Genomic DNA, 113,888 nt, shown 5'->3' with positions numbered 1-113,888 from the left:
CCATCGGCACGAACTCCGACGGTACCGCGATCGAGGAGAACCACACCGTGCAAGTGTGGGGCGGCGAACACTTCAATGACGCCCTGCACGGCAGCTACTGCACCTCCGTCCCCATCCGCGACCCCATTCGTCGGTCAACGCGCGGGGTGCTCGGCCTGATGCTCCCCCTCTCCATCGCGAAAGACGTCGCACCCCGATCGGTCCTGCTGCTCGTCGAGGGGGCGGCCGCAGACATCACCCGACGACTCGCGGAACGGCTCGCCGCGCGCGAGCAGGCGCTGATGTCGGAATACATGCGCGAGGTCCGCAAACGCGGCGCGGACGCGGTCGTAGCGATGGACGACCGAACCACCATCGCCAGTCGCAGTGCACTCAGCATGCTGGACCAGAGCGATTTCGCCGTTCTCGCCGCACTCACCCGCGAGGCGCAACCCGGCAACGACGCGCGGCATTCGCTGAGCGTCAGCGACGGTCGGCACGTGCAATTGCACCTGCGACCGATGGAGGCGACGGAGTTCGGCTCCGGCGGCGCCGCTGTCATGCGAGTACACGTCCCCGACACGGTCCCGCGCAACACCGGCCGCAGCCGGAAGCGGGAACCGCTGCGCCAATTCGCCTCCATCATCGGAAATAGCCCCGCAGTGCGCCGGGTGCTGGACACGGCGAGCACGGCCGTCCTACGCAAGATGCCGACCTACATCGTGGGTGAACAGGGCACGGGGAAATTGATGCTTGCACGCACGATCGCGGAGACGATGGCCGACGAAGTGACCGTTGTCGACTTCCCGACCGAAGCTTCACCCGTCCAGCTCCTGGATGAGCTCGATGCCGTCCTAGCGAGAGGCGGCTCGGCCGTCCTGCACCGCGTCGACCGCGCTCCGGCGGAACTGCTGGAAGAAATGGCGGCCCTGCTGCACTTGCTCGATCAGCCGCAGATCATCGTGACGACGGGCGTCGTCACGGAGAATGTCGCCGCTGTTGTGTCGGCCATGCGCGGGATCGAAATCACGATGCCCCCTCTGCGCTCACGCCGGGAGGACATCCCCGCGCTCGCCCGCGTCTTCCTCGACCAGGCCGGCTTCACGAGCAGCCGCCTCTCGGCGAAGATGCGCGATACGCTCGTCACCGCCGACTGGCCCGGTAACGCGCGGCAGCTCCGCACACTCGTCGAGACGGTAGCCGGCGGTGCGGAAGGCAGCGAGCTCAGGCTCTCGGACCTCTCCGACGTGCAGCAGCGGGCGTTGCAGGTGAGTCGCCTCACCCGTCTTGAAGAGGCGGAGCTGCACCAAATCAGAGAGGCCTTGATCGAGTCAGGCGGAAATCGCCTGCGCGCGGCGGCTCTGCTGGGAATCGGACGATCGACTTTGTATCGCAAGCTCGAGACGTACGCGGCCCGCGGCTTCGACGTTGAGGTCGACTGAGCGAACGCGGTCGCACACGGCTCGGGCCGTCCCCATCCGGAGCAGACGGCCCACTCTCCCCGGCCTAGCGTGCAACCAGATCGACGATGACAGCAGGAGGCACGGACTGACCTCACGCGCTCACGGCGGGCGAAGCCCCCGGTCTGCGACGAGATCGGGGGCTTCGCCGTTCATCGACGCATCGAAATCAGGAAACGATGTCAGGCGGCGTTTCTCCGCGCAGGAACGTCCGCGCCCGCTGCACGGCACCGGACTGCAGCGCGGCGAGGGAGCTGCTCGACTTCCACGCGGAATGCGGGGTCAGCACGGCGTTCGGTGAGAAGCGGAGCGGATGATCGGCCGGCAGTGGCTCAGCCTCGAACACGTCGAGGCCCGCGCCCGCGAGTCTCGACTCGGACAACGCCGCCGCGAGGGCAATCTCATCCACTAATCCGCCGCGCGACACGTTCACGATGACGGCGTTGCGCTTCATCAGAAGGATCGACTCGGCGGAGATCATATGCCGAGTCTCGCCCGTCAGCGGAACGTGCAGGGAGACAACATCGCAGCTGGCGAGGATCTCGTCCACCGAGGCGGAGGGGACGTCCGCGAACGTGACGACCGGGTCGAAGGCCGTCACTTGCGCTCCCGCATCGCGCCACCAAGTCGCGACCCGACGGCCAATGCGGCCCATGCCGATCACGCCGATCCGCAACTCACTCAGCACGGGACCATCGAACGGCACATCCGCCGCCCAGCGTCCGGATGCAATCGCCGCCTGCCCCTGCGGGATCCGCCTGCTCAGCAAGAGGCCGAGCGCGAAGGCGTGCGAGGCGACCTCCTCGGTCGAGGCATCAGGGACGATGGCTACCGGCACGCCGTGCGCACGGGCCGCAAGGACATCAATGTTGTCGTAACCGATGCCGTAGCGGACGACCCCCCGGCAACCGTCCATCAGCGCGAATTCGGCTTCGTGCACTTTCGCGTAAGGGGTGACCATGACAATCGCGGCCTCCGGCATGCCGGAGGTGAACTGCTGCTGGTCGACGGCGACCACGAGGTCGAGATCGAGTTCGTCGGCAAGATCCTTCTCGCGTCGGAGATCCGGGAACTGATGGGGTGCGATGAGCAAGGATTTACGTGAGTTGGGCACGTGCAGCCGACTTTCTCGTTGGGAGGGCGGGACAGGTAGGCGCTGCCCGGGTGTGATCCGAGCCGCACCCGAAGAGGTCGAATCAGTCGAGCGCACGACCGATGCGGCGGTAGACATCAGGTCGGCGCCGCCGCAGAACGACGGCCAAGATGATCCCCGCAACGATGAGGGCATATGGAATGAGGACCAGGACTGTCAACAGCAGGGGACTCCCGACGACGAGCAGGTCCATGTTGAGCGTCCCAGTGATGAGCGCAAAGCCGATACCGACGAACGCGACCGCCGGTGCGATGAAGGTTCGCCAGACCGATGCGCCGGCGGGATTGCGACGGAAGTAGAAGATGATCGCGACCGCGGTCAGGGCGAGCAGGAGCAGCATCCCGTAGAACGCGACGCCGCCCGCCGCAGCGTAGAGCGCGACCTCATCACCCCCGGAAAAGATGAGGATTAATAGCACCGCGAGAAGAACGGCTCCGACTGCGACCGCCGCACGGTGAGGCGAACCGTGCTTCTCATGCACGGCCGAGAGCGCCCTCGGAAAGACCCCATCGACCGACAGCGAGTGCGTGTAGCGGGAGAGAATGTTCTGCAACGACAGCATCGAAGCGAAGTAGCTCGTGATCAGCAATATCGAAATCAGCTGGTTCGCGAAGACCCCGAAGTAGGCGAGCAGAGCATTGGGCATCATTTCGGTCGCGTTCTCCGAGGCGGACGCCACCGCGTTCGACGTGCCGACGGACAGAACAAGCGCATAGGCCGAGATCGCGTAGAAAATGGCGAGGAAAGCGACCGCCAGCATCGTCGCGCGAGGGATCGTCTTCGACGGGTTCTTCACCTCGTCGCGGTAGATCGCCGTGGCCTCGAAGCCATTGAACACGCCGATACTAAAGAGCAGGAGCACCCCGATCGTCGGGGTGATGAGGTTCACCGGGCTCCACGGCTCGACCGATGGCCCCTCCGGGCCACCGTTCGCGATCAGCACGACGTCGAAGATCGCGACCGCGGCGACCTCGATCGCGAGGATGACCGACAGGACCTTCGCCGAGAGCTCGACGTTGAAGTAGCTAAGGATCCACGCGGCGATCAGCATCGCAAGACTCCAGACCCACCAGGGCGCAAAAGTTCCTCCGGTGAACGCGCTGAACATGTTGTTGACAGCGATACCGCCGACGACGATAGCCGAAGTAATGTTGAATCCGTAGGTGCCGACCGCGAGGAACGAGCCCCCGAGGCCGAGCGGGCGACCGAGACCTTCGCAGATGTACGTGTAGAAGGCTCCGGGTCGGGGAATCGCCTTGGACATGCTCGTGAAACCTAGAGCGAAGAGAGCGACGAGGATTCCGACGGCGATGAAGGCAATGGGAACGCCGATGCCGAACGAGATGTTCACCGAGATGAAGCCGAAGACCACACCCAGCGGCGCGGTGAAAGCCAGTACGGTGAAGAGGAGACCGAATGTGCCCATCTTCCCGCGAAGGGCGTACTGCGAGGCGTGACCGGTGTCAGGCCGATCCGCCGACGTTCCGGCTAGTTCCTGTTGCATGATGGATCTCCCTGGGGCCGGGAAGTGCCGTCGTCATCGTCGACACTGCAAGTGAGTGATGCACGGGTAGTTCCACGCTGGTGGGGAGCAGCCTCGTGGGCCCAGCGACGCGGATATTAAGGACCAATCGTCACCGACGGCGACTCCGCGAACTGTCCCAAGTTGACGCACAATCTGTTGCGTCCTTGGAAGCGCCATCCGGAGCCTGTCAAGTTGTGTGTGTAAGTGCGTGGTCCTCGGGGGTTCAGAGGTAGCGGTGGATTCGTTCGGGGAATGCGATGGAGAGTTGCTCGAGGGCTTTTCTCCAGTTGGTGACGACTTGTCCTTCGACGAGGCGTCCCTCGGCTCGACGTTCGGCGGCGGGGCGTCCTCGGTCGCGGGCTCGATCGCGGGCTCGTTTGTCTTCGATGTCGCAGATCGCGAGCCAGAGCAGCTTGATCACGGACGCGTCGTTCGGGAAGTGGCCGCGGTTCTTCGTGACTTTGCGGAGCTGGAAGTTCAGCGACTCGATCGCGTTCGTCGTATAGATCACCCGGCGGACTTCGGGCGGGAACGCGAGGAACGGTGTGAACCGCTCCCACGCGCTCTCGAACACTGCCGCCGCGTGCGGGTTCGCGCGCCCCAGTTCCGACGTTGTGAACGCCTTCAACGCCGTCCTGACGGCGTCCGCGGTCGGCGCTTGATAGACCGGCTTCAAACGCGGCGGCGACGGCCTTGCGCTGCCCGTAGGCGACGAACCGCATGGCATTGCGGATCAGGTGCACGACGCAGGTCTGGACCATCGAGTCGGGCCGGGTCGCCTCGATCGCCTCGGGGAACCCGGTCAGTCCGTCGCAGCAGACGATGAGCACGTCGCGGACGCCGCGGTTCGCGAGTTCCGCGCAGACCGATGCCCAGAACTTCGCGCCCTCGGACTGCTGGACCCAGATCCCGAGGACGTGCTTGATGCCGTCCATGTCGACGCCGACCGCGAGGTGCGCGGCCTTGTTGCGCACGTGCCCGCCGTCGCGGACCTTCACGACGAGAGCGTCGAGGTAGATCACCGGATAGAACGCTTCCAGCGGCCGGTGCTGCCAGGCGAGGACCTCGTCGGAGATCTCGTCGACGATCTTCGAGATCGTCTCGCGCGAGAGCTCCGTGCCGACCGTCGCGGCGAGGTGATGCTCGATATCGCGGACCGTCATCCCGCCGACATAGAGCGACACGATCATCTCGTCCAGCTGCGACAACCGTCGGCTGCCCGTCGGGACCAGCCGGGGCGTGAACGTGCCGTTGCGGTCCCGCGGGACCCGCAACTCGACGTCGCCGACATTCGTGGCCACCGTCTTCGGAAACGACCCGTTCCGAGAGTTCTCGTGGAACGGAGCGTCCGGGTCGCCATTCTCGTATCCGACGTGCTCGGTCAGCTCCGCCTGCAGCCCGCGCTCGAGCCCGGACTTGATCAGCTGCTGGATCAGCCCTCCGGCACCCTCCAACTCGATCTCGCCCGCGTCGATCTTCGCGAACAGGTCATCCATCACGCTCGACTCGATCAGACACGAAGCGCCCGCCTCCTGAGCCTTCCGCCGCACTTCACGCGACGCCCTATCGATTGCCAACAGTGTGAATCCTTCCATCAGGAGGCCCGCTCCTTACGCACACCATCTGACATGCTCGGCCGCGCGCCGCCGACGGGGCAAGACCGACGCGTTCGACGCGGAAGCCGCCGCCCGACGCGCGCTCGAGGAACAGGACCCGCGGATCCCGAAGGACACGACCTCGACCGTCGAAGCCTTGCGACTCCTCAGCGCGACCCGGAATCTGCTGGTCAAGCAGCAGAAAGAGATCGCAGGTCAAGTCGACCAGTTCCTGATCACCGCGCCCGACAGCATCCGCGACCTCCCTCGAAACTGGATCCGCCGCACCCGGATGCGCCGCCTCGCCGCCCTCCCCGACGACACCACAGGCGACGTCGTCGCCGACACCCTCACCCGGCTGCTGCGCGAGCACGCCATCCGGTGGATCGCTCTGGACACCGATGCCGCAGCGCTCGAGAAGCAACTCCGCGTCCTCGTCGAACTCCGCGCCCCACGCCTGCTCGAGGTCTACTGCGTCGCCGCGATCACCGCCGCGCAACTCCTCGTCGCGGTCGGCGAGAACGGCCACCGCATCCGCTCCGAAGCCGCCCTCGCGAAACTCTTCGGCGCCGCCCCGCAACCCGTGTCCTCCGGGAAGACCAACCGGCACCGCCTCTCCCGAGGCGGCAACCGGCAAGCGAACTCCGCGCTCTATCAAATCGCGGTCGTCCGCCTCTCCCACGAACAACGCGCCCGCGACTACCGCGACGCCCACCTCGCCAACGGCAAGACCACCAAAGACACCCTCCGCCTCCTCAAACGAGCCCTCTGCCGAGAACTCTTCCCCCACCTCTGCCGACCTTGACAAATAGGAGCTTCGAGACCCACCGCTCCCGGAGGACGCGGATCTCGATACGCCCGCGAAGCGGGCTACTCGATCAGCAAGGTGCCTGCTGGTCGAGTAGCCGCGCAGCGGCGTATCGAGACCCGCCCCGCCCGGAGCGGACCCGTCAGCGGGACGCGCGCGGCGGCGCCGAGCTCTCGCGGACGATCAGCTCGGGGCGCTCCGACGAGAACGTCGTGCCTCCGCCGTCCTCCATCGCCCGCAGCAGCAGTCCGAAGCCGCGGCGGCCGAGCCCCGCGAAGTCCTGGCGCACCGTCGTCAGCGCGGGTGTCCACATCCGGGCGAGGGGGTGGTCGTCGAAGCCGACGACGCTGATGTCCTCGGGGACGCGCAGGCCCGCCTCGCTGAGGCCCTTGATCACGCCCATGGCGATCTCGTCGTTGCCGCAGAACACAGCGGTGACCTCGGGGTCCTCGGCCAGGCGATGGGCCAGCGCCCGCCCCGACTCGGGCTCCCACGTGGCCTCGAGCGGAGTCGGCGCCGCAGTGACGCCCGCCGCCTTCAGTGCGCGGCGCCATCCGGTCGTGCGGCCGTCCTCGCGGCGCGACGGCGGCACGCGCACGTGGTGCACCGTCCGGTGGCCGAGCTCGAGCAGGTGCTCCGTCAGCGCCTGCGCGGCGTGCAGCTCGTCGAGGACGGCCTGCGGGATCCCCCGCCCGCGCACGCCCGAGAGCGCGACGACCGGCACTCCGGGCGGCAGCGCCGCGACCATGGCGACCCCGGGCGGATCGAACTTGAGCACCGCCACGCCGTCGGGGCTCTGACTCAGCACGAGCGAGAGCGCCTTCTCGATGTCGTCCGGATCGGCCGACTCGATCACCGTGATGGTGACGGTCCAGCCGCCGGCGCGCGCCTCCTCCTCGATGCCGCGGATCGCCTCGGCGTAGCCGTACTGCGACGTGTTGCCCGCGACGACCGCGATGGTGCGCGAGCGGCGGGTGACGAGGGCGCGCGCGGCGGAGCTGGGGCGGTAGTTCAGCTCGGCGATGGCGGCGAGCACGCGCTCGCGCTTGTCGGGAGCCACCTTCGCGGCACCCGTGAGCACCCGCGAGACCGTGGGCACCGAGACTCCCGCGAGCGCCGCGACATCGGCGATGACCGGGGCTTTCGCCGCCCTGTCCCGCTTCATGTCGTCCCGCTTCCGTCCTCGGCCGTCGCGCTGGTGCATCGCGAGCCAGGAGGGGGCGGAGGCGATCGGCACCGCATCGGTCTCGGAGGTGCTCACTTCACCGCGCCGCTCGTGATGCCCGAGATGATCTTGCGCTGAGCGAAGACGAACACCAGGAGGAGGGGCAGGCTCATCAGGATGATATAGGAGAAGATCAGGTGCCAGTTCTGGAGGTAGAGCCCCGCGCTGGCCACCTGGTAGAGGTTCAGCGGCAGGGTGTCGAGCCGCCCGCCGACCACGAACAGCGCGTAGAAGACGTCGTTCCAGATGTACAGGCAGATGAGGATCGTGGCCGTCGCGAGCACCGGCATCAGCAGCGGCAGGATGATCGTGAAGAACACCCGGATCGGCCGCGCCCCGTCGACGCGGGCCGCCTCCTCGAGCTCCGCCGGGATGGTGCGGACGAAGCCGGTGACGAAGAAGATCACCGTCGAGAGGTACATCCCCATGTACACGCCGACCATGCCGACGGCGGTGCCGGCGAGTCCGAGCTGGCGCAGCAGGAGCACCACCGTGACCACCGCGGGCGGCAGGACGATGCCGCTGATCGCGAGGGCGTAGACGAGGGCCATCCCGCGTCCCGTGCGGCGGCCCAGGATCCACGCGGCCATCGAGCCGAGTACGAGCACGCCGAGCACCGACGGCACCATGACGAGCACGCTGCCGAGGAACGCCTGCACCATGCGCCCGTCGGTGAAGACGGTGGCGAAGTTCTCGACCAGCTGCCACTGCGACGGGGCCGCGAGGTTGGGATTCAGCGCCTCGGCCTGGGTCTTGCCCGCGGTGCTGACGATGAGCCAGAACGGCACGCCGAGCAGCAGGACGACGGCCGCCAGCGCGGCGGTCGGCTGAGCGAGGCGGGCGAGCGTCCGCGCCGCGGAGGGCCGGTTCGACTCGACGGGGGCGGATCGGCGGACGGGAGCGGGCTTCTCGACCAGGGTGCTCACAGCACGTCCTCTCGACGGCGCAGGATGCGGATGACGGGGAAGGCGAGGAGGGCGACCGCCACGAAGAGGATCAGGCTCATGGTGGTCGCCTGGGCGAACAGGCCCTGGCCGAAGGTGCGGAAGATGAAGATGTTGAGCAGCTCCGTCGTGCCGCCCGGGCCTCCTCGGTGGTGGCCTGCACGATGTCGAAGCCGTTCATCGATCCGAGCAGCGCGGTCGCCACGTTGAAGGTGAGCGCCGGGGCGATCAGCGGGAAGCGGATGTCGCGGAACGTCTGCCACCAGGAGGATCCGTCGAGCCGCGCGGCCTCGAGCACGTCGCCGCTGATCGTCTTGAGGCCCGCCAGGTAGATCAGCATCGACAGGCCCATCCACTTCCACGAGTGGATCAGGGCGACGACCACGATCGTCCACGTCGTGTCGCCGAGCCACGCGGTCGACACGGTCTGGCCGGTGACGAACGACAGGATGCCGTTGAGCGCGCCGTCGGGCTTCAGCAGCGCCTGGAACACGTAGCCGACGGCGAGCGCCGACATGATCACCGGGATGAAGAACATCACCCGGGCGAAACGGTTGACCCGCGTGTCCTTCTCGAACAGCAGCGCCAGGATCAGCCCGAACAGGTTCTGGAACACCGCGACCAGCACCGCGTAGACCAGCGTCACCCGCAGCGCCTGGATCAGCGTGCCGCTCTGGAACAGGTCGACGAAGTTCGAGAACCCGACGAATCCGATGGCCGCCTTGAAGCTCGACCAGTCGGTGAACGCGTAGACGAAGTTGAACAGCGTCGGCACGAAGAAGAACACGACCAGCACGACGAGCGCCGGCACGAGGAAGACGAGCGGATGATCGGAGCGGCGACCGCTGGCGGCGACCGGCTTCGCGGCGCGGGCGAGGATCCGGGGTGGTGCGGCGGCTCGGGTGGTGGACACGCGGGGCACTGCCTTTCGAGAGAGGAGGAGGAGCGGGGGCCCGCCGCAGGACGGCCGGCCCCCGCGTCGAGTGGCTAGAAGCCGGTGGCTCCCTGAGCCTTCGCGAGCTGCGCGAACTGGTCCTGCGTCGCCTGCGCGACCTCCTCCGGGGTCTTCGTGCCCTGGATCATGTCGGCGAGGAAGATGTACAGGTCCGGGTTGGCGATGGCCTGGGCCTGCATCGAGCCGACCGAGGTGCCGACCGACTCGCTGACCGAGATGAGCGCGGTGGGAACGGTATCGGGCGTGGCGACCGAGGGCTCGAGCGAGATGGTGTTCTGCGCCTCGACGAAGTCGGCGTAGCCGTCGCCCAGCCAGTACGAGAGGAGCTGGCGCGAGGCCGCCTCCTTCTCCGCGTCGCCAGTGGCGAAGGCGACGAGCGCGTTCGACTGGTCGGGGATGAAGGTGCCGACGTTGCCGGAGGGCGAGATCGGGAAGAAGCCGACGGTGTCGTTCAGGGTCTCGGTGTCGGACAGCGACTGCAGCTGGCCGAAGAAGGAGTTGACCTGGACGACCATGGCCGCGTCGCCGGCGAGGAGGGCGGCGCCCTGGTCCTCGAAGGTGGCGGTCTTGATGTCCTCGTTGAACAGGCCCTCGTCGATCAGGCCCTTGTAGGAGTCGATCGCGCCCTGGATGGTCGGGTCGGTGAACTTCTCCTCGCCCGCGTTCACGCGGTCCCAGAGGCCGTCGGCCGCGGCGTCGGCGAGCTGGACCTGCACCCACCACTGGGTGGCCCAGCGGTCGGCGCCCATCTCGAAGAACGGCGTCTCGCCCGCGGTCTTCAGCTGGCGCGCGGTCTCGGAGAAACGAGGCCCAGTCGGTGGGGAGCTCGGTGATGCCGTTCTCCTCGAAGACCTTCTTGTTGTAGTAGACGCCCTCGACCGCGGGGGTCGAGATGAGGGCCGCGTAGCGGGTGTCGTCGAGGGTGCCGGTGATGTCGGCGAGCGCGGGGTCGACGTCCTCGAGCCAGGGGGCTCCGTCGAGGCTCTGCAGGTTGGTGGTCGCGTTGAGCGCGGTGAGCTGCGAGGCGGTCGGCTGCCAGAACGCCAGGTCGGGCTTGTCGCCGGTGGCGACCTTGGTCTGCACGCCCTGCTCGTAGGGGTCCGGGATCGTCTCGATCTCGACGGACGCGCCGGTGAGCTCCTCGAAGCCCTCGACGACCGACTCGGGGACGGTGTTCGAGTTCTGCGCGGCCCAGATGGTGAGCTCGGTGCCCTCGAGGTCGGCGTCCTGCGCGGGCCAGGACGCGGGCGCGGCCGAGCCGCCGCCCGTGCCGGCGCTCGGGTCGCTGCAGCCGGCGAGGAGGAGAGCGGAGGCGGCCGTGAGGACGGCCGCGCTGAGGAGTGACTTCTTCATCGAAATACTCGAGCTTTCTGTGTGGAGAGAGGGTACGCCGGGACGGGTGGACCCGGCAGGGGTGGGGGTCAGGTGGTGCGGAGGGACAGTCGGAGGGTGCGGGCGGAGGGGCCGGAACCGGTGGGGCGGACGGTGAGGCGGCCGGCGGCCGGATCCCACTCGGTGCCCCACGCCGCGAGGGTCACGGGGAAGACGACCGACACGTCGACGTCCCGCCCGATCAGCTCGGGGAGGTGCAGCACGACGTCCTCGGTCCCGGCGCGGCGCCAGAGGGAGACGAGGTGCTCGCCGTCCGTGCGCAGCGCCAGGGCGATCGCGTCGTCCGTCCAGCCGGGCAGGCCGAGCGGCCAGCGCGGGGTGGCCGAGGAGATCGCCGTGCGGAGCGACTTGGCTGCGGCGACGGCCTCGTGCACGAGGGCGAGCTGCGGCTCGGACATGCGGTTGAGGTAGCCCGAGAGGTAGTAGCGGCCGAGCAGCCCGGTGACCAGGCAGAACGCGATCTCCTCGTCGTCCATGTCGGCCTGCGGGTAGGCCCAGCTGGCCGCCTGCTCCGGCAGGAGCATCATCGGCGCCGCGGCCGCGATCGGCGGGTAGAGGCGGAAGTCCTGCTGGTCGGAGGTCGACTGCATCTGCAGTCGCGACATCACGGCCCAGTCCTGCCGCATCGCTCCCGAGGAGCAGCTCTCGATCACGAGGGCCGGGTGCCGGTCGAGCAGCGCGTCGAGCCAGGCGAGGTAGGCGCGGTTGTGGCCCAGCAGTCCGTCGCCGACGGAGTCGGAGGCCGCATCGGTGCCGGGGCCCGCGTCGATGTTGTAGTCGAACTTGAAGAAGCCGACGCCGAAGTCGGCGACCAGACGGTCCACCGTCTCGTCGAGGTGGGCGACGGCGGCGGGGTGGCGCAGGTCGAGGTGGAAGCGCTCGTGCTCCTCGATCCGGACGCCGGACCGCTGCAGGAACGCGTCGTCGGGGAGGCGGCCGGCCCTCGGGCTGTCGACGCCGATCACCTCCGGCTCGAGCCAGAGACCGGGGACGAGTCCGCGGGAGCGGATCCGCTCGACGACCTCGCCGAGACCGCCCGGGAAGCGCTTCGCCGACGGCTGCCACTCGCCGACGCTGCTCCACCAGCCGCCGGGCACGCCGCTCTCGTCGTACCAGCCGGCGTCGATGCAGAAGATCTCGGCTCCCGCGTCGGCGGCGGCGTCGATCAGCGGCAGCAGCTTCGCGGTGGTCGGGTCGCCGTCGAGGGTGTTCATGTAGTCGTTGAAGACGACGGGCAGGGCGGTGTCGTCGGGGTGGGAGCGGCGGTTCGCGCGGCGGTGGTGCGTCAGCGCGGAGACCGCGGCGTCGGCCGTGGCTCCGAGCGCCACGGTCACCGGGACCGACGTGAAGACGTCCCCCGCTTCGAGGGCGCGGATCCAGCCGTGGTCGAGGTCGGTCGGGCCCGTGAGGGCGAGCGTTCCGCCGTCGATGTCCTCGCCCACCTCCCAGCGCCACGCTCCGTTGTGCTCGATCTGCCAGAGCAGTGCGGCGTCGGGGGCGATCAGCCCGCCGACGGGGAGGTGCGACCCGGTGGACCAGCTGCCGGTCGAGACGGCGCCGACCGCGCCGCGCGGGTCGTGGCCGGTGATGTCCTCGCGGAGGGTCACGAATCCGGAATCGCGGACCGGCGCCGTGCGCCAGCGCCCCTCCCCCAGCCAGTCGTTCTCACCGCGCAGCAGCGACCAGCGGGTGAAGGCGTCCTTGCCGTCGGCGCCCGATGCCGCGCCGAGGTCGGCGCTCCAGGACGCGACCGAGCGCAGCACCTGGCGCGATAGCGCTCCGACCGCGACCTCGGAGGTGACCGCCGCGACTCCGGCGACCTGCCGCAGGACCGCGCGGGCGACGACGCCGAACGACGGCGCTTCGGCCTCGATCTCGAGGACGGCGACTCCGTCGACGAGGCTCTCGCGGTGCGACACGTAGCGCATCGCCGCACCGATGCGGGTGTGGGTCAGGCGGGAGGTCGCGGGGTCGTGACCCGCGGCGGCGGTGGTGATCTCGAAGAAGGGAGCGACGTGCGTCGCCTCCAGGCGGACGTCGGCCGCCTCGAGGGCGACGAGGGCGACCGGGGCTCCGGGCGAGCAGTCGAAGGTCAGGCGGAGACCCTCGCGGGTCCCCCAGGTCAGCTGCTCGGGCACAGGAGCTCCTCGTCGTCGTGGAGTGGGAAGGGCGTCGCCCCGGATTCGGGACTGGGGAGATACTGATACCGATTTCACGAAAGCGCAAGCGTGTGATGAAAGCGTTATCTACCCCGCGGTCACGGGGGCGGGCGAGTCCTGGTAGCGATTTCACGAAGTGCTGGTCATCCCCGCATGAAATCGCTATCGTCCCTCCCTGAGGGTCCGAGCGCCGCGCCCGCCCCGGCACCGGCCGGATCCTCTCCCCCGCCGGCACGTCCGTGCCGGCCCCGCCTCACGGGAAGAGCATTCGATGAAGAAAGCCTCCAGAACGATCGCCTGCGCCGCAGCCGCCGGCGTCGCACTCAGCAGCCTCGGCCTCGCGGCCGTCGCGCCCGCCTCCGCCGCCGACGGGACCGAGACCCTCGCGGTCGACTTCTCGCAGTCGACCGGAGCCTTCCGCGGAGGTGCCACCGGCACGCTCTACGGCTTCGGCGACGCCGGAGCGCCCACCCAGGCGCTGATCGACGGCGCGCACATCACCAACACCTCGCAGAAGGCGCCGTACGGCACCCAGCACCCGAGCGGTGACTCGCTCAAGGTGGAGGACGGCTTCTTCGCGAAGCACGGCGAGGACATGTACATCTACACGCAGGACTACTACCCCGACTGGGCGTACAACGGCGGCCGACGGCCGGGCGACACCCGCACCTACGACCAGGCGACCGGCACGTACACGAGCACGCCCAACGGGGTGTGGGACTACCTCGAGATCGTCGAGTTCGTGACAGAGGCGGTGGCGACGCAGTCCGACCGCCCCGAGGACTACGTGCACATCCCGTTCAACGAGCCCGACGGCGGCAACTGGTACAACGACTGGGGCGCGCTGAAGGACACCTTCCTGGCCGACTGGGACGCCGCCTACGAGAAGATCCAGGAGGTCTACGCGCGGCACGGACTCGGCACCGCGCGCGTCGGCGGTCCCGGCGACGCGGCCTACCAGCCCGTCCGCACCGCCGACTTCCTCGACCACGCGAAGGCGTCGGGCACGCTGCCGCAGATCATGATCTGGCACGAGCTGGGCATCGACAACCTCGCGACCTTCCGCTCGCACCTCGAGCACTACCGCGGTCTCGAGGACGCCAGGGGCATCGCCGACATCCCGATCAACATCACCGAGTACGGGATGCTGCGCGACATGGGCACGCCCGGTCAGCTCATCCAGTGGCTCGCGATGTTCGAGGACGAGAAGGTCGACGCGCAGACGGCCTACTGGAACTACGCCGGCAACCTCTCGGACAACAGCGCCCGGGCCAACGCCGCGAACGCCGGCTGGTGGATGTTCAAGTGGTACGGCGACCTCGAGGGCGCCGACACCGTCGCCGTCACTCCGCCCCAGCTGGACGTCGCCGACACACTCCAGGGCATCGGAGCGGTCGACACCGTGAACAAGCGCGCCACCGTGCTGTACGGCGGCGCCGACCTGGGGAACGTCGCACTCGACCTCGACGGCCTCGATCCCGCGATCTTCGGCACCAGCGTCGACGTCGAGGTCCGCGAGGCGACCCTCTCGGGCGCCCAGGGTCTGCACGGCACCCCCCGCGTGGTCGCGGCGCTCGACGGAGCGGCTCTCGCCTCGGGCTCGCTCGATCTGTCGATCCCGGGCTACGACCGCTACGCCGCCTACCAGGTGGTCATCACTCCGACCCAGGACCGCGTCGTCACCACGACCCCGGTCTGGCAGACGAGCATCGAGGCCGAGAGCACCGCTCTGACCGGCGCTCAGGTGTACACGCAGAACCCGACCGACGGCGGAGGCTGGAAGTTCCTCGCCTCCGGAGGCCGCGACGTCGGCGGCTTCAACAACGTGTCGTCGAAGGCCGACTGGACCGTCACGGTGCCCCGGGACGGCACCTACCGGTTCCAGGTCATCGGAGCCACGCCCGGCGTTCCCGGGCAGCACGCGCTCTTCGTCGACGGGGCGAAGAACCAGCTCGTGCAGTACACGGCCGACCTGGCGCTGACGAGCACGCAGAAGTGGCAGTACCGCGGCAGCACGGAGGTGACCGTGCAGCTCACCGCCGGGCAGCACGTGCTCTCGCTGCGCGCGAGCGAGAACGGCACCACCGTCCTCCCGAACGCCGACATCACGCTCGACAAGCTCCTGCTGACCGACATCACCGACGGCGAGACGACGGTCTACCCGGCCTCGACCCTCCGCTACGCCGGCGGGGCCTCCATGGTCTACGACCGCCCAGGGGCCCGCGGCTCCGCGAGCATCTCGGGCGAACAGCGCGCCGACGTCTACGCGAACGCGTGGCAGACCGGCTACTACGACGTGGCGCTCGACTACCGCACGACCGCCGCCTCGAGGATCGACGTCTCGGTCAACGGCCGACCGGTGACCAGCGTCACCGCCGACGCGGCGGGCCACTGGGTCTCGACCGCACGCCTGCACCTCTCGCAGGGCATCAACGAGATCGAGCTGCGCTCGCCCTCGGGCGTGCTGCTGAGCACGGTGACCACGACGCGCGCGGCCTCGGCCGACTCCGCCGCCGTGACGATCGAGGCCGAGAACGCGACGCTGACGGGGACGGCCGCGGCCTCCTCCCTCGACGCGAGCACCGGGTCGAACGTCTCGGGACGGTACGTCGGCTGGGTCGGCAACGGCGCGGGCAACACGATCGAGATCCCGCGCACCGCGGGCATCGCCGCGGCGGGACTGTACGACGTCGCCGTGACCTACTCGAACGCCGAGCTGAGCGGACGCCACGACTACAACCCGCAGGTCGTCGACCGCCGCATCGACGTGAGCGAGAAGGGCGTCGCCGGCACCTCCGGCAGCGCGTACTTCCGCTACACGATCTCGTGGAACAGCTTCTGGGAGCGGACGATCCCGGTCGCGCTGACCACCGGCACGGCTCCGATCGTCCTGAGCAACGCGACCGCGTTCGCCCCGAACATCGACCGGGTGACGATCGCCCCCGTCTCGCTCGGCACTCCGACCACGGTGTCGGCGGCCCCGGCGCTGACGGTGCAGGCGGCAGCCTCGACACGCTGCGTCTCGGGGAAGGTCGTGCTGACGGTCACGAGCACGAACACGAGCACGGTGCCCGTCGCCCTGCAGGTCACCACGGCCTGGGGAGCGAAGTCGGTCGCGACGGTGGCGCCGGGAGCGAGCTCCGCTCAGGCGTTCACGACGCGGGCGCGCTCGGTGCCGGCGGCCTCGGCCACGGTCGTCGCCTCGGCCACCGTCGACGGCGCTGCCGCATCGGCGACGACGACCGCGTCGTATCCGGCTCGGAGCTGCTGAGCGGCCGCGCTGCGGCTGACGGCTACTCGATCAGCGGGTACTCCTCGCTGGTCGAGTAGCCGCTCGGCGGCGTCTCGAGACCCACCGCCTCCGGCGAGCCCCACAACTCAGGCTCATCGACCAGAATCCGCGGTTGTCCGCTCGAATCTCCGCGCTCAGCCTGAGATGTGCAGGCCGAGCGGTACGCAACCGAGGTCGGGAGCGGCCCGGACGACTCGAGCGGGCCCCGCGAGCCCTCCCGACCTCGGTTCCGTACAGGGACGACGGCTCGGGCCGCGCGGCGGCGTCTCGAGACCCTTGCAGTCCCTCGCTCAGTCGCGGTCGCGGACCCGCTCGCCGCGCTCGCTCCGGCGCTTCGTCACGAGGTGCAGGACGGCTCCGACGCCCAGCAAGGCGGCGCCGTAGGCCCAGACGATCGGGTCCTGCTGGGTCAGCAGGAGGACGCAGGACGCGACTCCGAGGACCGGGATCGCCGTCCAGACGCGGAAGTGCTCGTGCTCGACGCGGTCGCGGCGCAGCACCAGGACCGCGACGTTGGTGCTGATGAAGACCAGCAGCAGCAGGAGCACGACGGTCTCGGCGAGCGTCGCCAGATCGCCGACGAGGGTCAGGAGGCAGGCGGCCACGGTGGTCACGACGATGGCGACCCACGGGGTGCGCCGCTTCGGCAGGACCTTGCTCAGCACGGCGGGGAGCAGCCGCTCCTCGGCCATGCCGTACGTGACGCGGCTGGCCATGATCATGGTCAGCAGGGCGCCGTTGGCGACCGCGATCAGCGCGATGAGGCTGAAGAGCCAGGCCGGGACGCCCACTCCCGAGGCGGTGACGACGTCGAGCAGCGGGGCGGAGGATCCGCTCAGCTCGTCGGCGGGCAGCGCGATCGAGGAGGCGAGGCCGACGAGGACGTAGACCGCGCCCGCGGCGAGGAGCGATCCGAAGAGCGCGCGCGGGTAGACGCGGCTGGGATCCCGGACCTCCTCGGCGACGTTGGCCGAGGTCTCGAAGCCGACGAAGGAGTAGTAGGCGATGATCGCCCCGCCGAGCACGGCGAGGGCCGGTCCCTGCTCGCCGCCGATCTCGACGGTGCGCGAGAGGTCTCCGCCGCCGCCCGCCACGAGGAGCGCGACGCACGCGATCACGATCAGCAGGCCGCTCACCTCGATCACGGTCATGACCGTGTTGCTGAGGAGCGACTCCGCCACGCCGCGGGCGTTGAGGCACGCGACGAGGATCAGGAACACGATCGCGGCGGGCACCGTGGGCACGTCGAGGAAGGTGCCGAGGTAGTCGCCGGCGAAGGCGAGCGACAGACCCGCCGCGCTCGTCACTCCGGCCGCGAGCATCGCGAACCCGACGAGGAACGAGACGATCGGACGGCGGAACGCGCGCTGGGCGAAGACCGCGGCGCCGCCCGCCTTCGGGTACTTCGTGACCAGCTCGGCGTACGAGCCGGCCGTCAGCAGCGAGAGGCCGAGCGCGAGGAGCAGCGGCATCCAGACGGCGCCGCCGACCTCGTTCGCGAGCGTGCCCATCAGGGCGTAGATGCCCGCGCCGAGCACGTCGCCGAGGATGAAGAAGAAGAGGAGGGGGCCGGTGATGCGGCGCTTCAGCTTCTGTCCGTCGGCGCCCGCGTCGGGCCTGCCTGCGTGTGCCGTGGGGCCACTCGTGGTCGCCATGTCGTCCTCTCGTCGCGTGCGCACCCGGGGTCGGACGGCACGACGGGCAACGTTAGGCCGGGGGCGGCGGGGCCGGACAGAGACTTGACCGTGCGGGAGACGGAGCGATAAGGGACGGTTGTCGGGAGCGCGTCAGTCGCGGACCACGTGGCCGCCGCCGCGCTGGCGGGCCATCTGGGCGCCCTCGCGCTCGGCCTCGTCGCGGTCGGCGTGGTGCGTCAGCGGCACGCGGGCGTCGGCGATGCGGTTGTGCCAGCCGTCGTCGTCGGAGTAGGTCTCGATGGGGGCGATGCGGGTGGTGCTGGGATGCAAGGGTGCTCCTGTCGTGTCGGGTCCTCCAGGCAATCGCGGGGAGCGGCGGGCCGGGAGGGGCTTGACCGGTGAGGCGGGTGCGGCGACCCTGTCCGCGCGGCGAGTCCGCAGAAGTCGTCGTACTCGGCCTCGAGTACGACGACTTGTGAGGAGTGGGCGCGCACGCGCGGGCTGCGGGGAGGACAGGCCCGGCGACTCCGCGGAAGTTGTCGTACTCGAGCTCGAGTACGACAACTTCTGGAGAGTCGAGCGAGCGGAGATGCGGGGGCGGCCCCGACCCGGCTACGAGATCTTCGCGCGGAGCGCCGCGGCGGCCTCGCCGACGTCCGGCGCACCGTAGATGGCGCCGCCCGCGACGGCGACCACGGCGCCCGCGGACTGGACCGACTCGATCGTCGCGGTGCTCACTCCGCCCGCGACCGAGAACGGCACGCCCGAGGACTCGCCGTCGCGCAGCAGCGTGTCGAAGGTGAAGCCCTCCTCCGCCTGCTCGTCGAGGCCGGCGTGCATCTCGACGAACTCGGCGCCGAGGGCGACGACCTCGCGGGCGCGGGCGGCCTTGTCGGGCACTCCGATGAGGTCGACGACCACGCCCTTGCCGTGCTTCTTCCCGGCGGCGATCGCACCCGCGATCGTGCTGTCGCCGGCGACTCCGAGGACCGTCACCAGGTCGGCGCCCGCCTTGAACGCCATGTCGGCCTCGAGCTCGCCGGCGTCCATGGTCTTGAGGTCGGCGAAGACGATCTTGTCGGGGTGGGCGTCCTTGATCGCGGTGATGGCCGAGAGGCCCTCGCTCTTGATGAGGGGGGTGCCGAGCTCGAGGATGTCGACGTGCGGAGCCGCGGCGGCGGCGAGCTCGAGGGCGGCCTCGGTGCTGAGGGTGTCCATGGCGAACTGGAGCTTCATGAGGTTCTGCTTTCTGTAGGGAGTGCGGGGAGTGCGCGGGTCATTCGAGGTTCGCGTGGCGCGGCCAGAGCTCGTCGGCGCTCTCGCCGCGGCGCTTCCAGAGCGCGTGGAACAGGGCGTCGCCGGTGAGCACGACGACCTGCTCGAAGAGCCCGCCCGAGTACTGGGCGGAGGCGGTGCCGGAGCGGTCGAGCTTCTCGGCCGCCGGCACGATCACGACCGCGGAGGCGAGCCCGGCCAGCGGCGATCCCGCGGCCGTCGTGATCGCGGCCACGCGCGCTCCGGCGTCCACGGCCGACTGAGCCGCGCGGACGATGCCGCCCGTGGTGCCGGAGCCGCTCGCCGTGAGCAGCACGTCGCCCTCGCGGATCGCGGGGGTGGTGACGTCGCCGACCACGTGCACGACGAGACCGAGGTGCATGAGGCGCATGGCGGTCATCCGCAGGGCGAGACCGGATCGGCCCGCGCCGTGCACGAAGACGCGGTCGGCGTCGGCGAGCAGCGCGGCGACGGGCTCGAGACGGTCGTCCTCGGTGAGGGACGTCGCCGCCGCGGTCACCTCGGCGACGATCACGGCCAGAGCCTTCGCGGGGTCAGCGGTGGGGTCCTCGATGTCGGGCATGACTCCAGCCTGCGCGCACCGGTCGGCGGAGTCGGCCCCCTGATGGAGCAGGCCCGCCTACCCGTTCGAGTAGGCGGCCTCCTCGACGGATAGGACGGGTAGGTTCGTCGGATGGACTCCTCCCCCGCCTCCCGCGCGCTGCTGCTCGAGCACGCCCGCACCGTCGCCGAGCAGGCCGACCGGCACGCGGTCGCTCTGGAGTCGGTCCTCGCCGCCCTGCGCGCCGAGCGCCTCGACGACCGCGCCGCCCGCGCCGTCGCGATCGACATCGCCGCCAACGCCCTGGTCGAGCTGCGCACCGCCACCGACGAGCAGCGCAGCGCCATGCTCGAGCCGGTCGTGGGCGCCTTCGCGCGCCTCCGGAGCGACCTGCGCCCGCTCGTGCGGTTCGGCGACCTCGACGTGCAGTTCGTGGAGCCGCCCGCGAACGGCCGCGCCCTGCCCGGTGAGGTCGCCCACGCGGCCCGCGCGATCGTCCGCAGCGCCGTGCTCGCCTTCGTCGAGTCGGAGCAGACGCGGCGCGTGCGGATCCAGTGGGACTGCGACGGCCTGAACCTGCTGATCGAGATCCGCGACGACGGCCGCGGCGAGCTCACCGCCCGCGACGAGGCCCTCCGCCCCATCGCCGAGCGCGTGCGCGGTCTCGACGGCGACCTCGGCATCGCCTCGACCGCCGGCTGGGGCTCGACCCTGTCGATCCGCCTGCCACTGGACCCGCCCGCTCAGCCCGACGGCCTCGACCTCGCCGACCTCAGCGCCCGCGAGCGCGAGGTGCTGCACCTGATCACCCTCGGCGCCTCGAACCACCGCATCGCCGACGACCTCGGCATCAGCGAGAACACGGCGAAGTTCCACGTGTCGAACCTGCTGCGGAAGGCCGGGGCCCGGAACCGCGCGGAGCTGGCGGCGCTGGCGCGGTGACCCCGGTGCTCGTGGCGCCCGTCACTCTCGGGCGACGAGTCCGCACGGCCCGGGAACACTGCGATCGAGCGGCCCGAACGAGGGTCATCCAGGGTCTCCGATGACGGCCTCACGTCGATCGCCACCCGCCTTCGAGGGCCCCGATCGCGGAGCTTCCTTTCACCCGCCCTGCTGGCCTCGGAGCGGCGGATAGCGTCACCGCAGGTAGCCACGGAGCGCACGTCCGACCCCGCCCCCGAGGGAGGGACGCGCGCAGCCGGAGTCCTCCCCCCGCTGAGGGGGCCCGGTCCGTGACGCACGTCGAAGCCTCCGCCACGACGCGCTCCGGCGACCCCTCCCCCGCCCCAGCACGAGTCGATCGGACACCGCACATGGCCAGAGCCACTCCCGCCACGACGTCGCCCCACCGGAGGCCGACGGCACCGGCATCGCCCTCGACGAGAGGGAGGAAGGCCGTCCTGCGCGCTCTGGCGATCGCGCTGACCGCGGGGATCGCCGTGACGGGGGCGGCACTCCAGACCGCGGCACCCGCCTCGGCCGCCGAGTCCTCGTCCTTCGGGCCGGACGGCACGCACTACCCGTCGGACACCCCCGACATCCGCTCCTCCTACTCCGGCTTCACGGTCGTCGACGTGGCGGCCTCGGGTCTCGCGATCCGCCGGGCGCTCGACGCCCTCACGACGGCGCAGATCGCGGCCGGCGCGGTCATCCGCGTCGCTCCGGGGCACATCGCCGACCTGTCGGCGCTGAACGGCTACCGGAACGCCGGGACCACGAAGGTGCTCATCACCGCCCGCGACGGCTTCCGATCGGTGACCGGCGGCGCCTGGGCTCTGCGTGCCGTCACCGGCATCACGCTCCTGCGCTTCGACATCGCCTCGCTGGACGTCAAGGGCGCGACGCACTCCTCCTTCGCCTGGCTGCGGGTGAACGACAACTGGACGGGCCTCGCCGCCTCGGCCGGCATCCCCGTGCGGGACGTCGAGCTGATCGAGGTCGTCGCCCCCGAGTCGAAGCTCAAGAACGGCGACTCTGCGCAGATCAAGGCGTACGCGCCGGACATCATGAGCGACGTGCTGGTCGAAGGCGGCTACATCGCTCCCTCCTACTACGTCGACGCGGTCTACGGCGGCACCGGTCCCGCTCGACCCCACACCGACACGCTCCAGATCGAAGGCGGCGGAGTGACCGGTCAGGTCACCGTGCGCGACACCGTCGTGTTCGCCTCGAACAACAGCGCCACCATCATCGGCGGCGTGAAGAACGTCGACTTCCAGGAGGCGCTCCTGCTCGGCGGCGCCGCCACCGTCCAGCGCTACCCGTTCCTCGCGGGCGGCGCCGGATACGCGGGGGCCATCAACGGTCCGGGCAGCCTCAGCGCCGTCCAGGGCTCGGGCGGCGGCAACGTCGACGCCTCGGACTCGACCTTCATCGGCTCCCTCCAGCCGCTGTGGGACACCGTGGTGAACACCCGCACGAACATGACCGGCAAGACCGCGACGACCGGCGGCTTCACGGTCGACCCGACGCTCGGATCGATGACCGCCGCCCAGCTCGACGCGCTGAGCACGAAGCCGACCACGGCGTACCTCGCCGGGATCTGGGACGACGTCGCAGCGCCGGCGCCCACGGCGACGCCCACCCCGACCGCCACTGGGACCCCGACGGCCGTGCCGACCGCGACGCCGGCGCCGACCGCCACCGCGACGGCGACGCCGACGCCGACCGCGACGCCCGTGCCGACCGCCACCGCCACTCCGACGGCGACGCCGGTGCCGACCGCGACGGCGAGCGCCACCCCCGCCCCGACGGCCACCGCGGCCCCGCTGGACCGCACCGCCCCCACGGTCGCGATCACCTCTCCGACCTCCGGCAGCTCGGTCTCCGGCACGGTGACGCTCGTCGCACGCGCCTCCGACGACGTCGCCGTCACCGGAGTCGGCTTCTTCGCCGGCACCACGCGTCTCGGCACCGCGACCCTCGCCTCGGACGGCACATGGCGGCTCCCGCTGAACACGTCGACGCTCGCCCGGACCACCTACACGGTCACCGCGAAGGCGGGCGACGCCGCCGGCAACACCGGCACCAGTGCGCCGATCCAGCTGACTGTCGTCGCGGCCACGACTCCGACGGCCACCCCGACGCCCAGCGCCACCCCGACAGCCGCCCCGACGCCCAGCGCCAGCCCCACGGCGACTCCGACGGCTACCGCCACCCCGACCGCTACCCCCACGGCCACCGCGACCCCGACCACTACCCCCACGGCCACCGCGACCCCGACGGCGACCGCTACTCCGATGCCGACCGCGACCGCGACGCCGACGGCCACGCCGACGCCCACAGCGACGGCGACCCAGCCCCCGACCGCGACTCCGTCTCCGACCGCCACCCCGACGCCGACCGCCACTCCGGCTCCGACAGCGACGCCGACCGCGACTCCGATCGTCACGCCTGCGCCGACCGTCGCGCCGACGCCGACCATCACCGCGGCCCCGACGCCCACCCCGACACCGACGCCCACCGCCACCGCGAAGCCCGGCAACGGCAAGCCGAAGCCCGGCAAGCCGACGCCGACCGTGACCCCCACGGTGTCCCCGTCCCCTGCGCCGACCGCGACGGCCACCGCCACCCCGGCGCCCGTCGGCTCCTCGGCACCGACCGTCGCGATCGTCGCCCCGACCACCGGCTCGTCGGTCACCGGAGTCGTGACCCTGGTCGCCGTCGCCTCCGACGACAAGGGCGTCGCGGGAGTCAGCTACTGGGTCGGCACCACGAAGCTCGGTGACGCCGTCCTCGGCGAGGACGGCCGCTACTCCCTCGCCGTGAACACGGCGGGCTTCGCCGTGGGCACCTACCCCGTGACCGCCAAGGCCGTCGACACCGACGGCAACACGACCACGAGCGCACCGATCGCACTGAAGCGGGTCTGACCCGCGAGCGGACGGACGGCCCCGGTGCACCAGCGCCGGGGCCGTCCGTCGTCCTGCCGTCGGACGCGGCAGGATCCGAGGGGCCGCGCGCCCCTGCCGACCCGGCCGGATCCCCACACGCAGAAGCACCCGCCCCTCGCCCCGACCACCCGCAAGGGCGTCGGAGCGAGGAACGGGTGCTCCCGAGCGGAACCCGCTTCCTCTTACTCCAGGGCGAACAGCGTGTACGACTCCGCATTCGCGGCGTTGATGACGATGCAGTCGATCGACTGCTTCTCGTCCTCGCCGGTCTCGCCGTCGGTGAGGTAGGCGTCGGCCTGCTGCACCGCGAGCTGCGAGATGAGCACGGCGGGCTGGAGGCCCGTGGCGACGAGCTTGCCCGCCTTGATCGCCTCGACCGCGTCGGGGCTGCCGTCGAAGCCGACGATCTTGATCTGGTCGATCAGACCCGCGGCCTCGACCGCGGCGACGGCGCCGAGGGCCATCGTGTCGTTGCCGGCGATGATGCCCTGCACGTCGGGGTCGCGCTGCAGCAGGGTCTCGACCTTCGAGAAGGCCTCGTCCTGGCTCCAGTTCGCGGTCTCCTTGGCGGTCTGCACGAGCTGCGGGTACTGCGAGACGACGCTGGCGAACGCCTCCGAGCGCACGCCCGCGTTGGTGTCCGACTCCTTGCCGGTCAGCTCGATGTAGTTGCCGCCGTCGGGCAGCGCCGCGACGAACTCCTCGGCCACGGCCGCGGCGCCCTGCGCGTTGTTGGCGACGATCTGCGACTTGGCGATGCCGGTCGCGTTGATCTCGCGGTCGACCAGGAACACCGCGACTCCGGCGTCCTCGGCCTTCTGGATCGGGCCGATCGAGGCGTCGGCGCCCGCGTTGTCGAGGATGATCGCCTTCGCGTTCTGGCTGATCGCCGAGTCGATGAGCTCGCTCTGGCGGTTGGGGTCGTCGTCGTGGGACGCGACCGAGGTCTCGTAGCCGAGCTTCTCGGCCTCGGCCTGGGCCGCGTCCGCCTCGGCCTTGAAGAAGGGGTTCTCGAGCGGCGGAGTGATGATGGCGATCAGACCGCCCGCCTCACTGGCGCTGGACTCCCCTCCACCGCTGGTCTCCGTGCCGCCCCCCGAGGAGCAGCCGACGAGCGCGAGGGCGGCGACCGCCACGGTCGCGGTGGCGAGAACGAGCTTGCGTCGCATCATGTGTCCGGTACCTTTCGTTTCTCTGTGCTGACCGACGCCGTTGCCGGTCAGAGCTTCCCGACGGGCGCGGAGGCGCCCGCCCGCGTGTCGTCGCTCCCCGTCGCGGGCGGCTCGGTTGGAGCGCCCTTCGACGAGGCGAGTGCGGCGTTCTTGTTGCGCGTGATCTTCTGCTGGGTCTGATCGAGCATCACGGCGAGCACGATGACGGCGCCCTTGATGGTGATCTGCCAGAAGGTCGAGACCCCGACGATGACCAGGCCGTCGCTGAGGAACCCGATCACGAAGGCGCCGAGCAGCACTCCGCGCACGTTGCCCCGGCCGCCGGTCAGCGCCGCTCCGCCGATGACGACGGCCGCGATGGCGTTGAGCTCGAAGCTCTCGCCGGTCTGCGGGGCGGCGGCGGTCAGCTCGGACGAGATGATCAGGCCGGCGGTCGCGGCGCAGAAGCCGCTGATGATGTAGACGCTCATCTTGACCCGCTTGGTCGGCACGCCGGCGAGCTCGGCGGCCCGCTCGTTGCCTCCGGTGGCGTAGACCCAGCGGCCGAAGGGCGTCTTGCGCAGCACGATCAGCGCGATGACGGCGAAGACGATCATGATCCAGATCGCCATCGGGATCCCCAGCACCCGGCCGCCGCCGATCAGGTTGAAGCCCGTGTTGCCGAGCGACTCGTCGCCCTGGAGCCGCGGGTACGTCGATCCGTTCGAGATCAGCAGCGCCGCACCGCGGGCGATGTAGAGCATGCCGAGCGTCGCGATGAACGGAGCCACGTTGAACCGGGTCACGAGCAGGCCGTTCACGAGGCCCACGAGCGAGCCGACGAGCAGCGAGCACAGGACGACGACCCAGACCTTGGGATAAAGGACCACGTCGAGCGCGTCGATCCGCAGCCCCTGCAGCAGGACCCCGGCGACGACGCCCGAGAGCCCGACCGTCGAGCCGACCGAGAGGTCGATGCCGCCCTTGAGGATCACGAAGAGCATCCCGAGCGCGAGGATCGCGTTCATCGCCACGTGTCGGGTCATCGTGATGAGGTTCGGGAGCGTCAGGTAGGCGTCCGAGAGCAGCGAGAAGATGATGATGAGCGCGATCAGGGCGATGAACGCCCGCCCCTCCAGGAGGAGCGCGCCGAGGTCGAAGTCGCGCTTCGTCGCGGCCTTGGTGCTGCTGGTCATCGGTGTGCCGCCTCTTCTTCCGGGTCCTGATGGGTCTCGCCGCTGGCGACCATGACGTCGTCCCGCTCCGCGGTGCGGGGGTCGAACTCGCGCACGATGCGCCCCTTCGACAGCACGATCACGCGGTTGGAGGCGCCGAGCGCCTCGCCGATCTCGCTCGTCGCGAAGAGGACGCCCAGTCCGCGCCGCGCCTCCCGCGCCATGAGCGCGAAGATCTCGGCCTTCGCTCCGACGTCGATGCCGCGGGTGGGCTCGTCGAGCAGCAGCACGTCGGGCTGCGTCATCAGGACCTTCCCGATGACGACCTTCTGCTGGTTGCCTCCCGAGAGCGAGGTGATGGAGGCCTGCGGTCCGGCGGTCTTCACCCGCACGTCGCGCACGCCCGCGTCGACGGAGGCGCGCTCGGGGCCGCGGCGGAGGAAGCCGCCGCGGACGAAGTCGAGCAGCGACGCGAGCGAGAGGTTCTCGCCGACCGACATGGTCTGCACCAGTCCGTCCCGCTGCCGGTCCTCGGGCACGAGCGCGAGGCCGCGGGCGATGCGCCGGCGGACGTCGAGTCCCTTCACCGAGACGCCCTTGAGGCGCACGTCCCCGTCACGCAGGGCCAGTCGCCCGGCGACCGCCTCGAGCAGTTCGGTGCGGCCTGCGCCCATCAGGCCGTAGAGGCAGACGATCTCCCCGGCCCGCACCGTCAGGCTGAGCCGGTCGACGCTGAGGCGGCTGGGGTTCGACGGATCGGCGACGCTCACGCCGTCGATCTCGAGGACCGGCTCGCCGAACGTCTCGAGCAGATCGGGGTTCAGGTCGTCGGCGTTGCGGCCGACCATGTTCGCGATCACCCAGTTGATGTCGATCTCGTGGCGGTCGCCGCGGGCGACGAGCTCGCCGTCGCGGAACACGACCGCGTGATCGGCGATCTCGAGCGCCTCCTCGAGGTGGTGCGAGATGTAGACGATCGCGACGCCGCGCGAGGTCAGGTCGTGGATGACTCCGAAGAGCACCTCGACCTCGCTGCCGCTGAGGGCGGAGGTGGGCTCGTCCATGATGAGCACCCGCGCGTCACCGGCCAGTGCCCGGGCGATCTCGACGAGCTGCTGCTGGCCCAGACGCAGGTCGGCGACCAGCGTCTTGGGGTCCAGCGGCTCCTGCAGCCGCGCGAGCAGCTCGACGGTCTGCGACGCCTGCGTCCGGGAGTCGATGATCAGCCCGCCGCGGGCCAGCTCGCGCCCCATGAAGATGTTGTCCTGGATGCTGAGGTTCGGGGCGAGGCTCAGCTCCTGATGGATGATCGCGATGCCCTTCTCGACCGCGTCCACGGTGCCGCGCAGCTGCAGCGGCTCGCCGTCGAGCTCGAGGGTGCCCGCCGTGGGGGTCTCGACTCCGCTCAGGATCTTCATCAGCGTCGACTTGCCCGCGCCGTTCTCGCCGAAGAGCACCGTGACGGATCCGCGCCGGATCTCGAAGTCGACGCCCTTGAGCGCCCGGGTCGCCCCGTAGACCTTCGTGATGCCGACGGCGCGCATCACGACCTCGCCGGTCATCCGATCACCTCGATCGAGACGGGGACGACCGACACGAGCTGCGGATTGACGCGGAGGAACGCGCCGGTGACCTCGACGGTCTTCCCTGCGGCAGCCGCGGCGTCGAAGCCCTCGAGCACGTCGGTCCGCACGAGGTCGTTCAGCTCGGTCGACACGTTCTGGTACTCGAGCTGGTTGGTGAACTCGTTGAACGAGATCTCGCCGGTGACGTCGCGCAGCGCCGTGCCGTTGAGCGCCGGGCCGATCTGCACCTGCACGGTCGTCTCGGCGGGCACGCCCTCGACGGTGACCGGGAGGATCGGCGGAGTCGCGGTGCCGGCGACGGCGGTGAAGGTGACGGGGAACGCGTAGGCGCTGCTCGCTCCCGACGTGTTGCCGAACTCGGCCTCGTCGGCGCCGCCCTCGAGCCGGGCGAGCAGGTCGGCCAGCGGGACGGCCTCGTCCTCGACCTGCGCGGCGATGTCGTCGAAGCGCTCGGCGGCGTAGGCGGCGGGATCCAGCTGCCCCTCGGACGCGGCGGTGTCGGCGTCGGAGGCGCTCACGACCTTCACGTTGAAGGCCGCGGCGACGAGGACGACGGCGGCGAGAGCGGTGAGGACCATCCACGCTCGGACGGGTCGTCGTGAGGATCGGGACATCGATGTCGCTCCCAGGGAGGTGTTCGGCGGTGAACGGCAGCGGGCGGCGGGCCGGCTGAGCGGCTGGCGCGGGACATCCGGTGCAGCTGCTGATGGCACGGTGGCACGTGGTTCGGTAGCCTGTCAACCGGTTCGCCAATTCCGAGCCACTTCGACTCGACGATGAGGAGAACGACCCGTGGAATCCCTTTCCCGGCGCCCGACCGCGCCCTGCACTGCCGGCCGAGCGGAGGCGCTCCCGTGCTGAAGGGCGTCGATCCGCTGCTCTCGGGCGCGCTGCTGCACCTGCTCGACGACATGGGCCACGGCGATCAGCTGCTGCTCGTCGACCGCAACTTCCCGGCCGTCGCCACCGGTCTGCCCGTCGTGCACCTCGGCGAGGCCACGATGAGCCGGGCGATGAGCGCCGTGCTCAGCGTCTTCCCGCTCGACGTCTTCGTCGACACCCCGCTCGAGCGGATGGAGGTCGACGGCGACCCGTCCGTCACGACTCCCGAGCAGGACGCGGTGCTCGCGATCGCCCGACGCGCGCACCCGCGGCCGCTCGAGTGGGGCGTGATCCCGCGGCTCGAGTTCTACGAGCGCGCGCGGTCGGCGTTCGCCGTCGTGCACGTGCTCGATCCGGCGCCGTGGGGCTGCTTCGTGCTGCAGAAGGGCGTGGTGTTCCCACCCGAGGCGGAGTGAGCCGCCGCAGCTCTTCCGCGGATGGCGAGGTGAACATAGGGTGGAGAGCGGCTCGGCCGCTCCGCCGCAACGACGCACAGACGGGTCACAGCAACGACCCAGGGCCCTCCTCGACTCCGACCGTGGTCTCGCCCGCACGACGCCTCCGGACCCGGAGTGCGGCCGACACCACGACGCCAAGGACGACGCCGATGAACCGCACGAAGATGATCACCGCCCTCGCGGCCGGACTCCTGCTCACGTCGGGCGTCGCCGCCCAGACGGCGGCCGCCGCCGAGACGTCGAACACGTCGGAGGACCGCGGCGTCGACAGCTCCTCGGACACCCTCCTCATCAACGGGCGCGCGTACACGCTCGACTGAGCCGGCCCAGGCCGCCGATATCGTAGCCGGGGGTCTCGATACGCGCCTCCGGCGCTACTCGACCGGCACGCATCCGCGTCCCGCCTCGCCGCCCTCTGCTCCTGTTCGTAACCGAGGCCAGTAGGCCTCGCGGAGTCCGTTCGAGCCGTTCGAGCAGCTCCTGACCTCGGTTGCGAACAACTCGGCCTGCACAACGAAGTCCGAGCGCGGAGATCAGGGCGAGAATCGCCGGATCGCGTCGCGGAGCCTCACTTCCGAGGCCCGTCCGGGCACCTCCGACGCCGCCGCTCGATGCGCCGCCTCCGGTGCAGAAGTCCGCGTCAGGCCGCCTCGGCCACCGGCTCCGCAGCGGAGGTCGCGCGCGGACGCGCCGCTCCCGTCAGCAGCGACACCGCCGCGACCAGCACGAGGACCACGATCATCGCCCCGCGCAGCCCGAAGTGCTCGCCGAGGAACCCGAGCAGCGGCGGACCCACCAGGAACGCGACGTAGCCGGCGGTCGCCACGGCCGAGACCGTGGCCGTCGGGTCGTCGCTGTCGGCGGCCGACGACAGCGTGACCGGGAAGCCGAGCGCCGCGCCCAGTCCCCAGAGCGCGACCGCGACTCCGGCCATCGCGGCGCTGTCGGCGACGACGACGACGGCGATGCCCGCGGCCGAGACCAGGGCGCTCGCGCGCAGCACGGCGACGTTGCCGAACCGGGCCAGCAGCGGAGCGCCGACGAAGCGGCCCACGGTCATCGCGGCCGCGAAGCCGGCGAACACGATGGTGCCGACCGTGGCGGTCGCTCCGTAGCCGTCGACCATCAGCAGGGGCAGCCAGTCCATGGCCGAGCCCTCGGCCAGCGCCAGCGCGAGCACGATCGCGCCGAGCGCGAGCACGCGCGGCTGCCGCCAGACCGGACCGCCGGTGCGCACGGCCGCCGGCTCTCCGGGCGTGCCGGGCACGATCTTGCCGGTGTCGCTCGGCACCGAGCGGATCACGGTGACCAGCAGCGCCAGGCTGAGCGCCGCGACCGCGAGCAGCTGCCAGAGGACGGGGAAGTCGACGGCGGTGAGTCCGATGCCCGCGACGGCGCCGATCACCGTGCCGAGGCTGAAGCAGCCGTGCAGCGCGGGCAGGACGGAGCGGCCCGACACCGCCTCGAGCGCCGCGCCCTCGAGGTTGAGGGCGATCTCGGACACGCCGATGCCCAGGCCCACGAGCGCCAGGCCGACGAAGACGCCCGGCGCCGACGAGAGGTTCGCGGCGAGGCCGACGAGCGCCACTCCGCTCGTGAACGAGAGGCCGCCGATCGTCACCGTGAAGCGCACTCCCCGGCGGCGCACGATCGCGGCGGAGGAGAGCACCCCGGTCATCGAGCCGACCGAGAGACCCAGCAGCACGAGCCCCATCTGCGCGGTCGAGGCGCTGAGGAGGTCGCGGACGGCGGGCGTGCGGACGACCCACGACGCCATCCCGACTCCGAAGACGAGCATGAAGGCGAAGATCGCGAGGCGGCGGCGGGCGACGGACGTGGGCATGGTTACGACCGTAGGTCCACGACAGCGGTCGGCGGAACACGCGCGGGAAGTCCGCACTTGCGGTCGACGACGGCAGGCGCAACGATCCGTGCATGCGTGAGCGCTGGTGGGCGGTGGGCGGCGCGTCGGTGCTCCTCGTCGGCGGGGTCCTGACGGCGATCGCGACGCTCGCGGCGGATCGCGGCCACGACGTCCCTCCGGACGGCGAGAACGAGCGGGTCGCCGCGATCCTCGCCGACGACCTGTCCGCGGTCGATTCCGTCGCGCGACTCGAGAAGCACTTCCCGGCGACCGACCGCTCCGCCCTCGCCGCCCTGGCCGCGAGCTGTGGTCCGATCGCCGTCCGGGCACCCGCCCCCGCGATCCACGCCGACATCATCCCCACCTCCGCCCGGATCCTCCTCACCGATCCCGAGGGATCCGTCTGCGACGCGCGCATCGAGTGGGTCGACGGGGAATCGGCCTGGCACGCGTACCTCTCGCAGCCCGGCCCCGGCTGACCCGCCCGGGTGAACACCCGCTGTCCAGAATCCGTCGGCTCCCGCACGGGGCCGCCCCGGCGTGCGACGCTGGAGGGTCCCCCTCCGCCCCTCCCCCGCTTGGACCCTGTTGACCGACGTCAAGACCCCCGTGTTCCCCTGGATCGGCCTGCTCACGCTGGCCGGCGCGATCTTCGTGTCGGTGACGAGCGAGTTCCTGCCGACCGGGCTCATCCCCGACATGTCGCGCGATCTCGGCGTGAGCATCCCGCTCACCGGCCAGCTGGTCACGATCTTCGCGGCGACGGTCGTGGTGGCGACAACTCCGCTGACCCTCGTCACGCAGCGCTTCTCGCGCAAGAGCCTCGTGCTGGTCGCGCTGGGCGTCATCGCGGTCGCGAACGTCCTCGCCGCCCTCGCGCCGACCTTCGAGCTGCTGGTCGGCGCGCGGATCCTCGGCGGACTCGCGCACGGGCTGTTCTGGGCGGTCGTCGCCGCCTACTCCGCTCACCTCGTCGCTCCCGAGCACCTCGGCCGGGCCACGGCGATCACGGCGGGCGGAGGCTCGGCGGCCTTCGTGCTCGGCGTGCCGGTGGGCACGGCGCTCGGACACGCGTTCGGCTGGCGTCCGACGTTCGCGATCCTCGGCGGGATCGTGCTGATCCTCGCGCTCGTCGTCATCCGCTACCTGCCCGCGGTCGAGCACATCGTCCCGGTGCGCACCGGCGAGATCCGGCTCCCGGCGCGCAAGGACCGCTCGCTGCCGCGGATCCTCGGCGTCTGCCTCGTGATCCTCCTGGTGCTGATCGGCCAGAACACCCTCTCGACCTACATCACGCCGTGGCTCGAGGAGGCGCAGTTCGCGCCCGACTCGATCCCGCTCGTGCTGTTCGCCTTCGGCGGCGCGGGTGCCGTGGGCCTCGTGCTCGCCGGCTTCGCGACCGACCGGTTCCCCCGCTCCGGATTCGTCGTCGCGGCCCTCGCGGTCCTCGCGGCGCTCGCGGGCCTGTCCTTCGCGGCGGGCTCAGGAGTGCCGGCGCTCGTGGTCGTCGCGGCGATCGTCTGGAACATCGCGTTCGGAGGCATCCCCGCGATGCTGCAGACCCGGATGCTGAAGACCGCGTCGTTCCAGCTGCGCAGCCTCGCGGCCGCCCTGCAGACGACGGCGTTCAACATCGGCATCGGCGGCGGAGCGATCGTGGGCGGCCTGGTCATCGACGGCAGCGGCCTCGGCGCGCTGCCGTGGGTCGCGCTCGGCATCGTCGCGCTCGGGCTCGTCGTGAGCCTGCTGGTGGAGTGGCGCGCGCGGCGCGCGGCGGCGCCGGTGCAGGGTCGGGCGGAGCGGGTGAGCGCGTAGCCGACGCCGGCGCCCGTTTCGCCTCCACTCGCGAGGCGCCCGGGTGCCCGACGGGACGCGAACCGGGCCCTGGCGGGTCGTCGCACCCCGTCCTGCGTCCACTGGCATGTCGCCCGGCGCACGAGTCGGCGCGGACCGGGCCGTCGCTGGTCGTCGCACCCCGTCCCGCGTCGTCTCGAGCGCTCCGCTGAGTACGAGCGGATGCGATCCGCTGCCGAGCACGTCCGCTCCCCCTCGCGAGGGAGGGCGCGCGGCGTTCCGCGGCGTAGCGTCGGAGGATGGCCCAGACGACCACCGACTCCGGAGCTTCCGCATGAGCCGCACCACGGTTCCTCCGCTGCACCTGCCCTACCCGGGAGCGCCCGCCGGGGAGGCGATCGCCCGCTTCTTCCGCAAGTACGCGACCTTCAGCGGGCGCGCGAGCCGCGCGGAGTACTGGTGGATCATCCTCGCGACACTGGTCGTCAACCTGCTGCTGCGGTGGGCCGACGGGTCGCTGTCGCGGTACACCTTCACGACCTCGCCGTTCACGACGGGATCGGACTTCTCGACGCCCTGGGTCACCGGGCTGTCGGTCCTGATCGCGCTCGCGACGCTGATCCCCGGGCTCGCGCTGATCTGGCGGCGCCTGCACGACGTCGGTCGGAGCGGGACGTGGTTCCTGATCATCCTGATCCCGATCGCCGGCTGGGTGGTGCTGATGATCTGGTTCCTGATGCCCGGCCGTGCCGAGGGCGAGCGCTTCGACGCCCCGCTGGTCGAGTAGCCGCGCGGGGAGGCCTGCCGCTCGGGTGACGGGAATCTCGATACGGCCCCGGGGGCCTACTCGATCAGCAGGAGGGGACCCTCCGGGCCTGCTCGAGCAGCAGAGGGGTCACGCGCACCAGTCGCGGGAGACGCCGTTCACGCTGCGGGAGGTGTCGCCCGTCTCGAGGTCGACGAGCACCGTCGACGTCGCGCTGAAGCCCGGCACCTCCGGGTAGTCGTCGGGCTCGCCCTCGACCGAGACCGCCTCGACGGCCAGGAACTGCCCGTTCGGCGAGAGGCAGATGCTCCGGATGCGGCCGGTGGGCGACGTCCGGAACACCTCGGAGGTCCCCTCCGCGTCGACGCGCACGACCGAGTACTGCGTCGCTCCGGTCTCGGGCGAGTACTCGGCCTCGAGCTCCACGTAGCTCGTCGAGTCGAGCAGGAGCAGCTGCACGGGCGACGCGGTCGGGCTGACCTCGGCGACCGGCAGTGCGAGCGTCTCGACCGAGCCGTCGGCCAGATCGATCAGCGACCCGCGGTCGGGATCCGCGACCACCAGCCGGTTCGCGCCCGGTACGAAGCCGCGCAGCTCCGCGTGCTGCCCGAGCGGGCTGATCGCCCCGGGGACGAGCAGGTCGACCAGCAGCACCGTGTCGTCGACCGAGTGCGTCACCACGGAGGTCGTGCCCGGCACGAACAGCCAGTCGCGGGCGCGCAGGGGTCCGCCGTCGATCCCGACCACCGCCACCGCCTCGGCCTTCTGATCGGTGAGGTCGTAGGAGTAGAGCGCGCGGTCGAGCGGGCCGGTCGGCGCCTCGCCGGTGAAGGTCCAGCCCAGCACGCCCTTCTCGGACGCGGCGTGCAGCTCGCGCACGACGCCCGCTCCGGGCAGCGGGATGACCCCCTCCGACCCCGTGTCGAGCGCGACGGTGCGGATGAGGTTCGTGTCGTCCGGCTCGATCGTCACCAGCACGAGCAGCGGGCCGACGACGACGTAGTCCTGGATGCGGTCGGCGGTGGCGACGACGCGGGTCTCGTCCCCCGATCCCCCCGACAGCGGGCGCACGCGGATCGCGTCGGGCTCGGTCGGGTCCGGCGTGCGGTCGAGGGTGAAGAGGTCGGGGTCCTTCGTGGTGAAGGAGGCGCGCACATCGGCCGTCGCCCCGGTCGCGCGGCCGCGGGCGTCGTCGATCGTGATCTCGTACGTCGTGGCGTAGCGGAGGGTGTCGGCGAACGTCACGGTGACCACTCCGTCCTCGAGCTCGACGGTGTGCTCGGCCTCGGGAGTCACGCCGACCCGGTCGAGCGCGTCGGGCTCGAGGTCCTGGTCGAGGTGCAGCCGGGCGCGGCCGCCGTCGCGCTCGACGACGCCGTCAGCGCTCACCTCGAGCGAGGCGACCCGCGGACCCCTGCTGATCGTCGCCGCGGTCAGCCCGCCGACGCCGAGCGCGAGGACGAGGGTCGCGCCCCAGAAGACGCGCGAGAAGCCGCGGGCGGAGGCGGCGCGCGGCTCCCGGGAGCGGCGCGGGCGCGACTCCCACGATTCCTCGCCCCAGGGCTCAGTAGACATACGGCATCGCCGGCTCGTCGATCTCGGCGACCGACGACGGCTCGAGCACGACCGCCTCGGCGCTCGTGACGCTCGCGTTCGCCCCGAAGCCGCCGGACGCCTCCAGCCACTGGCCCTCGGTGTACGTGTCGGCCCAGCCGGGCTCGTAGATCGGCACGCCGACGGGCTGCGCGTCGACCGCGCAGCAGGTCACGACGAAGCGGGCGACGTAGAAGACGTTCTCGGGGTCGTCGGCGTCCGGAGTCACGAATCCGCTGACCGTCGCCGTCGTGCCCGCGAGGAACTGCTCGCTCGCCCCGGAGCGGAGGAGCGTGGCCCAGTCGCGCACCGAGAACGAGGCGTAGTCGCCGCCGGTCGGCGCGGCGACGACCGCGGTCGTGTCGACGGCGCTCGTGTTGACCTCGCGCTGCGTCGCCGTGCCCGCGGTGAGCGCGGCGGGCGGGACGACGAGCAGCGCGACTCCGGCGGTCACGATGATCGCGACCGAGCCGAGCACCGCGAGCCGCGCCCGCCACGGGTGACCGGGCGCGTGGTCGTGCAGGTGGCCGTGGGCGTCCGATTCCTCGACGCTCTCCCCGTCGCTCTCGTCGGACCCCGGCACGATCGCGAAGGCGAGCACCAGCAGCACGGCCGCGATCACGGCGAGGATCACCGTGAACTCGAAGTAGCGGGGGTGGATGTAGAGGCCGAGCCGTCCGGTCGCCGCGAGCCACAGCGTCGAGACGACGCCGATGACGCTCAGGACCACGCCCTTCCAGCGGGTGAGGAGGCGCTCAGAGCGCATGGTTGACCGCCAATCCGAGGACCGCGGAGCACAGCCCGACCAGGACCGTCATCCGCACGAGGGTGGGCACCGAGAAGGTGGTGCGCAGCAGCGCGAGCATCTTGATGTCGATCATGGGCCCGAAGACGAGGAACGCGATGATACCGCCCGGCAGGAACGTGGAGCCGAAGGACAGCACGAAGAACGCGTCGACGTTCGAGCAGATCGAGATGACGAACGCGAGCACCATCATCGCGAGCACCGACCAGAGCGGGTTGCCGCCGAGCGCCGTGAGCACGTCGCGCGAGACTCCGACCTGGATCAGCCCCGCGATCGCCGAGCCGACGAAGAGCGCCGGCAGCATCGCCCCGGTCTCCTCGGCGAACAGCAGGACGCTGCGGCGCGAGCGGGCGCGGAGGGTGCCGGGCGCGCGCTCCCCCGCCTCGCAGGCGGCGCGGAAGCGGTCGGTGAGCAGCGACAACGGCTCGGAGTGGCGGCTGAAGATCCAGCCGACCAGGTTCGCGATCACGAAGCCGCCGACGATGCGCCAGACGAGGATCCCGTCCTCCCAGCCGAAGGCCTGGTAGGTCGTGATGATCGTGATCGGATTCACGATCGGCGCCGCGAGCAGGAACGTCATCGACTCCGAGACCGAGAGGCCCTTCACGATCAGCCCGCGGGCCAGCGGCACGTTGCCGCACTCGCAGACCGGGAGCAACACGCCGAGCAGCGAGATCACCAGGCGCCGCGGCAGGGCGCGCTTCGGCAGGATCCGCAGCAGCACCGCCTCGGGCACCCAGAGCTGCACGGCGATCGAGAGCACGATGCCGAGGAAGACGAACGGCAGCGACTCGATGACGACGCTGATCGAGAGGGTCAGGAAGTCGCGCATCGCGTCGGACAGCACGTCGCCCGTCGCGTCGGGCGAGAGCAGCCGCAGGGCGACCGCGGCGGCGACGAGGGCGAGCCCGATGCCCACTCGTCGACCGGTGCGTGACCGGGGGCGGGGCGGGGCGGCGATCGACATCGCGGTCCATCGTAGGCGGGGCCGCGCGGGTGGGCCTTCAGAACCTCTGCTGTCAGCGGGGTCCAGCGCCTGACAGCCGAGCGCCCCCCCTGTCAGCTGAGGTTCTGCACCGGCCGCCGGGGCACCCAGCAGCGCACAGCGCGGCGGTACGCGCGGAACTGCTCGCCGAAGCGCTCCTCGAGGTCCGCCTCCTCGAGCGGGCGCACCGCGTGGTTCCAGACCAGCGAGCCCAGCAGCGCGTAGACGACGACCAGCCAGGAGGAGAGGAGGAGCCCCACCGCGACGCCCTGCGCGATGCCGGCGACCGCCATCGGGTTCCGCACCCAGCGGTACGGACCGGCGATCACGAGCCGGTTCGGCATCGCGCTCGGCAGCGGGGTGCCGTCGCCGAGCAGCGACATGGCCAGCGCCGACCAGATGCCCAGCGCGCTGGCCGCGACGAGCAGCACCGCGCCGAGCGGAGCGACGACCGGCGGCATCGGCACGCCCACGCCCCAGCGGGACTCCAGCAGCGCGATCACCGCCGGGATCACGGCGAGCGCCCCGCCCCAGAAGACGACGATCTGCGCGGCGGTCGCGGCCAGGTGCGCGAGCGGCGAGCGCCCGCGGGCGGCGAGGCGGAAGGCGAAGGGGCCGGAGGCGATCCAGCGGGTCGGGAGGCGGCCGGTGGTCAGGAGGAGGAGCGCGGCGACCGAGCCGCCCGCCGCGGCGAGCATCGCGAGGACACCCCAGCCCGCCTCCGTCGTGACCGTCGCGACGACGGCGAGCGCTGCGGCGACGAGGAGCGTCCAGACCGTCGCGACCCACGCCGCCCACCGCACGCCCGCCGCGGCCAGGGCCGAGGCGCCGACGAACAGCGGCAGGTCGAGGACCGCGATCGGCACCGGGTCGAGGGAGCCGAGCGTCGCCTCCCGCACGGCCGGCAGCAGGGCGACGCCGAGCCACCAGAGCGCGCCGCCGAGGGCCTGCACGGCGAAGTAGACCCGTCCCCAGCGCATGCGTGCACGGTACACGGCGCGAATATAGAGTGTCGCTAGGTATTCGGCGCGAGGCCGGATCAGGACCCGGCAGCGCTGCCGACCGAGAGGCTCACCATGACGAGCACCGTCGAATGGATCACGACCACCGAGTCCTCCCCGTGGCAGCGGCAGGAGGACGTGCCGCTCACCGAGCTCCGCGGCATGCCGAACGTGATGATCGGCGTCGACGCCCCGCGCCAGCGGATCGACGGCATCGGCGGTTGCTTCAACGAGCTCGGCTGGGACGCGCTCTCCCTCCTGTCCGAGGAGGACCGCGAGCGGATCCTCCGCGACTTCTTCGCACCGGGTGCCGGTCTCAACCTCTCGCTCTGCCGCATGCCGATCGGCGCCAACGACTTCTCGCGCGACTGGTACTCCTTCGACGAGGTCGACGGAGACTTCGCCCTCGAGCACTTCGACGTCGCGAACGACCGCGGCACGCTGATCCCCTACATCCGCGCCGCGCAGCGCCACAACCCGGAGCTCCGGCTCTGGGCGTCGCCCTGGAGCCCGCCGACCTGGATGAAGACGAACGGGCACTACGCGGCCGCCCTGCCGTGGCCGGGCAGCGAGGTCGAGAACGGACTGCGCCCCGACCAGGTCGGCACCGAGGGCACCGACCTCTTCCGCGTCGACGACGACCGGTACCTCGAGGCCTACGCCCGCTACTTCGCGCGGTTCGTCGAGGCCTACGGCGAGGAGGGAATCCGGGTCGAGACCGTGATGCCGCAGAACGAGTTCAACTCGGCGCAGGTGTTCCCGAGCTGCGTCTGGTCGGCGGAGGGGCTGGCGCGCTTCATCGCGGTGCTCGGCCCCGAGATGGCGCGACTCGGGGTGCGCGTGTTCCTCGGCACGCAGGAGCGGCCGCACGACGAGCAGATCGAGCTGGTGCTCGCGCATCCGGAGGCGGGGCAGTGGATCTCGGGAGTCGGGTTCCAGTGGGCGGGCAAGGGCGCGATCGCGGCCGTGCGGCACGCGCATCCGTCGCTCGCGCTCTACCAGACCGAGCAGGAGTGCGGCGACGGCCGGAACGACTGGCGCTTCTGCCGCTACGCCTGGGGGTTGATGAAGCACTTCTTCACGCAGGGAGTGGAGTCGTACGCGTACTGGAACCTCGCGCTGACGGAAGGCGGCGTCTCGCGCTGGGGCTGGGCGCAGAACTCGCTCGTGGTCGTCGATCCCGTGACGCGGACCGCGCGGTACACGCACGAGTACTTCCTCCTGCGGCACGTCTCGCACTTCCTGCAGCCCGGCGCCCGCCGGCTCGACACCTTCAGCTGGACGGGGCACGAGAACCAGCTGGCGTTCGCGAACCCCGACGGCAGCACGGTGATCGTGCTGCAGAACGACCTCGGGACGCCGCTGCCGGTGTCGATCGTGGTGGGCGACGTCGCGCTCGCGCCGACGCTGCCCGCGGACTCGTTCTCGACGCTGGTGCTGCGGCCCTGACCCGGCGACTCCTCGGAAGTCGTCGTACTCGGCCTCGAGTACGACAACTCCTGCGCACTCGATCCGCGCGCCCGACCCGAGTCCTCGGAAGTCGTCGTACTCGGGCTCGAGTACGACGACTTCTGCGGACTCGCGGCGAGCGCGTGAGCACGACCTGAGGATTCTTCGCGACAGAACCCCCCGCCTGACGGGTGCTCACGTCCCGACCCGCGCTCCTAGCCTGACCCCGATCGTGAGCGAGGACGGCCTCGCTCCACCGAGTGGGTCAGGGGTCCGTCGTGAACCGTCGTTCTGCAAGAGTGGTCGCGCTGGCCGCGATCGCGACTCTCGCCGCATCACTCATCGGAGGCGTCATCCCGGATTCCGCGCAGGCCGCCGAGGCCACCCCCGCTCCCACCGTCGCCCTCGCCGCCCCCGCCCCCGCGGCGGGCTGGACGACCGTCTTCGCCGACGACTTCGACGGTGCCGCCGGCTCCCCCGTCGGCGCGAAGTGGATCCACGAGATCGGCGTCTGGGGCACCGGCGCCGTCGACCGCACCACGGACTCCACGGCCAACGTCTTCCTCGACGGCGCCGGCAACCTCGGCATCCGCGCGCTGCAGGACGCGGCGGGCGGATGGACGTCCGGCCGCATCATCACCGCTGACAAGTCGTTCTCGGCTCCCGCCGGCGGCCAGCTGCTGATGACCGCGTCGATCCGCCAGCCGAACCCCGCTCAGGCCACCGGGTACTGGCCCGCGTTCTGGGCGCTGGGCCTGGACGAGCAGGGCGGGATCGACTGGCCGCGGACGGGCGAGATCGACATCCTCGAGGCGGTCAACGGCACCGGGCAGGTCACCCAGACCTTCCACTGCGACCTCGAGGACGGCGGCGAGTGCGAGGAGCCGTACGGGCTCACGAGCGGGTTCCAGGACTGCGACGGCTGCCTCACCGAGTTCCACACCTACTCCGCCCTCGTCGACCGCAGGGTCGCGGGGCAGGAGCGGCTGCAGTTCCTCGTCGACGGCGAGGTGCGCCACACGGTCGAGCAGACCCAGCTGAGCCCGGAGGCGTGGAGCGCCGCCATCGGCAACGACTACTTCCTGATCCTCAACCTGGCGATCGGCGGCGGGCTGCCCAACGGCGTCTGCGGCTGCGACAGCGCGGCGGCGCCGAAGTCGTCGGGAGGCACGATGAGCGTCGATCACGTCGCCGTCTACCGGTCGGAGGCCGCGGCCGAGATGGCGGCCCCGACTCCCACGATCACCGGCACCGCCAAGGTCGGCTCGACCCTGACCGCCCAGCCCGGCACGTGGCAGCCGGCTCCGGTCGCCCTCTCGTACCAGTGGAGCGCCGACGGGGCCGACCTGGTCGGAGCGACTTCGCCGACGCTCGTGCTCGGCGCCGCCACCGCGGGCAAGCAGATCACGGTCGAGGTGACCGGCACGAAGACCGGCTTCGCGACCACGAGCCGCACGTCGCTGCCGACCGCGGCCGTCGGGACCGGGACGCTGACCGCCGCGACTCCGACGATCACGGGAACCGCGAAGGTCGGCTCGCTGCTCACCGCGAAGCCGGGAACGTGGGGGCCGTCCCCGGTGACGCTGAAGTACCAGTGGCGGGCGAACGGAGTCGCGATCAGCGGAGCGACCGCGGCGACCTACAAGCCGACGAGCCTGCTGGTCGGCCTGAAGATCACCGTGTCGGTGACCGGCTCGAAGACCGGCTACGCGAGCGTCACGCGGACGTCGACGGCCACGGCCGCCGTCGTCCGGTGACGCCTCGGGATCAGGACTCCTGGACCTCGCGGTGACGGCGCGGCACGATGCGCATGATCGCGGTGCCGGTGGCGATGAGGGCGAAGGCCGCCAGGCCGAACCACAGCGAGTTGAAGCCGGTCGACGCGAGGACCCCTGCGCCGGCGCCGGCCCCGAGGGCGGGCGAGAGATTGCTGTACATGGTCGGGTTCTTCCTTTCGATTCACCACGCGCGCTGACGGCGGGTCAGCGCATCGAAGTAGGCCTTGGTGTGCACGATCTGCAGGAACAGATCGAGGAACAGCTCGTACATCGAGGCGGCGAGGAGCATGTGCTTCCACCCGCGGTCGCGCACCGTGACGATGCGCTCGACGACGAAGATGAGGGTGATGCCGAGCCAGAACGGCTGGATCGAGAGCTGGCCGAGCGCGAGGGCGTAGATCACGGTCGCGAGGTACACGTAGGTGATCACGCAGCCGGCCATGGTCAGCAGCTGACGGCCCCAGTAGGGCCAGGTGACGCGGGTGAGCCCGTACTGGACGCAGTTCTCGACGGCGCCGCGCTTCCAGCGCAGGCGCTGGTGCCAGAGCTCCTTCCACGTGGGCATGACCTCGGTGACGAGGGTGCAGCCCGCGGGGCTGAGCACGTCGTAGCCGAGGTGCTTGATCGCGAAGGTGAGCTCGTTGTCCTCGGTCAGCACCGTGGTGTCGTAGATGCCGCCGCGGCCGTCGCCCGCGGGGAGCGTCCCGGCGCGCCGGGCCTGGCTGATCTCGCGGAGCAGTCCGCCCTTGAGCACGGCGGCGGTGCCGGTGACGACCAGGCACTTGCCGTTCAGGCGCCGCACGTCGCGGGCGTAGCGGGCGTACTCGTTGCGCTGCAGGTGGCCGACGACGCCGCCGCCCGGGGTGCCGCGGAACACGCCGCCGACGGCGCCGATCCGCTTGATGCCGACCTTGAGGCGGGCGATCGCGAGGAAGTCGGGGTCCAGGGCCGAGTCGGCGTCCTGCACGAGGACGAGGTCGTCGTCCTCGAGCTCGAGCAGCAGCACCTCGAGGAACTGGTTGAGCGCGCCGGCCTTCTTGTCGGTGTTGCCGACGGTCGCGAAGACCTCGGCGCCCTCCTCGAGAGCGATGCGCGCGGTGCCGTCGGTGCAGTTGTCGGTGACGACGACGATGCGGTCGGGCGGGGAGGTCTGGTTCTGCAGTCCGTGGATGGCGGCGGCGATGCCGGCCTCCTCGTTGTGCGCGGGGAGGACGGCGACGAGGCGTCCGACCACCGGGGACGCGTGGCGTCCAGCGGTGGCGGTGGCGGTCCGGCGCACGGGAGCGGGGGTCTCGGCCTTCGCCTTCCCGGTCGGGGCATCGGCGAAGCGCACGGGGAGCGGCGGGGCGCCCGCCGCCGCCAGCGACCGGAACGGCGCGGCGGGGGTCAGGGCGCGGGCGGTCGCCGTGGGGGCGGTCGCTCGTGTCGGTGCTCCGGACGCAGGGGTCGTCCGGGCAGCGGGCATCACGCCCGCAGAGTGCGCTGTCAAGGCCAGGGGTCCTTCACTCGATCGGATGGAACGCGCACCGATGACCGTCGTGAGGCGATTCGGGTCGCCGGACGACGGGTGAGGGGGGACCGGCCGTCGCTCGGGGGAAGCGTTGCGGTCTGTACCAGATCACGGAGCATCGGGTTGCTCGATGATCAAGCTACTGCGCCGGACGGTGAAGAATCAACAAAAAGTTTCACCCCCGGATGGGGCGCGTGAGGGGGGTTGCCATCGAGAAGGCTCTCGGGATTGATTCGCGGTGCTTGTCGAGAGCTCCGGCATTTCTCGGGGACGGCCTTGCGGATAACGGCGCATCAGCCATTCGCGTCACGTGTGCAGAAGACGTGGGAGAAGCGTGGAGAAGTCACTCCGGAATGCAATGCTCTCACGCTCGGGAGAATGATCGTTCTCTGCTTCGATCACTCTTCCTGATGAGGAGTCGGACCTGGCGGAGAACGATTGTTCTCCGGGCCGTTCCGCACGCTGACGAGTAGCGCCGAAAGATCTTCTGACCAGCTCATTCGTGTCCGCTTCAACCTCCCCGACCGCTCCGGAGTCGCCGTCGACGCGGATCAGCAGCGCCTCTCGACTCGAATTCGCATTCCTCGCCGCCGCTCATCGACAATCGGGCGCGAGCAGTGCGGTCCTGCCCCCGCAGGGCCGCTCGAAAGGAGTGCTGGCGCCCGATTCCCCCGTACCCGCCGCCGAATTCCGCCGAGGAGAGCAACGTGAGCGCGAATGCCGTCCCTGGAGGCGCGGAACGCCCTTCCCGAGAGATCGCTCTCACAATTCGAGAGGCATGACGCGTCACGTCGGAAGACCGTCGCCGGACGTCGCTCCGCTCGGCGTGTCGCGGGAGCGCGTTCGGCGTGTCGCGAGCCCGGAAGGACGCCGCCACGGTGGCGCGCCCCGGTCGCGGACCCCCTTTTGAGACGCAGCGCCGGTCCCCATTGCCCGGGCGCGGAGCGTGACGATAGCTTGCGAAGACCGTTCCACTCCCTTGTCGGTCCCCGGCATCCGGTCGCATCGTCGCGTCTCGCGTGAGCGACGGGCCCCTCCGACGAGGACGTCGACGGTCCGATCCGCCCTCTCGAGAAAGCCGACACGATGTCGTCAACGCTCCTTTTCTCCTCTCTCGGCACCTCTGCGGTGGTGGCCCCGTGAAGATCTCGCGCCGCTCCCGCCTCGCCCTGATCACCGCCGCGCTGATCGCCGGGTCCGCGGGCCTCACCCCCGCACTCAGCGCCGCTGCCGCTCCCTCCGCCTCGACCGCCGTCACCTGCGACGCCGACGGCCCCGTCAGCGCCGTCGTCTCCGGAACCAGCGACGCCACCGCGAGCGACACCGCTCTCGGCCTCGATCGCAACGACGTCACCGTCGAGCGGAAGACCCAGCCCGCAGCCGGCGGCGCCTTCGCCTTCGCCCCTGTGCCCGTCGAGATCGGCGACACCCTCGAGGTCTGGGCCGCGAGCTCCGCGAACGTGCAGTACCGCTACCGGGTCACCGCGCAGTCGTGCGGAGGCACCGCCACGCCGACCCCGACGCCGACCGGCACCGCCGTCCCGACGCCGGAGCCCACCGCGACGGCCACCCCGACCGCGACGCCCACGGCCACTCCGACGGCGACGCCCACCGGCACTCCGACCGCGACGCCCACTGCGACGCCGACGCCCGGGGGCCCGGTGACCGTCACCCGCATCGCGGGCACCGACCGCCAGGACACCGCCGCGAAGGTCTCGGCCGCGACGTTCGCCGCGAACGTGCCCGTCGTCTTCGTCGCCACCGGCGGCAACTTCCCCGACGCACTCGCCGCCGCTCCGGCTGCCGCGAAGCAGAACGGACCGCTGCTGCTGGTCGACCGCGACTCCATGTCGCAGCCGGTCCGCGACGAGCTGCGCCGCCTCAAGCCGAGCAAGATCGTCGTCGTCGGCTCCGACCTGAGCATCAGCGAGCGCCTCGCCACCGAGCTCGCCGCCTACGCGAAGACCGGTGAGGTCCAGCGCATCGGAGGCGTCGACCGCTACGACACCGCCGCCCAGCTCGTCGAGGCCGCCTTCCCGAAGGGCTCCTCGCAGGCCTGGCTCGCCACCGGCGAGAAGTTCCCCGACGCCCTCGCCGCCGCCGCCGCGGCCGGCTCGGTCCGAGCACCCGTCCTTCTCATCAACGGTGGACAGAGCACCGTCGACGACCGCACCCGGTCGCTCGTGCGGGGACTCGGCGTCAAGAAGCTGACGATCGCCGGCGACCCGCTGTCGGTCAGCACCGGCATCGAGACCTCGTTCGGCATCACGCCCGTCCGCATCGGAGGCGTCGACCGCTACGACACGTCGGTCCTGCTCAACCGCGACGCCTTCACCGCCGCGTCGACGGTCTACCTCGCCACCGGCGAGAAGTTCCCCGACGCCCTCGCTGGAGCGAACGCCGCCGGCTTCACCCGGAACCCGCTCTACACCGTCAAGCCCGACTGCGTGCCGCAGGCCGTGCTCGACGACATCGAGACCCTGGGCGCGACCAAGGTCGTGCTGCTCGGCGGCACGAACACCCTGTCCGAGGGAGTCGCGTCGCTGACCGCCTGCCGCTGATGCGGTATTGAGTCACCCGCGCCGAGGGCCGGGGTCGCCGAAAGTGGCGACCCCGGCCCTTCGCCTGCACAAGGGCCCCTGCACGCGAGCAGAGGCTCGCACCCACCCCTGCTGATCGAGCAGCCCGCGCAGCGGGCGTATCGAGATCCTCCACCGCCAGCAGAACGGCCTCCCGATCACGTGGGTCTCGATACGCCCCTTCGGGGCTACTCGACCAGCAGAGGGCGCGCACCCGACCCCCGCCCGCACCGCGGGCATAACCAGCAGAGGGCGCGCACCCGACCCCCGCCCGCACCGCGGGCGTAACCAGCAGAGGGCGCGCACCCGACCCCCCCCGCCCGCACCGCGGGCGTAACCAGCAGAGGGCGCGCGCACCGACCCCTGGCCCGCACCGCGGACGTATCCAGCAGAGGGCGCGCACTCGACCCCTGGCCCGCACAGCGGGCGTATCCAGCAGAGGCACGCACCCGACCCCTGCTGATCGAGTAGCCCGCGCAGCGGGCAGATCGAGATCCCCCACCGCCAGCAGAACGGCCTTCCGATCACCCGGGTCTCGACGAGCCCCTCCGGGCTGCTCGACCAGCAGAGAGCGCCCACCCGAAGGCGCGGTGGACGCCCCGCGTCAGGCCGCAGGCCGTGACGCGTCGAGGGCGTCGAAGACCGCGGCGTTCAGCGCGAACGCGAGGCGCGCCTCCGCCACCATCGCATCGAGCGCAGGCGCCGGCAGCGGCAGCTCGTCGAGCTGCGCGCGGTAGGCGCGCTTGAAGTGCACGGCGTTCTCGATCGCATCGAAGCGGAAGAACGCCAGCTGCTCGGCGGTCGCTCCGTAACGGCGCGCCATCATCGTCGCGATCGCCTGGCCGCCCGAGAGGTCGCCGAGGTAGCGCGTGTAGTGGTGCGCGAGGTGCAGCATCCCGTCGTCGTCGCCGAAGGAGGCGATCCGCGCCGCGTACCGCGCCGTCGCATCGAGAGGCACGACTGCCGACGGATCGACGCCGAGCGCGTCGAGCGAGGCGCGAAGTGCCGTGACCCGGTGCACCGCGGTGTCGTGCAGCAGCGCCGGATCGGCGGCGGACGGAACGCGCCGCTCGAGCGCGTCGTAGACGGGGAGGAGCTGCGCGAGGTAGCGGGCGAACTCGTCGAGCGAGAGCCCGCCCTGCATCAGCGCGGTGATGTAGCCGCGCGATTCTGCATGCCGGTGCTCGTCCGACGTCGCCTCGCGGAGCGCTGCGGCCACGCCGAGCGGCGCCGACGCAGGGGTCGCGGAAGGGGCGGAGGTCGCGGTGGCAGCGGTCACGAACGGCTCGTCTCGTCGGGGTCCAGGTCCCGCGGCGAGCGGGCGAAGTTAGGTTAGCATTAGCTAACTTTTTGACCCCAGCCCCCGCACGGGGCACCCGCAGCGAAGGCGAGACCGTGCCCCTCCTCCCCCGCCGTTCCGCCGGTCGCGTCGTCGCCGTCCTCGCCGCGATCGCCCTCCTGGCCGGCTGCTCCTCGGCGAGCACCGCCGCCGACGGCGCCCCGTCGCCGCGCCTGGCCGACGTCACCCCGCTCGCCGAGCCGCGCACCGCGACCGGCCCCTCGACCGCGCGGATCGACGCCGCGTCCGTCGATCCGATCACCACAGGCACCCAGGCCCTGCCCGCGAGCATCGTCGACGCCCAGGGCACCGCCGTCACCGTCACCGACACCTCGCGGATCCTCGCCCTCGACCTCTACGGCTCCACCTCCCGCCTCGTCTTCGAGCTGGGCATGGGCGACTCCGTCGTCGGCCGCGACGTCTCGAGCGACTTCGCCGAGATCGCCGACCGCCCGCTCGTCACGCAGAACGGGCACGACCTCAACGCCGAGGCGATCCTCGACCTGGCCCCCACCGTGATCCTCACCGACTCGAGCCTGGGCCCGTGGGACACGGTGCTGCAGATGCGCGACGCGGGGATCCCGGTGGTCGTCGTCGGCTCCGACCGCTCGATCGCCACGATCCCGACCCTGGTCGGCGAGGTCGCCGCGGCCCTGGGCGTCGCCGAGCGCGGGGCCGAGCTCACCGCGCGCCTCAGCGCCTCCGTCGACGAGACGATCGCCCGGATCGACGCCGTCGCGCCCGCCGACCCCGCCCAGCGCCTGCGCATCGTCTTCCTCTACGTGCGCGGCCAGTCCGGCGTCTACTACCTCTTCGGCGAGGGCTCCGGCGCCGACGACCTCGTCCGCTCGCTCGGCGGGATCGACGTAGCCGCGGAGATAGGCTGGGAGGGCATGCGCCCGCTCACCGACGAGGGCCTCGTGGCCGCCGCTCCCGACCTCGTGCTGATGATGACCGGCGGGCTCGAATCGGTCGACGGAGTCGACGGGCTGCTCGAGGCCGTGCCCGCGCTCGCGCAGACCCCCGCCGGGCAGAACCGCCGCATCGTCGACATGGCCGACACGCAGATCCTGAGCTTCGGACCCGACACCCCGCGCACGCTCGAGGCGCTCGCGGTCGCGATCTACGCGCCGGACAGCACCCGATGACGGCGGTCGCCGCTCCCGCCCGCCTCGGTCGACCGGCGCTCATCACCGCCGGGCTCACCGGCGCCCTCGTGGTGGTCGCCGTCGTCTCGGCAGGTCTCGGGCAGCTGGCCGTCCCGCCCGCGCAGATCCTCGGATCGATCGCGCAGCACCTCAACGACGCGCTCGGCGTGCGCCTGCTGCCGGTGCTCGAGCTGCCCGCGCACGTCAACGGCGACGCGACCCTGTGGGCGATCCGGTTCCCGCGGATCGCGATGGCGGCGGTCGTCGGCGCCGCGCTGGCGGTCGGCGGCGCGGTCATGCAGGGTGTGTTCCGCAATCCGCTGGCCGAGCCCGGTGTCGTGGGCGTCTCCTCCGGAGCGGCCCTGGCGGCGAGCGCGGTCATCGTCTTCGGGCTGAACGTCTTCGGGCCGCTCACCGCACCCGTCTTCGCCTTCGTCGGAGGCCTCGCCGCGACGCTCCTCGTCTACCTGACCGCCCGCGCCGGCGGCCGCACCGAGGTCGTCACCCTCGTGCTCACGGGCATCGCGGTGAACGCGGTCGGAGGCGCGGGCATCGCGCTGATGACGTTCCTCGGCACCACGCAGCAGCGCGAGCAGATCGTCTTCTGGCAGCTCGGCTCGCTCAACGGCACGCGCTGGCAGGACGTGGCGATCGTGCTGCCGATCACCGTGGTGGGAGTCTTCGCCGCCGCCCTCCTCTCGCGCCGCCTCGACCTGCTGGCCCTGGGCGAGCGGCAGGCGCAGCACCTCGGCGTGCCGATCGAGCGCACCCGCATCGTCGCGATCGTGGTCGTCGCCGCGCTCACCTCGGCCGCCGTCGCCCTCTGCGGCATCATCGCGTTCGTCGGACTCGTCGTGCCGCACCTCCTGCGCATGCTGCTGGGCCCCGCGCACCGCGCGCTGATCGGCACGAGTGCGATCGGAGGCGCGCTGCTGCTGGTCTGCGCCGACGCGGTCGCGCGGACGGCCGTCCCCTACGCCGACCTGCCGATCGGCATGCTGACCGCGATCGTCGGCGGTCCCTTCTTCTTCTGGCTGCTGCGCCGGGCGCGGGTGCGGTCGGGAGGGTGGGCATGAGCGGGGGTCCGGGCGCGAGCGCGAGCCGGGTCGAGGGTGCAGGCGCGACCGTCGAGCGGGGCGCAGCTCCGGCCCCCGATCACGGCGAGCGGATGCGCGCCACCGGCGTCGGCCTCTCCTACGGCGCGCGCTTCGTGCTCGATGGCGTCGACCTGCGCCTGCACCGCGGCGAGTTCGTCGCGCTCGTCGGACCCAACGGCGCCGGCAAGTCGACGCTCCTCTCGGTGCTCGCGGGTGACTCCGCACCGCAGACCGGCACGCTGGACCTCGACGGCCGCTCACTCCGCTCCTACCGCGCCCCCGATCTCGCGCGACTGCGCTCGGTGCTGACGCAGTCGAACGACGTGTCGTTCCCCTTCACCGTGCTCGAGGTCGTCGAGATGGGCCGGGCGCCCCGGAGCGGCGACGGGACCGCGGTGATCGAGCGCGCGCTCGAGGACGCCGAAGTCGCCGCGTTCCGCGACCGCCGCATACCCGAGCTGTCGGGCGGCGAGCGGGCCCGCGTGGCCTACGCCCGCGTCCGCGCGCAGGAGTGCGACCTCGTGCTGCTCGACGAGCCCACCGCCAGCCTCGACATCCGCCATCAGGAGCGGCTGCTCGGCCAGGTCCGCGCACACACCGAGTCGGGCGGCTCGGCCGTGGTGGTGCTCCACGATCTGGGGCTCGCCGCCGCGTACGCCGACCGCGTCGTCGTGCTCGAGGGCGGACGCGTCCGCGCCGACGGCCCGCCCGCGGTCGCGCTGACGACCGAGCTGCTGAGCGAGGTGTACCGGCATCCGATCCGGGTGGTCGTCGAGGACGACGGCTCGGTGTCGATCCGGCCGGAGCGGGCGCTGCGGACCGGCGCCGACCTCGCGTCCCCCTCCCCCGCTCCCCCGATCGGAGACCCTCGATGACCCGCACCCCGCGCACCCTCCTCCTCGCCGCCGCCCTCGGCATCGCGGTGGCCGCGACTCCGCTCGTCGCCCCCGCCGCGTCGGCCGCCGGCTCGGTGTCGGTGTCCTTCGCCGACGGGGCGAGTGCCGCCGACCCCGACTACGCCACGTCGATCACGGTCTCGGGCCGCGGCTTCCAGTCGATCCAGGGCGGCTTCGGCGGCGTCTACGTACTGTTCGGCTGGGTGTCGGGCGCCGGCTGGGGGCCGAGCAGCGGCGGCGAGGTCGGCACCGACTACCGCTACGTCCCCGACTCCGAGTCGAAGGACAACGCGGGCTTCGAGCGCTTCGTCGCGTTCCCGGGCAGCGAGACGGAGTCGGCCGCGAACGGCGTGCTCACGGCCGACGGCTCCTTCAGCGTCGACCTCACGATCCCGTCGGCGCGCTTCGAGGCGCAGGACCGCGCGGGCGAGGTCACCACCGTCGACTGCCTCGAGGTGCAGTGCGGAGTGATCACGATCGGCGCGCACGGGGTGAAGAACGCGAACAACGAGACGTTCACGCCGGTGTCGTTCGCGGCGCCGGCGGCCGGCGCGGCCCCCGATCCCGCGGCGGGCGCGGCCCCTGCCGCGGGTGCTTCGGAGGCGTCGCCCACCGAGGCGCCCGCAGCCGGCTCCGCGCGCGTCGGCTACACCGCCTCCTCCGCCGTCGCCGGCAACGCGCTCGCCTTCACCGGCCAGGGCTTCGCCGTGTCCGAGCAGGTCGTCGCGACCCTCGACGACGGAGTCGTGGCCGTCGGCCCGCTCACGGCCGGCACCCGCGGCGAGGTGGCCGGGGTGCTTCCCCTGCCGGGCGACCTGCGCGGAGGCACGCACCTGCTGACGCTGACCGGGGCCGCCTCCGGAGCGGTCGCCGAGAGCGAGCTGACCGTGGTGGGAGCGTCGGCCGCGTCGGTGCCGAGCGCGGCGGCGGAGCCGGAGGTGCCGGTGTGGCTGTACGTGGCGCTCGGGATCGCGCTGCTGATCGCGGCGGGGCTCGTGCTGGCGAGTGTCGTGGTGGGGATCGTGAGGGGGGTTCGTCGACGGCGGGCGCGGAAGCGAGCGGGTGCGGGTGGGTCGTCGGAGACGGCCGGTGGGGGCGCGGCGGTGGCGCCGGATACCCGGATCGCTGCGTCGAGCGCGACTCCCGTGGAGGCGACTCCGGAACCGGATGGCGCCGCCCCTCCCTCTTCCCCGGACGCCCCCACCGAGGAGCTCTCCACCGCCCGCCGTCTGCCGGCCCGCGAGACGGCGGACGCGCGATGAAGCGGCTCGGATCCCTCCTCCTCGCCGCCGCCCTGACGCTCGGGCTCGCCCCAGCCGCGGCAGCCGAGGAGGGAGTCGACATCGACGTGTCCGTGCCGAGCGGCACCTCCGCCGGCTTCGGCGACATCACCAACGCCGAGCTGCGCTGGGGCCTCAACCGCGAGTCCTCGGGCGGCGCCTTCGCCGGCGGCTGCAACTTCCTCAGCGCCGGCGTCGCCGGGAACAGCGGAGGCGCGCGCGTCTGGTCCGAGTCCGACGGGCTGTACGCCGCCGAGGCCGGGGCCGTCTCGATCGAGAAGGCGACCGCGGCCAGCGGATGGACGCGCGCCTCCTTCGCGACCCGCTGCACCGATCCCTCCGGCGTACCCGTCACCGCGTCCTCGCTCGCCTCGAGCACCCAGTCGCAGGTCGTCGTCGACGGCGGGCGCGGCTCCGTCTCGGCCGACGGTCTCACACTGCGCTGGAGCGGCTCCTTCACCGTCGCCTTCTACGGCGGCATGACCTACTGGAGCGCGAGCGACCCCGTGCTCTCGCTCGACGCCGCGGGGAACGGCCGGCTGACCGCGACTGCGAGCGGCTACGGCACCTCGATGGAGGACACCTCGCTCTGGCGCCCGCTGCCCGCGACCGAGATCGTGCTCGCGGAGGTGCGCGGCGCTCCGCTCGGCGACGGCGGCTTCAGCGCGGTGCCCGAGTACCTCGGCGTCGCGAGCCAGACCGGCGGCCAGGCCCCGCGAACCGCCGAGAACACGGCGCACTGGGGGTCGTTCCCGGCGAGCTTCCTGCAGTTCCAGGTGCAGACGGGGCAGGCCGGGTATTGGCTGACGACCGGTGGGACGCGGGACGCGGCGAAGCCGGCGACCGCGCTGCTCGTGAACTTCGACGCGTCGGCTCCGGCGGTGGTGGCGGCTCCGGAGTCGGGGGCGGGCGGAGCGGCGGGGCCGGTGAACGAGGCGGCGCAGCGGCCGGCGGGAGCGGGGGGCCGCGGCGGGTGCCGGGGCGGGTGCGGGTGCCGCTGCCGCTCCGGCCGCGCAGGCTGCCGCGGGGCTCGTCGCCGAGACGAGCACCGTCGTCCGCGACGGCGGCGGACTCGTCCCCGAGGCGGTCGCGAGCTCCGGACTCCTGCCGCTGCTGATCGGCGCCCTCGCGCTGGCGGTGTTGATCGCCGCGCTCGCCGTCCTGCACCTCTCGGGCCGCCGCGTGCTGCCCTGGCGCCGCCCCGCGCCTCCGGAGTGACGGTTCGCCCGGCTGCCCGCCCCCACTGTCCAGAAGTTGCGGTAAGCGCGAGCAGTCACCGCAACTTCTGCGGAACCGACGCCTCCCGGGCCCGCGCCTCCCGCCTCCACAAGTTGCGGGAAGTGCGAGCGGATACCGCAACTTCCGCGGAACCCGTGCCCGCGTCCCTCGTGGTGCTCGGGCACCCCTCCGCCTCACCCACCCCGCAGAAGTCGTCGTACTCGACGCCGACTACGACAACTCTCGCGGACTCGACGCCGCGCTGCCGGGCCCGCGGGACACCCCTCCGCTCGCCCCGCCCCGACTACGCAGAAGTCGTCGTACTCGGCACCCGACTACGACGACTTCTGAGGACTCGACCCCACCCGCGGCTCGCGCCGCCGACGACCCGCGCCCGTCACGCGGCCCGCGCACCCCGCCGTCGCCGCCGCACCAGCAGCACCACCGTCACCACTCCCGCCGCCAGCACCAGCACGATCAGCAGCGTCGCCACCGGCACCGCGGCCAGCGCGAAGTCCGCCGTCACCGGGTCCAGAGTCGCCGCGCCGAAGCCCACGCTCGTCGGCTGCAGACTCACCGAACCCGACAGCCACAGCAGCGCGCCCACTCCGTCGAGCTCCTCGCGCACGTCGATCGTCGACCCGGGCATCACCTCCGGCAGCTGCCTCTGCGCCGACACCCCCGCGACCCCCAGCGGACCGGCGACCGCCGTGTCGGCCAGCGCGGTCACCCGCGTGTTGCCGGTGTTGCCCACCGAGTAGTCGACGGTCACGAATCCGGTTGCGAACGGGTTCCAGACCCCCGAGAACGCGACCACCGGATCCGACAGCTCAAGCGAGGGCACGAGCTCGCCCGAGACGCGAAGTTGCAGACGGGTGCCGAGGCGCCGGTCGATCTGAACCTGCGAGTCCGGGTCCTCGACGCGGAGCGACGTGACGATGCCCGCCGGATGATCGCCGGGCCGCGCATCCGCCGGCACCGTGACCGTGAACGGCACCGCCGCCTCCTGCCCCGGCACGAGGATCACGGAGGAGGTCGCGAGAGTGATCCAGGTGCCCGCGTCCTCGGAGGCGGTGCCCGCGGTCAGCACGTCGATGCCGCCCTCGCGGGTGGTGAACGCGTCGGCCGGGTAGACGTCGAGGACCAGCTCGATCGCTCCGTCGTTGCGCACCGAGATCGAGTCCTCGACCACGGCGCCGGGGTCGAGGGAGTAGTCGAAGTTCGCGCGGGTGGTACCGGAGGCGTCCGCGGTCGGACCGACGCTCCATGCGGGGCCGTCGGCGGCAAAGGCCGGGGCGAGCGGGAGCACGGCGGCCGCGGCGCTCAGGGAGGCGGCGGCGAGGAGGGCGGGGAATCGGCGCATGGGTCGTCTCTGCAGTGTCGATGCCGGAACGGCGGAAGGAAGGAGTGGGCGGACTCGGAAGCCCGGTCCCGCGGCGCGCTCGTCGTCGAGGCGGGCGCGGGAACGGGGCGGACCGCCCTCCGTGTCGAGAGGACGGCCCGCCCCGGGCGGGATCAGCGCGGCTGGCCCCGCACCGGATCGTCGGCGCGGGTCACCCCGCACCGGAGGATCAGCGCGGGTCACCCCGCGCCATCAGCGCAGGATCAGCCCAGCGCCGTGACGGTGAGCGTCGCCGAGTAGTCGCCCGCGGGCGTCGTCGTCGGGATCACGAGGCGCAGCGCCGCGTCGACGTCGGCGCTGGCCGCGGCGGTGCTGGAGGCGAGCGTCGCCGCGTCCGACAGGCCCGCGCCGCTCTCGAGGGTCGAGCCGACGGCCGCTCCCGCGACCACTCCGCTGCCCGCGTTGCCGACCGACGGAGTCCAGCCGAGGTAGCCGGCGTCGAAGCCGCCCGAGGCCGACGCGAAGTCGCTGACCGAGCCCGAGATGCTCCAGCCGAACGGAGTCGTGCCGCCGGAGCGCGTGTCGGTCACCGCGATGGTGTTGAGCGCGCCGGTGGCGACGAACGTCGATCCGGCCTGGGTGGCCGTGCCGAGGCTGACCGCGTCGGTGCTCTCGAACGCCCAGCCGAAGCTGCCGGTGGCGGGCGGAGCCGTCACCGCCGGCACCTGCACCGTGATGTCCTGCTCACCGGGCGCGGGCTCGGTGGGCGTCGTCGGCGGGGTGGTCGGAGGAGTCGTCGGAGGCGTGGTGGGCGGCGTGGTCGGAGTCGTCGCCGGCGTCAGGCTGTAGTCCACGGTCAGCGGGGCGGCGGGCTTCGCCGCGTCGCGCGATCCGCCCGAGCTGTACCAGTAGCTGCTCTGACCGGTCAGGTTCTGGAAGTCGACGAAGCTCTGCGGGAACGAGCCCCAGGTCGCTCCGGTCGTCGTCTGCGGAGTGCCCGCCGTGGTGACCGCGACGCCCAGGTAGTCGGGAGTGACCGTGAAGCCGTCGTCGTCGGCCGAGGCGTTCGAGATGTCGGCGAGCACGATGGTCTGCGGAGCGACCGGCACCCACTTGGTCTGGTCGTTCATGTCGGTGCCGTAGCCGCTCGCCGTGGCGGTGAGCTGCCCGTTGCCGGAGCCGTCGATCTCGAGCACGGGGTCGCTGGCGCTCCAGTAGGTGAGTCCGCCGTAGAACGCGACCGTGAAGGAGCCGTCCCACTCGATCTCGGTGGATCCGTCGGCCGCGACGGTGCCGGTGCCGTTGTCGAAGACGACCGCGTTCTTGGTGAGCGAGGTTGCGGAGGCGGCCGTGACGGGCGTGCCCGCCGGCGTCTGGCACTTGGTCGCCCAGCTGGTGGGCACGAGCGCGCCCGACGCGTTCGGCTTCACGACCGAGACGTTCCCCTCGGACTGCTTGTAGAAGCCGTCGGCCTCGGTCCACACGCGCGAGCTGCCGGTGTCGCCGGCCGTCCCCGCGCTGAGGAAGTTGCAGCCGCCGAAGAACGCGCCGCCCCCGGCCTCATTGCTGAGTCCCCAGGTGAAGGAGGCGTCGGTGATGGTGCCGGGCGAGGCCGCGGCGGAGGCGCTGGGCGCGAACGCGAGCGCCCCGCCGGCCAGGGCGATCGTGGCGAGCAGCGCGGCGGACGCGCGGGCGGCTCGGGGTCGTAGTGGATCCACGGATGAAGGTCCTCTCTGAGGGCTGGGTTAGGGTCGCCTCACCTTACTTAGGGTGTGCTTAGTAAGGCAAACCTTCCCTGGGAGGAAGGCGCTCGTGGTGGCATAGTCCACACCGCCTTCGGAGTGCACTGCTGGGCGCCCGGCGGCCGATACGCCAGGAAGGCCCGGACCCTCGCGCTCGGCGCAACCCAGGCAAGCCCAGCTGCCCCGGGCGGGCCGGCGGATGACGCGCTGTTCTCTTCGCAGTGCCGCCTCTATGGTGAAAGCGGATGACCCTCGAACGGCCGTGTTCTGCGGCAGTGCCGATACGCCACAGATCACGCAGGAGTAACACGATGGCGCTCTATCGAGTATCGAACGACGCCCTGGAGTCGGTCGCTAAGACCACTTTCTCGGACCTGGCCCTGCGGGAGCGAGACGATCTCCAGAAGCTCCTCCGTTCGAACCTCGGAGTTCTGGATGACGGCCTCCTCCTGGTCGCGGAGGAGTACGGGAGCTTCGAGGGATCGCAGCGCCGGATCGACCTGCTCGCGGTCGATCGTGCCGCTCGTCTCGTCGTCATCGAGCTGAAGCGCACCGCCGATGGCGGCCACATGGAACTGCAGTCCCTGCGTTACGCGGCGATGGTCTCGACCATGACCGTCGAGCATCTCGTCGAGACGTACGCGACGACGCACTCCGTCGCCGCGGACGAGGCCCGGAGAACTCTAGAGGAATGGGTGGACGAAGGCGAGCTGATCACCCTCTCGAGCCGCGTTCGCATCGTCCTCGCCTCAGCCGACTTCAGCACCGAGATCACAGCAACCGTCCTCTGGCTCTTACAGGAGTACGGGGTCGACATCTCCTGTTTCCGGCTCGTGCCCTACGTCCTCGGCGGGGAAACACTCCTCGATGTCCAGCGGATCATCCCTTTGCCCGAAGCCACCGACTTCCAGATCCAGCAACGGGCCAAGGGAGCGGCATCCGCTGCGAAGGAAGCCGCAGCCGGCGGCCGCGACTACACGAAGTACGACATCACCGTGGAGGAGCGCCGCTACTCCACGCTCAGCAAGCAGAGCGCGGTGCGCACGGTCATCGAGGAACTCTCCCGAAGGGGCGTCGCTGTCCAATCGCTCCGGCAGGTCCTCTTTCCCAACAGGTGGATCCCGGTGTCCCCCGAGGAGCACGAGACACCGGAGCAGGCATTCCGACGCGAGCACCCCTCACGCGGCAATCACTACTGGTTCGATCTGGATCTGACCGACAGCGAGGGCACGTGGATCGTGCCGCGACTCGGCGGCACCCTGACGGAGCGCTTCCTCGCGGATCTGCAGGAGGTCGCGCCAAGTGACGTCAATGTGACCTGGGAGCCCGTCGCTCCCTGATGCCGTGGCACCGAACCCGCGTGCCCGCCCACGACTCGCTCGCTGTATGCCTCCGTCCCCGCCGTTCCAGCTGGACTTCTCCGTGCCGAAATCGTGCTTCGAACGACGGAACCTGAACTGCATCGGTTCGACAGGAGAAGCGCTCGGCGCGACCGGGAAAGACTATTCGCACCCTTCGGCCGTAGCGTCCGAGGTGGTCGGTATGGTCGTCTCAGGTACAGACATGGACGGAATGCGGTACAGGTGATCAACGAGCGCGCCGGGTTGGGCAGAGCCAGAGAAAGGTTCGCCAAGGCTGCGGACGAGATCGGCGCCCTCGCACGGACCACCTCCGCACATCTAACCGAACAGGCCGACGGGCTGAAGCACTCCGCGGTGGACAAGATCGGGGCACGGCATCTGCACTCGTACGAGGAGCTGACTGCGGAGTACAACGAAGCGTTTACGGCGATGAGCGACAAGGGCATGTCCCTCCTTCGCCAACGCGAGCGGGCGACGGATCTGATCGGCCTGGTGGAACTACTGCTGAACAGCATCGCCAATACCCCGAAATCGTTTGAGGTCGACTTCGAAGAGATCGATCTTCACCGGGCAGAGTTCCTGGGCGAGGAGGAGTTCGCTCGACAGGATCTAGCAGCGGCACGAAAGTCGGCGACCGGCGCCGGAGTCGGGGTCACTGCCGGGACAGCCATCGCGGGCGTGGCACCGACCGCCGCGATATGGATCGCGACGACATTCGGCACTGCCTCCACCGGTGCGGCCATCTCGACTCTCTCCGGAGCCGCAGCCAGCCAGGCTGCTCTCGCGTGGCTCGGAGGCGGTGCGCTCGCGGCCGGCGGCGGCGGAACAGCAGCTGGAGGAGCCCTGCTCGCGCTCGCCGGCCCCGTTGGTTGGACCGTCGCCGGCGCGGCTCTCTTGACGTCCGTCACTCTCTTCACGAGGAAGAAGTTCGAGACTCGCGAGGCGAAGAAGCAGACCATCACCGCGCTCCAGTACAACGTTGCTCGCGTGAGGCGGATCGACGCCCAGATCGGAGAGCTCCTTCAGCGCACCATATCCATGCGCGAACTGCTCATGACCGCCTACAGCGACGCTGTACCGACGTTCGGCGTCGACTTCCGATCCCTGAACGTGTCGCAGCAGTCCCAGCTCGCCGCGCTGGTCAACAACACGAGAACCTGCGCCGCACTCTTGAATAGACGCGTCGATCAGGACCCAGTCGGTGAGTGACGCCGCTGCGTCCGCGAAGAGGATTCAGGAGCAAGCGGTCGCCGCCTGGATCGATCACCTCAAGCGGATCAGGTTCGAGAACGTGCTGAGCGCCCTGAACCGACAAGACGAGAACCTCCGAAACGCTCTCGACAGCATCAGCGGTGCGCTCAGCCAGATCGCGGAAGAAGTGGTGGGTACCAACCGCGGAGGCGAGCACGGTATGCACGGCTTCATCGCCGAGGTCGCCGAGGTCGGGATCGGCAACGCGCGTAGCGCCATCCTCGGGGAAGACCCTTCCTATCGATGGGTCAACGACAACGGACCAGTGGATCTCCTCCGCAGCGGCGTGCGGATTCAGCAGAAGTTCGTTGCAGCTGGAGGCCGCTTGGGGCTCGGGGCAGTCGCCGAGCACCTGCAGAGATACCCCGACTTCGTCAAGAACGGCGGGAAGTACCAGCTCCCTCGTGATCACTACGAGCTCATCCGAACGCTGAACGAGACCTCAGCCGAGGACGCAGGTGCGTTTCTGCTTCGAAGCGGTGAGGGACCCTCCTACAGGGACTGGAAGAGGGTGCACTCCTTCTTCTCAGCAGGATCCATCGACATCGAAGCCCTCGAGCCGGCGCACCTCGAATACAGGCAAGTGCAGCGCGGGAGTTATCGCGAGACATTGGAGGCGGAACAGCAAGCACTCGGAGCCGTCGACCAGTCGGTGAGGGACAGAGCCCTGCAGGAGAACCGCCCCACAGCGACGGAAGCCGCTCGAGCAACTTTGATGGCCGCCGGAGTGGAGAGCGCGACGGCCTTCGTTCTCGCCGTGGGGAAGAAGCGGCGGAGCGGCAAGAAGTTGAGGGTTTTCACGAGCGAGGACTGGATCGACGTAGCGCGTGATTCCGGAGTCGGCTTCTTCGATGGCGGTGTTCGGGGTATCACCATCTACTCGCTCACGAATCTCGCAGCGACGTCCGCGGCCTCGGCCAACTTGATGGTCACTGCCGCATTCGGTGTTGCAGAGCAAGCACACCGGTTGCGGCGAGGGGATATCTCTGAAGTGGAGTTCCTAGAGAACGCCGAGCTCGTCACTCTCGAAGCCGGCGTGAGCGCCCTGTCATCTCTCCTCGGGCAAGCGCTCATCCCGATTCCGATGCTCGGCGCGGTGATCGGCACCACTGTCGGCACCGTTATGCACAACACGGTCTCGGTGGCGCTCTCGAATCGCGAAGCGGCCCTACTCGAGAGCTACCGTGACGACCAGCGTGCACTCGATGAGCACCTGGCAGGTCAGCACCGCGATCTCCTGGTCGACCTCGATACGAGCATGCTGCGCTACATCACACTGCTGGAGAGGGCATGGTCCCCCGACGTCGCGGTGGCGCTGGCGGGGTCGGTCGAACTGGCGCGGGACGTCGGAATCGTCTCGGAAGCGATTCTCGACACGGACGAGAAGATCCAGTCCTACTTCCTCGACTGACACAGCCGTCCACTCGCCCGAAGAGACTCATTCCCACCCGCGAGCTAGGACCTTCTCGGGCGGCTCGATCCTCCAACGTCCCGTCGCCTCCCGCCGACACTCCGACGAGGCGCAGGAGCGGCCTAGCGGCGGTCGCGATCTCGCGTCAGGGCACTGCCGTTCTCCGCCATACGTCGAAGAGGGTGCCCCTCGTCGCCAATCGAGCAACGCGCCAGCCAGTCGCCCCGATCCCCGTAATGGCGCGGAAGTCACTGCCGCGATGACACGTCGCGCCGCGGATCCTGAGAACTCTGTGGGCACCGGTTGACCACCGCCTGATTCCGCCCCGAGAAACCACGCTCCACACCCTCCCCTACGTGCCGCATTAGGGGGACAAGGCCCCTCCTGCCGCGACCGTATCTTGATCCAGCTCAGCTCGGACGGTCCGGTGAGCCGCGAGAAGGGGTCGGGTCATGACGGCAGTGCGCGCATCACGGCGCCGCCTTCGGCACCGCGGAACCACCCATCGCAGCACCGCCCTCACCCTCGTCCTCGCGCTCCTCGCCGCCGTCCTCGTCATAGGCCCGACCGCGGCAGAACGAGCCGACGCCGCCACCCTCCTCGTCCAGGAGTCGTTCGGCGGCACGAGCGTGCCCGACCCGGCGTGGCAGGCACTCGATGCCGCCTGCCTCACGAAGGCGACTACCGCCCCGCCCGCGGGGTCGTCGAACCTCGGGGTCTGCACGAACCGCGTGAACTCGCCGACGACGGGAGCGACCAACGGCTTCCTGCAGCTGACCGACAACCGCACCAACGCCAAGGGCGGCGCGGTCTTCAACAAGGCGATCCCGGCCGCGGGCGGGCTCGACGTGCTCTTCGACCAGTACCAGTACGGCTCCGCCCTCGGATTGAACGGAGCCGACGGCATCGGCTTCTTCTTGACGGACGGCTCTCGGAACCTCACCGCGTCGGGCGCTCCCGGCGGCTCCCTCGGCTACGGCCAGTCGGTCGACCGGAGCACCAACCCCGTCACTTCGGTCAACGGCGTGAACGGCGGCTACCTGGGGATCGGGCTCGACGCCTTCGGCAACTTCTCCGAGCTCGGGCGGAGGTCTGGGCGACGGCTGCACGTCGACGCCCGCCGCGCCGGGACGGATCGCCAACTCGATCGTCGCCCGAGGCCCCGGGCAGGGCATCACCGGCTACTGCTACCTCGGCGGAGCGGTCTTCCCCGACGGCGGCTCGCTCCGCACCGGCATCAACCTGAACCTCGGCAATCCGGGGCTGAGCTACGGACGCACGGTCCGCGTCACCGTGTCACCCGCCGCGTTCCCCGTGGTCACCGTCTACGTCGGGACGGCGGCCGGGCAGACCGCCGCGCAGCTGAGGCAGGTGCTCCAGTTCACGATGACCACCGCGGCACCCGCCACCTACAAGCTCGGCTTCACCGCCTCCACGGGCGGGTCCAGCGACACGCACCTGATCCGCAGCGTCTCGGTCTCGACGATCAACGACCTCGGCACGCTCAACCTGGTCAAGCAGATCGACCGGACGACCACCCAGCCTGCGAGTTACGGCGAGGGCCAGACGATCCCGTACCAGTTCGTCGTCACCAACACCGCCACGCTCGTCTCGCTCACGAACGTCGCAGTGAGCGACCCGAGGATCCCCGTGGTGACGTGTCCGTCGACGACGCTCCTCCCGCTCGGCTCCATGACCTGCACCGGCAGCAGGGTCGTCACGGCGGCCGACGCGGTGGCCGGTCCACTCGTGAACACGGCGACCGCCACCGCGCGCTCCGGCACCACCACCATCACGAGCAACACCTCCACCGTCACCGCCCCGATCACCACCCCCGCCCCCGCGATCACCCTCGCCAAGACCGGTGCGCTGGCCGACACCAACGGCAACACCCGGGCCGACGTCGGCGAGACGGTCACCTACTCCTTCGTCGCCCGCAACACCGGCAATGTGACGCTGACCGGAGTCGCGGTCACCGACCCGAAGGTCGCCGGCATCACGCCGACCACCGCGCAGATCGCGCCGGGCGGGCAGGCGACCTTCACCTCCGCTCCGTACACGGTGACGCAGGCCGACATCAACGCGAACACGGCGCTCACCAACACGGCGACGGTCAGCGGGCGGACGCTCGCGGCGACTCCGGCGACTGTGACGGCGACCAGCACCGCCACCACGCCCATCCGCTACGCCCCCGGGCTCACGCTCACCAAGGACGGGACGCTCAGCGGCACCGCCGTCGTCGGGGCGCGGATCACCTACTCCTTCACCCTGACCAACTCCGGCAACACCCCGCTCACCGCGGTCGCCATCGCGGACCCGCGGGCGGCCGTGACCTACGGCGCGTGGCCGGGGACCGCCGGCTCGCTCGGAGTCGGGCAGTCGGTCACCGCGACGGCGAGCTACGCGATCACGCAGGCCGACATCGACGCGGGCAGCGTGCTCAACACCGCGACCGCGACGGGCACGCCGCCGAGCGGGGCGGCCGTCACGTCCACCGCCTCGAAGACCGTCGTGCTCACCCGCGCGAACGACCTCGCCTTCACCAAGACGGCGAACCCCTCGTTCATCAGCGCGGCCGGCACCGTCGTCACCTACACGTTCCGCGCCACGAACACCGGCAACACCACCCTCACGAGCGTCGGCATCAGCGACCCGAAGGCCGGGCTCTCGGCGCTGACCTTCACGTGGCCGGGCACCGCCGGCCGCCTCACTCCGGGCCAGGTCGTCAGCGCCACCGCGACCTACACGACCACCGCGGCCGACGTCACGGCCGGCACCATCGCGAACACGGCGACCGCCACCGCCACTCCGCCCACGGGACCCGCGTTCACCCGCACCGCCTCCGTGGCGATCACGGTCGTGCCCGACCCGGTCGCCGACTCCGCCACGGTGGTGCAGGGCGGCTCGGTCGTGATCGACGTGCTGGCCAACGACGGGGCGGTCGCCACCGGCGCGACGTTCTCGCGGGCGCAGCTCTCGGCGACACCCAAGAGCATCGGAGGCGCGGCGTCGCCCGCGCCCGCCACTCCCGTGCAGGGGTCGGTCACCTGCGTCGACACCGGAGCGACGCGCGGACAGTGCACGTACCGCCCGATCGCCGCCTTCGTCGGCACCGACGTCTTCGACTACGCGCTGCAGAGCACCTACGGCACCTGGAACGTGCGCGTCACGGTGACGGTCACCGCGGTGAACCACGCGCCGATCGCCCGTGCCGACCGCGCGGTCGCGACCGCCGGAGGCGCGCCCGTCGCGATCTCGCCGCTCGCGAACGACACCGACGAGGACGCGGGAACCACCCTCTCCTTCACGGCCCAGGCCGCCGCCCGCGGCAGCCTCTCGTGCGGCAGCACCTGCACCTACACTCCCCCGACCGACGGCTGGACCGGGACCGTCTCGATCGCCTACACGCTCAGCGACGGCGCGCTCACGGCGGCGTCCACGATCACCGTGTCCGTGGATCCGCTGCCCCTCACCCGCCGCGGGTTCCACGACACCGACGCCACGAGCGGGGCGGTGGGCCTGGGCACCTGGACGCGCTCGGCCGTCGTCGCGACCCCCGTCGCGAGCTGCACGGCCAACCGGCCCACGGTGCTCGTCTCGTGGGGCGCCGTCGCCGGCACCACGGGCTGGACGCTCGAGCGCCGCACCTCGGGCACGACGCCCGGCGCGTGGACCGTGGTCGCCACTCCCGCCGCCTCCGCCACCTCGTTCACCGACGACCGGGTCGGCGAGGGCCGCGGCTACCAGTGGCGGATCCGCCCCGACCTGCAGCGCTGGCTCGGCGTCGCCTCACCCGCCTCGACCGCCGTGACCACTCCGGCCGTCGTCTCGGCGAGGGGCTGCTGATGCCCGCCCGCCCCCACAGCTTCCCTCTGCGCAGTCCTGCGAAAGGGAGACCACGCCCGCACCGGGCACTGACCAGAGAGGAACGGTCGCCATGACCTCCGCAGCACCCCGACCCACCCGCACCACCCCGTGGAAGAAGATCGCCCTCACCGGAGGTGTCCTGCTCGCCGCGGGAGCGCTCGCCGGCGCCGGCGCGTTCGCCGTGTTCACCGACTCCGACACCGCCGTCACGACCGTGGACGCGGGTCAGCTCGACATCGTCGCCACCGGCGACTGGGAGATCGAGGACATCGCCCCCGGCGACACGGTGCAGCGCCCGCTCCTGATCGAGCTGCCGAACGCGACGAACGACGGCGACCTCGTCGAGTCCGTCCGCTTCTACCAGGACGTCACGGCCGAGACCCTCGGCACCGACGACCCGGATCTCGCCGGCGCGGGCGAGTCGCTCGTCGACGGGGCGGACGGCCTCGACTACCGCCTGCTCACCTGCTCCGTCGCCTGGACCAACGACGACGCCGCCGGAGAGGCCGGCCCGTACGACTGCGCCGGCACCACGACGGTCACGTCCACGGGCAAGCTGTCGACCCTCGACGGCCTCGCGAACGCGATCGACTTCACCCCGGCCGACTTCGGCCTGACCGCGACCACCGAGGGCACGTTCCCCGTCGACACCGGCAACGGCGCGACCCTGAACTCGCTCGTCGAGCTCGTCCTTCCGACCGAGGCCGACAACGACTACGAGAACGCCGCAGCGACCATCGAGTACACCGCTGCCGCGATCCAGCGCGACGGCATCCAGCAGTAATCCCCTCCTGTCCGCGCCCGGCCTCCCCGGTCGGGCGCGGACCCCCCTTCTTCCCCCGGAGTCACCATGCACGCCGCCCGCGCACTCGGAGCCGTCCTCGCGACGGTCCTCCTCGCGCCCGCGGCGAGCGCCGAGCAGCGCGACGTCCTCGACGTGCGCGAGCGCTCCTCCTCCACGCTCGCCCTCGCCGACCTCGCCCCGGGCGACTCCTCGGAGTGGGCCGCCGAGGTGACCAACACCGACAGCACCGCGCACGCGCTCGCGGTCGGTTTCGACTCCGACGGCCCGCTGCTCACCGACGAGGACGGCCTCCGCCTCGCCGTCGACCTCTGCGACTTCCCCTTCGACGCCGTGCCCCAGGTGACTCCCGAGGGCCGCACCGTCGAGCGCTTCACCTGCGCGTCGGGTGACGTGCCCCTGGGCTCCGGCCCCGCCGCAGCCCTCGGCCGCCTCGAGACCGCCCGGCCGATCGCCGAGGGCGCGACCGTGGGCGTCCGAGTGCGGGTCGCGTTCCCGGAGTCGGCGGGGAACGCGCTCGAGAACGCGGCCGGGTCGCTCCGGGTCGTGTTCTCGGTGGCGGGAGCGGAGGCGGAATCCGGCGCGCCGATCGCCGATCCGATCCCCGGCGCCGAGCCCGCCTCCCCCGGCGGCCTGGCCGTGACCGGCCGCGACCTCGGCGCCGCCCTGCTCGGCGCGCTGCTCGCGCTCGGCGCCGGTGTTCTGCTCGTCCGCCGCCGCCGGGAGGAGTCCGCGTGATCCGCCGTCTGCTCGGCGCCCTCGCCGGCGTGCTCGTCGTCCTGCTCGCCCTCGCGGGCGTCGCTGCGTTCGCCCTCTCGGCCCTCGGAGTGATCCGCCTCGTGCCCGTGCTCTCGAACTCCATGGCCCCCGGCATGCCCGTGGGCTCGCTCGCCGTCACGATGCCCGCCGCGCAGTCCGAGATCCGCGCGGGCGACGTGGTCGTCTTCACCGACCCCACCGCCTCCTCGCGCCGTGTGATCCACCGGGTGACCTCCGTCTACTCCGAGGAGGAGGCGGCGCAGCTGCGCGACCACGACGCCGGAGAGCTCGCCCTGACCACGAAGGGCGACAACAACGCCGCCGCCGACCCCTGGATCCTCACGATCGCCGACGACCGCGTCTGGCGCGAGGAGGCCGTCGTGCCGCTGCTCGGCTGGCCGGGAATCGCGCTGACGACACCGGAGGCGCGCTTCGCGCTGTTCGCGGCGGGCGGGGCGCTGGTCGTCACGGCCGTGCTGGTGGTCATCTGGCGGAGGCCGAGCGCGTCGGCATCCGCTCCCGCAGCCGGAGCGGCCGCTCAGCCCGAGCCCGCCGCCGAGGCCTCCTCGTGAGCCGCGCCGCCCACCGCGCCCAGCGCCCCCGCCGCCGGATGCTGCTCGCCGCCGGTCTCGCCGCCGCCCTCGTCCTCGGCGGCGCCGCCACGGCCACCGCCCTCTTCGACGCGCGCGACACGGCCGTCGCGGGCGCGCGGGCCGGAGTCGTCACCGTCTCGTTCAGCGCCACCGCCACCACGACCGTCCCCGTCGCCGTGACCGGGCTCGTCCCCGGAGGCACCGCGCGCCGCCTCGTCGACGTCACCAACACGGGCACCGTCGCGGTCGCGGCCCTGCAGCTCGAGTCCTCGGCCCCCGTCGTGGGGGCGAGCAGCTCCGACGGCCTGCAGATCGCGCTCGACCGCTGCTCCCAGCCCTGGTCGACCGACGGCGCGACCTGCGGCGGCACGATCACTCCGATCGCGCCGGACCGGCCCGCCACCGCCCGGATCGACCTGCCCGCCTCCCCCGCCTTCGCGGTCGGAGCGACGGATCACCTCCGCCTGACCCTGCGGCTCCCGGAGTCGTCGCCGACCGCCGCGCAGGGCACCAGCGGATCGATCGCGCTCACCGTCATCGGCGTGCAGCGGCCGGGCCGCCACGTCTGAGTACGCGACCGAGGTCGGCAGGGTCGGAATCCGTCGTCCGGGCGCTCTCCGCGCTTCCCGACCTCGGTTGCGGACGGCGTCAAGGCCGCGCCAGCGCCGACACCGCCTCGTGGAACGTGTCCACGCCCGCCGCCACGCCCTCCAGGCTCAGCGCCGTCCAGGTCCCGCCGGTCCGCACCACGACGCCCAGCTCCTCCGCCGGCCGCGTCAGCGTGCGCCGCAGCTCCAGCACGAACAGTCCCGGCCGCGCCTCGCGGACCTCGGGGCTGCGTCGATCGGGCAGCATCACGCCCCCCTCCGTCCTCGCCCGGGAGCGTCAGCGGTAGACGCTCCACTCCTTCTTGATCACGCGGGTCTCCTGGCCGTCGACCGAGACGATCCACTCGCCGTCCTTCTTTGCCAGGACCCGCCCGCGCAGGTACTGGGGCTCCCAGCCGTCGGCGCGCGGCACCCACTTCACGAATCGCGCGAACCGCCCCGGCGCTACGTCGTCCCTCGACATGATCGACTCCCCTCGTCCTCCGGCGGGCCTCGCGCTCCGAGTCGGTCGCGCGTCTCCACCGGGGATGTGAGGACTGTAAATCGGGGTCCTCAGATGTGTGGAGACCGTTGACTCCACGACGATCGTCTGGCACTGCCACCCGTCCGCACCGCGCGGACGCGGCCGCTCGGACGGGAAGCGAAGCGGTCGCGGAACCGGGTTCCCCTCCCAGCGCCGCCGTCCCTACCCTCGATGCATGACCTCCTCCGATCGCGAAGCCCGCCTCGCCGACGTCTTCGTCGCGCTCGCCGACGCCCTGCGCCCCGAGCACGACGTCATCGACACGCTCGACACGCTCGTGCAGGCCGCGACGCGCTTCACCGCGGCGGCCGACGCCGGCATCGTGCTCGCCGACGCCGACGGAGTGCTGCACGTCATGGCCTCGACCAGCGAGCGCGCCGCCGAGCTCGAGGAGGAGCAGCTGGGCACGACCGAGGGCCCGTGCCTCGAGGCGTTCCACGGCGGAGCGGTCGTGGAATCGGCCGACCTCGCCGCGACCGACCGCTGGCCCGACTTCTCCCGCACCGCCCTCGAGCGCGGATTCCGCGCCGTGCACGCGACTCCGCTGCGCCACCGCGACCGCACCCTGGGCGCGATCAACCTCTTCACCAAGGAGCCCGGCCCCTTCGGCGACAACGACATCGCCGTGGTGCAGGCGCTCGCCGACGTCGCGACCCTCGGCCTCGTGTTCAGCGAGACGCTGCGGGAGCAGAACGACATCGCCGCCCAGCTGTAGCGGGCCCTCGACTCCCGCGTCGTCATCGAGCAGGCCAAGGGCGTGCTCGCCGAGCGGCAGAACATCAGCGTGGACAAGGCGTTCACCCTGCTCCGGGGGCACGCCCGTCGCACGGGCGCGAAGCTCCGCGACGTGGCGCACGGAGTGGTCTCGACGACCACCACGCTCTAGGGCCTGTCGAACGAGAGATCGCCGTCGCGAGCACGGCGTGACGGCCCGGTCGCCGCCTCCACCCCGGAGCGCCCGTGGCGCGGCCGAGATCGCCTGCATCCGAGCGCGCGCCGCCGTCCGAGCGTCCGGGCACGGGGACCCCGCGATCCTCCGCAGCTCGTCCCGCGGCAGCCCGAGGTCGAGGGCGGTCGCCCGCCGCACGACGCCCCGGTCCTCGCTCGGGGGGGCGGACCCGGCGCACGACCCGCCGATCCGTCTTCATCGGTCGCTCCTCCGCCTCGGCGACGTCCGTTCCCGCCGGAGCAAGCACCGCGCCGCTCCGGGACTCCGACGCCGTCGATCCACCGAACCGGGCGAGCTCCGTGACGCGGCACGCGACCTCCCCCGCCCGCGGGCCCCTGAGCGCAACCCCGCCCCGCTCGCGCGATCCGGGGCGTAGGGTGGCCTACGCATCCCGGACCCCGATGCTCGGCCTGATCAGGCCTCAGTGGGCAGGGGGATCCATGGAACCGGTACTCGCACCGCAGTGGGAGGCGACATGGGCTTCCTGAAGCTCGCCTCGCTCCCGCCCCTCCAGGTCGACGACGTCGCCCTCACCCGCCTCGAGTACGCCACGGCGATCCTCCGGCGCGACGGCGACTCCGGGCTGCTCATCTGGGTCGCCGAGGGCACGCCGACGTCGTTCGCCACCGTCGCACTGTCGGAGTCGACGCCGATGGTCATCGAGTACGACAGCGCCGACGCGACGGAGCCGGACGTCGCGTCCGTCACGCGCCTGCTCGTCCGGGCGCGCGGTGCCGCGGGCGAGTGGATCATCGGCCGGCTGGCCGACCGCGTGCGCTGAGCCCGACGTCCCGCTGGTGCGCCGTCCCGCTGCTGCGGAGCCGCTACACCGTCGGGATCGCCGCCGTGTGCACGGCGTGCTCGGGCTCGGGCGAGATGCGCAGACCCTGCGCGCTGTACGAGTCCATCAGCAGTCGCCGCACCCACTCCGGGTTGATGGACGGCGCCCGCCCGCCGAAGTACGTGAAGCGCAGCGGGATCGACGGGTGCAGCCACAGCGACGTGCGTCCGTCGCCCGCGGCTCCCGCATCGCGCCAGGAGAAGTAGAAGGACTCGCCCTTGCCGAGCTTGGTGCCGATCACGATCTGCAGGTGCGCGAGCAGCCGATCGTCGAAGTCCGCCTCGGTCGTCGAGTCGTAGATCATCCTGCCCATGGCCGTCCTCTGCCGCCGCTCGCGATCCCCGCCGGACCGCTGCTCGGGCGGAGTCGTGGACGCCCGCGCACCTTCGAAGCTACTCAGGGGCTCCCAGGATGCAACCCTGTGGACGGATGCGCACTGATGGGCAACCCGTCGATCCGCGCCAGACGCGTCGGCGCGGATCGACGACCGGAGCGGACTGCCGCGCCGCCGCGCCGACCTCGCTCTCGCACCTCTCGCCCCGGAGCGCAAGGGCCCGTCCGTCCGACCCCTGCCGTCCATATGTCCCCCCTAAGGTGTACCCACTCACCCCGGCTCGCCGGTCGTGGACCGGATCCGCCCTCGGCGATCCCGCGAGGGATGCCGACCGGCAGACGCCTCGCCCGTTCGCGGTTCCGCCACCCGGGGGCCGCCTCTGCGGCCGGAGCCCAGCATGGACCACCCCCACTCCTTCGGGCACCGCCCCAGCGGCGCGACGATCGGACTGCTCTCGACGTTCCCGCCCACGCGCTGCGGACTCGCGACCTTCTCGCAGTCGCTCGCGGCCGCGCTCGTCGAGGCGCACGGAGCGTCGATCCGCACGGTGCGCGTGATGGACGAGCTGGCCGTCCCCGGCTCCACCCCGCCCGCCCGCGGGCAGGAGGTGGTGGCCGAGCTCGTCGCCGGCGACGTCGCGAGCATCGCGCAGGCTGCCCGCGCCCTCAGCCGCACCGAAGTCGCGGTGATCCAGCACGAGTACGGCATCTACGGCGGACCCGACGGGGCCGAGGTGATCGAGGTGATGGAGCAGCTGACCGTCCCCGCGGTGGTCGTCCTGCACACGGTCCTCGAGACTCCGAGCCCGTCGCAGCGCCGCGTCCTCGAGCGCGTGGCCTCTCTCGCGGACGCCGTCGTCGTCATGACGACCGTCGCCGCGGAGATCCTCGAGCGCTGCTACGAGGTCGACTCCGAGCGCGTCGCCGTGATCGCGCACGGCGTGCCGGTGTGGAGCGCGGCCGAGCGCCCGGTCCACCGCGACCGTCCCCGGATCATCACCTGGGGGCTCATCGGCCCGGGCAAGGGCCCCGAGTGGGGCGTCCGCGCCATCGCCGAGCTCCGGGCGGCGGGAGTGACGGCGCACTACACGGTCTACGGGCAGACCCACCCCAAGGTGCTCGCGTCGCACGGCGAGGCCTACCGCGACTCCCTCACGGCCCTCGTCGCCGAGCTCGGACTCGAGAACGACGTGGTCCTCGACGGCCGTTACCTCGACCCCGCCGAGCTCGCCGCGGCCGTCGCCGAGGCCGACGCGGTCCTCCTCCCCTACGACTCGCGCAACCAGGTCACGTCGGGCGTGCTCGTCGAGGCGCTCTCGGCGGGGAAGCCCGTCGTCGCGACGGCGTTCCCGCACGCCCTCGAGCTGCTCGGCGGACCGCAGGGCCGCGCGGTCGCGCACGAGGACCCCTCCGCGATGGCGCACGCGCTCGCGGAGGTGCTCGCCGCCGGCACCGCCCCCGCCCGGTCCACCGCCCTCACCTGGCCCGAGGCCGGCGGTCGCTACCTCGACCTGATCGGCCGCCTCCGCGTCGAGCGTGCGGCGTGACCGGACCGCCCCTCCCCTACGCCCATCTCGATGCGCTGACCGACGAGCGGGGCCTCTTCGAGCACGCGCTGCTCGACGTGCCCCGCGCCGAGCACGGCTACTGCGTCGACGACGTCTCGCGCGCCCTGATCGTCGTGGTGCAGGAGCCGGAGCAGTCGTTCCTCACCCGGCGGCTGACGGAGCAGTACCTGCGGTTCCTCGAGCACGCCACCGCCGCCGACGGCTCGGTCCAGAACCGCATGAGCTCCGACGGCGTCCTCACGGACGAGGCGTCGGTCGGCGACTGGTGGGGCCGGAGCGTCTGGGCCGCGGGCGTCACCGCGGTGCACGCCGAGCTGCCCCTCACGCGCCGGCGGGCGATGCGGCTCTTCCTCCGTCTCTCCGAGCGGCGCTCGCCCCACCTCCGCGCGATGACCTTCGCCGTGCTCGGCGCGGCCGAGGTCTGCGAGGTGCGCCCGCACTCGGCCGCGGCGACCCTGCTGCTGGCCGACGCCGCCCCGATGCTGGCGCGAGGCTCGGGCGAGCACTGGCCGTGGCCCGAGCCGCGCCTCCGCTACGCCAACGGCTGCATCCCGGAGGCGCTCCTCGCCGCGGGAGCCGCACTGGGCGATCCTGTGCTCCTCGAGCAGGGCTTCCGTTCGCTGCGGTTCCTCCTCGGCGTGGAGTCGCGCGACGGCCGCCTCTCGGTCGCCGGAGTCGCCGGACGCGGCCCGTCCGAGCACGAGCCGCTCTTCGATCAGCAGCCGATCGAGGTGGCGGCGATCGCGGCGGCCTGCGCCCGCGCGCTGACCCTCGAGGAGGATCCGCGGTGGCGGGACGGCCTCGCCTCGTGCTGGGCCTGGTTCCAGGGAGTGAACGACTCCGGCGCCGTGATGCTCGATGCGGCTGCCGGAGCGGGCTTCGACGGCCTCGAGCGCCGCGGCCGCAACGAGAACCGCGGAGCCGAGTCGACCGTCGCGGCCCTGCACACCTCGCTCGTGGTGCGCCGCGCCGCGGTGCTGCCGACCCGCACCGGAGCGCCGCTCGCCCCGATCACCCGGCTCGTGGCGGACGCGGGGTGACCGCTCCGCTCCGGATCGGCATGCTCGCCCCGATCGCCTGGCGGACCCCTCCGCGCCACTACGGACCGTGGGAGCAGGTGACGAGCCTGCTCACCGAGGGACTCGTGCGGCACGGAGTCGACGTGACGCTCTTCGCCACCGGCGACTCCGTCACCCGCGCCCGGCTCGAGTCGCGCACTCCTGTCGGCTACGCCGAGTCGGTCGAGCCGGTCGACGGCCGCGTCTCGGAGTCGCTGCACATCGCGCACGTGCTCGCCCGCTCGCGGGAGCTGGGCCTGGATCTCGTGCACAACCACCTCGACTGGCTGCCGCTGTCGCTGGCCGCGCGGTGGACGGTGCCGCTGGTCACGACCGTCCACGGCTTCTCCGGCTCGGGGATCCTGCCGGCCTACCGCGAGGCCCTCCGGTATCCGCTGACCGCGCACCTCGTCTCGATCTCGGACAGCGACCGCTCGCCCGAGCTCGACTACACCGCCACCGTGCACCACGGGATCGACGTCGACGCGTTCCCGGAGCCGGGCGCGCACGTCCGCGACGACCTGGTGATCCTCGGGCGCATCCATCCCGACAAGGGGACCGCCGAGGCGGTGCGGATCGCGGCGAGCGCGGGGCGGAGGCTCGTGATCTGCGGCCTCGTGCAGGACGAGCGCTACTGGCGCGAGGAGGTCGAGCCCTTCGTCGACGGCGACCGGGTCGAGTACCGCGGCTCCGTCGGCCCCGAGGAGCGCGCCCGCGTGCTCTCCGGAGCCGCGGCCCTGCTGCATCCGATCGGCTTCGACGAGCCCTTCGGGCTGTCGGTCGTCGAGGCCCTGGCGTGCGGCACCCCGGTGATCGCCTACCGGCGCGGCTCGATGCCCGAAGTCGTCGACGACGGGGTGACCGGCTTCGTGGTCGACTCGGCCGCCGAGGCCGTCGCCGCCCTCGAGCGGGCGGCGCGGCTCGACCGCGACGCGATCCGGGCGGTGGCGCGCCGCCGCTTCGCCGTGGAGCGGATGGTCGACGACTACCTCGGGGTGTACGCGCGCGTGCTGGCGGGTCAGCCCGCCTGAGCCTCGAGGTCGAGCTCCTGGAAGTCGGCGACCTCGCTCAGCCAGCGCTCCTGCACGAAGGCGACGTGGTCCGGATGCGCGTCGTACGCCGCGAACGCCGCCCGGTCGGCGAAGACCATCGAGAACTGCCACGCCAGATCGCTCTTCGGGCTGACCTGCCTGCTCACGGTGAAGTCCTCGACTCCGGGGATCCCGGTGAGGATGCGCCGCGCGCTCGCGAGGAACTCCGCCTCCTCGGCGGAGCCCGCTGGGTGCACGAGCGAGAACGCGACGGTGTGCCGCAGCGCCGCGCCGGGCGCGATCCCCTCGGACACCTGCCGGCGGGCGTCGTCGATCGTCGCCATCACCTGGACGACCTCGTGGTGCGGATGCGCGGGCGACTCGACGAGCCCCTGCGCGACGTAGGAGGCGAAGGCGGTGGCCTGGTGCGCGAGTCCGTCGTGCACCTCGGCGTGGCTCTCGTCGATCCAGGTCGCCGACTCGTCGCCGCCGAGGCCGCCGAGCGTGAGGGTGAGACCGCTCGGGCCGAAGAAGGGGCTGTGCACGAGCAGGCGGCCCCGGGATCCGACGATGAGCGCCTCGACGGGCAACGACGCCTCGAGCGACGTCGACAGCAGCGCCCGCGCGCCCGACTCCGTCTCGAGCAGCAGGTCGGCGCTCGCGTCGACGCCCGTCTGCTGCTCGATCGTGCCGGAGGCGGTGATCCGCGACGGCGCTCCGATCACCGATGAGGCGAACGAGATCGGGTACACGCCGGCGTCCAGCAGCGCGCCTCCGCCGAGCTCGCGGTTCCACAGGCGGTGCTCCGGGAGGAAGGGCATCAGGAATCCGAAGTCTGCGCGCACCAGGCGCACCTCGCCGAGCACCCCGCTCTCGAGCACCTGGCGGATCACGTCGGCCTGCGGCAGGTAGCGCGTCCACATCGCCTCCATCACGAGCACTCCGGCCGCGCGCCCCGCGTCGGTGATCGCGCGCGCCTCCCGCTCGGACATGGCGATCGGCTTCTCGATCAGCACGTGCTTGCCGGCCGCGATCGCGGCGAGCGCCTGGTCGTGGTGCAGCGGGTGCGGAGTGGCGACGTACACGACGTCGACGGTGTCGTCCTCGAGCAGCGCCTCGACCGAGTCGTGGACGGTCCCGATGCCGTGCTCGTCGGCGAACGCCCGGGTCTTCGCGGCGTCGCGCGCGGTGACCGCGACCGCGCGCTGGGCGGTGTGCTCGTGGATCGCGTGCACGAAGCGGGCGGCGATGCCCGTGCCGATCACGCCCCAGCGCAGCGCCGGCTCGGAGCCGGGATCGATCGGTCGCGGGGCGGGGAGCGTCACGGTCATGGGTCGCCTTCTCGTGGGGGCGCCGCCTCGATGCGGCACAGGTCGTCCCGGCGACGCTAGCACCCGCGCCTGGCTGGTGTGGGAGCGCTCTACCGGGTGCCGAACACCGAGCCGCGCGGTTCCGGCACGGCGATCACGAGCGTCCGGGACTGCGCGCGCCACCCGCACTCCGGCCCCTCCGGCTCGCCGAGCAACCGCCACGACAGCGGCTGCTGCCGCTCGATCAGGACCTCGCCCTCGCGGTCCGCGATCGTCACCGTCGCGTCGTCCGGAGGCGCGGTGCCCACCTCGAACACCCAGCCGCCGTCCTCGTCCCGCGCGACCGGGTACGAGGGCGCCCCGTCCGGAGTCACCGCGTCGGGCCGCGAGCACACGCCGCCCGAGCACAACCGCACGTCCGCGACGGAGCCGCTCCCCGGCCCCTCCACGCTGACCGTGAGCGTCGTGCTCCACCCGGGGCACGCCGGGGACGGTGCGCAGCCGGCGAGCACCGCGGTCGCGACCGCCGCCCCGATCGCCGCCCCCGCTCCTCGCCTCCGCATGCGCTCATCCTCGCGGCACCCCCGCGCGCCGTCCAGCGGTCCGGAGCCCACCGACTCCGCCCACCCGCTCGATCCCCTGCTGGTCGAGTAGCCCCGCAGGGGCGGTATTGAGACCCGCACCACCCCTTGCTGGTCGAGTAGCCCCGAAGGGGCGTATCGAGACCCGCACCACCCCTTGCTGGTCGAGTAGCCCCGAAGGGGCGTATCGAGACCCGCACCACCCCTTGCTGGTCGAGTAGCCCCGAAGGGGCGTATCGAGACCCGCCACCGCCAGCGGGTCGGCGTTCCGGACCGGTGGATCTCGATACGCCCGCTCCGCGGGCTACTCGATCAGCGGATCTCCCGCTGACTCGGAAGCCGCGACCCCCTGCGCGACGGTTCACCCGCGAGCCCCCCTCACACCACCCGCCGCACCCCCGCGACCGCGACCGACACCGACCGCACCACGAGCCCCGCCAGCAGCCCCGCCACCAGCACGTGCGGCACGCCCAGCGGCGCCCCGGACCCGCGCCGCGACTCCACGACCGCCCACTCCGCGACCAGATCGCGCGCCACGTCCGCGCTGCCCAGCGCCGCCCCCGTGAACGCGTCCGCCGAGTAGCGCGAGAACACGTCCAGCTCCCCGCTCCCGACGTCCGCCCACGCGAACATCGAGCCGTTGCCGCCGTCGGAGTCCGACACGTGCAGCAACACGGTCCCGTCGTCGCGCCAGCCGACCGCGCTCGACCACGAGTCGGCGGGCAGCGGGAGCAGCCGGTCCTCCGCCGTCCCCGCCCACTCGACGATCCTCAGCCCTTCCGCCTCCGGCACGGCGAGGCGGCGCCCGTCCGGAGAGAACGCGTCGCCGTCGAGACCGCCGCCGACCGGCGCGCGCGAGGACAGCACCCCGCCGCTGCCCGCGTCGAGGATCACCAGCGCGTCGCTCGTCTCGGCGGCGATCACCGTGCCGTCCGGGGAGAGCGCGGCCGAGTGCACGGGCCCGTCGAGCGGCAGATCGCGCACCTCGCCGGTGGAGAGGTCGAGCACCGCGAGATCGCCGTTCAGGAGGAACTGCGCGTCGCGGTACCGGCTCATCTCGTCGTCGCTTGTCAGCAGCAGCACGCTCTCGCCGGCGGAGTCGATGCTGAGCGCGACAGCGCTGCGCCCGTCCCCGATCGGCAGGCCGCGCCGCTCGTCCGTGCCCAGGTCGACGATCTCGACGCCGCCGTCGCGCCCCGGCCCGCTGATCACGACGAAGGAGCCGTCGGCCGAGAGCACGCTCGACGCCGGATCGCCCTGATCAGCGCCGGTCGAGCGCCGCTCCGCGGCACCGAGCCGCCGGTACGTCGAGGCATCGGCGCCGAGGACGACCGACTGCGGGAGGTCGAGGAACTCGACGCCGAACCCGTTCTGGTAGAGCATCGTCGCGGTCCCGACCTCCGACTCCTCGAGCATCGGCGTCCACCACGAGTACGAGGCCACCTGCCGGGGGAACGCGACCGGCCCTCCCGTGGCCGGCGCCGCGGTGAACGGCCAGAGGAGCACCGCCACGGCGAGCGCCGCGACCACCGCCGGGAGACTGCTCGGCCGCTCGGCCCGCGTCCAGCGCTCCATACCCGCTCCTCGCCTCGACTCCCTCCCACCGTAGGCACGAGTGTCCGCCGCGCCGAGGCCCGGGCGGGATGTTCACCGGAGCGTCACCCGCCTCCGTCATCGCACGCTTGCCGCCGCGGATCCGGGCGCGCATGCTGGCCCCATGACCGATGGAGCACCCTCGACCGCGAGCACCGGGGAGATCGCGGGCGGAGTCGTCATCGCCGTCGCCGTCCTCCTCCTCCTGGTCTCGGCGTTCGCCTACGGGGCCGGCACCGAGATCGCCTTCTTCCCACTCCTGGCGGCGTTCGCCCTGGGAGTGACGGGGCTCGGGATCCACCTCGCGTTCCGCGAGGCCCGCTTCCGCCGCGACGGCCGCTGAGTCCGGACGACCCGGGCGGCCGTCCGTCGATCTGCGACTCGCCTTCTCCCGCTCTATGCATATGCATCGACTTTCGGTAGCGTGATCGAGTCGCGCCGCCGTGCCCCCGGGCCGGACGGAGCGACGGCAGGAGCATCCCGAGCGTCGCCCGAATCGACGCGCTCCCGCCCGCACCTCGTCGGCCACCCGAATCGCCGGCGACGAGCGTCGACGAACCGCCCGGCCACCCGAGAACGGCCGCGCCCCCCACCCCCGAAGGACCCCTCCCTGATGAACGACCGCACTCCCTCCTCCAGCGCGCTCCGACGCCGCTCCGTCCTCACCGGCGCCGCCTGGGCCGCCCCCGTGATCGCCGTCGCGATCGCCGCCCCCAGCGCCGCGGCCTCCACCCCGGCCCGGCCCGCGACGCGGACGGGGACCATCGCGTTCTCCCCCGCCACCTACCACGGCGCGCGGGTCGGCGACCGCGTCGAGTTCCCCGCCCTCACCGGCGTCGTGACCGTCTCGAGCGGGCCCCTGCCCACCTCCGTCTTCCTGCGCTACTCCGACGTCTCGCCGACGCGCGTCGACCTCCGCCGCGATGCCGGCGGCCTCGTGCCGGTCGACCCCGCGACCGGCCGGTTCTCGGTGACGGGCGTCTACAACGCTCTCGTCGGCGGCGAGAACCCGTTCGGCTTCGTCTACGCGGGCATCCGCGACGAGGAGACCCTCGGAGCCGTCTTCGGCTACACGGTCGCCGAGCTCATCGGCTGAACCGCTCCACCCGGTGCACTCACCCCCGAGTGAGGTGCCCCCCGGTCGGGTCGCCCCAGCTGGGGGTGAAAAACCCCTGATCGCAGGACCGATCGTGACTTCGGTGAACCGTTCGGATACATTCGATCGTATCGAGCACCCCCAGACCCCGGTGCGCGCCCTCTCCCGAGGTGCGGTGCGGAGAGGACCCCGAGATGGACGAGTGGCGCCGCCACCCCCCGACCGACGAGTGGTCGCTCCGCTACTCCGGTTCCGTCGACTCCGTCGCTCCCGAGACCCTCGACGCCGCGGTCCGGATCCTGCACCTGCTGCCCGAGATCGAGCAGCTCACGATCGAGACCGTCGACGGCCCCGTCGCCGTCGAGCGCCGTTCGAGCGCCGCCGCGTGGCGCGCAGCCGACCGGGTCGCCCTCGGACTGCTCGCCTCCTCGCCCGGCGTCACCGCGATCACCGCGCAGTCCTTCGACAGCCGCGACGGAGTCCGGCGCGCCACCCCCGACGACCCGTTCCTCACCCGAGACGGCGGTCGCGCGGCCGCCCTCCGCGCGTCGGAGGACCTCGGCGAGATCCTGCCGGCCGAGGCGGAGCGCCGGCACCGCGAGAACCTCGAGGGCCTCGATGTCGAGGACCCGCTCGAGACGCTCTGGGACGCCCCGCCCCTCTGACCGCCGGCCTCATCGGCGGCGACATGTGCAAGACTGTTCATATGAACAGGCTTTCAGGAGTGGACTGACCGTGGGCGCCGGACACGCGCACGGCCCGAGCGGATCCGCCGCCGCGCGGCACCGCCGCCCCCTGCTCGCCGCCTTCGTCCTGACCGCGGCGTTCATGATCGTCGAGTTCGCGGTCGGCATCAGCACCGGCTCGCTCGCCCTCCTCTCGGACGCCGCCCACATGGGCACCGACGTCCTCGCCCTCGGGATGTCGCTGGCGGCGATCTCGCTCGCCGCGCGCCCCGCCGCCCGCGCCCGCACCTACGGCTCCTACCGCCTCGAGGTCCTGGCCGCCCTCGCCAACGGGCTCCTGCTGTTCGGAGTCGCCGCGTTCGTCATCGTCGAGGCGGTGCGCCGCTTCGCGGAGCCGCCCGCGGTCCCGGGCCTCCCCCTCCTGCTGACCGCCGTCGCCGGACTGCTGGTCAACCTGGTGAGCCTGCGCCTGCTGTCGGTCGGCGCGAAGGAGAGCATCACCCTGCGCGGGGCCTCGCTCGAGGTCCTCGGCGACGCGCTCGGCTCGGTCGGCGTGATCGTGGCCGCGATCCTCCTCCTCACCACCGGGTGGGCGTGGGCGGATCCCGTGGCAGGCGTGCTGATCGGCCTCCTGATCCTGCCGCGCACCTGGTCGCTGACCCGCCAGGCCCTGGCGATCCTGATGGAGTCGGCGCCCGCGCACCTCGACGTCGCCGCGATCGAGCGCGACGTCCGCGCCGTGCCCGGGGTGCTCGCCCTGCACGACCTCCACGTCTGGACCATCACCTCGGGCCTGGAGAGCGCGAGCGGGCACATCGTCGTCGCTCCCGAGGTCGACTACCGCGACGTGCTCGGCGCGGTCCTCGCGGTTCTGCGGGAGGATCACGGTGTCGCCCACGCGACGATCCAGTGCGAGCCGGAGGAGTTCCCGGAGCAGACCCATGCGATCTGACCCGCACGCGCCCCCCTCCGACCTCCCTCGTCCCTCCGGAGCAGCCATGGCACCCGACGCCCCCGCCGACGCGCACGGCCTCCCGTCCGACGCGGCCGTCGCCGACCTCGCCGACGTCTTCGGCCTGCTGGGCGACCCGGGGCGGATGCGGATCCTGCTGGCCCTGCTCCCCGGCCCGCTCCGCGTCGGCGAGCTCTCCGAGCGCAGCGGACTCAGCCCGTCCGCGACCTCGCACGCCCTGCGGCTGCTCCGCTCCCACCGGGTCGTCGAGGTGCAGCGCGAGGGGCGCACCGCCTCGTACGCGCTGGCCGACGCGCACGTGCGCGACTTCCTCGAGCTCGGCCTCGCCCACGTCGGCCACACCGTGCTGGTCCACCGCGTCGACGCCGCCGCGGAGGCGTGCGACCCGCCCGCGCACCCCTGACGGACGGCACTCCGCCCGCGGCGCCCCTCCGCGAGCACTCCTCCGCGAGCACTCCTCCGAGCACCGTCCTTCACAATGGTGACGTCAACATGTACCGTGGCGCTCGAGCGTGTTCACGTGAACGCGCATCTCTTCTCACCGGCGAAAGAGAGACAGCATCAATGTCGATGTCCGTTAGACGACTGGCCGCGCTCGCCACGAGCGCCGCACTGGCCGCCGGGGCGGTGCTCGCCCTCCCCACGGCGGCAGCCCCCGCCGAGGCCGCGGACGGGGTCCGCATCACCCCCAATCCCGCCTACTCGGGCGAGGCGTACGAGGGCTGGGGCACCAGCCTCGTCTGGTTCGCCAACGCCACCGGGAACTACCCCGAGGCCCTCCGCGAGGACCTGTACCAGAAGGTGTTCGGCGAGGAGGGCCTCGACCTCAACATCGCCCGCTACAACATCGGCGGCGGCAACGCCTCCGACGTGAAGGACTACCTCCGCCCCGGCGGCGCGGTCGAGGGCTGGTGGGCGAAGAACCCCACCGGCGATCCGTCCGTCTACGGCGGCACCTCCACGAACCTCGCCGACCGCGACGCGCTGCTGGCGAAGTGGGACCCCTCCGACCCCGCCTCCTACGACTTCACCGCCGACGAGACGCAGCGCTGGTGGGTCGAGAAGCTCGCCGCCGAGCAGCAGATCACGCACTGGGAGTCGTTCGCCAACTCCGCCCCCTACTTCATGACCGAGAGCGGCTACGTCTCGGGCGGGTTCAGCTCGACGGCCGAGCAGCTCAAGCCCGCCGCCGAGGCGAAGTTCGCCGAGTACCTCGCGACCGTCACCGAGCGGATGGAGGCCGAGTACGGCATCCAGTTCGACACCCTCGACCCGTTCAACGAGCCGAACACGAACTACTGGGGCACCACCCTCACCAACGGCGTCCCCACCGGCGGCCGTCAGGAGGGCATGCACATGGGCCCCGCCGCCCAGGTGAGCCTGCTCCCCGACGTCGCCACCGCGCTGGCCGCCTCGGACTCCGACGCCGGCATCGCCGCGATGGACGAGACCAACCCCAGCATCTTCAAGACGAACTGGGCCGCGTACCCGCAGTCGGCCCGCGATCTCGTCGACCGGATGAACGTCCACACCTACGGCACCGGCGACCGCCTCGCGGTCCGCGACCTCGCCAAGCAGGCCGACAAGGACCTGTGGATGAGCGAGATCGAGGGCAACTGGGTGCAGGGCTGGAACCCCACCAGCATCGAGAACGGCCTCGGCATCGCCGGCCGCATCACCGACGACCTCCGCGAGCTCGAGCCGAAGGCGTGGGTGCTCTGGCAGCCCGTCGAGGACTTCTACAACATGGAGAAGCCCAAGCCCCAGGGCGAGAACCTCAACTGGGGCTCCGTCTTCATCGACCTCGACTGCAAGCCGTACCAGGAGGGCGGGGCCGAGGTCTGGAAGTCGGTGCGCCGCGTCGCGGACGCCGGCGGCGACTCGACCAAGGCGCCCGTCTGCGGCGTCGAGACGAACTCGAAGTTCAACACCATCCGCAACTTCACCAAGTTCATCCACGAGGGCGACCACCTGATCGCCGTCGACGACGCTGCGACCACCGCCGCCACCCGCGCGGACGGCTCCGGAGCGACCGTCGTGCACACCAACACCGCCACCGCCGAGCGCACCGTCACCCTCGACCTCTCGCGCTTCGGCACGATCGCCGCGGGCGCCGACGTCACTCCGTTCGTCACGACCCAGGCCGCCTCGGCCGCAGCCCCCTCCGGCAACGCACTCGTCGAGAAGGTGCCCGTCGTCATCGACCGCGAGTCGCGCACCGCGACCGTGACGGTGCCCGCCAAGTCGGTCACCACGTTCTCGATCGACGGAGTCTCGGGAGTCGCCGACACGGCCTCCGCGTTCCGCGACGGCCACGACTACCAGCTGGTCGGCACCCAGAGCGGCAAGGCGCTGACGGCGACGACCTCGTCGACCGCGATCACCACGCTCGCCACCGACTCCGCCACGGCCGCCAAGCAGACCTGGACCGCGCACGAGGTGCCGGCCGGCGAGCGCGAGGCCACCCGCCGAGTCGTCCTCGAGAACGGCGACGGCCGGGTGCTCGGAGCGACCAGCGCCGGCACCGACCTGCGCAGCGTCTCCGTCGACTCCGCGAAGGGCACCGCCGCGACCCGCTGGATCGTGAGCACCACCGACGGCGCCCGCTACACCCTCGTGAACGAGGCGCTCGCGCTCTCGCTCGACGTCAACGGCCAGTCGACCGCCGAGAACACCACCGTGGGCGTCTACGGCTCCAACGGCGGAGCGAACCAGTCGTGGCAGCTGCGCGACCTCGCGCCGCTCGCCGCCCAGACGGTCCCGGTGCGGACCACGGTCGGCGTCGCGCCGACCCTGCCCGCCTCGATCACGCCGCAGTACCAGTGGGGCGCGGGCGCTCCCGTCGCGGTGACCTGGCAGCAGCCGGCGTCCTCCGCGTGGGGCACCGCCGGTCGCGTCGACGTGCCCGGCACCGCGACCGACCTCTACGGTCAGTCGATCCCGGTCACCGCGCTCGTCGATGTGGGCGGACTCACCGCGACCGACCCCGTATCGGTCACGGTCGCGAGCGGAGCCTCCACCACCGCCGTCCGCGCCGCCGCACCCACCACGGTCCCGGCTCGCGTCGGGGCCTCGACCAGCACGTTCGCCGTGCCGGTCACGTGGGACTGGACGCCGCTGACCACCGCCTCGCTCGCGCAGACCGGGTCGGTCCGCATCACGGGCACGGCGACCGCCGACGGAGCGACGCTGCCCGCGACCCTCACGGTGCTGGTCACCGCGGGGACGCTGCGCAACTTCGCCCCCGACGCCGGCATCACCGCCACCGCGTCCTCGTCCGAGTCGGGCTACGGTCCCGAGCGCACCCGCAACGGCGTGCTCGGCGACAAGGGCTGGTCGAACTGGGTCTCGTCGAACAAGGCGACCCAGAGCACGCTGACCTACACCTTCCCGGCGGCGAAGCAGGTCGAGAAGGCGAGCGTGCAGTTCTACCGCGACGGCACGAACAGCTGGGCGCAGTCGATCCAGCTGCAGGCCCGCGGCACCGACGGCACGTGGACCTCGGTCCCCGGCTGGGAGACGGCGCAGCCCGTCGCCTCCCCCGCCGACGGCACCGCGCCGACCTACTCTGCGACGTTCGCCCCGATCACCGCGACCGGCTTCCGCGTCGTGATGAACGCCTACGCCAACACGCACATGATCGTGTCGGAGGTGCAGCTGTTCGACTCGACGGCCTCCCCCGCCGCGGTGAGCACCCTCGGCGCCCTGCGCGTCGACGGAGTCGGCGTGGCCGGGTTCGATCCGGCCCGCACCGAGTACGCGGTCGTCGTCGAGGGCACGCGGATGCCGGTGCTCGGCGCCGTCGCCACCGACTCGGCCGCCCAGGTGCGCGTCACCCAGCCCACCACCGCGAACGGCGGAGTCGGCACGGTGGCCGTGACCTCCGCCGACGGGTCGAGCACCACCACGACCCGGGTGACGGTCGAGCTGCGGCCGCCCGTCGCGCTCGCCCTGACGGTGACGGCGTCGACCCGCTGCATCGGCGGCAAGGTGACGCTGACCGCGACGGCGCGGAACGACTCCGCGGTGCCGGTGGGCATGACGGTCGCCTCGGCGTTCGGCTCGAAGCAGTTCACCGGAGTCGCCCCCGGCAAGTCCGCGACGGCCGCGTTCTCGACCCGTGCGGCCTCGGTCGCCGCGGGCGAGGTCTCGGTCACCGCGACGGGCACGGTCGACGGGAAGACCGTGACCACGGTCGTCACGGCGCCGTACACGGCGCGCTCCTGCTGACCTTCCGTCCGCTCCCCTCGTGACCGCCTCCGCCCCTCGGGGCGGGGGCGGTCGCGTCGTCTCACCCCCGTCTTGCTGGTCGAGTAGCCCCGAAGGGGCGTATCGAGACCCACCATCGCCCGGAGGACGGGGATCTCGAGACGCCCGCAACGCGGGCCACTCGATCAGCAGAGAGCTGCACAATCTCAGCCGAGAGCTCGCGTCAGCCACCATCGTCGCTGAGCCGCACTCCCGCTGACGTTCCGCACCTCACCGCCCGGCCGGCCTGCTGGTCGAGTAGCCCCGAAGGGGCGTATCGAGACCCACCCACGCTCGGAGGACGTGGATCTCGATACGCGCCGCTGCGCGGGCTACTCGATCAGCAGAAGGAGGGAGCGGGGCGCGCAACCTCAGCACACGGGCCCACCCGTCCCCCTGCTGGTCGAGTAGCGGCGGCATGCCGCGTATCGAGACCGCCGCTCCCGGAGGACGGGGATCTCGAGACGCCCGCTGCGCGGGCTACTCGATCAGCAAGGCGCGGAGGCCCGGTCAGCGGGAGGCCGAGGTCAGTGCCCCGACGACGCCGGCTCGCCCTTGCGGCGCAGCGACGAGACACCGGTGACGATCGCGACCACGATCGCTCCGAGCACGAGGCCGAAGATCATCGACACGAACGTGTCCGCCAGCCACACCACGACCGGGCCGGCCGCCTCGACCGCGTGGGTCACGACGTGCACGAGGTCGTACGGCAGGTGCCAGAAGGTCTCGGCGAGGTTCGAGATCACGAGATGCCCGCCGACCCAGAGCATCGCGAGCGTGCCGATGATGCTGATGACCCGGAACACGACCGGCATCGACGCGACGATGCGCACGCCCGCGCGGCGCACCCCGCGCGAGGAGTTCTTCATCATCCCCAGGCCCACGTCGTCGATCTTGACCAGCAGCGCCACGGCGCCGTAGACCAGCGCGGTCATGCCGAGGCCGATGATCGCGAGCGCGCCCAGCGTCGGACCGAAGCCGAAGTCGGGGTCGAGCCCGTCGAGCGCGATCAGCATGATCTCGGTGCTGAGGATGAGGTCGGTGCGGATCGCCCCGAACACCAGCTTCTTCTCGTCCCGCGCCTCGGTCTCGGCGGCCGCGTGGTGCAGTCCGAACCACTCCGACACCTTCTCGGCGCCCTCGAAGCAGAGGAACGTGCCTCCGATGATCAGCAGGAACGGCAGCACCGCGGGCGCGAAGGCCGACAGCAGCAGCGCCAGCGGGATAATGATGATGAACTTGTTGAACAGGCTGCCCAGCGAGATCTTCCACACGACGGGCAGCTCGCGCGCCGGCGTCAGGCCCTGGACGTACTGCGGAGTGACGGCCGCGTCGTCGATGACGACTCCCGCCGTCTTCGCGCTGGCTTTCAGGGCGGCGGTGAGGATGTCATCGACCACCGCGAGCAGACCGACCGACATGTTCTTCTCCCGTATCGTCTCGCCCGGCCGCTCGACCGGGACGACGTCCACAGTACCGACGCGCACACCACCGGGCGGGGTCGCGCCGAGGGGGGTGCGTTCCGGGCGGATCCGTGCGCGGCACCGCTGCGCGTGCTTCGCTGGAGCATGAGATCCGATCGGCCGATCCCCGGCGACCCCTGGCCGCACGACATGACGATCCGCGTCGAGGAGTCCTCGGCGGCGCTGCTCGAGCTCCTCTGGGTCCGCGAGCGGTTCGGACTGGCGCCGGTCGGCGACGACCTGCCTCCGCTGCTCGTGGATCCTCCGGCGACGATCATGGCTCCCGACCGGATCCTCCAGCAGGACGCCTGGGCCGGCCTCTGGCGGAGCGCCCTCGAGCACGCCGCGGCCGGTCAGGATCCCACCCTGTTCGACCGGCTGATCCTGACCGAGGACGGGTCGGCCGAGCGCGCCGACCTCCTCGCCCGGCTGATCGGCCCGCGCTGGGGCGACCGCTTCGGGACGGAAGTCCTCGGCGAGCCCTTCGAGCAGTGGAGGGCCGCCCAGGTCCCGGAGATGCCGACCGCTCTCGAGGACCACCCGGAGCGACGCGACCTGATCGCGCTGGTCCCGGCCTGGCGGGCGGGCCTCACGACGATCGTCACCGTGCCGTGCCGGGGCGAGTGGTCGCGCCGGATCGGGACGGGCTGCCTCCTCACGACCGCCGCCACCCGCGCCGACAGCGCGTCGTTCCGCCGCGCCCTGAGCCTCTTCTCCGCGCCGGCCCACTGAGTCGCCCGGAAGGGCTCCCGACACGCCGTAGGAGCACGGCTTTCCGGGCGACTCGGCGAGGCGACCCGAGTCGGTCGACCCGCAGCCGTCAGGCCGGGGCCGGCCCCGTGCTCGCCCGCACGACGAGGCCCGTCGGGACGAGCACCGCTCCGGTGCGCTCGCCCGTCTCGAGCTCGTGCAGCAGCATCTCGACGGAGTGGCGACCGGTGTCGGCGAACGACTGCTGCACGGTGGTGAGCGGCGGCCAGAAGCTCGCCGACTCCTCCATGTCGTCGAAGCCGACGACGCTGACCTCGCCGGGGACGGCGCGGCCGGCCTCGTGCAGCGCGCGCAGCACGCCGAGGGCCATCTGGTCGTTCGCGGCGAAGATCGCGGTCACCGTCGGATCGGCGGCCAGCTCGGCGCCCAGGCGGTGGCCGGAGGCGCTCGACCAGTCGCCGACGAGGACCTCGGGCACCTCGGCGCCCCGGGAGCGCAGGGTCGCCTCCCAGGCCTCGCGGCGCCGTTCGGCGGAGTAGGAGCGGGGCGGACCGGCGATGTGGTGGACCGTGCGGTGCCCGAGGTCGAGCAGGTGCTCGACGGCCTGGCGCGCTCCCGACATCTGGTCGGTGTCGATGACCGCGTGGGTGTCGTCTCCGGCGGAGTCGACCACGACGACCGGCAGATCGGGCGGCAGCACGATGTCGGCCTCGTCGAGCAGGTGCGCCTCGACGATGATGATGACGCCGTCGACCGCCTCCTCGCTCAGGCGGTGGAACGCCACCGAGACCTCGCCCTGCGTCGGGTGCGGCACCGGGATGAGGGTGATCGAGTAGCCGGCGTCGGCCGCTGAGACGGCGATCGCGTCGAGGGTGCGCATGTTGCCGAACGAGGACAGCGTGAACATGATCACGCCGATGCTGTGGAACCGGCCGGTCCGCAGGGCGCGGGCGGCGCTGTTGGGGCGGTAGCCGACCTGCCGCATCGCCTGGAGGACCCGTTCGCGGGTCTCGCCGTCGACGTTCGACCGCCCGTTCGACACGCGCGAGACGGTCTGACCCGACACCTTCGCGAGCCGGGCGACGTCGGCCATGGAGGGCCCGCGGCGACGCGGGGCGGCGCTCGTCGTCGGAGTCGCGTCGGCAGCCATGGTCCCTCGTTTATAGCGCGTCCTCGAACATAATCGGGGCGACCAGGGGCCCCCGTACGGGAAACCACCGTGATCCGATCGATACTGAACGTGTTGACGTGAACATGGTACGGTGGCGATCTGCCATGTTGACGTGAACACTCCGCCTCCCCCACCGTGGCCGAAATCGAACGGAAGTCACTGATGACGACGACGTCTCCACCCGTCCCCCTGCGCGAGGTCGACCCTCCCCTGGCGCCGCTGAAGCAGGTGCCGCGCTCGCGAGCGAAGAGCGAGTGGAAGGGCCTCGCCTTCGTGGCGCCCTTCCTGGTCGTGTTCCTGCTCGTGTTCATCGCGCCGGTGATCTACTCGATCTACCTCAGCCTGTTCCGCGAGCAGCTCGTCGGAGGCACCGCCTTCGTCGGGTTCGACAACTACCTGACGCTGTTCGGGGACCCCAACTTCTGGGAGGGCTTCGTCCGCGTCGTCCTGTTCCTGGCCGTCCAGGTCCCGGTGATGCTGGTCCTCGCCCTCGTCGCGGCGCTCGCGATCGACAGCGGCCGGCTGCACGCCACCGGCTTCTTCCGCATCGTGGTGTTCCTCCCCTACGCGGTCCCCGCCGTCGTCGCCGTGCTGATGTGGGGCTTCATCTACGGCGACAACTTCGGCCTCGCGGCCAACGTCAACGACCTGCTCGGCTCGGACCTCGTCGCTCCGTTCTCGCGCGACTGGATCCTCGTCTCGATCGGCAACATCGTGACCTGGGAGTTCGTGGGCTACAACATGCTCATCTTCTACTCCGCACTGAAGACGATCCCCGGCGAGCTCTACGAGGCCGCCGAGATCGACGGAGCCGGCCCGATGCGCGTCATCCGCTCGATCAAGCTGCCCGCCCTGCGCGGTGCGATCGTCATCGCCACGATCTTCTCGATCATCGGCAGCTTCCAGCTGTTCAACGAGCCCAACATCCTCCGGACGCTGGCGCCGAACATCATCACCACCTACTTCACCCCGAACATGTACGCCTACAACCTGTCCTTCGCGGGTCAGCAGTACAACGCGTCGGCCACGGTCGCGATCGTGATGGGCGTGATCACCGCGGTGATCGCCTACGTGGTCCAGCTCCGCGGCGCGCGCAAGGAGAACTGATGGCCGTCACGACCGCCTCCCGCCCGACCAGGTCCCGCCGCGCTCCCCGCCGCGGATCCTCCGTCCACCCGAAGAAGTCGATCGCCTTCACCCTGCTGATGTCGGCGTTCATCCTCTACAGCCTCGTGCCGCTGGCGTGGCTCGTCATCAACGCGACCAAGACGCAGGCCGGACTGCTCTCGAGCTTCGGCCTCTGGTTCGACGGCGACTTCGTCCTCTTCCAGAACATCGCCGAGACGCTCACCTACCGCGACGGCATCTTCCTCCGCTGGCTCGGCAACACCCTCCTCTACGTCGTCGTCGGCGCAGGAGGAGCGACGCTGCTCGCCACGCTCGCCGGCTACGGCCTCGCGAAGTTCCGCTTCGCCGGCCGCAAGGCGGTCTTCGCGGTGGTCCTCGGAGCGATCGCCGTCCCCGGCACGGCCCTGGCCGTCCCGACGTTCCTCATGTTCAGCCAGCTCGGCCTCACCAACACCCCGTGGGCGATCATCATCCCCTCGCTGATCAGCCCCTTCGGGCTGTACCTGGTCTGGGTGTACGCGGTCGAGTCGGTGCCCACCGAGCTGCTCGAGGCGGCGCGGATGGACGGGGCGGGCGAGTTCCGCACGTTCTTCACGATCTCCATCCGGCTCCTGGCCCCGGGCATCGTGACCGTGCTGCTGTTCTCGGTCGTCGCCACCTGGAACAACTACTTCCTGCCGCTGATCATGCTGAGCGACCCCTCGTGGTACCCGCTCACCGTGGGTCTGAACCAGTGGAACGCCCAGGCCACCGGCGTCAGTGCGCAGCCGATCTACAACCTGGTGATCACGGGCTCGCTGCTCACGATCATCCCCATCGTCGTCGCCTTCCTCGGACTCCAGCGCTTCTGGCAGTCCGGTCTGAGCGCCGGCAGCGTCAAGGGCTGACGCCCTCGACCTCCCCCCTGCACCGGAGCACCCGCGCCGGTCGCCACCACCCGCAGCACGAAGAAGTGAAGGGATCCCCCCTATGAAGTTCACGAGCTCCGCCCTCCGGCGGACCCTGACCGTGGCCGCCGCGGCCGCCCTCGCCGCCGGCTCCCTGGCCGCCTGCTCCTCCCCCTCCGCCGGCGGCGGAGCGAGCGCCGGCGGCAGCGCCGCCGACCTCGACGCCGCCCTCGAGGCGGGCGGCAAGCTCACCTACTGGAGCTGGACCCCCAGCGCCGAGGCGCAGGTCGCCGCGTTCGAGGAGGCGTACCCCGAGGTCGACGTCGAGCTGGTCAACGCCGGCACGAACACCGACGAGTACACCAAGCTCCAGAACGCGATCAAGGCCGGCTCGGGCGCCCCCGACGTCGTGCAGATCGAGTACTACGCCATGCCGCAGTTCGCGCTGTCGGACTCGCTCCTGGACCTCTCGCAGTACGGCCTCGGCGACCTGGAGGACACGTTCAGCGCCTCCACGTGGGGCAGCGTGAACGTCGACGGCAAGCTCGTCGGTCTCCCCCAGGACTCGGGCCCCATGGCGATGTTCTACAACAAGGCCGTCTTCGACCAGTACGGCATCGCCGTGCCGACCACCTGGGACGAGTACGTCGCCGCGGCCGAGAAGCTGCACACCGCCGACCCCTCGAAGTACATCACCGCCGACACCGGCGACGCGGGCTTCGCGACCAGCATGATCTGGCAGGCCGGCGGACAGCCGTTCCAGTTCGAGGGCGAGGACATCACCGTCGACGTCGCGGACGAGGGCACGAAGAAGTGGACCGGCGTCTGGAACCAGCTCGTCGAGAAGGGTCTGCTCTCGGACACCCCCGGCTGGGGAGACGAGTGGTACAAGGGCCTGGGCGACGGATCGATCGCCTCGCTGATCACCGGCGCATGGATGCCCGGCGTGCTCGAGTCCAGCGTCACGGACGCGGCCGGTGACTGGGCCGTCGCGCCCATCCCGACCTACGACGGCACCCCCGTCAGCGCCGAGAACGGCGGAGGCGGCCAGTCGGTCACCTCGCAGAGCGAGAACCCGGCCCTGGCCGCCGCGTTCCTGCGCTGGCTGAACAGCGACCCGGCCTCGGTCGACGTCTTCCTCGAGAGCGGCGGATTCCCGTCGACCACCGCGGATCTGACCGACCCCGAGTTCGTCGGAGCCGAGTCCGAGTACTTCGGCGGCCAGAAGATCAACGAGGTGCTGACCCAGGCCTCCGAGGACGTCCGCCCTGGCTGGTCCTACCTGCCCTACCAGGTCTACGCGAACAGCGTCTTCGGCGACACCGTCGGACAGGCCTACGCGAACGGCACCAGCCTCGACGACGGACTTGCAGACTGGCAGAGCAAGCTCGTGCAGTACGGCAACGAGCAGGGCTTCACGGTCTCCGAGTAGATCCGACACCTTGAGGAGGCCGGCCGGATCGCTCCGGCCGGCCTCCTCGCGTACCACCCGCTTCTCCTGATCCGAGGGATGATCATGACCACCGCACCCGAGAGCCGCTTCGCCATCGGCGCCACCGACTTCGAGCTCGACGGGCGGCCGCACCGGATCCTGTCCGGCGCGCTGCACTACTTCCGGGTGCACCCGGACCTCTGGGCCGACCGCATCCGCAAGGCGAGGCTGATGGGCCTGAACACCATCGAGACCTACGTCGCGTGGAACGCGCACGAGCCGGTCCGCGGCTCCTTCCGCGCCGACGGCGGCCTCGATCTCGGCCGCTTCCTCGACCTCGTGGCGGCCGAGGGCATGCACGCGATCGTGCGCCCCGGGCCCTACATCTGCGCGGAGTGGGACAACGGCGGGCTCCCGGCCTGGCTGTTCCGCGACCCCGAGGTGGGCGTGCGCCGGTGGGAGCCGCACTACGTGGCCGCGGTCAGCGACTACCTCCGCGAGGTCTACGCGATCGTCGCTCCGCGCCAGATCGACGCCGGCGGCCCGGTCGTCCTCGTGCAGATCGAGAACGAGTACGGAGCGTACGGCTCCGACAAGGAGTACCTCGCCGAGCTCGTCCGGGTGACCCGCGACGCCGGCATCACCGTGCCGCTCACGACCATCGACCAGCCGACTCCGCAGATGCTCGCCGACGGCAGCCTGCCCGGCCTCCACCTCACCGGCTCGTTCGGCTCGCGCACCCCCGAGCGCCTCGCGACCCTGCGCGAGTTCCAGCCCACCGGCCCGCTGATGTGCATGGAGTTCTGGTGCGGCTGGTTCGACGACTGGGGCACCCAGCACCACACGACGGACGCGGCCGCCTCGGCCCGCGAGCTCGACGCGCTGCTGGCGGTGGGCGGCTCCGTCAACGTCTACATGTTCCACGGCGGCACCAACTTCGGCCTGACCAGCGGAGCGAACGACAAGGGCCGCTACGCCGCGATCACCACCAGCTACGACTACGACGCGCCGCTGGACGAGGCCGGGCATCCGACCGAGAAGTTCTGGGCGTTCCGCGAGGTCATCGCGCGCTACGCGCCGGTTCCGGAGGCGTCGCCCGCCCCGCGCGCTCCGTCGCCCGCGCTGACGGCGCCGCTGCTGCCGGGGCCCGCCCTGCTGGGCCTGGACGCGTTCGGCGCCGCCGCCGGGCTCGAGGGCATGGCGTCGTTCGACGAACTGGGCCACGACGACGGCTTCGTGCTGTTCGAGACCGAGCTCGTCGGCTCCGACTCCCCCGCCCGCCTGGTCGTCGGCGACGAGGTGCGCGACCGCGCCTGGGTGCTGCTGGACGGCGTGCCCGTCGGCGTGCTGGCGCGCGATCACCACGAGCGTGCGCTGACGCTCCCGCGCGGCCGCGGATCGCTGGCGATCCTGGTCGAGAACCAGGGGCGAGTGAACTACGGCGTGCGCATCGGCGAGCACAAGGGCCTGATCGGCGGCGTCGCCCTCGACGGCGCCGAGCTCACCGGATGGACGGCCCGGCCGCTGGACCTGTCGCGGGTCCCGTCGCTCGCGTCGCCGGCCGAGGGCGTCGCGGCCGGGCCGTCGCTCGCCTCCGGATCGATCGAGCTCGACGAGCCGGCCGACCTCTTCCTCGACACGCTGCACTGGGGCAAGGGCCTGGTCTGGGTGAACGGGTTCCTGCTCGGCCGCTACTGGCGCCGGGGTCCGCAGCGCACGCTGATCGTGCCGTCGCCGGTGACCCGCGCCGGGCGGAACGAGGTCGTGGTGCTCGAGCTGGAGGGGCTCGCCGAGCCCGAGATCCGGCTGCTCGCCACCGCCGACCTCGGGCACACCGAGGTCTGACACTCCCGCCGAGGCCGGGTGACCGCGTGCTGCGGGCACCCGGCCTCCGTCGTCCGTGCAGGAGGATCTCGGCACCCTGAAGGGGGCCGCATCGGGAGGACATCCGCCCGTCGCGGCGCGGATGTTCACGGTAACGTGCGGGCGACCCTTCAGCGGAGAAGGTCCGCGGAAGGTGCTCCTCGCGCCCCCGCGGCCGCTCGGGGCGCGACCTCCTCGGAAGGACCTCATGCGACGCCAGGCCCTGCTCCCCGGTGCACTCACCGGACTCCTCCTGCTCACCGGCCTCGCCGCCGGAGGGCCCGCCGCGGCGGCGCCGGCCGCCACTGCCCCGACCGCCGCCGCTCCGGCCCCGGCTCCCGCTCCCGATCGCCCGGTCGCGGCTCCGGACACCGAGCCGACCCTGGTCGAGCCGCAGGCCGACGCCACCTCCCAGCAGGCAGCGCTCGCCCTCGACGCCGACTTCGTGGGGGTCGAGATCCCCGCCCGCGCCGAGGTGCGGACGCACCGCGTGACGATCGCGCTCGTCGCTCCGCAGGGCACGACTCCCGGCGCCTTCACGACGGCCGACGCCGTGCGCTCGCTCGAGCTCGTCGACGACTTCTACGCGCGGGAGACGGGCGGCGCGATCCGCTTCGAGCTCGAGCGCGTGATCGACTGGCAGGTGGTCGACGAGCCGATCGGCTGCACGAACACCGGCGGGCTGCAGGACTGGATCAGCCGGACGAACGGCTGGCAGCCAGGCCCCGCCCGGCACCTGGTCGCGATGGTGCCCGAGGGCGACCCGTGCCCGAACTGGGCCAACGGCGAGCAGCCGGGCGACCCCGACGACGGCGGGCGCACCTTCCAGCCGGGGCCCGACGCGTACTTCCTCGCGCACGAGCTCGGCCACAACCTGTCGCTGCCGCACGCGTACAGCGTGCACTGCGGCACGACCCGCGACTACTCGACCCCGCTGCCGGCCGACTGCCGCCGCGAGGAGTACGGCAACCGGACCGACGTGATGGGCGACTCGTGGTCGTTCCTGCCCCTCTCTGCTCCGTCGCTCGCGCGACTGGGGACGCTGCCCAACACCCGCCAGCCGGTCTGCGGCGCTCCCCGCACCGCGACGATCGACACGCTCGGGGCCGGAGTCGCCGCGCAGCGCGCTCTGACGTGGACCGACCCGCAGGACGCGACGATCCGCTACTGGGCGCAGTACAACGACGAGGCCGACACCACGTCGGACGGCGGGGCGTACAGCAGCCCCTTCCAGGTGCGCCGCGACGTCTCGGGCGTGCAGATCCTGCGGTCGAACCCGGGCCAGCCGTACGCGGGCGACCTGCTCGAGCGGCCGGGCGACGCGAGCGAGGCGAACGAGTTCGTCCTCGCGGGCGAGACCGCCTCGCTCAACACCGGGATGTCGCTCCGGGTCGACCGGATCGACGCGGTGACGCGTCGCGCGACCGTCACGGTGACCGTGCCGTGCACGCAGTACGTCGGCGACATCGCTCCGCTCGCCTCGTCGACGACCGCCTCGTACAGCTCGCCGTGGACCTCGGTCGGCGCCGCCGTGGACGGCGACACCGGCACGATCTGGGGCACCTGGCCCCGGGTCGGCGAGCAGTCCGTCGAGCTGCAGTGGCCCTCCGCCGTCACCGTCGACAGCGCCTCGGTGCGCTTCGCGAGCGACGCGGCCGACGCCGACGGGCGCGGCCTGATCCCCGCCCGGTCGTGGCGCGTCGAGCACCTCGTCGGCGGCGCCTGGACCCCCGTGAGCGGAGCGGCGCCCGGGCGGGCCCGCGACGTGCTGAACACCGCGTCGTTCGCTCCGGTGACCACGACGGCGCTGCGCCTGGTCTTCACGGCCTGGGGCGCCGCCGAGTACGGCGGATCGACGGGTGTCGCCGAGCTCGCCGTGAACGGCGTGGCCGTCGCCGCGTCGCTCGAGGCGCGCGGGGCCGCGTCGAGCGTGCCCGCCTCGACGACGCGGGATCTCGCGCAGTCCGTCGTGGTGCGCGACGCGGCGGGGCGCCCCTGGCGGGGCGCAGCGTGGGCTTCGCGCTCACCGGGCCGGCGACGTTCGAGAGCGGAGCGACGACCGCCGCGGTGCTCTCGGGAGCCGACGGGATGGCGGCGCTGCCGCGGATCCGCACCGGCTCCTCCTCCGGGACCGTCGCGATCACGGCGCGCGCCGACGCGGCCACGGCGAGGCTCGCCGGGGCGACGGTCACCGCCGGCGCCTCCCTCACCGCGAAGGCGACGACCCGACTGGTCTCGGGGCGCGTCGTCCTCACGGCGACGGCGACCAACACCGGGCCGGCTCCGGCCGACATCACCGTCGTCACCGCCTACGGATCCGCGACCGCCCTCGCGGTCGCTCCGGGCGCCACCGTGTCGAAGGCGTTCCGGACCGGGAAGACGTCGATCCCGGCGGGCACGGCGACGTTCACGGCCGTCTCGGGATCGTCGCGGGCGAGCGTCTCCGCCCCCTACGCCGCTACCTGATCGGCGGCCGCACGTCGAGCCTCCGGCCCGGCGCGGACCGGGTCGGAGGCAGCTGTTAGCGTCGGAGGGTCCGTCCGGCTCCCCGCCGCGGCGGAGGGGGACGGGGACACGATGACGCGCACGACGACGGCCGGAGCCTGGGCGGCGGCAGCACTGCTGCTCGCGCTGACGGGATGCACGGGAGGCGGCGAGCCCGAGGCCACGTCCGAGGCGGTTCCGCAGCTGAGCGAGGACGAGCTGTCGGCGGTGCTGACCGGGATCCAGTTCGTGCCGGACCAGTACGACGGCACGCAGGAGATGCTCGACTCGATCTACCCGGGGCTCACCGCCACCGACGCGAGCTGCCTCGCCCCGTTCGGGCTGGGCTGGGACGAGGACGAGACGCTGGACGACTCCGAGGTCGAGTTCGGCACGAGCAACGACCGCTCGATGACGTCGGTCGTGGCCAGCACGGGCGACGCCGACGTCGCGTCCTCGCTGGTCGCCGACGCGGAGGACGCGCTCGAGCGCTGCGCCGAAAGCTCCGACCTCTTCGCGATGCAGGGCGAGCCGGTGCGGACGACGGTGGAGCAGACGGAGCCGGCGCTGACCGGGACGGACGACGCGGTCGGCTGGACGGTCACGGGCGACGTGGGCGGCAGCCCCTTCACCCTGGTGGGCATCACGGCGCGGGTCGGCGGCAACGTGGTCGCGCTGGTGGGCTGGGACCCCGCGACGAACGAGTCGTACGTGCCGCAGGCGACGCAGATGTTCGTCGACGAGCTGTAGGGGCGGCTCGACTCCTCAGAAGTCGTCGTACTCGAAGCCCAGTACGCCAACGTGTGGACACTCGCGCTCCGCGTGCGCGCGTCCCTGAGGCGCGATGCGCTCGAGTCCTCAGAAGTCGTCGTACTCGCGCTCGAGTACGACGACTTCCGCGGAGTGGAGACACTCGAGCAGCGGCGACTCAGGCGAGCCAGGACAGGCGGCCGCCGTGCGGCGTCGCGCAGGCGAGGGGGACGCCGTCGGCGGCGAGCAGGAACGGGGTCGGCTCCGGCGCCGACAGAGCGGCGCGCGGCGCCACGAGGTGCGCGAGCAGCGACTCCGCCTCCAGGGTCACGAGGCTCGCGCCGGCGGCGCCGACCGCGGCCAGCACCCGCTCGCGGGAGGCCCGCGGCAGGTAGACGAGCGTCCCGAGCGAGACGACGACGACGCGCATCCCATGCGGCACCTCCGCGAGCAGCGCCGGCAGCGCTTCGGCGGCGTCGCCCGCGACGATCAGCGGAGGGTCCTCCCGCAGCACCGCGACGGCCTCGCGCAGACGGGCCGTCCGCTCCGGGCGGTCCTCGGGCAGCAGCGCCTCGAGCCACGCGCGGTCCTCGGCCGAGCGGGCGTCGAGGGGCCGCAGGTCCAGGCCTCGCCGCCAGGCGATGCGCGGGAGTCGCATGGGCGAGGCTCCGCCCGTCACGACGCACTCGAGAAGCGGTCCGCCCGAGCCGAGCCGCGAGGCGACCGCGCTCCCGCCACCGCCCGCGCTCCCGTCACCGCCCGCCGTCGGGAAGGAGTAGGCGTACCGCTCCGGTGCAAGGCACAGCCCCGCGGACGCGCCGATCTCGATCAGCGCGATCGGCTCGTCCGGCTCGGTGATCCGCTCGAGGGCCGCGACCAGCGGGGCGCAGCGCAGCGCCTCGTTCGTCTGCGTCAGGCGCTCGGCGGCGACCGGGGCGACGCGCGGCCACTCCGCCAGCATCCAGGCCACGAACTCCTCGGGGTCCCGCGGCGAGCCCAGGTACCGCGCGACCGAGAACAGGAGCGACGGCTGCCGGTGCGCGCTCGGCAGCTCGTCGATCCGCGCGAGCAGCGCGTCGCTCCCGGCCACCGCGAGGGCCCGGCGCACCTGCAGCTCGGAGGTCTGCGCGAGCTCGCGGGCGGCGCGGCGGTACCGGTCGGCGGTGGAGTCCATGCCCCCATCCTGCGGGACGGCCCGGGCACGCCGATGTCGGTGGTCGCCGGTAGAACGGACTCATGTCCGACACCCGGGAACGCACGCTCCTCGACGTGCGGCGCATCTACGCCGAGCAGGCGGCGCTCGAGCTGCCGCGTGGGCAGGAGATCGTGGCGCGCTGGCCCGGAGCCGAGATCGTGCCGGTCGACTCGCACTGGATGATCCCCGAGGTGCACGGCGACGAGACGAACGTCTCGCGGTGGGTGCGCATCAAGACCGAGGCGCTCGTGCTGGGAGTGAAGAAGTCGCTGGTCACCCGGCCCAACGGGCGCTCGGCCGACTTCATCGCCCCCTCGCACGCCAACGGCTGCGCGATGGCGTGCGTCTACTGCTACGTGCCGCGGAGGAAGGGCTACAGCAACCCGGTCACCGTGTTCACGAACATCGAGCAGATCCAGCGGCACCTCGCCCGCCACATCGCCAAGCAGGGCCCCAAGACCGAGGCGAACCAGTGCGACCCCGACTCCTGGGTCTACGACATCGGCGAGAACAGCGACTGCTCCGTCGACGCGATGCTCAGCGGGAACGTGCGCGACCTCTGCGAGCTGTTCCGCATGTCCCCCACGGCCAAGGCCTCGTTCGCGACCAAGTACGTCAACCGCGAGCTGCTCGAGTGGGATCCGCTCGGCCGCACCCGCATCCGCTTCTCCCTCATGCCCGCCGAGACGGCCAAGGTCACCGACATCCGCACCTCGCCCGTCGCCGAGCGGATCGCCGCGATCAACGACTTCGTCGACGCCGGCTACGAGGTGCACGTCAACTTCTCACCCGTGATCCTCACCCCCACCTGGCAGCGCGACTGGGCCGAGCTCTTCCAGCAGCTCGATGCCGCCCTCCACCCGCGAGCGAAGGCGCAGCTCGCGGCCGAGGTGATCCTCCTGACCCACAACGAGCGCCTGCACGAGGTCAACACCGGCTGGCACCCGAAGGCCGAGGAGCTGCTCTGGACGCCGGGGATGCAGGAGTCGAAGGTCTCCGAGAACGGGGCGGTCAACATCCGCTACCGCCGCGATCTCAAGCGCGCCGCCCTCGAGCGCTTCCTCGCCCTGCTCGGGCAGGAGCTGCCCTACTGCCGCGTCCGCTACGCGTTCTGACCCGATCGCCGCGTCCTCTGCGCGCTCCGACCCCGTCGCCGCGTCCTCTGCGCGCTCCGACCCCATCGCCGCGTCCAGGGGGCGGTGCACCAGGATGGGCGGATGCACGGACGCGGACGCCGGGACCCGGTACCGGGGGCCCTGCTGATCATCGGCCTCGTCTGCATCGTCTCCGCCTTCTTCAGCGTCTACGCCTCGGGCCGACGCGGCTGGCGAGACGTCTGCGTCGAGGACTTCCCGTCCCGCGGGCCGACCGGCGACGTCGTCAGCGGTGCACCGACGTGGTGGCCGCTCGGCGTCCGCTGCGAGCACCGCGGTGCGAACTCGGGCGACCTCCTGTTCGTCGAGCACACCGGCTGGGACATGACCGCCCTGGCGCTGCTCGGCCTCGCCGCCGTCGTCACCTGGTTCGCGGTCACCGTCCGACGGCCGCGCTGAGCCGCAGCACGCGAGCCTCCACCCGGCCCCGGGTGCGCGTTTCGCAAAACGGATACGAATCGGGGGCGTCCGCAGCGCCTCCCCTACTTTGGTGTCACGGCAGGACGAGTGGTCCCCGCCGGCCTGCCACCGCCCCGCGACTCCGCACTCCGGAACCCGGGCGACCTACGGATGCCGCTCCCCCAGCGGGCACCGCCCCCGAACTCCCCACCCCCGACGGATCCGTCGGGACGCCCCGCACGAGTCGCGGCCGACACCGCGGCGATCTCACAGAACGGACTCCGCACATGGGTTCCCTCCTCTACGGCACTCCCGCCACCGCCCACGACATCGACGACCGCGCGCTCGCGCACCTGCAGATCGTCATGATCAACAAGTTCCGCCGCAACGAGGCGTTCGCCTTCCAGATCGAGGCGTCGAACACCCACGGCACCGGTCGTCAGACCCTCTGGCTGCACCCCGCCATCCCGCTGCAGTTCTCGTTCAACGGGAGCCGCATGCCGGCGATCAACCCCACGTGGGTCCGATCGCTGATGGAGGAGGCCAACAGCGGCCGCGGCCTGCGCGTCATCCCGGAGCCGGCTCCCCAGCCCGAGAGCGTCGGCCTGACGCACGCGGCCTGAGACACGATGAACTCCACCGGTGACGCCGACCGCGACGTCGGCGGAGCCCCCGGGGCGGGGAGGGACGACGTGACCGACCACTCGCCGCTCGACGGGATCACCGACTTCCTGGGGCTCGCCGGCCGCGAGGACCCCGAGTCGGTCTTCACCTGCTCCTCCCGCGTGCACGGAGTGACCGGCACGCTCCTCGTGCTGCCCGATGCGCTCGTGCTCAGCGAGGACGACGGGACCGTCCGCATCCCGGCCGCAGAGGTCGACGCCTGGTGGGACTCGACCTCGGGCGACGCCTTCTCGCTGGCCGTGCAGGGGAGGCACCGCCACTCGGTCGTCCTGCTCTCGGAGTTCCGCAGTGCGACGGTGCACGCGATGACGCGGGCGTACGGCCCCCTGAATCGTTTATCCGCTTAACGAACTCGTGGGATCCGGCGTCGACGCAGGCGCCTTGCGCGTGGGACGCTGATCGGAATGAACGACTCCTCCCCCGAGGTCGTCCGCTCCGACATCAGCGGCCACGACATCGACGAGGCCCGCCTGATGTTCGAGGGGGCCTACAACGGCCACCGCTTCGCCGTCGAACCCGGCGACGACTTCGCCTACCGCTACACCTCGGTCGGCGACGCCGACGTGACGCTCCGGGGAGCTACTTCGCCGGATCCGTGCAGGGCCGCATCCAGACCGAGGGCGAGTACGTCGTCTCGTGGCTGACATCGGGCACCGGGGTCACCGACATCGACGGCGACCCGGTCGCGCTGCAGCTCGGGCAGCCCGCGATGTTCGTGAACGACCGGCCGACGGCGTTCGAGTTCCACGACTACCGGCAGAACCTCATCCACTTCGACGGCGCCTACCTCGAGGGCATCGCTCAGGACGTCGAGAACGTCGAGCCCGGTCCGCTGCTCTTCGACTCGACGGCGCGCCCCACCGGGGAGAGACTGCGCCGCTGGTCGGCGACCGTCGCGGCGATCGCGCGCGTCATCTACTCCGACGAGAGCACGCCTCTCCTGCGCAGCGAGGCGAACCGCGCCGCGGCCGTCGCCCTGCTCGAGACGTTCCCGCACGCGGTCCTCACCGCGCAGAACGACCTCCTCGTGCCGCGCAGCGGACGGCTCCGCTCCGCCGTGGAGTTCATGTACTCGAACGCGCACCTGCCGATCCGCACGGAGGAGATCGCTCAGGCCGCCGACATGAGCCTGCGCACCCTGCAGAGCGAGTTCCGCCGCGAGTTCGACATGACCGCGCTCGACTACCTGCGGCGCATCCGCCTCGACGCGGTGCAGAAGGAGTTGCGCGGGGGAGACTCCGGAGCGGTCACCGTGACCGAGGTCGCGCACCGCTGGGGCTTCGCGCACCTCGGGCGCTTCTCGGCGTCGTACGCGCACCGCTTCGGCGAGAGCCCGAGCACGACGCTCGAGAAGTAGGCCTCGACGAGCAGGTCGGGCTCAGAGGAAGTCGTCCTCGTCGGGTTCCGCCGGCTGCGCCTGCGGTCGGGCGGGCTGCAGGTGGCGGGTCTTCTCGCGCATCGACTCGACGGCCGCGGGATCGTCGAGGTCGACGCCGCGGTCGAGCGCAGGGCTCGCGAAGAGCTGACTCGCCGGCCCCAGCAGCAGGCGCGTCTCGCCGAGCATGCCCTCGTCCGACAACGACGGCACGACGACGAGATCCGACTTGCCGACGTTCGCGAGCGCCTGCGCGTACTCCACGACCGCGGTGCAGATGGCGTCGCCGAGGAGCACGTATCCGCTGGCGTAGTAGAGCTTCTGCATGGTGTCCTCCCGATCCCGCGCGACGCGGGGTCCCCGCATCCGTCGCTGTCGACGCTAAGGCGAGGCCGTATCGGGCCCCACCCCTTGACGGCGGGACGCCTGCGCGGGACGGAGCCGGGTCGTCCGTAGTCTCGAGGGATGGAGGACGTGATCGGACGGATCGTGCTGGGCGCCGTGATGGCGGGATCGGGCGTGCTGCTCGTCTGGATGGCGCGGGCCACGGCGGGCGGTCGCCTCGGCCGGAATCCGGTCGCCGGGATCCGGCTGCCGTCGACTCTGGCGAGCGACGCCGCTTGGCTGGCCGCGCACCGGCGGGCCGAGAGGCCGACGGTGGGGGCGGGGGCGGTCGCGATCGCGTCGGCGGTGCCGGCGGTGCTGCCCGTGCCGATCGAGGCGCTGCTCGTCTCGGTCCTCGTCGGCTGCCTCGCGATGCTCGCGCTCGCGCTCTACGGCGCGGCGGTGGGCGGCCGGGCGGCGATCGCCGCCGCGGAGGACGAGCAGCCGGAGCGCTGAGCGGCGTCGGCGGTCAGGCGGCGACCGACTCCGGCTCGTACTCGGCCGAGCGCGCCCGGGGCCAGAGCGCCCCGACGATGAGGATCGCGCCCGTCGCCAGCAGGCAGCCCGCCGCCCAGAAGCCCATCCCCGGCGGGAAGTCCCACGACGAGTAGCCGCCGTTGAGCAGCGGAGCCGCGGCGTAGTCGGTCATGCCGTTGCCGAGCAGGAGCGGCAGCAGCGCCCACGCGAACGGGCTGCGCCGCGAGCGAGCGAGGACGAGGCCTGCGATCACGAGGAGCAGCGCGACTCCCCACACCGACAGCACGAGGGTGTAGTCGAAATCGGACTGGAGCGCTCCGCACTCGCGCCCGCCGAACGCCCTCGCCTCGAAGCAGACCCGCCACGCACGCGCGACGGCCGGGAGCAGCGCTGCTCCGGAGAGCCCGAGCAGGAGGCCGAGCGCCGCCGTCAGTCGTGCCGTCGGTCCGCGCCCCATCCCGGCAGTGTCGCCCACTCGGGTGACGGGCGGGCGACGCGGCGGTGACGCGGGTGCGAACCGGGGCGATCCGCGATCGACCGGGACGGATCTCGAGACGGCCGCTGCACGGCCTGCTCGATCACCAGGAGGGGTCTCACGTCTGCGGATCGGCCGTCCGCGACTGCGCGTCCCGCGCCACCGACTCCAGGCGGGCGCGGTACGCCTCCCACCAGGCGGCGTCGCCCTCGGGCAGGTTGTCGCCCTCGCGCCGCAGGCCGACGCGGCCGTCGATCAGCTCGCGGACGATGTCGGCGTGCCCCGCGTGCCGGTGCGTCTCGACCGCGATGTGGACGAGGATCCGGTGAAGAGTGGTGTCGCGGTTCGTCCACCACGGCACGACGCCGGGCGCGTCCAGCGGCAGCGCGGCGACGGTGGCGTCGGAGTGGGCGTGCACCCGGCGGTAGAGCGCGACGATGCCGTCGCGCGACTCCTCGGCGGTGGCCCACATGTCGGCGTTGGGCTCCGAGTCCTCCTCCATCCAGGGCAGCGGCTCGGGGAACGGGCGTCCGAACACGAGGCCGAGGTACCCGGCTTCGGTACCCGCGATGTGCTTCACGAGGCCGAGCAGGTTGGTGCCCGTGGCGACCAGCGGCCTTCTCGCGTCGTACTCCGACACTCCTTCGAGCTTCGACAGCAGGGCGTCGCGGCCCTCCTGCAGGTACAGGAGGAGGGTCTGCTTCTCGTCGATCATCGGTCCAGGATGACGCGCGGTGCGCGTCGCCACCAGGCCGCACCGTCGGGACAGCACCCCGGTGCCCCCCGCGCAAGCCTCGACCGGCGCGGTCGGGGCGCGCCATACTTTCGTGCCCGCACCGCCGCGAGCGCCGATGAGGGAGCCCGCCGATGACCACCTGCACCGCCCCGTTCCCGACCGCTCGGGCCCGACAGTGAGCGGCTCGAAGACGGCCCGGCTCTCGGCCTGGCACGAGAAGTTCGTCGTCGAGGAGCGGACGCTCACCGCGGCCGACCGGCGGCGCCTCCTGATCACCGCGGGCCTGCTGATGCTGCTCGGCGGGATCGCGTTCGTCGCGATCCTCCTGGGCGTCCTCACCCAGACCGGGGTCGAGCGCCTCGACGGGCCGGTCGAGGACTTCTTCGACGCCCGCGTCGAGCGCGACCGGACCGGACCCATGATCGTGCTCGCCGTGCTGTTCGGGCCGGTGGTGCTGCCGATCGTCGTCCTCGTCGTGCTGATCGCGTGGATCATCCTGGCCAAGCACCTCTGGCGGCCCCTGCTGCTGATGGTCGGCATGGCGACCGGCGTGATCCTCGCCCAGGTGATCGCGCCGCTCGTGCAGCACCCGCGCCCGCCGGTCGCCGAGATGCTCTTCGGGCCCGACCACACGTTCTCGTTCCCGTCGGGGCACGTGCTCGGCACGGCCGACTTCCTCCTGATCACGACCTACCTGCTGGCCAGCAGGCTGCAGCGGCGCTGGTTCACCGTGACCGCGATCGCCGTGGCGGTGACGCTGATCGTCGTGCAGATCGTCAGCCGCCTCTACCTCGGGTACCACTGGCTGAGCGACACGGCCGGCTCGGTCGCGCTCTCGCTGGTGATCACGGGCGCGGTGATCGCGGTGGACGTGCGGCGGACGGTGCGCGTGCGGGAGGAGTGACGCGGGCCGCGCGGCTCCGGTGACCTCGGGCTCGTCGAATCGCGTTCGGCTCGCAGGAATCGCCGGATCGTGCGAGCCGAACCGGTTTCTGCGAGCCGGAGGTGCCCGCGCGGCGGCCACCCCACCGAGGTCCTCTTCCGGCGCGGACGCCCGACGGCCTAGCGTGGCGGGGACGACGAGGGGACGACCATGGGCGACGACACGGGCTTCTCGGCCCAGGAGAGAGCGGCGATGAAGGCGCGGGCCGCCGAGCTGCGGGCCGAAGCGCGCGCCGGCAAGGCGGCCGAGAAGGCCGAGGCCGAGCGGACGGCGCAGGAGGACAAGATCGCCGAGATGCCGGAGCCGGACCGCGCGCTCGCCGAGCGGCTGCACGCGCTCGTGACGGAGGCGGCTCCGGAGTTGCGCCCGAAGCTGTACTACGGGCAGCCGGGCTGGGCGAAGGACGGCCGGATCATCGTGTTCTTCCGCAGCGGCCTCGTCGACAAGGCGCGGTACTCGACGTTCGGGTTCAGCGTCGATGCTGCGCTCGACGACGAGGGCGGGCTCTGGCCGACGTCGTACGCGATCGACCACCTCGACGACGACGGAGCCGCCCTCCTGACCGAGCGGGTGGCGCAGGCCGCGCGCTGACGGGCGGACCGCTCGGGCCGCGGGAGGCGCGGGGTACTCTCGCACGGTGCCGACGACACTCGACTCCCTCTACCGCTACCCGGTGAAGGGGCTGACGCCGGAGCGTCTCGAGAGCATTGCGCTGCAGCCCGGACGCGGCGTCCCGACCGACCGCCGGTACGCCCTCGCGAAGCCGGACGGGGCCTACCGGGCCGACGCGTTCGCGCCGCTGTCCAAGCGCGAGTACTTCGTGCTGCTGAACACCGAGCGCCTCGCGGGGCTGCGCACCCGCTTCGACGACGACGCGAGGACCGTCGAGGTCACCGTGCAGGGCCATCGGGTGCTCGAGGCCGACCTCACGACGGCCGACGGGCGCGAGGCGTTCGTCGAGCTGTACGCGCGGGTCGCCGATCTGCCCGACGGGGTGCGGCCGGTCCTCGCCGAGCAGGCCGGCTACAACTTCACCGACAACGCGAAGAACGGGCCGCGGATGATGCACGCGATCTCGCTCGTGTCGCTCGCCTCGGTCCGCGACCTGTCGGAGCGCATCGGGCACGACCTCGATCCGCTGCGCTTCCGCTCGAACGTGTACCTCGACGGCCTCGAGCCGTGGGCGGAGCGGGACTGGGTCGGGCGCGAGCTGCAGCTGGGCGAGGTGCGCGTGCGCGTCCTGGAGGAGACGGGGCGCTGCGCGGCGACGGAGGTCGATCCGACGACCGCGCGGCGCGACGTGCCGGTGGTGCGCCTGCTGCACGAGCACTGCGGGCACGAGAACGTCGGGGTCTTCGCGGAGGTCCTCTCGGGCGGCGTGCTGCGGCCGGGCGATGCGGTCGTTCCGGGTGACCCTGTGGCCGCGGCCGACCCGGGGGTCGCCGCGTGAGGCTCGTCGTCGCCACGCGGCGGATGCTGACGGCGGACGTCTGCGAGCTCGTGCTCCGGCACCCGGACGGCTCCCCGCTGCCGGCCGCCGAGCCGGGCGCGCACCTCGCAGTCGCGACGCCCTCGGGAGCGAAGCGCAGCTACTCCCTCACCGGCGACCTCCGCGACCGGTCCCGGTACGTGATCGCGGTGCGGCGCTCCGAGGACGGTCGCGGCGGATCGCGCAGCCTCGTCGACTCCGTGGCCGCCGGCGACGCGCTCGAGGTCGAGGGCCCGCGCAACTCCTTCGAGCTGGTCGAGGCACCCGCCTACCTGCTGATCGCGGCGGGGATCGGCGTCACGCCGATCCGGGCGATGCTGACGGAGCTGGGACACCGCGGGGCGCCGCAGGTGGAGCTGCTCTACCTGACCCGCTCCCGCGAGGAGTCCCCGTACCTGGACGAGCTGACCGCCGCACTGCCGGCGCTGAGGGTCCACCACCGCCGCGAGCTCGGGCCGGTCGACTGGTGGTCGCTGCTCGCCGAGCCGGGCGAGCGGCACCTCTACGTCTGCGGGCCCGAGGCGCTGCAGGACGAGATCTGCGCGCTCACCATGCACTGGCGGCCGAGCCGGGTGCACGCGGAGGACTTCGCGGGAGTACCGGCGTTCGGCGGGCTGACCGCGCCGTTCACCGTGGAGTGGCGGCCGACCGGCGACGAGATCGCGGTGCCCGCGTCACGGACGATGCTCGACGCGCTCGAGGACGCGGGGATCGACGTGCCGAGCTCCTGCGGCAGCGGCACCTGCGGGACGTGCCGGCTGCGGCTCGTCGAGGGCGACGTGGACCACCGCGACCTGGTCCTGACGTCCGAGGAGCGGGAGTCGGCGGTGATGCCGTGCGTGTCGCGGGGCGTCGGCCGGGTGGTCGTCGCGCCGCGGTGAGTCCCCGCTCCGGTGCGACTCCTGTGCACAACGAAGGAAGGATCCGCTCCCGCGGCTCCGGATCCGCGCGGATCGGGAGGTCGGGGCGGATCCTTCCTTCGTTGTGCACGCGAGTGGTGTCAGCCCTCGGCCTTCGACGGCTTCCCATCGGCGGGCTGGACCTCGACGGGGGTGTCGCGCGAGTCCTCGCCCTCGGCCTGCGACGGCTTGTCGGACTGGTCGTCCGGGTCCTGGACCGGGGACGTCGTGTCGCTCATCGGAGGCCGTCCGGGTCGTCGGAGGCGGGCGACGGCTGCACGTCGGCCTCGAACTCGGACCAGGCCCGGTCGAAGCCGGACTGCGCCTCGGCGGGCTCGCTCGCGAAGTAGCCCTCGTAGATGGAACGGCCGCCGTGCTCGGGCAGGTCGGTGCGTGCGGCGAACTCCTGGGCGATCGTGCCCACCTCGTCGTCGCGCGTGCTCTGGTCCCGCAGCCATGCGGGGAAGGTCTGAGTCATGGGACTCCTTTCTCCTGCGTCCATCCCACGCCCGGCGGCCGGGAGCGGCAACCCCTTGCGGGCGGCGCGATCCGGCGCGAACGGTCGCCGCACGAGAGCGCGAGCGGCCGTCTGCGACGGATCGGGGCGCTCCTCCACTGATCGAGTAGCGCACGGAGCGATCAAGATCCGCGATGTCCGGAGTCGGTGGGTCTCGAGACGCCCCTGCGGGGCTACTCGACCAGCAGGGAGGATGCAGAACCTCAGTGGGGAGCGCTGCTCAGCCGCGACGGTGGCTGAGGGGTGCTCCTGGCTGAGGTTCTGCGGCAGCCGCCCTCCCGGCGGGGCCCGGAGCGCCTCCCCTGCTGATCGAGTAGCGCGCGGAGCGCGCGTATCGAGATCCACGAGATCCGGAGTCGGCGGGTCTCGAGACGCCCCTCCGGGGTTGCTCGACCAGCAGGAGGGCGGGTCACGCCAGTGTCGTCTCCTCGAGCAGCACGCTCGTGCGCACCAGGCGCTCGGAGGCGGCCGTCACCACGGACACCGGACCGGCCAGCGCCAGCGACGCGGTCGTCTCCTTCGACGCGCAGTCCGGCCCGACCCACAGCTCGAGAGCGCCGGGCTCCACGATGCGGTCGCCGGAGCGGCCGGTGAAGGCCAGCCGGGCGGCCGGCACCTCGAAGCGCACCTGCGCCTCCTCGCCCGCGGCCAGCTCGACCCGGGCGTAGCCGAGCAGCTGGGCGACGGGCCGGGTGACGCTCGCGTACACGTCGCGCGCGTAGAGCTGCACCAGATCCACGCCGCTGCGGTCGCCCGTGTTGCGCACGCGGACCGAGGCGGTGATCACTCCGTCGGTCGCCACCTCGTCCGATCCCACCGAGAGCTCGCTCCGCGAGAACGTCGTGTACGAGAGACCGTGGCCGAACGGCAGCACCGGGGTGCTGTCGGCGCTCGTCACGTCCGACGGGCCGCCCAGGATCGGGTGCAGGTACGAGAACGGCTGCGCCCCGGCCGAGCGCGGCAGCGACACCGGCAGATGCCCCGACGGCACGACGCGGCCCGAGACGACGCCGGCGATCGCGCCGGCGCCCTCCTCGCCGGGGAAGAAGGCCTGCAGCACGGCCGAGGCGCCCGAGAGGGCCCAGTCGATCGCGTAGGGGCGACCGGTGAGCAGCACGAGCACCACGGGCGTTCCGGTGGCGACGACCGCCTCCACCAGTTCGCGCTGGCGGCCCGGCAGCTCGAGGCTCTCGACGTCGTTCCCCTCGCCCACGGTTCCGCGGCCGAACAGCCCGGCGCGGTCGCCGACGACCACCACGGCCACGTCGGCGGTCCGTGCGACGTCGGCGGCGGGGGCGATCCCGGAGTCGTCGTCGCCCTCGACCGCGCAGCCCTCGGCCACGAGGATCTCGCCCGCGAACTCGTCGGCGAGGGCCTCGCGCAGGGTCGGGATCTCGAAGCCCAGCGGCACGCCCTCGTGGTGGGCGAGCACGTGGTTGGCGAAGGAGTAGCAGCCCATCAGCGCCTGCGCGCTGTCGGCGTTCGGGCCGATCAGCGCGATCCGGCGCGGCGCCGCGAGCGGCAGGACGCCGTCGTTCGAGAGCAGCACGAGCGACTCCTCCGCGAGGCGGCGGGCGACGTCGCGGTGCGCGGGCGAGTCGAGGTCGATCGATTCAGGCACGTCGTCGAAGCGGGCGTCGAGCAGCCCGAGGCGCTCCTTCTGCGCGAGCAGGCGCAGCACCGCGCGGTCGACGAGCTCCTCGCTCATCTCCCCCGAGGCGATGCGGGCGGCGAGCGGCGCGAGGAACGCGTCGCCCGTGGGCAGCTCCACGTCGATCCCGGCCTCGAGCGCGAGCTCGGCGGCCTCGCCGAGGTCGGCGGCGACCGCGTGCATGAGGTGCAGGAACGCGACCGAGAAGTAGTCCGAGACCACCACTCCGTCGAAGCCCCAGTCGCCGCGCAGGATGTCGGTGAGGTAGGCGGGGGTCGCGCCGACGGGGTCGCCGTCGATCTCGGCGTACGAGTTCATCACCGAGCGAGCGCCGCCGTCGCGGATCGCCATCTCGAACGGAGGCAGCAGCACGTCCGCGATCTCGCGCGGACCGGCGTGGACCGGCGCGTGGTTGCGGCCGCCGCGGGAGGCGGAGTAGCCGATGAAGTGCTTCAGCGTCGCGTCGACCCCCTCCGACTGCATGCCGCGCACGTAGGCGGTGCCGAGCGTGCCGACGACGTACGGGTCCTCGGCGATGCACTCGTCGACGCGGCCCCAGCGGGGGTCGCGGATCACGTCGAGCACGGGCGCGAGGCCCTGGTGGATCCCGAGCTCGCGCATAGACGAGCCGATCAGGCGGCCCATCTCCTCGACCAGCTCGGCGTCGAACGACGCGCCCCAGGCCAGCGGAGTGGGGAACGTCGCGGCCTTCCACGCCGCGAGCCCGGTCAGGCACTCCTCGTGCACGATCGCCGGGATGCCCAGCCGGGTCTCCTCGACGAGGCGGCGCTGCTCGGCCCATAGCCACTGCGCCCGCTCGATCGGATCGACGGGGCGCGTGCCGTACACGCGGGTCAGGTGCCCGAGCCCGTGCGTCGTCGCGTCCTCGTAGCGGGTGGAGGTGGCCATCTCGCCGGCCAGCGGCGCGACGACCTCCCCGCCCTGGTCGACCCAGTAGCCGACGAGCTGGGCGAGCTTCTCCTCGAGCGTCATGCGCTCCAGGAGCTCGGCGACGCGGGCCGAGGGGACGTGCGGTTCGGCCACGGCGTGACCCTCTGCTGGAAGCGGGCGGCGGGGTGGAGGTCATCCCTTCACCGCCCCGGTGAGGCCGCCCACGATGCGGCGCTCGAAGACGCTGAAGAAGATGAGCGCGGGGATCATCGACAGCGAGACGAACGCGAGCACCTTGGCGGTGTCGACGGAGTACTGCGACGAGAAGGCCTGGACCCCGAGCGGGAGCGTGAAGCTCGACTCGTCGTTGAGGATGAACAGCGGCAGGAGGTAGCTGTTCCAGCTCGCGATGAACGCGAGGATGCCGGTCGTGATCACGCCGGGCATCGCCAGGCGCACCACCATGCGGAAGAAGAAGCCGATCCGGCTGCAGCCGTCGATGAAGGCCGCCTCCTGGATCTCGTCCGGGATGGCCCGCAGGAACGGGACCAGGATGATGATCGTGGTCGGCAGGCCGAACGCGATCTGCGGCAGCACCACTCCGGCGAGCGAGTTCATCAGGCCGAGGCTCTTGATCACCAGGTAGAGCGGAGTGATCGCCACGGTCATCGGGAACATCAGTCCCGCCGCGAAGAGCGCGTAGAACACTCCGCGGCCTGAGAAGTCGTACCGGGCGAGCACGTAGCTGGCCATGAGGCCGAGCACGACGACGCCGAGGGTGGTGGCGAGCGCCGCGATCGTGGAGTTGCCCACCTCGCGCCAGAAGATGCCGCCCGTGATGACGTCGATGTAGTTCTGCACGTTCCACGGCGACGGGAACCCGGCCGGGTCGGTGGTGATCTGCGCGTTCGTGCGGAAGCCGCCGATGATGATGTACGCGACCGGGGCGAGCATCAGCGCGATCACGACGACCGCGACGACGTAGGCGATCATCGTGCCGCGGCCCGCCGGTGGGCGGCGGCGCTTCACGGCGAGGGGCCGGGGGAGTCTCGGGGGTGATCGGCGGGGCCGTCATCGTGGTGGTCATCGCTTGCCTCCGGTGAGTGCGCCCTCGGTGTCCCGCCGCAGCACGAAGCGCTGGTAGAGCAGGGCGACCACGAGCGAGATCAGGAACAGGATCACCGCGACGGCGTTCCCGTACCCGTAGTTGCCGGCATTGCGGCCGTTGGTGACGAGGTAGGTCGCCATCGTCGAGGTGCCGGCGGTCGACGAGACGTACTGGCCCCAGATGATGTAGACGAGGTCGAACAGCTGCAGGGCGCCGATGATCGACAGGAACGCCCAGATGCGCAGGGTCGGGGCGAGCAGCGGCAGGGTGATGCGCCGCTGGACCTGCCAGTAGGACGCGCCGTCGATGGCCGCGGCCTCGGACAGCTCCTCGGGGATGCCCTGGAGACCCGCGAGGAAGAGGATCACGGCGAAGCCGATGTACTTCCACGTGATGATCAGCATCAGCGTCCACATCGCGATCGCCGGGTTCGCCAGCCAGTCCTGCTGCAGCGCTCCCAGTCCGATGTTCTCGAGCATGCCGTTGACGGCGCCGCGGGTCTGGAGCATGAGGCTCCAGCCGGTGCCGACGACGACCTCCGAGATGACGTAGGGCACGAAGATCAGCACGCGGATGAACGACTGGCCGCGCAGCTTGCGGTTGAGCAGGAGCGCGATCAGGATCGCGGCCGGGCCCTGGAGCACGAGCGAGAGGATCACGATCGTGCCGTTGTGGGACAGCGCCTCGTGGAAGGTGGGGTCCTGGAGGATCGTGAGGTAGTTGCGGAAGCCGACGAAATCCGTCGGCACTCCGTAGCCCTGCCAACTGAAGAAGCCGTAGTAGGCGGCCATCACGACCGGGAAGATCACGAAGGCGAGGAACACGATCAGCGCGGGGCCGACCAGGATCGCGACCTCGAGCCGGCCCGCCCAGCCGAGGCTGCGGCGGCGCCGGCGCACCGGGGGTGCTGCGACGACCGCAGCACCCCCGGTGTTCTCGCGATCGCGGGGCGCATCCGCTCCGAGGAGCGGGCTCTCGCGAAGCGCCATGGTTACGCCTTCTTCGCAGCGGCGTTGACGGCCTCGACCAGCTGCTCCGGGTCGCTCTTGCCGGCGAGCAGGTCGACGACTCCGACGTTCAGCGCGTTGCCGACGTTGAGGCCGTAGACGGTGTCGAGCCACTGCGAGACGTAGGGCGCCGAGTTGTAAGCGGCCAGGATGTCCTGCAGGTAGGGCTCGGTGACGGCCTCCTGGGCGACCTGGTTGACCGGAGGCGCGTTGAAGGCGGCGTAGTACTCCTTCTGCACGTCGGCGGTCGCGAGGTAGTTCAGGAAGTCCACGCACTCGGCGGGAGCGTCGACCGAGCAGGAGTAGCCGTCGACGCCGCCCATTATCGAGCCGGGCTCGCCCTCTCCGCCGTCCACCTCGGGGAAGGGGAACCAGCCCAGGTCGGGCAGGGGCTTCTCGTCGGGGGTGAGGGAGGCGATGACGCCGGGGTTCCAGGCGCCCATGAGCTCCATGGCGGCCTGGCGGTTGGCGAGCAGGCCCGCCGAGCTGCCGGCGCCCTGCTGGGCGGCGGTGGTGAGGAAGCCCTCGTTGAAGGGCTCGGTCTCGGAGAAGGTCTGGAGGTCCTCGCCGGCCTTGACCCAGCACTCGTCCGAGAAGTCCTTCGAGTCGGCCGCCTCGGCCATCGTCTCGGGGCTGCACTCGCGGAGCGCGAAGAAGTAGTACCAGTGCGCGGCGGGCCAGGCGTCCTTGCCGCCGAGCGCGATCGCCTGGGTGCCGCTGCCCTTGAGGGCGGTGACGGCCGAGTCGAGCTCCTCGAGGGTCGACGGCGGGGTGCTGATGCCCGCCGCGGTGAAGAGGTCCTGGCTGTAGAAGACGCCGCCGGGCAGCACCGCGACCGGCATCGCCCAGACCTTGTCGTCGAGGGTGTTGGCGCCGAAGGAGCCCTCGGTGATCTCGCTCTTGGCCTCGTCCGAGATCTTGTCGGTCAGGTCCATCAGCTGGCCGCCGGCGACCATGGCCGCCATCTTGCCGCCGCCGCGCTGGAGGAAGATGTCCGGCGCGTCGCCGGAGTTGAGCGCGGTCTGCAGCTTGCCGTCCAGGTCCTCGTTCTGGATGGCCTGCGGGGTGATGGTGACTCCGGGGTTCGCGGCCTCGAAGTCGGCGACCGTCTTGTCCCAGAACTCCTGGCCGGGGCCCGTGGTGGAGTTCTGCCAGAGGGTCATCGAGACGGTGCCGTCGGAGGAGCCGGACTCCTGGGCGGAGCAGCCGCTCAGGGCCGCGGCCGCGCCGAGCAGGGCGACGGTGGCCACTGCGATCTTTCTGAACTTCATCGTTCGACCTGTTCTCTTCATCGAGTGGGCGCCGCCAGGGAGAGCGGCGCCGAGGTGCACCCGCCGTTCATCCGGTGGGCGAGGTCAGTCTCCGTACTGCTCGGCGGGAGCGTCAAACGTTTTCGAAATCATTTTCCAAACAGCCCTGCGGAGGGTTACGGTCGGTCCTGTGAGTCACCGTCCGACCATCCACGACGTCGCCGCTGCGGCCGGAGTCTCGGTCGCGACGGTCTCGAAGGCGGTCAACGGCCGGTACGGCATCGCCGCCGCGACGGCCACGCGCGTGCTCGACGTGGTGCGCGAGCTCGGCTACGAGTCGAGCCTCGTCGCCAGCAGCATGCGCTCGCGCCGGACCGGGGTGATCGGCGTGCTCGTCGCCGACTTCGAGCCGTTCAGCGCCGAGATCCTGAAGGGCGTCGGCGCCGAGCTGCGCGGCTCGCGCTTCGACCTGCTCGCCTACAGCGGCTCGCACCAGGGCGAGGGCGAGGGCTGGGAGCGGCGCTCGCTGAGCCGTCTGAGCGGCACGCTGATCGACGGCGCGATCATGGTCACGCCGACGGTGCTCACCGCGGCCTCGGACATCCCGCTCGTCGCGATCGACCCGCACACCGGCCGCGCCGACCTGCCGACCGTCGAGGCGGACAGCTACGGCGGGGCCCTGCAGGCGACGCGCCACCTGGTCGAGCTCGGACACCGCCGCATCGGCTTCGTCGCGGGCCGCCCCGACCTCCGCTCCGCCCGACTGCGCGAGGCCGGCTACCGCGCCGCACTCTCGGAGGCGGGCATCGCGTTCGACGAGCGGCTCGTGCACGTGGGCCTGTACCAGCACGACACCGCGCGCCGCCCCGCCTCGGCACTGCTGTCGCTCCCGGACCGGCCGACCGCCGTCTTCGCCGCGAACGACGTCTCGGCCATCGCCATCATCGAGATCGCGGCGCGGATCGGGCTCGACGTGCCCCGGGACCTCTCGGTGGTCGGCTTCGACGACGTGCCGGAGGCGTCGCGACTGGATCCGCCGCTGACGACCGTCCGGCAGCCCATGCAGACGCTGGGCTCGACCGCCGCCGAGATGCTGACGGCGCTGATGGCGGGCGAGACCCCGCGCTCGCTCCACGTGCGGCTGCCGACGCAGCTGGTGCAGCGCGCGACGACGGGGCCGCCTCCGCCGACCCGCTGAGCGGGCTCGTCCCCGTGCCGCCCGCGCGAGCGAGCCGGGCACGCCCCTTCTCCGCCTCCGCCGATCGAGCAGGCCGCCCGGCGGCCGTCTCCGGATCCCCCGCTCCCGCAGAGTGGGGCCGCTCAATCGGAGCTGATAACTTTATCGACATCCGCATCAGACGGTAAAGTTATCAGCATGCGCGACGCCCTCGACAATCCGTTCAGCCCCGGGTCCGACGCCGTTCCCGAGATCTGGGCCGGTCGGACCTCGCAGCTCAGCGACTGGCGCGACGTCCTCCGGCCCCGACTGAACCGGGGCCTTCCGGAGCGCGGTCGCACGGTCCTCGGCGAGCCCGGGCTCGGCAAGTCGTCGCTCGTCAGGCGCATCGCGCGGGACGCCGCCGCGGGAGGCGACTGGGTGACACCGCAGCTGCGGATCCCGTCCGGCGCTGATCCGTTGAAGCTCCTCGCGGCCGCCCTGCTCGCGCTGGCCGAGTCGGCAGGGCTCTCGACAGCCCGCGAGAAGCGGATCGCGAGCCTGATCGATCGCGTCCAGGCTGTTGCGGCATCGGGGCTCTCGCTGACCCTCCGCGGGAAGGAGGGGCCCGAGCCGCACGCCGTACTGACCGAGCTGCTCGTCGAGGTGGGTCGCGCGGCGATCGCCCACGACGTCGTCGTTCTCGTCCACCTCGACGAGGTGCAGAACATCGTCGACGAGAGCGCCCTCTCGCAGCTCCTCATCGCCCTCGGCGACGCGATCACCCACGAGGAGACCGTCGAGCTGCCCGGCGGGGCGCGGGTGACCCGGTTCCTCCCGCTCGCGGTCTACCTCTCGGGCCTCCCCGACTTCGAGGATCGGGCGGGTGCGCAGAAGGGCGCCACGTTCGCGCGCCGATTCAAGACGACGATCCTCACGGCGATCGACGACGACGACATCGTCGCTGCGCTGCAGGACTTCGTGCTGCCGGGCTGGGAGGTCGCCGACGACCGCGGAGGAACGGAGCGGATCCGCATGGAGACCGATGCCGTCTCGACGATCGTCGATCTCTGCCGCGGCGAGCCGTTCCTGTTCCAACTGGCCGGCGAGAGCGCCTGGTACGCCGGCACGGGCTCCACCATCACCCGGCAGCAGGTGCTCGCCGGCTGGCGAGGGGCGCAGAGGGAGGCGGCGGCCCACGTCGAGCGGATCCTGGGTCGCCTGCCCGCGCGGGAACGGGACTTCCTCGAGGCGATGGCGGCCCTGCCCGCCCCAGACCGCACCCTCACCCGGATCGCGAAGGCGATCGGGCTGTCCCGCGCCACCGAGGCCGGGACGACCGCGCAGCGCCTCGACACCGTGCGGGGGATCATCGACCGCGGCAAGCCCTACGGGTTCCGGCACCGCGCGATCGAGGCATCCCTGACGAGCGAGTGGCCGCGCGTGGAGTGACGGGACCGGTCTCCGCGTGACGG

The 113,888-nt window shown here is 71.8% G+C and carries 101 protein-coding genes and 3 pseudogenes (1 of these 104 running past the window's edge); 57 read left to right on the top strand and 47 right to left on the bottom strand.

Annotated elements, in window-relative coordinates:
• Window positions 1-1,421, top strand: the 3' portion of a protein-coding gene (locus tag AC0CID_RS15195) for a sigma-54-dependent Fis family transcriptional regulator (protein ID WP_465227458.1). The gene continues 409 nt to the left of window position 1, outside the view; 1,421 of the gene's 1,830 nt are visible here — the last part of the coding sequence; the start codon falls outside the window, past its left edge; it ends in the stop codon at window positions 1,419-1,421.
• Between the two features lie 187 nt (window positions 1,422-1,608).
• Here AC0CID_RS15195 and AC0CID_RS15190 read toward each other — a convergent pair whose 3' ends face one another.
• The 4 genes and pseudogenes from AC0CID_RS15190 to AC0CID_RS15175 form a co-directional block, all read right to left on the bottom strand.
• Window positions 1,609-2,532 carry a C-terminal binding protein gene (locus AC0CID_RS15190; RefSeq protein WP_465227457.1) on the bottom strand — a complete coding sequence of 308 codons (924 nt, stop codon included), beginning with the start codon at window positions 2,530-2,532 and terminating at the stop codon, window positions 1,609-1,611.
• Window positions 2,533-2,635: 103 nt separating this feature from the next.
• On the bottom strand, window positions 2,636-4,096 hold the full coding sequence (locus tag AC0CID_RS15185; protein WP_465227456.1) for an APC family permease: 1,461 nt from the start codon (window positions 4,094-4,096) through the stop codon (window positions 2,636-2,638).
• Window positions 4,097-4,340: 244 nt separating this feature from the next.
• Complete coding sequence (locus AC0CID_RS15180; RefSeq protein ID WP_465228113.1) at window positions 4,341-4,844, bottom strand: transposase; 504 nt, start codon at window positions 4,842-4,844, stop codon at window positions 4,341-4,343.
• Window positions 4,789-5,613 (bottom strand): annotated as a pseudogene (locus AC0CID_RS15175) (IS256 family transposase); the annotation flags it as partial. The gene AC0CID_RS15180 and the pseudogene AC0CID_RS15175, both read right to left, overlap by 56 nt.
• Window positions 5,614-5,698: 85 nt before the next feature.
• Here AC0CID_RS15175 and AC0CID_RS15170 point away from each other — a divergent pair.
• Window positions 5,699-6,517, top strand: coding sequence for a transposase (locus AC0CID_RS15170; RefSeq protein ID WP_465227455.1), 819 nt, complete (start codon window positions 5,699-5,701; stop codon window positions 6,515-6,517).
• Window positions 6,518-6,662: 145 nt separating this feature from the next.
• Here the strand turns inward: AC0CID_RS15170 and AC0CID_RS15165 are convergent, their stop codons facing one another.
• From AC0CID_RS15165 to AC0CID_RS15140, 6 genes and pseudogenes are all read right to left on the bottom strand, one after another.
• Window positions 6,663-7,781: a LacI family DNA-binding transcriptional regulator gene (locus AC0CID_RS15165; protein ID WP_465227454.1), complete on the bottom strand. Its 1,119-nt coding sequence runs from the start codon at window positions 7,779-7,781 to the stop codon at window positions 6,663-6,665.
• The gene (locus AC0CID_RS15160) at window positions 7,778-8,671 is read right to left on the bottom strand and encodes a carbohydrate ABC transporter permease (protein WP_465227453.1); all 894 of its coding nucleotides are present in this window, start codon (window positions 8,669-8,671) and stop codon (window positions 7,778-7,780) included. The genes AC0CID_RS15165 and AC0CID_RS15160 overlap by 4 nt, the downstream gene beginning before the upstream one ends.
• A gap of 76 nt (window positions 8,672-8,747) precedes the next feature.
• Entirely contained in the window at window positions 8,748-9,602 is an 855-nt protein-coding gene (locus tag AC0CID_RS15155; RefSeq protein ID WP_465228112.1) for a carbohydrate ABC transporter permease, read from the bottom strand.
• 74 nt (window positions 9,603-9,676) lie between these two features.
• Window positions 9,677-10,393, bottom strand: a complete 717-nt coding sequence (locus AC0CID_RS15150) for a hypothetical protein (RefSeq protein WP_465227452.1) — start codon at window positions 10,391-10,393, stop codon at window positions 9,677-9,679.
• An 85-nt stretch (window positions 10,394-10,478) separates the two neighbouring features.
• A pseudogene (locus AC0CID_RS15145) lies at window positions 10,479-10,997 on the bottom strand (extracellular solute-binding protein); the annotation flags it as partial.
• A gap of 68 nt (window positions 10,998-11,065) precedes the next feature.
• The gene (locus tag AC0CID_RS15140) at window positions 11,066-13,174 is read right to left on the bottom strand and encodes a glycoside hydrolase family 36 protein (protein WP_465227451.1); all 2,109 of its coding nucleotides are present in this window, start codon (window positions 13,172-13,174) and stop codon (window positions 11,066-11,068) included.
• 292 nt (window positions 13,175-13,466) lie between these two features.
• On the opposite strand from AC0CID_RS15140, the gene AC0CID_RS15135 reads away from it, so the two are divergent.
• Window positions 13,467-16,466, top strand: coding sequence for a hypothetical protein (locus AC0CID_RS15135; RefSeq protein WP_465227450.1), 3,000 nt, complete (start codon window positions 13,467-13,469; stop codon window positions 16,464-16,466).
• A 311-nt stretch (window positions 16,467-16,777) separates the two neighbouring features.
• Here the strand turns inward: AC0CID_RS15135 and AC0CID_RS15130 are convergent, their stop codons facing one another.
• The 4 genes from AC0CID_RS15130 to hxlB all read right to left on the bottom strand — a co-directional run bounded on the left by AC0CID_RS15130 (window position 16,778) and on the right by hxlB (window position 19,982).
• On the bottom strand, window positions 16,778-18,142 hold the full coding sequence (locus AC0CID_RS15130) for an APC family permease (RefSeq protein WP_465227449.1): 1,365 nt from the start codon (window positions 18,140-18,142) through the stop codon (window positions 16,778-16,780).
• Between the two features lie 132 nt (window positions 18,143-18,274).
• Entirely contained in the window at window positions 18,275-18,454 is a 180-nt protein-coding gene (locus AC0CID_RS15125) for a DUF2188 domain-containing protein (protein WP_465227448.1), read from the bottom strand.
• Window positions 18,455-18,736: 282 nt separating this feature from the next.
• Window positions 18,737-19,360: a 3-hexulose-6-phosphate synthase gene (gene hxlA / locus AC0CID_RS15120; RefSeq protein ID WP_465227447.1), complete on the bottom strand. Its 624-nt coding sequence runs from the start codon at window positions 19,358-19,360 to the stop codon at window positions 18,737-18,739.
• Between the two features lie 40 nt (window positions 19,361-19,400).
• On the bottom strand, window positions 19,401-19,982 hold the full coding sequence (gene hxlB / locus AC0CID_RS15115) for a 6-phospho-3-hexuloisomerase (protein ID WP_465227446.1): 582 nt from the start codon (window positions 19,980-19,982) through the stop codon (window positions 19,401-19,403).
• A 111-nt stretch (window positions 19,983-20,093) separates the two neighbouring features.
• Between hxlB and AC0CID_RS15110 the strand changes: the two genes are divergently transcribed.
• Window positions 20,094-20,903: a LuxR C-terminal-related transcriptional regulator gene (locus AC0CID_RS15110; protein ID WP_207407654.1), complete on the top strand. Its 810-nt coding sequence runs from the start codon at window positions 20,094-20,096 to the stop codon at window positions 20,901-20,903.
• A 371-nt stretch (window positions 20,904-21,274) separates the two neighbouring features.
• Window positions 21,275-23,833, top strand: a complete 2,559-nt coding sequence (locus AC0CID_RS15105; protein ID WP_465227445.1) for an Ig-like domain-containing protein — start codon at window positions 21,275-21,277, stop codon at window positions 23,831-23,833.
• A gap of 203 nt (window positions 23,834-24,036) precedes the next feature.
• On the opposite strand, the gene AC0CID_RS15100 is transcribed toward AC0CID_RS15105, so the two are convergent.
• Genes AC0CID_RS15100 through AC0CID_RS15085 form a run of 4 tightly spaced genes read right to left on the bottom strand, consistent with a single transcriptional unit; the run spans window position 24,037 to window position 28,344 of the window.
• Window positions 24,037-25,026, bottom strand: coding sequence for a D-ribose ABC transporter substrate-binding protein (locus tag AC0CID_RS15100; RefSeq protein ID WP_242683503.1), 990 nt, complete (start codon window positions 25,024-25,026; stop codon window positions 24,037-24,039).
• Window positions 25,027-25,073: 47 nt separating this feature from the next.
• Window positions 25,074-26,201 carry an ABC transporter permease gene (locus tag AC0CID_RS15095; RefSeq protein WP_465227444.1) on the bottom strand — a complete coding sequence of 376 codons (1,128 nt, stop codon included), beginning with the start codon at window positions 26,199-26,201 and terminating at the stop codon, window positions 25,074-25,076.
• Window positions 26,198-27,742, bottom strand: a complete 1,545-nt coding sequence (locus AC0CID_RS15090) for a sugar ABC transporter ATP-binding protein (protein ID WP_465227443.1) — start codon at window positions 27,740-27,742, stop codon at window positions 26,198-26,200. Before AC0CID_RS15090 ends, AC0CID_RS15095 begins: the two co-directional genes overlap by 4 nt.
• The gene (locus AC0CID_RS15085) at window positions 27,739-28,344 is read right to left on the bottom strand and encodes a DUF2291 family protein (protein WP_465227442.1); all 606 of its coding nucleotides are present in this window, start codon (window positions 28,342-28,344) and stop codon (window positions 27,739-27,741) included. Before AC0CID_RS15085 ends, AC0CID_RS15090 begins: the two co-directional genes overlap by 4 nt.
• A gap of 276 nt (window positions 28,345-28,620) precedes the next feature.
• On the opposite strand from AC0CID_RS15085, the gene AC0CID_RS15080 reads away from it, so the two are divergent.
• Window positions 28,621-29,064: an RbsD/FucU family protein gene (locus AC0CID_RS15080; protein WP_465227441.1), complete on the top strand. Its 444-nt coding sequence runs from the start codon at window positions 28,621-28,623 to the stop codon at window positions 29,062-29,064.
• A 191-nt stretch (window positions 29,065-29,255) separates the two neighbouring features.
• Window positions 29,256-29,426, top strand: coding sequence for a hypothetical protein (locus AC0CID_RS15075; protein ID WP_465227440.1), 171 nt, complete (start codon window positions 29,256-29,258; stop codon window positions 29,424-29,426).
• Between the two features lie 320 nt (window positions 29,427-29,746).
• Here the strand turns inward: AC0CID_RS15075 and AC0CID_RS15070 are convergent, their stop codons facing one another.
• On the bottom strand, window positions 29,747-30,949 hold the full coding sequence (locus AC0CID_RS15070; RefSeq protein WP_465227439.1) for an MFS transporter: 1,203 nt from the start codon (window positions 30,947-30,949) through the stop codon (window positions 29,747-29,749).
• Between the two features lie 92 nt (window positions 30,950-31,041).
• Here AC0CID_RS15070 and AC0CID_RS15065 point away from each other — a divergent pair, with 92 nt between their 5' ends.
• The 3 genes from AC0CID_RS15065 (at window position 31,042) to AC0CID_RS15055 (ending at window position 33,551) form a co-directional block, all read left to right on the top strand.
• The gene (locus AC0CID_RS15065; RefSeq protein WP_465227438.1) at window positions 31,042-31,449 is read left to right on the top strand and encodes a hypothetical protein; all 408 of its coding nucleotides are present in this window, start codon (window positions 31,042-31,044) and stop codon (window positions 31,447-31,449) included.
• 109 nt (window positions 31,450-31,558) lie between these two features.
• Entirely contained in the window at window positions 31,559-32,785 is a 1,227-nt protein-coding gene (locus AC0CID_RS15060; RefSeq protein WP_465227437.1) for an MFS transporter, read from the top strand.
• Between the two features lie 313 nt (window positions 32,786-33,098).
• Window positions 33,099-33,551: a DUF805 domain-containing protein gene (locus AC0CID_RS15055; RefSeq protein ID WP_207407794.1), complete on the top strand. Its 453-nt coding sequence runs from the start codon at window positions 33,099-33,101 to the stop codon at window positions 33,549-33,551.
• 108 nt (window positions 33,552-33,659) lie between these two features.
• On the opposite strand, the gene AC0CID_RS15050 is transcribed toward AC0CID_RS15055, so the two are convergent.
• The 4 genes from AC0CID_RS15050 to AC0CID_RS15035 all read right to left on the bottom strand — a co-directional run bounded on the left by AC0CID_RS15050 (window position 33,660) and on the right by AC0CID_RS15035 (window position 37,893).
• Window positions 33,660-35,105, bottom strand: a complete 1,446-nt coding sequence (locus AC0CID_RS15050) for a hypothetical protein (RefSeq protein WP_465227436.1) — start codon at window positions 35,103-35,105, stop codon at window positions 33,660-33,662.
• The gene (locus tag AC0CID_RS15045; protein WP_465227435.1) at window positions 35,095-35,889 is read right to left on the bottom strand and encodes a TIGR03943 family putative permease subunit; all 795 of its coding nucleotides are present in this window, start codon (window positions 35,887-35,889) and stop codon (window positions 35,095-35,097) included. Before AC0CID_RS15045 ends, AC0CID_RS15050 begins: the two co-directional genes overlap by 11 nt.
• The gene (locus AC0CID_RS15040; protein WP_465227434.1) at window positions 35,879-36,895 is read right to left on the bottom strand and encodes a permease; all 1,017 of its coding nucleotides are present in this window, start codon (window positions 36,893-36,895) and stop codon (window positions 35,879-35,881) included. The genes AC0CID_RS15045 and AC0CID_RS15040 overlap by 11 nt, the downstream gene beginning before the upstream one ends.
• A 92-nt stretch (window positions 36,896-36,987) precedes the next feature.
• Window positions 36,988-37,893 (bottom strand): methyltransferase family protein, encoded by a 906-nt coding sequence (locus tag AC0CID_RS15035; RefSeq protein ID WP_465227433.1) that lies wholly within the window; start codon window positions 37,891-37,893, stop codon window positions 36,988-36,990.
• Between the two features lie 96 nt (window positions 37,894-37,989).
• Between AC0CID_RS15035 and AC0CID_RS15030 the strand changes: the two genes are divergently transcribed.
• Both AC0CID_RS15030 and AC0CID_RS15025 read left to right on the top strand, forming a co-directional pair.
• Window positions 37,990-39,363, top strand: coding sequence for a glycoside hydrolase family 30 protein (locus tag AC0CID_RS15030; protein ID WP_465227432.1), 1,374 nt, complete (start codon window positions 37,990-37,992; stop codon window positions 39,361-39,363).
• A gap of 278 nt (window positions 39,364-39,641) precedes the next feature.
• A complete protein-coding gene (locus AC0CID_RS15025; protein WP_465227431.1) occupies window positions 39,642-41,120 on the top strand; it encodes a hypothetical protein in 1,479 nt (492 codons plus the stop codon).
• A gap of 10 nt (window positions 41,121-41,130) precedes the next feature.
• Here the strand turns inward: AC0CID_RS15025 and AC0CID_RS15020 are convergent, their stop codons facing one another.
• Both AC0CID_RS15020 and AC0CID_RS15015 read right to left on the bottom strand, forming a co-directional pair.
• Window positions 41,131-41,301 (bottom strand): hypothetical protein, encoded by a 171-nt coding sequence (locus AC0CID_RS15020; RefSeq protein ID WP_207407022.1) that lies wholly within the window; start codon window positions 41,299-41,301, stop codon window positions 41,131-41,133.
• A gap of 21 nt (window positions 41,302-41,322) precedes the next feature.
• Entirely contained in the window at window positions 41,323-42,630 is a 1,308-nt protein-coding gene (locus AC0CID_RS15015) for a glycosyltransferase family 2 protein (protein ID WP_465227430.1), read from the bottom strand.
• A 1,160-nt stretch (window positions 42,631-43,790) separates the two neighbouring features.
• On the opposite strand from AC0CID_RS15015, the gene AC0CID_RS15010 reads away from it, so the two are divergent.
• On the top strand, window positions 43,791-45,212 hold the full coding sequence (locus AC0CID_RS15010) for a cell wall-binding repeat-containing protein (protein WP_465227429.1): 1,422 nt from the start codon (window positions 43,791-43,793) through the stop codon (window positions 45,210-45,212).
• A 622-nt stretch (window positions 45,213-45,834) separates the two neighbouring features.
• On the opposite strand, the gene AC0CID_RS15005 is transcribed toward AC0CID_RS15010, so the two are convergent.
• Window positions 45,835-46,509 (bottom strand): biliverdin-producing heme oxygenase, encoded by a 675-nt coding sequence (locus AC0CID_RS15005; RefSeq protein ID WP_465227428.1) that lies wholly within the window; start codon window positions 46,507-46,509, stop codon window positions 45,835-45,837.
• 116 nt (window positions 46,510-46,625) lie between these two features.
• On the opposite strand from AC0CID_RS15005, the gene AC0CID_RS15000 reads away from it, so the two are divergent.
• The 4 genes from AC0CID_RS15000 to AC0CID_RS14985 are packed head-to-tail and all read left to right on the top strand — an operon-like array spanning window position 46,626 to window position 50,972.
• Entirely contained in the window at window positions 46,626-47,717 is a 1,092-nt protein-coding gene (locus AC0CID_RS15000; protein WP_465227427.1) for a heme/hemin ABC transporter substrate-binding protein, read from the top strand.
• A complete protein-coding gene (locus tag AC0CID_RS14995) occupies window positions 47,714-48,793 on the top strand; it encodes a FecCD family ABC transporter permease (protein ID WP_465227426.1) in 1,080 nt (359 codons plus the stop codon). Before AC0CID_RS15000 ends, AC0CID_RS14995 begins: the two co-directional genes overlap by 4 nt.
• Window positions 48,790-49,689, top strand: a complete 900-nt coding sequence (locus AC0CID_RS14990) for a heme ABC transporter ATP-binding protein (protein WP_465227425.1) — start codon at window positions 48,790-48,792, stop codon at window positions 49,687-49,689. The genes AC0CID_RS14995 and AC0CID_RS14990 overlap by 4 nt, the downstream gene beginning before the upstream one ends.
• On the top strand, window positions 49,686-50,972 hold the full coding sequence (locus AC0CID_RS14985) for a hypothetical protein (RefSeq protein ID WP_465227424.1): 1,287 nt from the start codon (window positions 49,686-49,688) through the stop codon (window positions 50,970-50,972). The genes AC0CID_RS14990 and AC0CID_RS14985 overlap by 4 nt, the downstream gene beginning before the upstream one ends.
• 577 nt (window positions 50,973-51,549) lie before the next feature.
• On the opposite strand, the gene AC0CID_RS14980 is transcribed toward AC0CID_RS14985, so the two are convergent.
• The 3 genes from AC0CID_RS14980 to AC0CID_RS14970 all read right to left on the bottom strand — a co-directional run bounded on the left by AC0CID_RS14980 (window position 51,550) and on the right by AC0CID_RS14970 (window position 55,268).
• A complete protein-coding gene (locus AC0CID_RS14980) occupies window positions 51,550-51,723 on the bottom strand; it encodes a hypothetical protein (protein ID WP_465227423.1) in 174 nt (57 codons plus the stop codon).
• A gap of 882 nt (window positions 51,724-52,605) precedes the next feature.
• The gene (locus AC0CID_RS14975; protein WP_465227422.1) at window positions 52,606-53,571 is read right to left on the bottom strand and encodes a DUF916 domain-containing protein; all 966 of its coding nucleotides are present in this window, start codon (window positions 53,569-53,571) and stop codon (window positions 52,606-52,608) included.
• Window positions 53,572-53,813: 242 nt separating this feature from the next.
• Window positions 53,814-55,268 (bottom strand): hypothetical protein, encoded by a 1,455-nt coding sequence (locus AC0CID_RS14970; RefSeq protein WP_465227421.1) that lies wholly within the window; start codon window positions 55,266-55,268, stop codon window positions 53,814-53,816.
• Between the two features lie 335 nt (window positions 55,269-55,603).
• On the opposite strand from AC0CID_RS14970, the gene AC0CID_RS14965 reads away from it, so the two are divergent.
• The 8 genes from AC0CID_RS14965 (at window position 55,604) to AC0CID_RS14930 (ending at window position 65,905) form a co-directional block, all read left to right on the top strand.
• Window positions 55,604-56,632 carry an endonuclease NucS domain-containing protein gene (locus AC0CID_RS14965; protein WP_465227420.1) on the top strand — a complete coding sequence of 343 codons (1,029 nt, stop codon included), beginning with the start codon at window positions 55,604-55,606 and terminating at the stop codon, window positions 56,630-56,632.
• Window positions 56,633-56,875: 243 nt separating this feature from the next.
• Window positions 56,876-57,862, top strand: coding sequence for a hypothetical protein (locus tag AC0CID_RS14960; protein ID WP_465227419.1), 987 nt, complete (start codon window positions 56,876-56,878; stop codon window positions 57,860-57,862).
• The gene (locus AC0CID_RS14955) at window positions 57,855-59,315 is read left to right on the top strand and encodes a hypothetical protein (RefSeq protein WP_465227418.1); all 1,461 of its coding nucleotides are present in this window, start codon (window positions 57,855-57,857) and stop codon (window positions 59,313-59,315) included. The genes AC0CID_RS14960 and AC0CID_RS14955 overlap by 8 nt, the downstream gene beginning before the upstream one ends.
• Before the next feature lie 1,293 nt (window positions 59,316-60,608).
• Window positions 60,609-63,161, top strand: coding sequence for a DUF7507 domain-containing protein (locus AC0CID_RS14950; RefSeq protein ID WP_465227417.1), 2,553 nt, complete (start codon window positions 60,609-60,611; stop codon window positions 63,159-63,161).
• Window positions 63,162-63,252: 91 nt separating this feature from the next.
• Complete coding sequence (locus AC0CID_RS14945) at window positions 63,253-63,966, top strand: TasA family protein (RefSeq protein WP_465227416.1); 714 nt, start codon at window positions 63,253-63,255, stop codon at window positions 63,964-63,966.
• A gap of 66 nt (window positions 63,967-64,032) precedes the next feature.
• Window positions 64,033-64,722 carry a hypothetical protein gene (locus AC0CID_RS14940; RefSeq protein ID WP_465227415.1) on the top strand — a complete coding sequence of 230 codons (690 nt, stop codon included), beginning with the start codon at window positions 64,033-64,035 and terminating at the stop codon, window positions 64,720-64,722.
• Window positions 64,719-65,315, top strand: coding sequence for a signal peptidase I (locus AC0CID_RS14935; RefSeq protein ID WP_465227414.1), 597 nt, complete (start codon window positions 64,719-64,721; stop codon window positions 65,313-65,315). The genes AC0CID_RS14940 and AC0CID_RS14935 overlap by 4 nt, the downstream gene beginning before the upstream one ends.
• Window positions 65,312-65,905: a TasA family protein gene (locus AC0CID_RS14930; RefSeq protein ID WP_465227413.1), complete on the top strand. Its 594-nt coding sequence runs from the start codon at window positions 65,312-65,314 to the stop codon at window positions 65,903-65,905. Before AC0CID_RS14935 ends, AC0CID_RS14930 begins: the two co-directional genes overlap by 4 nt.
• A 79-nt stretch (window positions 65,906-65,984) precedes the next feature.
• Here AC0CID_RS14930 and AC0CID_RS14925 read toward each other — a convergent pair whose 3' ends face one another.
• Complete coding sequence (locus AC0CID_RS14925) at window positions 65,985-66,194, bottom strand: hypothetical protein (RefSeq protein WP_207407048.1); 210 nt, start codon at window positions 66,192-66,194, stop codon at window positions 65,985-65,987.
• Between the two features lie 27 nt (window positions 66,195-66,221).
• Window positions 66,222-66,407 (bottom strand): hypothetical protein, encoded by a 186-nt coding sequence (locus AC0CID_RS14920; RefSeq protein WP_465227412.1) that lies wholly within the window; start codon window positions 66,405-66,407, stop codon window positions 66,222-66,224.
• Between the two features lie 235 nt (window positions 66,408-66,642).
• Here AC0CID_RS14920 and AC0CID_RS14915 point away from each other — a divergent pair, with 235 nt between their 5' ends.
• The 3 genes and pseudogenes from AC0CID_RS14915 to AC0CID_RS14905 all read left to right on the top strand — a co-directional run bounded on the left by AC0CID_RS14915 (window position 66,643) and on the right by AC0CID_RS14905 (window position 68,197).
• On the top strand, window positions 66,643-67,182 hold the full coding sequence (locus AC0CID_RS14915) for a GAF domain-containing protein (RefSeq protein WP_465227411.1): 540 nt from the start codon (window positions 66,643-66,645) through the stop codon (window positions 67,180-67,182).
• A gap of 12 nt (window positions 67,183-67,194) precedes the next feature.
• Window positions 67,195-67,353, top strand: a pseudogene (locus AC0CID_RS14910) (ANTAR domain-containing protein); the annotation flags it as partial.
• A gap of 538 nt (window positions 67,354-67,891) precedes the next feature.
• A complete protein-coding gene (locus AC0CID_RS14905) occupies window positions 67,892-68,197 on the top strand; it encodes a hypothetical protein (RefSeq protein ID WP_465227410.1) in 306 nt (101 codons plus the stop codon).
• A 43-nt stretch (window positions 68,198-68,240) separates the two neighbouring features.
• On the opposite strand, the gene AC0CID_RS14900 is transcribed toward AC0CID_RS14905, so the two are convergent.
• Window positions 68,241-68,570: a DUF7882 family protein gene (locus AC0CID_RS14900; RefSeq protein ID WP_465227409.1), complete on the bottom strand. Its 330-nt coding sequence runs from the start codon at window positions 68,568-68,570 to the stop codon at window positions 68,241-68,243.
• A gap of 418 nt (window positions 68,571-68,988) precedes the next feature.
• Between AC0CID_RS14900 and AC0CID_RS14895 the strand changes: the two genes are divergently transcribed.
• From AC0CID_RS14895 to AC0CID_RS14885, 3 genes are read left to right on the top strand one after another with little or no spacing between them, the layout of a single operon-like run.
• A complete protein-coding gene (locus tag AC0CID_RS14895; RefSeq protein WP_465227408.1) occupies window positions 68,989-70,137 on the top strand; it encodes a glycosyltransferase in 1,149 nt (382 codons plus the stop codon).
• A complete protein-coding gene (locus AC0CID_RS14890) occupies window positions 70,134-71,198 on the top strand; it encodes a glycosyltransferase (protein WP_465227407.1) in 1,065 nt (354 codons plus the stop codon). Before AC0CID_RS14895 ends, AC0CID_RS14890 begins: the two co-directional genes overlap by 4 nt.
• Complete coding sequence (locus tag AC0CID_RS14885) at window positions 71,195-72,247, top strand: glycosyltransferase family 4 protein (protein ID WP_465227406.1); 1,053 nt, start codon at window positions 71,195-71,197, stop codon at window positions 72,245-72,247. The genes AC0CID_RS14890 and AC0CID_RS14885 overlap by 4 nt, the downstream gene beginning before the upstream one ends.
• Here the strand turns inward: AC0CID_RS14885 and AC0CID_RS14880 are convergent.
• From AC0CID_RS14880 to AC0CID_RS14870, 3 genes are all read right to left on the bottom strand, one after another.
• Entirely contained in the window at window positions 72,235-73,578 is a 1,344-nt protein-coding gene (locus AC0CID_RS14880) for a Gfo/Idh/MocA family oxidoreductase (protein ID WP_465227405.1), read from the bottom strand. The genes AC0CID_RS14885 and AC0CID_RS14880 overlap by 13 nt on opposite strands.
• Window positions 73,579-73,667: 89 nt before the next feature.
• Window positions 73,668-74,120: a hypothetical protein gene (locus AC0CID_RS14875; RefSeq protein WP_465227404.1), complete on the bottom strand. Its 453-nt coding sequence runs from the start codon at window positions 74,118-74,120 to the stop codon at window positions 73,668-73,670.
• A gap of 396 nt (window positions 74,121-74,516) precedes the next feature.
• Window positions 74,517-75,713 carry a WD40 repeat domain-containing protein gene (locus tag AC0CID_RS14870; RefSeq protein WP_465227403.1) on the bottom strand — a complete coding sequence of 399 codons (1,197 nt, stop codon included), beginning with the start codon at window positions 75,711-75,713 and terminating at the stop codon, window positions 74,517-74,519.
• A gap of 142 nt (window positions 75,714-75,855) precedes the next feature.
• Here AC0CID_RS14870 and AC0CID_RS14865 point away from each other — a divergent pair, with 142 nt between their 5' ends.
• The 6 genes from AC0CID_RS14865 to AC0CID_RS14840 all read left to right on the top strand — a co-directional run bounded on the left by AC0CID_RS14865 (window position 75,856) and on the right by AC0CID_RS14840 (window position 82,716).
• Window positions 75,856-76,074 (top strand): hypothetical protein, encoded by a 219-nt coding sequence (locus AC0CID_RS14865; protein ID WP_465227402.1) that lies wholly within the window; start codon window positions 75,856-75,858, stop codon window positions 76,072-76,074.
• Between the two features lie 270 nt (window positions 76,075-76,344).
• Complete coding sequence (locus AC0CID_RS14860) at window positions 76,345-76,827, top strand: hypothetical protein (protein ID WP_465227401.1); 483 nt, start codon at window positions 76,345-76,347, stop codon at window positions 76,825-76,827.
• Between the two features lie 194 nt (window positions 76,828-77,021).
• Window positions 77,022-77,492, top strand: coding sequence for a hypothetical protein (locus AC0CID_RS14855; protein WP_465227400.1), 471 nt, complete (start codon window positions 77,022-77,024; stop codon window positions 77,490-77,492).
• 70 nt (window positions 77,493-77,562) lie between these two features.
• On the top strand, window positions 77,563-78,465 hold the full coding sequence (locus AC0CID_RS14850; RefSeq protein WP_465227399.1) for a cation diffusion facilitator family transporter: 903 nt from the start codon (window positions 77,563-77,565) through the stop codon (window positions 78,463-78,465).
• A 46-nt stretch (window positions 78,466-78,511) separates the two neighbouring features.
• Entirely contained in the window at window positions 78,512-78,889 is a 378-nt protein-coding gene (locus AC0CID_RS14845) for an ArsR/SmtB family transcription factor (RefSeq protein WP_207407446.1), read from the top strand.
• A gap of 167 nt (window positions 78,890-79,056) precedes the next feature.
• Window positions 79,057-82,716 (top strand): RICIN domain-containing protein, encoded by a 3,660-nt coding sequence (locus AC0CID_RS14840; protein ID WP_465227398.1) that lies wholly within the window; start codon window positions 79,057-79,059, stop codon window positions 82,714-82,716.
• Between the two features lie 545 nt (window positions 82,717-83,261).
• Here AC0CID_RS14840 and AC0CID_RS14835 read toward each other — a convergent pair.
• Window positions 83,262-84,155, bottom strand: coding sequence for a DUF808 domain-containing protein (locus tag AC0CID_RS14835; RefSeq protein ID WP_207407450.1), 894 nt, complete (start codon window positions 84,153-84,155; stop codon window positions 83,262-83,264).
• Between the two features lie 147 nt (window positions 84,156-84,302).
• On the opposite strand from AC0CID_RS14835, the gene AC0CID_RS14830 reads away from it, so the two are divergent.
• Entirely contained in the window at window positions 84,303-84,929 is a 627-nt protein-coding gene (locus AC0CID_RS14830) for a hypothetical protein (RefSeq protein ID WP_465227397.1), read from the top strand.
• Between the two features lie 88 nt (window positions 84,930-85,017).
• Here the strand turns inward: AC0CID_RS14830 and AC0CID_RS14825 are convergent, their stop codons facing one another.
• Window positions 85,018-86,058 carry a LacI family DNA-binding transcriptional regulator gene (locus tag AC0CID_RS14825; RefSeq protein ID WP_465227396.1) on the bottom strand — a complete coding sequence of 347 codons (1,041 nt, stop codon included), beginning with the start codon at window positions 86,056-86,058 and terminating at the stop codon, window positions 85,018-85,020.
• A gap of 183 nt (window positions 86,059-86,241) precedes the next feature.
• Between AC0CID_RS14825 and AC0CID_RS14820 the strand changes: the two genes are divergently transcribed.
• The 6 genes from AC0CID_RS14820 to AC0CID_RS14795 all read left to right on the top strand — a co-directional run bounded on the left by AC0CID_RS14820 (window position 86,242) and on the right by AC0CID_RS14795 (window position 94,623).
• Complete coding sequence (locus tag AC0CID_RS14820; protein WP_465227395.1) at window positions 86,242-87,186, top strand: carbohydrate ABC transporter permease; 945 nt, start codon at window positions 86,242-86,244, stop codon at window positions 87,184-87,186.
• Entirely contained in the window at window positions 87,186-88,094 is a 909-nt protein-coding gene (locus AC0CID_RS14815) for a carbohydrate ABC transporter permease (protein WP_465227394.1), read from the top strand. The genes AC0CID_RS14820 and AC0CID_RS14815 overlap by 1 nt, the downstream gene beginning before the upstream one ends.
• An 82-nt stretch (window positions 88,095-88,176) precedes the next feature.
• Window positions 88,177-89,526: an ABC transporter substrate-binding protein gene (locus tag AC0CID_RS14810; RefSeq protein ID WP_465227393.1), complete on the top strand. Its 1,350-nt coding sequence runs from the start codon at window positions 88,177-88,179 to the stop codon at window positions 89,524-89,526.
• A 78-nt stretch (window positions 89,527-89,604) separates the two neighbouring features.
• Window positions 89,605-91,371, top strand: a complete 1,767-nt coding sequence (locus tag AC0CID_RS14805; protein WP_465227392.1) for a glycoside hydrolase family 35 protein — start codon at window positions 89,605-89,607, stop codon at window positions 91,369-91,371.
• A 226-nt stretch (window positions 91,372-91,597) separates the two neighbouring features.
• A complete protein-coding gene (locus AC0CID_RS14800; RefSeq protein ID WP_465227391.1) occupies window positions 91,598-93,970 on the top strand; it encodes a hypothetical protein in 2,373 nt (790 codons plus the stop codon).
• Window positions 93,967-94,623: a hypothetical protein gene (locus AC0CID_RS14795; RefSeq protein WP_465227390.1), complete on the top strand. Its 657-nt coding sequence runs from the start codon at window positions 93,967-93,969 to the stop codon at window positions 94,621-94,623. The genes AC0CID_RS14800 and AC0CID_RS14795 overlap by 4 nt, the downstream gene beginning before the upstream one ends.
• Before the next feature lie 178 nt (window positions 94,624-94,801).
• On the opposite strand, the gene AC0CID_RS14790 is transcribed toward AC0CID_RS14795, so the two are convergent.
• On the bottom strand, window positions 94,802-95,797 hold the full coding sequence (locus AC0CID_RS14790; RefSeq protein WP_465227389.1) for a DUF2332 family protein: 996 nt from the start codon (window positions 95,795-95,797) through the stop codon (window positions 94,802-94,804).
• A 62-nt stretch (window positions 95,798-95,859) separates the two neighbouring features.
• Between AC0CID_RS14790 and AC0CID_RS14785 the strand changes: the two genes are divergently transcribed.
• The 6 genes from AC0CID_RS14785 to AC0CID_RS14760 all read left to right on the top strand — a co-directional run bounded on the left by AC0CID_RS14785 (window position 95,860) and on the right by AC0CID_RS14760 (window position 99,412).
• Complete coding sequence (locus tag AC0CID_RS14785; protein ID WP_465227388.1) at window positions 95,860-96,933, top strand: spore photoproduct lyase family protein; 1,074 nt, start codon at window positions 95,860-95,862, stop codon at window positions 96,931-96,933.
• Window positions 96,934-97,035: 102 nt separating this feature from the next.
• On the top strand, window positions 97,036-97,371 hold the full coding sequence (locus AC0CID_RS14780; RefSeq protein WP_465227387.1) for a hypothetical protein: 336 nt from the start codon (window positions 97,036-97,038) through the stop codon (window positions 97,369-97,371).
• Between the two features lie 287 nt (window positions 97,372-97,658).
• The gene (locus tag AC0CID_RS14775; RefSeq protein WP_207407152.1) at window positions 97,659-97,994 is read left to right on the top strand and encodes a DUF7882 family protein; all 336 of its coding nucleotides are present in this window, start codon (window positions 97,659-97,661) and stop codon (window positions 97,992-97,994) included.
• A 6-nt stretch (window positions 97,995-98,000) separates the two neighbouring features.
• On the top strand, window positions 98,001-98,402 hold the full coding sequence (locus tag AC0CID_RS14770) for a hypothetical protein (RefSeq protein ID WP_465227386.1): 402 nt from the start codon (window positions 98,001-98,003) through the stop codon (window positions 98,400-98,402).
• A gap of 57 nt (window positions 98,403-98,459) precedes the next feature.
• Complete coding sequence (locus AC0CID_RS14765) at window positions 98,460-98,699, top strand: hypothetical protein (protein WP_465227385.1); 240 nt, start codon at window positions 98,460-98,462, stop codon at window positions 98,697-98,699.
• Window positions 98,651-99,412: a helix-turn-helix transcriptional regulator gene (locus AC0CID_RS14760; RefSeq protein ID WP_465227384.1), complete on the top strand. Its 762-nt coding sequence runs from the start codon at window positions 98,651-98,653 to the stop codon at window positions 99,410-99,412. The genes AC0CID_RS14765 and AC0CID_RS14760 overlap by 49 nt, the downstream gene beginning before the upstream one ends.
• A gap of 21 nt (window positions 99,413-99,433) precedes the next feature.
• Here AC0CID_RS14760 and AC0CID_RS14755 read toward each other — a convergent pair whose 3' ends face one another.
• Complete coding sequence (locus tag AC0CID_RS14755) at window positions 99,434-99,757, bottom strand: hypothetical protein (RefSeq protein ID WP_207407155.1); 324 nt, start codon at window positions 99,755-99,757, stop codon at window positions 99,434-99,436.
• Between the two features lie 138 nt (window positions 99,758-99,895).
• Between AC0CID_RS14755 and AC0CID_RS14750 the strand changes: the two genes are divergently transcribed.
• Entirely contained in the window at window positions 99,896-100,270 is a 375-nt protein-coding gene (locus AC0CID_RS14750) for an SdpI family protein (protein ID WP_465227383.1), read from the top strand.
• A 13-nt stretch (window positions 100,271-100,283) separates the two neighbouring features.
• On the opposite strand, the gene AC0CID_RS14745 is transcribed toward AC0CID_RS14750, so the two are convergent.
• Together AC0CID_RS14745 and AC0CID_RS14740 are read right to left on the bottom strand one after the other, a co-directional pair.
• Complete coding sequence (locus AC0CID_RS14745) at window positions 100,284-100,748, bottom strand: hypothetical protein (protein WP_207407158.1); 465 nt, start codon at window positions 100,746-100,748, stop codon at window positions 100,284-100,286.
• 136 nt (window positions 100,749-100,884) lie between these two features.
• A complete protein-coding gene (locus AC0CID_RS14740; RefSeq protein ID WP_465227382.1) occupies window positions 100,885-101,481 on the bottom strand; it encodes a DinB family protein in 597 nt (198 codons plus the stop codon).
• A gap of 196 nt (window positions 101,482-101,677) precedes the next feature.
• Between AC0CID_RS14740 and AC0CID_RS14735 the strand changes: the two genes are divergently transcribed.
• The 4 genes from AC0CID_RS14735 (at window position 101,678) to AC0CID_RS14720 (ending at window position 104,815) form a co-directional block, all read left to right on the top strand.
• Window positions 101,678-102,406: a phosphatase PAP2 family protein gene (locus tag AC0CID_RS14735; protein WP_307786222.1), complete on the top strand. Its 729-nt coding sequence runs from the start codon at window positions 101,678-101,680 to the stop codon at window positions 102,404-102,406.
• A 189-nt stretch (window positions 102,407-102,595) separates the two neighbouring features.
• The gene (locus tag AC0CID_RS14730) at window positions 102,596-103,036 is read left to right on the top strand and encodes a DUF1801 domain-containing protein (protein ID WP_207407162.1); all 441 of its coding nucleotides are present in this window, start codon (window positions 102,596-102,598) and stop codon (window positions 103,034-103,036) included.
• Window positions 103,037-103,082: 46 nt separating this feature from the next.
• Window positions 103,083-103,895 (top strand): MOSC domain-containing protein, encoded by an 813-nt coding sequence (locus tag AC0CID_RS14725; protein ID WP_465227381.1) that lies wholly within the window; start codon window positions 103,083-103,085, stop codon window positions 103,893-103,895.
• Complete coding sequence (locus tag AC0CID_RS14720; protein WP_465227380.1) at window positions 103,892-104,815, top strand: PDR/VanB family oxidoreductase; 924 nt, start codon at window positions 103,892-103,894, stop codon at window positions 104,813-104,815. Before AC0CID_RS14725 ends, AC0CID_RS14720 begins: the two co-directional genes overlap by 4 nt.
• Window positions 104,816-104,934: 119 nt before the next feature.
• On the opposite strand, the gene AC0CID_RS14715 is transcribed toward AC0CID_RS14720, so the two are convergent.
• From AC0CID_RS14715 to AC0CID_RS14690, 6 genes are all read right to left on the bottom strand, one after another.
• The gene (locus tag AC0CID_RS14715) at window positions 104,935-105,072 is read right to left on the bottom strand and encodes a hypothetical protein (protein ID WP_158078007.1); all 138 of its coding nucleotides are present in this window, start codon (window positions 105,070-105,072) and stop codon (window positions 104,935-104,937) included.
• Window positions 105,069-105,311 carry a hypothetical protein gene (locus AC0CID_RS14710; protein ID WP_207407165.1) on the bottom strand — a complete coding sequence of 81 codons (243 nt, stop codon included), beginning with the start codon at window positions 105,309-105,311 and terminating at the stop codon, window positions 105,069-105,071. The genes AC0CID_RS14715 and AC0CID_RS14710 overlap by 4 nt, the downstream gene beginning before the upstream one ends.
• A 448-nt stretch (window positions 105,312-105,759) precedes the next feature.
• Window positions 105,760-108,045 (bottom strand): beta-xylosidase/alpha-l-arabinosidase, encoded by a 2,286-nt coding sequence (locus tag AC0CID_RS14705; protein WP_465227379.1) that lies wholly within the window; start codon window positions 108,043-108,045, stop codon window positions 105,760-105,762.
• 39 nt (window positions 108,046-108,084) lie between these two features.
• Window positions 108,085-108,921 carry a carbohydrate ABC transporter permease gene (locus AC0CID_RS14700; RefSeq protein WP_465227378.1) on the bottom strand — a complete coding sequence of 279 codons (837 nt, stop codon included), beginning with the start codon at window positions 108,919-108,921 and terminating at the stop codon, window positions 108,085-108,087.
• Window positions 108,922-108,975: 54 nt separating this feature from the next.
• Window positions 108,976-109,989, bottom strand: coding sequence for a carbohydrate ABC transporter permease (locus tag AC0CID_RS14695; protein ID WP_465227377.1), 1,014 nt, complete (start codon window positions 109,987-109,989; stop codon window positions 108,976-108,978).
• Between the two features lie 2 nt (window positions 109,990-109,991).
• On the bottom strand, window positions 109,992-111,278 hold the full coding sequence (locus tag AC0CID_RS14690) for an extracellular solute-binding protein (RefSeq protein ID WP_465227376.1): 1,287 nt from the start codon (window positions 111,276-111,278) through the stop codon (window positions 109,992-109,994).
• 169 nt (window positions 111,279-111,447) lie between these two features.
• On the opposite strand from AC0CID_RS14690, the gene AC0CID_RS14685 reads away from it, so the two are divergent.
• Both AC0CID_RS14685 and AC0CID_RS14680 read left to right on the top strand, forming a co-directional pair.
• A complete protein-coding gene (locus tag AC0CID_RS14685) occupies window positions 111,448-112,455 on the top strand; it encodes a LacI family DNA-binding transcriptional regulator (protein ID WP_251944656.1) in 1,008 nt (335 codons plus the stop codon).
• A 177-nt stretch (window positions 112,456-112,632) separates the two neighbouring features.
• The gene (locus AC0CID_RS14680) at window positions 112,633-113,865 is read left to right on the top strand and encodes an ATP-binding protein (RefSeq protein ID WP_207407171.1); all 1,233 of its coding nucleotides are present in this window, start codon (window positions 112,633-112,635) and stop codon (window positions 113,863-113,865) included.
• Window positions 113,866-113,888 lie beyond the last annotated feature (23 nt).

The organism is Rathayibacter sp. AC451 (assembly GCF_979253095.1).
This window is presented reverse-complemented; position numbering and strand designations above follow the sequence as displayed.

What these genes read in the sequence shown, in the direction of transcription:
- AC0CID_RS14975 (WP_465227422.1), bottom strand. Translation starts at nt 53,571, where the DNA reads ATGCGCCGATTCCCCGCCCTCCTCGCCGCCGCCTCCCTGAGCGCCGCG.
- AC0CID_RS15130 (WP_465227449.1), bottom strand. Translation starts at nt 18,142, where the DNA reads ATGGCGACCACGAGTGGCCCCACGGCACACGCAGGCAGGCCCGACGCG.
- AC0CID_RS14945 (WP_465227416.1), top strand. Translation starts at nt 63,253, where the DNA reads ATGACCTCCGCAGCACCCCGACCCACCCGCACCACCCCGTGGAAGAAG.
- AC0CID_RS14845 (WP_207407446.1), top strand. Translation starts at nt 78,512, where the DNA reads ATGGCACCCGACGCCCCCGCCGACGCGCACGGCCTCCCGTCCGACGCG.
- AC0CID_RS14770 (WP_465227386.1), top strand. Translation starts at nt 98,001, where the DNA reads ATGAACTCCACCGGTGACGCCGACCGCGACGTCGGCGGAGCCCCCGGG.
- AC0CID_RS14785 (WP_465227388.1), top strand. Translation starts at nt 95,860, where the DNA reads ATGTCCGACACCCGGGAACGCACGCTCCTCGACGTGCGGCGCATCTAC.
- AC0CID_RS15040 (WP_465227434.1), bottom strand. Translation starts at nt 36,895, where the DNA reads ATGTCGATCGCCGCCCCGCCCCGCCCCCGGTCACGCACCGGTCGACGA.
- AC0CID_RS14870 (WP_465227403.1), bottom strand. Translation starts at nt 75,713, where the DNA reads ATGGAGCGCTGGACGCGGGCCGAGCGGCCGAGCAGTCTCCCGGCGGTG.
- AC0CID_RS14915 (WP_465227411.1), top strand. Translation starts at nt 66,643, where the DNA reads ATGACCTCCTCCGATCGCGAAGCCCGCCTCGCCGACGTCTTCGTCGCG.
- AC0CID_RS14905 (WP_465227410.1), top strand. Translation starts at nt 67,892, where the DNA reads ATGGGCTTCCTGAAGCTCGCCTCGCTCCCGCCCCTCCAGGTCGACGAC.
- AC0CID_RS15030 (WP_465227432.1), top strand. Translation starts at nt 37,990, where the DNA reads ATGACGAGCACCGTCGAATGGATCACGACCACCGAGTCCTCCCCGTGG.
- AC0CID_RS15050 (WP_465227436.1), bottom strand. Translation starts at nt 35,105, where the DNA reads ATGTCTACTGAGCCCTGGGGCGAGGAATCGTGGGAGTCGCGCCCGCGC.
- AC0CID_RS15020 (WP_207407022.1), bottom strand. Translation starts at nt 41,301, where the DNA reads ATGTACAGCAATCTCTCGCCCGCCCTCGGGGCCGGCGCCGGCGCAGGG.
- AC0CID_RS15095 (WP_465227444.1), bottom strand. Translation starts at nt 26,201, where the DNA reads ATGACCAGCAGCACCAAGGCCGCGACGAAGCGCGACTTCGACCTCGGC.
- AC0CID_RS14795 (WP_465227390.1), top strand. Translation starts at nt 93,967, where the DNA reads ATGACGCGCACGACGACGGCCGGAGCCTGGGCGGCGGCAGCACTGCTG.
- AC0CID_RS15135 (WP_465227450.1), top strand. Translation starts at nt 13,467, where the DNA reads ATGAAGAAAGCCTCCAGAACGATCGCCTGCGCCGCAGCCGCCGGCGTC.
- AC0CID_RS15185 (WP_465227456.1), bottom strand. Translation starts at nt 4,096, where the DNA reads ATGCAACAGGAACTAGCCGGAACGTCGGCGGATCGGCCTGACACCGGT.
- AC0CID_RS14855 (WP_465227400.1), top strand. Translation starts at nt 77,022, where the DNA reads ATGGACGAGTGGCGCCGCCACCCCCCGACCGACGAGTGGTCGCTCCGC.
- AC0CID_RS14755 (WP_207407155.1), bottom strand. Translation starts at nt 99,757, where the DNA reads ATGCAGAAGCTCTACTACGCCAGCGGATACGTGCTCCTCGGCGACGCC.
- AC0CID_RS14965 (WP_465227420.1), top strand. Translation starts at nt 55,604, where the DNA reads ATGGCGCTCTATCGAGTATCGAACGACGCCCTGGAGTCGGTCGCTAAG.
- AC0CID_RS15055 (WP_207407794.1), top strand. Translation starts at nt 33,099, where the DNA reads ATGAGCCGCACCACGGTTCCTCCGCTGCACCTGCCCTACCCGGGAGCG.
- AC0CID_RS15150 (WP_465227452.1), bottom strand. Translation starts at nt 10,393, where the DNA reads ATGGGCGCCGACCGCTGGGCCACCCAGTGGTGGGTGCAGGTCCAGCTC.
- AC0CID_RS14710 (WP_207407165.1), bottom strand. Translation starts at nt 105,311, where the DNA reads ATGACTCAGACCTTCCCCGCATGGCTGCGGGACCAGAGCACGCGCGAC.
- AC0CID_RS14715 (WP_158078007.1), bottom strand. Translation starts at nt 105,072, where the DNA reads ATGAGCGACACGACGTCCCCGGTCCAGGACCCGGACGACCAGTCCGAC.
- hxlA (WP_465227447.1), bottom strand. Translation starts at nt 19,360, where the DNA reads ATGAAGCTCCAGTTCGCCATGGACACCCTCAGCACCGAGGCCGCCCTC.
- AC0CID_RS15070 (WP_465227439.1), bottom strand. Translation starts at nt 30,949, where the DNA reads ATGCCCACGTCCGTCGCCCGCCGCCGCCTCGCGATCTTCGCCTTCATG.
- AC0CID_RS14775 (WP_207407152.1), top strand. Translation starts at nt 97,659, where the DNA reads ATGGGTTCCCTCCTCTACGGCACTCCCGCCACCGCCCACGACATCGAC.
- AC0CID_RS15105 (WP_465227445.1), top strand. Translation starts at nt 21,275, where the DNA reads ATGGCCAGAGCCACTCCCGCCACGACGTCGCCCCACCGGAGGCCGACG.
- AC0CID_RS14865 (WP_465227402.1), top strand. Translation starts at nt 75,856, where the DNA reads ATGACCGATGGAGCACCCTCGACCGCGAGCACCGGGGAGATCGCGGGC.
- AC0CID_RS14745 (WP_207407158.1), bottom strand. Translation starts at nt 100,748, where the DNA reads ATGGGGCGCGGACCGACGGCACGACTGACGGCGGCGCTCGGCCTCCTG.
- hxlB (WP_465227446.1), bottom strand. Translation starts at nt 19,982, where the DNA reads ATGCCCGACATCGAGGACCCCACCGCTGACCCCGCGAAGGCTCTGGCC.
- AC0CID_RS14920 (WP_465227412.1), bottom strand. Translation starts at nt 66,407, where the DNA reads ATGTCGAGGGACGACGTAGCGCCGGGGCGGTTCGCGCGATTCGTGAAG.
- AC0CID_RS14695 (WP_465227377.1), bottom strand. Translation starts at nt 109,989, where the DNA reads ATGGCGCTTCGCGAGAGCCCGCTCCTCGGAGCGGATGCGCCCCGCGAT.
- AC0CID_RS15100 (WP_242683503.1), bottom strand. Translation starts at nt 25,026, where the DNA reads ATGATGCGACGCAAGCTCGTTCTCGCCACCGCGACCGTGGCGGTCGCC.
- AC0CID_RS14895 (WP_465227408.1), top strand. Translation starts at nt 68,989, where the DNA reads ATGGACCACCCCCACTCCTTCGGGCACCGCCCCAGCGGCGCGACGATC.
- AC0CID_RS14840 (WP_465227398.1), top strand. Translation starts at nt 79,057, where the DNA reads ATGTCCGTTAGACGACTGGCCGCGCTCGCCACGAGCGCCGCACTGGCC.
- AC0CID_RS15090 (WP_465227443.1), bottom strand. Translation starts at nt 27,742, where the DNA reads ATGACCGGCGAGGTCGTGATGCGCGCCGTCGGCATCACGAAGGTCTAC.
- AC0CID_RS14740 (WP_465227382.1), bottom strand. Translation starts at nt 101,481, where the DNA reads ATGATCGACGAGAAGCAGACCCTCCTCCTGTACCTGCAGGAGGGCCGC.
- AC0CID_RS15180 (WP_465228113.1), bottom strand. Translation starts at nt 4,844, where the DNA reads ATGCCATGCGGTTCGTCGCCTACGGGCAGCGCAAGGCCGTCGCCGCCG.
- AC0CID_RS14860 (WP_465227401.1), top strand. Translation starts at nt 76,345, where the DNA reads ATGAACGACCGCACTCCCTCCTCCAGCGCGCTCCGACGCCGCTCCGTC.
- AC0CID_RS15035 (WP_465227433.1), bottom strand. Translation starts at nt 37,893, where the DNA reads ATGCGCTGGGGACGGGTCTACTTCGCCGTGCAGGCCCTCGGCGGCGCG.
- AC0CID_RS14835 (WP_207407450.1), bottom strand. Translation starts at nt 84,155, where the DNA reads ATGTCGGTCGGTCTGCTCGCGGTGGTCGATGACATCCTCACCGCCGCC.
- AC0CID_RS14900 (WP_465227409.1), bottom strand. Translation starts at nt 68,570, where the DNA reads ATGGGCAGGATGATCTACGACTCGACGACCGAGGCGGACTTCGACGAT.
- AC0CID_RS14875 (WP_465227404.1), bottom strand. Translation starts at nt 74,120, where the DNA reads ATGCGGAGGCGAGGAGCGGGGGCGGCGATCGGGGCGGCGGTCGCGACC.
- AC0CID_RS14790 (WP_465227389.1), bottom strand. Translation starts at nt 95,797, where the DNA reads ATGGACTCCACCGCCGACCGGTACCGCCGCGCCGCCCGCGAGCTCGCG.
- AC0CID_RS15075 (WP_465227440.1), top strand. Translation starts at nt 29,256, where the DNA reads ATGAACCGCACGAAGATGATCACCGCCCTCGCGGCCGGACTCCTGCTC.
- AC0CID_RS14815 (WP_465227394.1), top strand. Translation starts at nt 87,186, where the DNA reads ATGGCCGTCACGACCGCCTCCCGCCCGACCAGGTCCCGCCGCGCTCCC.
- AC0CID_RS14730 (WP_207407162.1), top strand. Translation starts at nt 102,596, where the DNA reads ATGGGCGACGACACGGGCTTCTCGGCCCAGGAGAGAGCGGCGATGAAG.
- AC0CID_RS14820 (WP_465227395.1), top strand. Translation starts at nt 86,242, where the DNA reads ATGACGACGACGTCTCCACCCGTCCCCCTGCGCGAGGTCGACCCTCCC.
- AC0CID_RS14805 (WP_465227392.1), top strand. Translation starts at nt 89,605, where the DNA reads ATGATCATGACCACCGCACCCGAGAGCCGCTTCGCCATCGGCGCCACC.
- AC0CID_RS15110 (WP_207407654.1), top strand. Translation starts at nt 20,094, where the DNA reads ATGGACTCCTCCCCCGCCTCCCGCGCGCTGCTGCTCGAGCACGCCCGC.
- AC0CID_RS14990 (WP_465227425.1), top strand. Translation starts at nt 48,790, where the DNA reads ATGAGCGGGGGTCCGGGCGCGAGCGCGAGCCGGGTCGAGGGTGCAGGC.
- AC0CID_RS15085 (WP_465227442.1), bottom strand. Translation starts at nt 28,344, where the DNA reads ATGGTCCTCACCGCTCTCGCCGCCGTCGTCCTCGTCGCCGCGGCCTTC.
- AC0CID_RS14680 (WP_207407171.1), top strand. Translation starts at nt 112,633, where the DNA reads ATGCGCGACGCCCTCGACAATCCGTTCAGCCCCGGGTCCGACGCCGTT.
- AC0CID_RS14940 (WP_465227415.1), top strand. Translation starts at nt 64,033, where the DNA reads ATGCACGCCGCCCGCGCACTCGGAGCCGTCCTCGCGACGGTCCTCCTC.
- AC0CID_RS14995 (WP_465227426.1), top strand. Translation starts at nt 47,714, where the DNA reads ATGACGGCGGTCGCCGCTCCCGCCCGCCTCGGTCGACCGGCGCTCATC.
- AC0CID_RS14985 (WP_465227424.1), top strand. Translation starts at nt 49,686, where the DNA reads ATGACCCGCACCCCGCGCACCCTCCTCCTCGCCGCCGCCCTCGGCATC.
- AC0CID_RS14690 (WP_465227376.1), bottom strand. Translation starts at nt 111,278, where the DNA reads ATGAAGTTCAGAAAGATCGCAGTGGCCACCGTCGCCCTGCTCGGCGCG.
- AC0CID_RS14780 (WP_465227387.1), top strand. Translation starts at nt 97,036, where the DNA reads ATGCACGGACGCGGACGCCGGGACCCGGTACCGGGGGCCCTGCTGATC.
- AC0CID_RS14880 (WP_465227405.1), bottom strand. Translation starts at nt 73,578, where the DNA reads ATGACCGTGACGCTCCCCGCCCCGCGACCGATCGATCCCGGCTCCGAG.
- AC0CID_RS15045 (WP_465227435.1), bottom strand. Translation starts at nt 35,889, where the DNA reads ATGCGCTCTGAGCGCCTCCTCACCCGCTGGAAGGGCGTGGTCCTGAGC.
- AC0CID_RS14750 (WP_465227383.1), top strand. Translation starts at nt 99,896, where the DNA reads ATGGAGGACGTGATCGGACGGATCGTGCTGGGCGCCGTGATGGCGGGA.
- AC0CID_RS14825 (WP_465227396.1), bottom strand. Translation starts at nt 86,058, where the DNA reads ATGGCTGCCGACGCGACTCCGACGACGAGCGCCGCCCCGCGTCGCCGC.
- AC0CID_RS15065 (WP_465227438.1), top strand. Translation starts at nt 31,042, where the DNA reads ATGCGTGAGCGCTGGTGGGCGGTGGGCGGCGCGTCGGTGCTCCTCGTC.
- AC0CID_RS14810 (WP_465227393.1), top strand. Translation starts at nt 88,177, where the DNA reads ATGAAGTTCACGAGCTCCGCCCTCCGGCGGACCCTGACCGTGGCCGCC.
- AC0CID_RS14800 (WP_465227391.1), top strand. Translation starts at nt 91,598, where the DNA reads ATGCGACGCCAGGCCCTGCTCCCCGGTGCACTCACCGGACTCCTCCTG.
- AC0CID_RS14765 (WP_465227385.1), top strand. Translation starts at nt 98,460, where the DNA reads ATGAACGACTCCTCCCCCGAGGTCGTCCGCTCCGACATCAGCGGCCAC.
- AC0CID_RS14830 (WP_465227397.1), top strand. Translation starts at nt 84,303, where the DNA reads ATGAGATCCGATCGGCCGATCCCCGGCGACCCCTGGCCGCACGACATG.